A 115,343-nucleotide genomic window follows, 5' to 3' on the forward strand; every position below is an offset into this window, starting at 1 on the left:
ATGCGTTATACAGAAGCAAGACTTAGCCGTTTGGCCGAAGAAATGCTAAAAGATATAGATAAGGAAACTGTTGATTTTCAGTTAAACTTTGACGATACGCTGAAAGAACCGACCGTTCTTCCTACACGTATTCCGAATTTGCTTATCAATGGAGCATCTGGTATTGCCGTAGGTATGGCTACCAATATGGCTCCGCATAATATGACCGAAGCTATCAACGCCACCATCGCATATATAGAAAATAAGGACATTGATACCGCAGGATTGATGCAACACATTAAAGCCCCTGATTTTCCATCCGGAGGCTTTATCTATGGATATCAGGGTGTTATAGATGCTTTTGAGACAGGCCGTGGACGCGTTATCATGCGTGGCCGTGCCGAAATAGAAGTGGAAGGTAACCATGACAAAATTGTGATTACTGAAATTCCATACCTTGTAAACAAAGCCGAGTTAATCAAGCATATAGCAGATTTAGTCGGTGAGAAACGTCTTGAAGGTATCAGCAATGTCAATGACGAGTCGGACCGTCAGGGAATGCGTATAGTAGTAGATGTAAAACGCGATGCAAATGCGAATGTAGTCCTCAATAAACTATATAAACTGACCGCATTACAATCTTCATTCAGTGTAAATAATATCGCCTTGGTAAAAGGTCGTCCTAAAACGCTGAATTTGAAAGAAATGATAGGGTTCTTCGTTGAACACAGAATTGATGTGGTAACCCGCAGGACTATTTATGAACTGCGCAAAGCCGAAGAACGCGCTCATATATTAGAAGGATTGATTATAGCTTCAGATAATATCGATGAAGTCATAGCCATCATCAGAGCTTCAAAGTCGCCTCAAGAGGCCATAGAAAGCTTGATAGAGCGATTTAATCTATCTGAAATACAAGCCCGTGCTATCGTTGAAATGCGTCTGCGCCAGTTGACAGGACTGGAACAGGACAAGCTTCGCAACGAATATGATGAAATACAGAAGTTAATAGCCTATCTGAATGAGATTCTGGTTAATGAAGAACTTCGTATGAAAGTTATTACGGATGAATTGATCGAAGTAAGGGATAAATATGGTGATGCACGCCGCACAGAAATTGTATATGCATCAGAAGAACTGAATCCAGAAGATTTTTATTCCAATGATGAAATGATCATTACCATTTCTCACCTTGGCTATATCAAACGTACTCCTCTTTCCGAGTTCAGAGCTCAAAACAGAGGTGGAGTAGGAGCAAAAGGCTCGGAAACCCGTGATACTGACTTTATTGAGCACATTTATCCTGCATCTATGCACAATTATATGTTGTTGTTTACACAGAAAGGGAAATGTTACTGGTTGCGTGTATTCGATATACCTGAAGGAACAAAGAATTCGAAAGGACGTGCTATTCAGAATCTGCTGAACATTGATTCAGATGACAAAGTAACAGCATTTGTTCGTGTAAGAGGTTTCAGCGATACCGAATTTATAAACAGTCATTACCTGATTTTCTGTACAAAAGAAGGTGTAATAAAGAAAACAAGTCTTGAGGCCTATTCCCGTCCACGTCAGAATGGTGTGAATGCAATTACTATCCGCGAAGAAGATAGAGTAATTGAAGTACTGATGACTGACGGCGAAAGTGAAATCTTACTTGCTAATCGTAATGGACGCGCCATACGCTTCAATGAAAAAGATGTACGTGTAATGGGTCGTACAGCAACCGGAGTACGCGGTATGCGTTTGGACGAAGACGGACAGGATGAAGTTATCGGTATGTTGGCTATGTCGAAAGAAGCCCAGAAAAACGAAACGATCATGGTGGTTTCGGAACAAGGCTATGGTAAACGTACAAATCTGAATGAAAAAGACGAAGAAGGAAACGAAATACTCGATGAAAACGGCGAAATTGTACCGGTTTACCGTATCACCAGTCGTGGAGGCAAAGGGGTTAAAACTCTTAATATTACAGAGAAAACTGGTAAACTTGTATCTATAAATAGTGTTACCGACGAAAACGATTTAATGATTATTAACAAGTCTGGTATCACTATTCGTCTAAAAGTTTCAGATATTCGCACTATGGGACGTGCTACTCAGGGAGTAAGGCTCATAAATCTGGGAAAAAGAAATGATGAAATCGCATCAATCTGTAAAGTAGAATCTGAATCAGAACCAGATGATATAGAAGAAGTTGACATTCTGGATAATGAAACAGACAATACAAACAATACGGAAATAACTGAGGAATAATTAATTTAAAAATAAATGATTTTATGAAACGTATATTATTAGTAACATCATTATGCTTACTTGCCAGCTTTTCGTTCGCTCAGAAGAAAGCTGTAAAAGATGCTAAATCAGCGATGAAAAACAATGTTCCGGAGGCAAGAGAACTGATTAAACCTGCTCTGACAGATCCGGAAACAGCAAGTGATCCTGAAACATGGAAAATAGCGGGAGACATTGAATACAAAGCTTTCGACGATGAGCGTACATTGGAGATGCAAAAAGAAATAACAGGGAAAGGTGGAAACGAAGAAGCTATGTATGTTGGGCTATACAATATGTATGACCCATATATCAAAGCAGACGAACTGGGCCAGATACCTAATGAAAAAGGACAGGTAAAAAATAAATTCAGAAAAGATATCGTTAAGAATATGAGAGATGGCCACAGATTCTACATCAATGGTGGTGTTTTCTATAACGATAAAAAAGATTTCAAAAAAGCAGCAGACTTCTTTGAAAGATACTGGGAACTACCAACACTTGCAATGTTTGAAGATACTCAAGCAGACTTCAACCTGCAAGATACTACATATCAGACAATTAAATATTATGCAGTAATCAGTTCAATCCAGTCTCAAGACCATCCACGTTCAATAAAACTGTTGAGAAAGCTAATAGCAGAACCATACATTCAAAACAGTACATACAAAGAAAGTGATGTATATGAATTGCTTACAAGTGAGTATCAACAAACAGGTGATAGTGTGGCTTATGTAAGTGCTTTATTGGAAGGTGCTCAGAAATTCCCTAAAAATAAATATTTCACTCCAAATCTGATTAATGAATATATCAGAGGAGGTAAGACTACAGAAGCTATCGCATACCTTGATCAGGCAATCGTGAATGACCCTACAAATACATGCGACCTAATGAGCGTGAAGGCATCTTTATATTCAGAACAAAAAGATTATGCTCAGGCAGAACCTGCATATCAGACTGCCCTGAATGCTGATGCTAACTGCGAAAGAGCATTAGAAGGATTAGGTGTATTATATGTATTACAGGCACAGGATATGAAGGAAAAAGCCGGACAATCTACTAACAGGAAAGAACAGGCTGATATGGACAAACAAACTACAGAATTGTACTCAAAAGCACTGCCATATCTGGAAAAATATCGTGAAATTCTGAAGAGTAAAAATGCTGACAGTTTAGATTTAAGACCAGCATTAATGAAATTACAGAATGTTTATTATAACCTAAGCCTTTTGAATGTAGATAAATCGAAAGAATTAGATGCAATAGATAAAGAACTTAGCGCATTGAACTAAGTTTATAAATAAATACACAAGAAAGCATCTATAGAGATTTCTATAGATGCTTTTTCTTTTATTATCTTCTTGTTTTTTGCTATATTTACAGCTAAATTTAAAGATTAAATTAATCAAGGAATAAGCTCAGATAAAAGTTATATAATTACTATTATGTTTAATTACATCTTTCAAGAATCTCTTATAACTTTACGATATTGACTTATTCATAGCAATAAGCACATACATGGAACATTTCGAAAATGACGAACAATTTCAGGGATTGCGCGTAAATAAAGGTACAGGAGAACAGCCCACAGTTAATCCCTACTTAGATAGCTTCAAAAAATTCAAACGTAAAACATATACCGTATCCGAATATGTTGAAGGTATACTCAAGGGAAACATAAGCATTCTGGGACAAGCTGTTACACTTATAGAAAGTGCAAAGACAGAGCATCAGTCTATAGCACAGGAAGTTATAGAAAAATGTCTACCATATACAGGTAACTCTGTACGTGTGGGGATTACAGGTGTTCCAGGTGCAGGAAAAAGTACCTCTATAGACGCTTTTGGGATGCATATCCTAAAAGAAAATGAAGCCTCCAAAGTGGCAGTATTGGCTATAGACCCATCCAGCGAACTTACTAAAGGAAGTATTTTGGGGGATAAAACCCGCATGGAACGATTATCTATAGAAAAGAGAGCCTTCATCCGCCCCTCCCCTTCTGCTGGCTCACTTGGCGGTGTTGCACGCAAAACGCGGGAAACAATAATTCTTTGCGAAGCTGCCGGATTTGATCGTATTATAGTTGAGACTGTTGGGGTTGGACAATCTGAAACGGCTGTACATTCAATGGTCGACTTCTTCCTATTAATCCAATTAGCCGGAACCGGAGACGAATTACAAGGGATCAAACGCGGAATAATGGAAATGGCAGATGGAATTGTTATTAATAAAGCGGATGGTAATAATATCGAAAAGGCCCGTTTAGCCCAATCTCATTTTCAGAATGCACTACATCTGTTTCCCCTACCCGATTCCGGTTGGCAACCTAAAGTGTTGACATATTCCGGTTATTATGAAATAGGAATCGATGAAGTGTGGAATATGATAGATGAATATATCGATTTTGTTAAAAAGAGTGGTTATTTTGAACATAGACGCAATTCACAGTCCAGATTCTGGATGTATGAAACTATTAACGAACGACTGAAAAGTAATTTTTACAACGATCCGGAGGTACAGAAAGAGTTGATTTTATGTGAAAACCAAGTGTTAAATTCACATATGAGTTCATTTGTTGCAGCTAATAAAGTGTTGGATATATACTTAAAACGCTCATAAATAACCTCTTTTTAACTAAAGGAATGCTTTATTATTCACTTTTAAAGTCCTTATTTTACCACAGAATTGATTATATTTGTACGCATTATCACAAAAATAATTTCATTGTTTAATTAACATAATATAAATCATGGAAAAACCATATGCTATTGGAATCGATATCGGTGGAACTAACTCTGTTTTCGGTATAGTCGACAAGCGCGGCCATATCATAAATCAGGGCTCTATAAAAACAGGTGCTTACAAAGAAATAAACGAATATGTAGACCATTTATCTGCTGGCGTTCAGGAGATAATAGACCAGGTCGGAGGTTCGGGAAATATCAAAGGTATTGGAGTTGGAGCACCGAATGGTAATTTTTTCACCGGTTGTATCGAATTTGCACCAAACCTCCCTTGGAAAGGTGTAATTCCATTGGCTCAAATGCTTACTGACAAATTAAATATACCTGTAGCTCTTACGAATGACGCAAATGCTGCTGCAATTGGGGAAATGACCTATGGTGCAGCACGCGGAATGAAAGATTTCATTGTTATTACACTGGGAACCGGTGTAGGTAGCGGTATCGTGGTAAATGGACAGTTAGTATATGGACATGATGGATTTGCCGGGGAATTAGGTCATACAACAGCTATTCGTGAAGGCCGTATGTGTGGTTGCGGAAAAAAAGGATGTCTCGAAACCTATAGTTCAGCAACTGGTGTTGCCCGTACAGCTAGAGAATACCTGCAAACAAGAAAGGATCCAAGCGTATTGCGTGAATTAGCCATTGATGAAATTACATCAAAAGATGTATACGACGCGGCAGTAAAAGGAGATAAACTGGCTAAAGAAATATTCGAATATACAGGTCAGGTTTTAGGTGAATCATTTGCCGATTTTGTAGCATTCTCCAGTCCTGAAGCAATCATCTTATTTGGAGGCTTAATAAAGGCAGGTAAGCTAATCTTTGATCCTGTGCGTAAGCATATGGAAGAGAATTTGCTCCCTATTTACCGTAATAAAATTAAGTTATTAATGTCGGAACTTAAAGAAAGCGATGCAGCCGTACTAGGAGCCAGTGCATTAGGCTGGGAAGTAAAAGACTATTAAAAATTAAGCCAAAATAGTAAATGTATATAAGCAGCCTGTAGAATAAAGATATTTGCAGGCTGTTTCCTTTTAGCAATTGGAGTTTCAAAATCAGGTTGATTTTATTAACTTTGCCGGGGAATAAATAGGTCTGAGATTAAAATAAACTTATTAATAACAAACATGAGCGATCAACGATATAATCAGCGAGGAGTTTCCGCATCGAAAGAAGATGTACACAATGCTATAAAGAACATTGATAAAGGAATATTTCCAAAAGCATTTTGCAAAATAATTCCTGATATACTGGGCGGAGATCCCGAATACTGCAATATAATGCATGCCGATGGGGCTGGTACAAAATCATCCCTTGCATATATCTACTGGAAAGAGACCGGAGATATATCTATATGGAAAGGTATTGCTCAAGATGCATTGATAATGAATATCGATGACCTGCTATGTGTTGGCGCAACCGATAATATACTGCTATCATCTACCATTGGCAGAAACAAAATGCTGATTCCCGGTGAAGTTATATCAGCCATTATAAACGGGACAAACGACTTATGTGAAGAATTATCAAACCTCGGTGTCAATATATATCCTACAGGTGGTGAAACAGCCGATGTAGGCGATTTGGTACGCACGATTATTGTGGACAGTACTGTTACCTGTCGCATGAAACGGTCTGATGTAATCTCTAATGACAAAATACAGGGAGGAGATGTTATCGTTGGGCTTTCATCATACGGCCGGGCTACATATGAGAAAGAATATAATGGCGGAATGGGTAGCAATGGTCTTACATCAGCACGCCACGATGTATTCGCCAAATATCTTGCAGCCAAGTATCCTGAAAGTTATGACTCTTCTATCCCTCTGGATTTGGTATATTCCGGAAATATGAAGTTAACCGATAATATAGAGGGTTTAGATATAGATGCGGGAAGACTGGTGCTCTCCCCTACCCGCACCTATGCACCTGTCATCAAACAGATACTGGAAAAATTAAGACCTCATATCCATGGCATGGTACATTGCTCTGGTGGTGCGCAAACTAAAGTTTTACATTTCGTTGATAATGTAAAAATCACAAAGAATAATCTATTTCCTGTGCCTCCATTATTCAAGCTTATCCAGAAGCAATCCGGTACAGACTGGAAAGAAATGTATAAGGTATTTAATATGGGACACCGCATGGAGATATACTTATCACCGGAATATGCCCAGGAAGTAATTGAAATCTCCAAATCATACGGAATCGCAGCACAAATAGTCGGTTTTGTTGAAAAATCAGATAAAACAGAACTGGTGATAGAAAGTGAATTTGGTCGTTTTATTTATTGATCAAAAAGATAATGTTAATAATATATCATCTTCGCTTACTCTTAGTTGCACTTTAACTGAATAATGTTACAGATAGGTCTATGACCTTAATTTAGAATGATTATCTATAAGCATTCTATATTTAACTTCTGTTAATAATATTATAACCGAATAGCACTTATATTTGCAACATTACCAAACTCAATGTGTAACCAAACAATTAAAAAAAGAAAGAGATGAAAAAACTTCTAATGTCAGTTATCATGTGTATCGCTTTTGTTGCATCGTCAAGTGTAATGGCTCAGGATACTACTCCTAAAAAAGAGTGCTGCAAAGCTAAAACAGAATGTACTAAAGACAAAAAAGACGCAGCCAAAGACAAGAAAGAATGCACTAAGGACAAGGCTACTGATAAAAAAGCCTGTTGTTCAAAAGATAAGAAAGCTGACAAAAAGTAATCTTAAAGAATTGATACAAAAGGGATTCCATCGGAATCCCTTTTCTGTTTATATACTATAGCTTTCTGAAAGGCGGTTTCACCACTTCTGCTTTTAGATTCTTCTCTCGTACTTTAATGAAAATCGGTGTACCTAATGCCGCATATTCAGGATTAATATACCCAAGTCCCACACCTACTTTTGCTGTAGGAGACATTGTTCCGGATGTTACTATCCCGATTTTTTCATTCTTATCATTTACAATATCGTAGCCATGTCGCGGTATCCCCTTTTCTAACATATGAAATCCGCATAACTTACGGCTTACACCATCTGCTTTTTGCCTTTCTAATATGGGACGTGCCGTAAAGTTACGACCTTCGGTAAATTTAGTAATCCAACCCAGTCCGGCTTCGATAGAAGTAGTTGTATCATCTAAATCGTTACCATAGAGGCAAAATCCCATTTCGAGACGTAATGTGTCACGAGCGCCAAGTCCGATCGGTTTAATTCCGAATTCTTCTCCAGCCTCGAACAAAGCATTCCATATATCTACACCATATTGTGGATAAAAATAAATCTCGAAACCACCTGCACCTGTGTATCCAGTGTTGGATATGATCACATTATCAAGTGCGGAACCGGTCAAATTACCTATAGCAAATGAGTAATAAGGAATTTTGGTCAAATCTATTTTAGTCAATTTCTGTAGTGTAACCAGAGCTTTAGGCCCTTGTATTGCCAATTGAGCGATCTTATCCGAAGCATTTTCTAAATCTGCAAATTCGTCATTATGCTCTGTCAACCATTTCCAGTCTTTCTCTATATTGGATGCATTCACAACAAGCATATACTTTTCGGGTTCGTAATGGTACACGATAATATCATCTACAATCCCTCCCTGATCATTTATTATGGCAGAATACTGCGCTTTACCTATTTCGAGGGAAGCCACATCATTACTCATCATCCGTCGCAGGAAAGCTTCGGCTCGTGGACCTTTAACCCAAATTTCGCCCATATGCGAAACATCAAATACTCCTACTCCTGTGCATACAGTCATATGCTCATCTATTATACCGGAATATTCAATAGGCATATTATAACCCGCAAATTCATGCATTTTTGCCCCGAGTGCAATGTGGATATCCGTAAAAGGTGTTTTCTTCATATTTGCTTATATATTTTAAGTATTAACATTATTCTATTTACTTGCAACTATCTCTGCCAGTTTTACAATTACCTCTACAGCTTTTTCCATCGATTGTACAGGAACAAATTCGTAGCGCCCATGGAAATTATGCCCTCCGGCAAAAATATTCGGGCAAGGTAATCCTTTAAATGATAATTGTGCGCCGTCTGTACCTCCACGTATAGGTTTCACAATAGGAGTCACCCCTACTGCTTCCATAGCTTCAAAAGCCATATCCACAATATGTTTCACAGGCTCTACCTTTTCGCGCATATTATAATACTGGTCTTTTATCTCCACTGTAGTACTGTTAGGATATAGTTTATTGATGAAATCCACAGTTTCGAGCATCAAACGCTTACGTCCTTCAAACAGATTCCGGTCATGGTCGCGAATAATATAGCCTACTGTAGCCGAATCTACTGTCCCCGACACATTAGTAAGGTGGAAGAAGCCTTCATATTTGGTCGTATGTTCCGGCCTTTCGCTGGCAGGAAGCAAGGATATTAGTTTATTGGCAACCACAAGTGCATTTGTCATCTTATCTTTTGCATATCCGGGATGTACACTTCTACCCTGTATATTAATCTTTACACCGGCAGCATTAAAGTTTTCATACTCCAGTTCTCCAATTGGGCCGCCATCCATCGTGTATGCCCATTCACAACCGAATTTTTCCACATCAAACTTATGTGCTCCCAGTCCGATCTCTTCATCAGGATTGAATCCGATACGGATTTTCCCATGCTTTATTTCAGGATGATCCTGAAGATACTTGATTGCTGTAATAATTTCAGCTATACCCGCTTTATCATCTGCACCAAGCAATGTATTGCCATCTGTTACTATCAAATCCTGCCCTTTATAATCGAGCATCTCGGGAAAATCGGCAGGGGAAAGCACCACGTTAGTATCCTTATTCAGTACTATATCATTTCCATCATAGTTTTTTACAATACGGGGATTCACATCTTTACCTGACAAATCAGGGCTGGTATCCAGATGGGCTATAAAACCGATAGTAGGAACCTTCTTGTCCGTATTAGCAGGAAGAGTAGCCATCAGATAGGCATTATCGTCCAGTGTTATATCCTCCAAACCTATTTCGCGAAGTTCTTTTTCTATTTCGCGAGCCAAAACCATTTGCCCCGGAGTACTTGGGGTTATACCTGTTTCTGTATCCGATTCTGTATCAAATTTTGCATATTTGATGAAACGATCTGTTACTGTCATGTTATTTTATTTTTTCTTAATATTTTTTCGTATAAAGCATCAATTTATAAGTCACTGATATCTAACTTCTTTTTCTGGAAAAGACTTCCAATACAAATGTAGTAAAAGGAAATCAAAGGAAAAAATCGAATTCACATTTTGTGAATATGAAAAATTTATCTACTTTTGTCGCGGGTAAGTCCTATACGGTCAGCTCCCGATTAATCCCCCAGGGTTTGATCGCAGCAAGGGCAGTCGGTTGTAGCGACGCGATATAGTCAGCTTACCCGCTTGCCTCTTTAGCTCAGTTGGCCAGAGCACGTGATTTGTAATCTCGGGGTCGTTGGTTCGAATCCGACAAGAGGCTCAGAAAAAGACCGTTTGAAATATTCAGACGGTCTTTTTCTTTATCTGTTTTTATTCCGTAACCTTATAGCTTATCACATAATAATGAGTAGATGAATCAAGCAATTCCTGCGTATCTTTCTCATTATATGATAAGTCTACAACACCGCAAAACCGCTCAAAATCATACTTTTCATCATACCATGAAGAAGCATATACCAATAATGGTACCTGCTTATTTAATATCCAATCGGTTTTACTGTAACCACGCCAATTATAAAACTGATCCTTCCGTTCTATTTTTTGCTCTAAATTGCTTCTGAAATTTGCATTATAAGAAGAAATAGTCACTGAGACTTTACCACCATCATTTTTAGAATAGAAACTCAATTGATCTATATAGTCCATATAAAGAGTTTCATCCCCTGCAGGAGCTACATCAGGTATATAATAATAGGCATTGGTATTAGCAAATAATACCTTTGAATCAACCAACTTGTTTTCTTTATATTCTTCCTGAATAAGCGAAATAGTGTATTGCTTGTCGAACTGCCCTAAATAAAATTTATGAATAGATACACCAGCCAATTCTAATGCATGTATCAAATCAGTTTTAGATATGCGTTCCGTCTGATACTGATTCAAAGGATCTTCTTTTTTAATCTGTGGACGTAAATCCTTCTTATACTCGAAGTCTTGAGAAAAAACGTCTGCTAGTCCAAATAAAACGATAATTAATAAAAATACTTTTTTCATAGATATATAGATTACAGGTTGTTTACTAAAAAGCAAAGACAATTTAATGTTTGCTGCAAAATCTCTCAGATTCGTCTAGTGATCGATGAACACAGTCTTCTAAAGAGAGTCCGTAAAAATAGTTACCAAGCAAGTAAATAGCATCTGATTGCTTCGCTTTAGCTACTTGTTCCGCCATATTCAGATGTGGCATACGCAACGAAGGCAGTATATGTCTTATTATTTTCCATTCCAGTATATCTTTGCGGGAAATATTCAGCACCCTGCATATAATGTCAAACTTTTCATCTTCGTCTTTCTCCCCCTTTTCGAAGTGAAATGTAAAACTTCTTAGCTTTTCATCTTCGACCAAGTCGCGCGATACTGCAGAATGAAAGTCGTCCGAAACAGGTATTATTCCTGCCACATCATGTATTGCCAGCCTATCCTTCGGTACAATGACATTCAACGATTCGGTCTGAAACAAAGGTATCGATGCCAGCAATGACGATAAGGGTGCCTCTATATCCTTAATCAGACGTGAAGCATTCTGGGGATCTGTTGCTATTGCTACATGAGGGGTATCAAATATTTTACCTTCCATTGTAATTACCTTATATCCGTCTCCATTACGCAAAATATCCAACACCTCGCATGATCTTTCAATTTGCAACTCATCTTTTTCTATTATGGAATGCAGGAATGAGGACAAGCCTCTATTAAAAGTATACTTCCGTGGGAATTCTTTATATCTGTCTTTCCTGTGCTTTAGAAACAATTCGATGGGATAATCATCTGCACTTTGAGAAATAACGGCTCTAAAAAGCCTTGAGAACAATCTATCATAATTAGTTGAACCAACAATCTGACTAAAGTACTCTTTCACGGTTTTACCCTTCTTCGATATAAAGAACATTTTTGGCCCGTTCAGGATAAGAGACGGAAGATACATTTCAGCAAATATCTTTCTTATCTGTCCCCGCGAATATGTTACATAATTCCCTTTACCCAATGGCCTGATCAAATCTGTACATTCGATATCTTTTACAATCGACAATAAACGAGTGTAAGAATTGTAACAAGTATGTGCTCCAAACTCTCTCCAATAATTAGGGTATTTCTCCGAAAACAGGCTTTGTACTTGCCCTCCCGTATTATCATCTTTTTCTATAATCAATACCTTTTTTCCTGCCATATGCATGTAATGAGCAAAAGATATTCCACTTATTCCCCCTCCTATCACAATACAATCATACATTGCTTCACTCATATATTTCCTTTTAATATTAGCACAAATAACAAAGATAGTCAGTTAACAGCCATCAGTTAGCAGTTAACAGTAATTCTTTCTAACCTCCTTTTAAATTAACATTAGTTTGCAATATATAGTTAAAAAGTAACAGAAGTAACAGAAAAATCAATTAATAATTAAGAATGAAAATTAATAATTTGATTGTTATGCTGAGTGGAGCGAAGTATCTCGTCAGTTAACGATTAACAACTTGTCTACTCGTATCTCATATAACTTTCAACTTATTACTCAATACTTACTACTTAAAAAAGTAACAAAAGTTACACTTTTTTACTTATTACTTCTACCCTCTTTGTAAGTCCCCCTTGGGGGATTTAGGGGGCTGTTCATTTTTTCAAAGAGCTATCAGCTACCAGCTAAAGGCTACCGGTTCCAATTATATAGATAAACTTTTTCTACTTTCTTCCCTATAGTAATAAATATTACACTTAAAAGCAGACTCACATACTATCTTTAATCTATAAATTAATTTAAAATATCACTACATCTAGTGATTGACTATAATTGGAGCTTTTCCTAATTTTGCGTATCAACTAAAATACAATACAACACCTTGAAAAAGAGATCGGATATCAAAGGCATTCTTTCGTTAATTTTGTTATTTGCACTTATTTCCACAAGCATAAAAGCTGATGATATACAGGGAGAGAACGATTCTGTGAAAATGAAATTCACTGCAAAAGAAATTATCATAGAATCATTCAAGCAGAATAACAATCTCTATATACAGCCTGTATCCGCTTCATTATTGACAAGCAAGGAGATAAAGGATTTCAACATTGTAAATATAAAGGAGATTACATCCCTTGCACCCAACCTGTTTATTCCGGACTATGGCTCCAAAATGACGTCTCCGGTCTACATCAGGGGAATAGGCTCACACCGCAATGCGCCGTCTGTAGGGCTTTATGTGGATGGCGTACCGTATTTTGACCGTTCCACATTTGATATCAACATCAACGACATCGACCGTATCGAAGTTCTCCGTGGGCCACAAGGTACTATCTACGGGCGCAATACGATGGGAGGTATAATCAATGTATTTACCAAATCGCCATTCAAATACAAAGGTACAAATCTGAATCTGACAGCAGGAAATTATAATAATTACCAAACAGGACTCTCTCATTATGGCAATGTAGATAACAAGGTAGGTTATGCCATATCGGGAAATTACTTGCATTCGGGTGGATATTTCAAGAATACGACAACCGAAAAGAAAGCCGACCCTATAGATGCCCTTTCTACCCGTGCACGTATTAGTTGGCGTGTACAACCGCAATTGCTGATGCATCTGATAATGGCATATGAATATTCCGATCAGGATGGTTACCCCTACAGGGTCTTACACAAGGACACAGGCGAAATAGACGAAGTTAATTATAACACAACAAGTTATTACTGCCGGAATATGGCTACAAACGGGTTTAATATAGAATATATAACCGAACGGTTTAAAGTCAGTTCTCAGTCATCTTTCCAATTTTATGATGGGAAACAGGGGTTGGATCAAGATTTTACACCTCAGAATTTATATTATGTGGATTTCTATCAACGACAACAGATGTATTCTCAAGAATTCAATATAAAATCTTTGATAGAGGGAAGTAAATATGAGTGGCAGTTCGGACTGTTTGGTTTCCACCAAAACTATTTTCAGACAAACGACACCAACAATCTTACGAATGGTGTACATACCATACAATCGGCTAATAATCCCACCGATGGCTTTGCAGTATATCATCAATCAACAATAAACGATCTTTTTATACCAAAACTTTCGTTTGTTTTTGGGCTTCGTTACGATTGGGAGCAAACCAACACCACAATGTATGGCACCAAATTGACAGAAGCTGGAAAACCATTGAATGACAAGACTTCTTTTTCTCAATTAACTCCAAAAGCCGCTATCCAGTATCCATTTGGCAAAGATGGTTTAGCATACTTTTCGGTATCGAGAGGTTATAAGACAGGCGGGTTTAACAATACTGCCGAACAGAAAGAAGATCTTATATTTAACCCGGAGCACAGCTGGAGTTACGAAATAGGTTCAAGATCCGGATTTTTCAATAATTTTCTGTATTTAGATTTAAGCCTGTTCTATATCGACTGGGAAAACCAACAAATCTCACAAACTAAGACCAGTGGAAAAGGTTTTATTGTCAAGAATGCAGGAAAATCTGCCAGTAAAGGTGTTGAGCTCTCAGCGCAGGTAAATCCTTCCAGAAACCTTAGTTTCCAATTGGGATATGGTTATACGAATGCAAAGTATAAAGATTACAAAGATTATAATGCAGCTACAGGCGTAACAACTACATACGACGATAATTACCTGCCGATGGTGCCGCAAAATACAGTTTCTCTATCGGCTAATTATACATTCGATATAAATCAAAAATGGTTGGATAATATTGTATTGAATGCTCAATATATAGGGGCAGGCAAATTATACTGGACCGACAAGAATGATATATCACAAGACTATTATGGTTTATTCAATGCTAAAGTTTCTTTCGTGAAGAAAGATTTTTCCATAGATTTGTGGTCGAAAAATATCGGAGGGGAAAAATATAATTCTTATTACTTCTCCACATCGAGTCAACATTATGTGCAAAGAGGTAGGCCATTTACCTGCGGTGTAAATATGAACCTAAAATTTTAAACTATCAGGATGAAGCTAAACTATCAAAAAGGGGGGCACTTATTTACATTTTTTTGCCTGTATATTGCGCAGTCGATACCAATGAGCTTTTTTTCCACGGTGCTTCCCGTTATTATGCGGCAACAGAATTTCTCCCTGGAAACAATAGGTATGCTTCAGTTGCTCAAACTGCCCTGGATACTCAAATTCCTGTGGTCGCCGATGGTAGACCGCTCAACTTATAAGCTGAACGACTTTAAGCGCTGGATATTCTCTTCCGAACTTATCTATGCAAGTATTATCCTTGCTGTTTCATTCCTCGATTTCAAAACCACTCCTTACCTGATAATAGGACTTGTCATACTCTCATTTATTGCATCCGCTACACAAGACATAGCAACCGATTCATTAGCTGTACTATCATTCAGTAAAAAAGACAAGAGCCTTGCTAACAGCATGCAATCGATGGGGAGCTTTGCCGGGGCAATGGTCGGTGGAGGTTTTTTACTGTTGCTTTACCACAAATTCGGATGGGGTAATCTCCTGCCCTTTCTCGCCTTATTCGTCATCATAGCGCTTATCCCACTTTTCTTCTTCAAAGGTAACAGGGGTAATGAGATTATAAAAGAAAAGCAAGCCGAAAAAGCTACAGCAAATGATATACTGGGATTTTTCAAGCAACGGGGTATATGGAAACAAATCGTTTTCCTGTTTTTCTATTATGCCGGGTTGATCGGTATTTTAGCCATGCTGAAACCTATGCTTGTAGACTATGGGTACGGTATGAAAGAAATAGGCGTTATGTCGGGTATTGTAGGTACTTCCATCGGATGCCTTGCATCGTTCGGAGGCGGTTTTATTGTTCGTAAGATAGGACGACATGCGGCTCGCCTTATATTTGCCGTATTCACGTTAATTACTACCATATACTTCTGCCTGCTGGTAACTGTATTACCCGTTAATATAGCGACATTACATTTAGGTATCTCTCTCCTATGGGGAAGCTACGGCCTGTCTGTTATTGTGGTATATACCACTGCTATGGACTGTGTACGAAAAGGATATGAAGGGACGGATTTTACGATACAAACGGTTATCACGCACCTTAGCGGCATCATAATGGGCGTCAGTTCGGGTAAGATAGCCGCCATGATTACATACAAAGGTCTGTTTGCTGTGGAAATGTGTATTGCAGCCATTTCACTCACATTCATACTCTTTGCATTCAAATTAAAAGCACCGAAGGAAAAAGATGAAACAAGAATTACTGAATAAATACAGCATACCTGTACCAAGATATACGAGCTATCCACCTGCAAACTTTTTCAACGAATCGTTTACTGCTGAAAAGTTCCGTCAGATCGTAGTAGAATCGAATAAGGAAAATCCGCAGCATATCTCTGTGTATATTCACATTCCGTTTTGTTATCATATGTGCTTCTATTGCGGATGCAATTCACAGTTGCTAAGAGATAACGACATTGTACTGAAGTACATAGATGCGTTGAAGAAGGAGATCAGAATGGTGCTACCCCTACTCGACCGTAATCGCAAAATATCACAGATACACTACGGTGGAGGTACGCCGACATCGCAGCCCGTATCGGTACTTAAAGAACTGAATGAATTGATATTATCGGAGTTCGATTGTATAGAAAACCCCGAAATAGCCATTGAATGCCATCCCGGCTATGCCGATGAAGTGTATTGGAATGAGCTTGTAGATGCCGGATTCAACCGTATCAGTCTCGGAGTACAGGACTTTGACGAGGAGGTATTGAAAGCATCGAACCGCAAAGCCCCGAGAATGGCTATGGAAGATGTAGTCCGCATATTACGCAACAGGAATGTGTCGCTGAATATGGATTTTATATATGGGCTGCCGCTGCAAACGCCAGAATCATTTACCAAAACAATTAACAGAGCCATCGCACTGCGTCCCGACAGGATAGTTACTTTCTCTTACGCGCATGTACCCTGGGTAAACGAATTGCAAAAGAATCTGGAGAAAGTTGGTTTACCATCGGTGGAAATAAAGAGTCAGCTATATACAACAGCGAAAAAACTATTAACCGATGTAGGCTATAAAGTTATCGGACTCGACCACTTCGTACTTCCTGACGATGAATTATTCGCAGCTCAACAATCGAAAGCGCTGCACCGTAATTTTCAGGGATATTGCACTCGCCGGACTACAGGGCAGGTTTACGCATTCGGCATAACAGGTATCAGCCAGCTGGCAACTGCCTACAGCCAGAATACTAAAGACCTGAATACTTATATCAGGCAAATAAACGAAGGTGTTTTCCCTATTGCAAAAGGCTATATATTGAATGAAGAGGAACAGATTACACGCGAGGTTATTTCTCAACTAATGTGTAATTATACGGTCAATTGGCCGGAGCTGTCCAATACATTGAATATTCCTGTGACGAAGATAAAATCTGCGGTTAATTATAACGAAACAGCATTACAGGCATTTGCTGCCGATGGGATTATAGAGTATAATGAGGATTATATAAGCATCCTTCCCGATGCTGCTCCTTTTGTCCGCAATGTAGCTGCGTCTTTCGACAAACTGATAGATACAAAGGAGAACAGATATTCTAAATCTATCTGATTCAGCTATAAATCAATATTTCATTTATAAGGAATACGGCGACACATAACATTATCGCGGTAACAAGGCATATAGACAATGACCTGACGTTTCGTTTCGCTGTCGATGCTATTGCCCAGATCAGGGTGATAAAAAACAAAGTACCATAAATAAAATCCCTGACCGGATATTTTACCGTTTCCATATAATAGGATTCCGCAAGCGGTACTTCTCCAGTAGGGAGCTTCGATACCGTTTCGAAAAAAGTAGCATTTCCAAACGAATAGAAGTATGCACACATCATATATCCACTCAGTAATATAGTGAAGATGGATATTATACGGAAACCGACGTTGGTATGCTGTTTATAGTTATTATAATTTTCGTTCATGGGATATTAATATGCCAATTATTAATGTGCCAATATGCCAATTATCTTTATCGAAAACATTGGCATATCGGCATATTATCTCATTACTTCATTAAGACTTATACTTTATCTTTTTGTCCAAACTTTGTCAAATCCATCCCTCTCAAAGCTGCTTCAACTAATTCAGGCAACTTATCCGGTGAACAGGCAAAACAAGCGATTCCCAACTTGCTGATCTCTTTACCCAGATTTGCGTCATAATCAGGACGTCCAGTATCGGATAATGCCAACAAAGTTATAACTTTTACTCCATCTTCGTGCATTTGTGACAATCTTCGTAGCAATCCCGCACGCACACCGCCTTCATAGAGGTCGGAAATGAGGATAAACATCGTCTTTCGAGGATTGGTTATCAACTCCTGACAGTAAGCTACGGATTTGTTTATATCTGTACCACCTCCCAATTGTACACCGAAAAGCATGTCGACAGGGTCGTTTCGGCAAAGTTCCGTCAGGTCTGTAACCTGTGTATCAAACGCCACCACATGCGTATCCAATGTAGGCATACTGGCAAAGATAGAACCCATCACTGATGAATAGATAATAGAATCGGCCATCGAACCGCTCTGGTCTATATCAAGTATCACCGTCCAGTTCTTTTGTTTCTGACTGCGCTCAAAGAAGTAGAACTTTTCAGGGATAAGGCGTTTTGTTTTCGTATCGTAATTCTTGAGGTTACGGTTTATGGTTCGTTTCCAGTCTGTGGAAGCAAAATTGCTGATAGGTGAATGTGCTTTTTTATTCAATGCCCCTGTAACTGCCCGGCGCAGATTTTGCTCCATACGCTTCATTATCTCGTCGACCACTTCTTTTACCAGTTGGCGTGCGGTCTCTTTCGATTTTTCGGGTATTTGCCCTTTCAGAGCCATCAATGTACCCACCATCGAGATATCCGGCTTCACATTTTTAAGCGTTTCAGGTTCAAATAATAATTTAGTAAGTCCTTTTCGCTCGATAGCATCCGACTGTATTACACTCACCACATCCTGTGGAAAAAATGTACGGACATCAGTCAGCCATTTTGCCAGATTAGGAGCCGAGGGACCAAGCCCGCCTTTCTTACCTCCTGCCCCACTTTGCGAGGTATTCCCATCATAAATGGCAGCAAGGGCGGCGTCCATTACCGACTGTTGTTCGTTCAGTCCCACATTGGCCAAAGCACGGGTATCGGAACCGAGTATGAGGCGCCAACGGGTTGTATTTTTGTTATCACTCATATTTCTCTAAAATATCGTTCTCTTAAATCTTTAATCCACTTATCATTCGTAATATCCATTATAGCAGCAATATAATCTTCCAATAGTCTCGGACAGAAACCGGTTTCATCTTCTTTATCCGAAACTAGTTGCGCCCTATATTTATTAACTGCATTCTGGCATTGTTCATTTTCGGATGGATACAAAAAGACGAAGATACCTTCAGTGTATTTCTGATTGGATTCTTTTACATGAGCTATAGACAATAAATGATCTCTCCATATTTGTTGAATATGTTTTCGTTTCAGTGCATCTATATTTTCATAGAAAATACCACTATTCCTTGACAACTCCTCATATCTGATTTTGTGAGTTGCCGGAGTATCTGCCATATTCTCAGCATACTTTACTTCAATGGCTATAAAACCAATACCTCCTCTACGATGCTTGAATTTCACAAATACATCAAAAGCAGAATGATCTCCTGTATATTCTATTTTACCTCTTCCTTCCGAATGTTCAAAGAGTATATCTATCACCGTCTCTACCTTTTCTGGAAATTGATTGGCAAAAAATGCTGTAGCCAGATCTCGATTAATTTTTAATTCAGCGAAAAGGTTAAAGGCTAATGGCTGGCTAGATAATAAATTAGTATACAATCTGTTTTTTTCTATTTTAGCACCGGATTCTTTATGCTCTATTGCTTGTTTTACAACATCGCGAATAGTTTGAGTAAGAAAATTGCAGCCATCTTTGAATGCAATTTCCTTTTTTATATAATTACCTAATTCTATATCTTTAGTTTTCACTATATAAGAGCCTATCTTATACCCTTTTTCTTCCCTCCAAATACTTTGAATCAATCTGGCATAGGCAGCAAAGTCCGTATCGCTCTTATGATAGGCTTTATATCTTATCCTGTCGTCCAGTTTTATATTTTTTATACTCATAAATACTAAAAGTCAAAGTCAAAATCATTCAATTCGTCCAGTTTTTCTGTTTCTATGTCTGTCAATTCAGATTGCAATATCTCTGCCGTGACTTCTGCACCTGTTCCCCAGATATCGCCAAGCAATTCGGCAATACTATTCTTTTGATTTGGCTCAAACTCCCCGAATGCACGCCGCAGAAAAACAACCGAACGGAAAAATTCTTCATCGTCCAGTTGCTCGACATACTTGTCCAACTCCTTCCAAAGCGAGACACGCGATAACAATGCATAGCGGTTCCTTCCCGACAGGCCTTCAAACCATCCCGCACCCAAATCAGCAGGGACACCGGGGGATAAACGTCGCGAAACTTCCTTTGCACAGTCGTCTTCACTGGTCAGATTGTGTTCCAGCAGAATAGAAAATGCCGTACCCGACAGTTTTGTATTCAAGTCGTCGCGCCATGCCAGTTTCAGCAATTCTTTCTGCCATGTTTCCACATCTACGGTTTCGTATTGCTGCTGCGATATCAGTTCCATCACATTGATGGCTTGTGTAATACTACGGGCGGCCTTATCGTCGCAAGACGAAGCATCTACAAGCAATAGCGACGAGCGCAGGAATAATTGTTGCAGAATAGGGATTAACGGTTCCAGATTGAACTGCCGCAAGTCACCGTATTGTATCAATATTGATAGTTCGTGCGCAGCATATGCCGTTTCCTTGAAATCATTGGAATCAACAAGTAAGCGCTGTAAGGTACTTAGTGCATTATCAAATATATTTGTCAGATGGCATTCGCAAGCCTGCCGGATAATTTTGGCAGCAAGCGAAACATCGGCGCATTCATTCAATTGTTCTTTCAACTGGTAGGCGGCCGCTATTTCAAGCGTTTCACCTTTCAGATTAGCCTCTACTATTTCAATCTCTACTTCGGGTGTCCAGCGCAAAATCCATTTTTCGGCCCATGTGGCACTATCCTGAGATACACGTACCTGTTCGGCAAAGTGTATACCTAATACTCTTAACCTATGTAAAAAGGTAGAGCGGTTCAAGTCGATAAAGGCAGCATCTTTTGTCTTTACTTTCAGATTTTCGCGCAAATCAAGAGTAAGTTCCTGCGCTACTGCTGATTTATAATTGGTTAGTTTCAGGCGTTTCAGTTCCTGATTCATATCTTCCTGAACCGGAGTCTGGCTCACGCCTTCGGGCAAACTACCGATAGCCGTTCCTATATCCACCTTATTAATAGCCTCGGCAACGGAAGGCAAATCACCTCCACCAAAGCAGGTAACAACAGCATCGTGCAAGTCTTTCAACACAGGGAGCGAACCTCCACGCAGCGAAGTCAAAGCATTTGCCAACCGTACAGCTTCGATCACACTTGCAGACGAGGCATTATCTCCTTTTTCACGCAATGCCTTAGCTATTTTTGAGAGATAGACAGCCGATAAATCTCCCATTCTGTCCTGCTGTATGGCTTTCCACATCAATTCGAAGTAGTACGGTGCACGGTTTCCGGCACCATATCCTGTACGGCTACTCAGGCGAAGATATGAATACGGCATCAGCGTAATCTGAGAAGCAACCCGGGGAATATTATTGAGTTCGGCATCCGACATCGGAGGTAAATCACATTGAATACCCGATACATGGTATGCACCAACAATAATGACTATTTCTTCCGGCTTAAAACCTTCTGCGATAACCTGTTGTATTTCCCTGCGCATATAAGCCTCACGGATAAGATTATACGAATAATCGTAAGGGACACTTTCATATTCCTTATCCACTACCATATCCCGTATCTGTCCCGATTGGTAACTCAATCCTTCCTTGAATGTACCAGTATTGAGGTTATGTTCAAAATTCCGCTCCCAGTAACTTTCGTAATCGTCTTCTTCATAGTGCCTGGCTACTTTGTCGTAAAGCCCGTTATGGAACATATAGAATTCGTCTGCTGTTTCGTTTGCCTCCCTGTACCTTTCCTGTCGTAGTTTCAGCATTATATCGGAGGGAAGGTCGATAAACCGTACATCCAGTTTCTTCTTCACACCCCAGCATATCGCCTGATATTCGGGAGAATAGGATGCAAAAGGATACAGCACGGTCTCGATAGGCAGTTCGGTAGTATAGGCTAATACTGCAATAGGTGGTTTCACAGCCTTGTTTGCAATATTATGCAGCATATCCGTAGCATCGGAAGGTCCTTCTATCAGGATACATTTGGGTTTCTTTTCCTCCAGGTATTGTATCAGGTGATAGGATGCTCCCGGCGACAGATGTCGTACACCGAAAATATTATAGTGATTGGTCATTTTTTATTCTAATTGTAATAATCGTCTGTTTGCCAATATTTAGGATTTTCGCAAATGTATTCTGTTATTTTCTGATGTGAATCATCGTTACGGATAATGTGTTCGTAGTAGTTGCGTTGCCATAGTTTTCCATTGAACGCTGTCCAATTATTTTGTTTTACTCCATGGATATATAAATTAGTGGTTATCGATTTGAACGAGCCTATAATATCCCCTAGCGTTTTGCTGTTTAGCGTTGTAGGGGCAATCCCTTGTGGTTGCCCGTTTATATTACGGGTACCCACAAGGGGCACCCCTACAACATCGTCAACAATTTGTATTATACTATGTATATGGTTTGGCATAACAATATATTCATGTAAATCGATATTTATATAATATTGTTTTAAGTTATGCCACTGTTCATTGATCATTTTCCCCACATCATTCAACACCATTTCGCCATCAACAATATCTCCAAACAAACATACCTTATCTTTCGTACAAATGGTCACAAAATATAATCCTTCTTGCGAATAATCATATTCATAAAGGCGAATGCTATATCGTTGAGGTGGATTCTGCCGGCCCATTTTCTGTGTCTTTCAATATGAAAAGGCCATTACCCGTTCATATCACTACATGTATTATACAATCCGCGCCACGATGCCCCACGTTTTTTCATTACATTTTCGAGATATTCTTTCCATACCAGTTTGTCCTTGTCCTCGTCTTTTACAACAGCCCCTTGTAATCCGGCGGCAAGGTCTTCATCGGTTATAGTACCATTACCGAAGCTGGCAGCTAACGCCATACTGTTTGTTATCAGCGAAATTGCTTCCGCAGTAGAGATTACTCCACTCGGTGATTTCAGTTTTTGTTTCTCGTCCAGAGTAAGCCCCTGACGTAGTTCACGGAAGATAGTAACTATCTTTTCTATGGCTTCATTGGTAGGCAGATTAGCTTTCAAACGATAATTACCGGAAATTTCGGCTACACGCTTAGTTACAATCGATACTTCCGTTTCCAGATTAGCCGGAGCAGGTAATACGATAATATTGAAACGGCGCTTCAATGCCGAAGACATATCATTCACGCCCCTATCCCGTGTATTCGCCGTAGCAATAATAGAGAACCCACGTTGAGCAGGAAGTTCTTTTCCCAGTTCGGGAATAGCGATTGTTTTTTCCGACATGATTGATATCAGCGCATCTTGAACTTCGGATGCACAACGCGATATTTCTTCAAATCGGGCAACACTACCCGTTTCCATTGCACGGTATATCGGACTTTTTATCAATGCCTCATTAGATGGGCCATTGGCCAGTAACATAGCATAATTCCATGAATAGCGGATAGCTTCTTCGCTTGTTCCAGCTGTACCTTGTATCACTTTAGCCGAATCGCCACAGATAGCAGCCGTGAGATTCTCCGACAACCATGATTTTGCTGTCCCCGGCTCCCCGATAAGCAGTAAAGAGCGGTCGGTAAGTAGCGTTGCAATTGCTATTTCTATAAGGCGGTTGTGGCCTATATATTTAGGAGTAATGTCAATGCCATTAGCCTTACCCCCTACTACAAATTTCAACACTGCCTTTGGCGAGAGTTGCCAACCAATTGGCTTTTCCTCTTTTTTATCTTCTTCTTTCAGCGCATCCAGTTCGTGCGCATATAATAACTCGGCAGGTAGCCGTAGTACATCTTGTTTTTTGTCTGACATAGGTATATGAAAGTTATAAGTTATAAGTTGTTATGGGAGGATTCTATTTCGTCTGCTATATCCTCATATATCTGCAATGGATTCTTCTTATATAATTCTCTGTATTTGGCCGCATATTCTTTCGGAAACTGATTCCATATTCCTATATTTTTAAGGGAATTAAGTACATAATAATAAGTTTTGGGTGCATATTTAGCCATTGCAGAGTAAATAATATCGAAACGATCTTTTACTTTTCGTTCCATTATGATTCTGAAAATAGAAACCTGATCACCCGGCATAGTGAACCCAACTAATTTCACGAGTAATTTATCCAGCTTTTCACTTTCAGGTTCACAAGCACTGATAAGACGTAAAGCCCTGTCATGCTCATGTCTCCATTTGTATTTATCGACGGTAAACAGACTGTAAAGAATTTCTAACCAACGTTTGTCTATTTTATCTGTATCTACTTTGATATTATGTTCGTTTATGTTACTGTAATAATAATTCTCGTCATCGGTGTATACTGTATATAAATGATTAATGCCAATAGTATTTCGCCGAAATTGAGGGCTGAAAATATCAAACATTTTTTCTTTAGAATATCCGGCCTCTATTGCATCATAAAAATAATATCCCCATAAAGAACGTTTCCAGTTGGTTTCGGGAATATCGTTCATGTTTGTTTCGTAAAATTTTATCACTTGAACATTAGGGAAAGCTTTCAGCCCTTTCGTTATGTTGCTGGTTATATTTGATGCTATATATTCCAACTGGTTCTTTTTAGTCGAAATTAATTCATTATACTCTCTACTCCTTAGTACTCTACTGTAAAAATCTATAACTTCAGGGCTGTTTTTATTTTCTAAAATTTCAATGTTATGGCTAAATCTTTCCAGTTTATCAATATAATATTTATCTAGTGCATCCTTGTCTAATGCTACGAACTCCTCGAAGGCTTTGACAACCTGATTAAAAATTTCTTGAAAAAAAAATGGAAGCTTCGAAGAAGCTAGTGCTGTAACTATTGCCGGAAGATTTGTCTTGTTCTTATTATTTATATATACATCTTTCAGCTTTTCAAGGCTGGCACGTGTTCCCAACTCCACTAATCCCATATAGGCTGCTTCCCGCACCAGTTTATTCTTGTCATCGGCCAGTTTTATAATCAATTCTTCATTTTTAGAGTCACCACTCAATATATGGATTGCTTCCGCCTGAAGAACAGGGAGGGATTCAGATAATATCTTATCCACCATTTCCGGCAATTGTGCATAATTGAACTTATTTAATAAACGTAATCGTCTTGCATTTTCCGTCTTATCTTCATATTTAAAATTCTGAATCAGAAACGGAACAATAGGTTTTCCTACCTTTGGTATAATCGTTTTTTCTACATAGTCGCACAATTCGGCATACTTATCTCCCAAAGCAATATCCAGGTATTGATAGGTGCGTGAATCGTTAAATATATTCCGCTCCAATGCATCTTTCAGTATCTCCAGCCGTCCTGAATTGCTGGTGGTCAAAGCCTGCATCACCGGTTTCAGTTGCAAGTATGAATATTCGGTATTTACTTCATCCAATGGGATATTTGGGGTCTGTGGTGTTTCTTCTACATCAGTTTCCACCAATTCACCCTGAGTGTAAAGGATAGAATAAAGCAACGTAGATATAGTCATCAACTTTTCGGATGATTGCTGTGCATCGGTATTTAGCAGTTCTTCTATATCTTTAGCCAATTTGCCGAATACAGATGCTTTTTCGCCTAGTTTTTGGAGTATGGGAATATGCTTTTGCAGGCGAGGATCTCCCTTGGCAAACTTACTTCCTGCTATAAACAGGCGGTTTATTTCTTGTTGAAGGTCGTATAATGGTTGTAGTTTCATTGAAGTTTCAATTTAAAGATTTAATGTTTAAGAATTTAAAGGTTTAATACAATAACCTTATTATCTTTTCGGGTGTGATAAGCGACATCGGCTGTGCGGATAACAATCCTGTCTGCACATCATTGTTCACCATCACCGTCAGGGCAAAGCCTTCGGGTGTGGATGGCAGGATTGCTTTCAAGTTGGTTGCCGAAGATACATTCTGCTCTTCTATATCTTTCAATGTCAGCTTGTTTCCCTGCTTATCTTCTACTACAAGATTATCTCCGTTCAGATATGCTTTGTGAAGCGAAAGCAGTACTACCGGATGCTTGTCCTTCAACGGATTCTTTATTGTATTCTTTACGGCTTTTATAGTATCAGCATAATTGGCTGATGCGAAAGCAAGTATGGTTGCCAAATCTTTAGCTGTCAGTTTGCGTTCTTTCACCGCTTCGGCTTCCCAGCGTACACGTGGATTCTGGTCACCGGGATAGATATACATTTCTTTGAGTTGCAGTACATCGAATGAGCTGTTATCTTCCTTTATATACTTGGCAGCACGGTAAGGACGGTAATTTTCCGTTTTATATATCCTGCCTGTTTTGAGACTAAGCCAAAGGCCTTCATCTACATACTCTTTGCGTGCCTGATTATCATAGCTGTTAAATGATAGTTGGATTAGCTCTCCGTTTTCTTCATACAGTCCATACTGCATAAGTTCTATCAGTTTCCAGACATATCCGATCTGCTCTTCGATAGCCGAATCCAGTTCAGGGTTCCCTTCCGGGTCTTCTTTCCGTTTATTCAGGTAATCAGTACTTTTTTTCAAGAGGGCGGATATAAAATTAATCTGGTCTATAACCTGTGTATATTCTTCGTTCTCCACTTCTCCCAATTCCAGTAACAGATTGTTGAAAGCGGTTTGTATGCTGCCGATATAGTAGTTACCAAGTTCTTTTACCTGTGCCTGTATAGTTCTCGAAATTTTGGCATCAATTGATGAAAGCCCCGTCTGTACAATGTCTTTCAGTATTTTTTCTGCAATATCTATACCTGCGAGCTGGGCATCTATTTTCTTTACAAAAGCGGCCTTATTTATTTTCTTCGGTTTTTCTGCTTTTTCTTTTATAGACTCTTTCTCCAGCTCTTTCTTTTCTTGTTTTTTCTCTATTTTCTCACGTTTCGAAAGAATATCTTCCGGCACATCCGTAACTGTGAACGCTCCGCTGTTGGCTTCATAAGCGTATAGTAATCCTATGGCGTGCTTACAGGGAAATTGCCGGCTCGGACAATTACATCTGAATACAGGATTATTTTCCTCTATATAATCAGCTGAACAATAGTAAGGATTCTTACCGCTTCCGGCACATTCGCCCCAGATAAGGTTCTTTTCGGATGAGATTTTGAGATTTGCAAATTTGTTTTTCTTTACCAGGTCCCGGCCATTCTTGGCCGCATCGGCATTGGGAGCCAATTCTTCGATTTTCTTTTGTGTTATTTCCATTATATAATTAGTGTCCGGTTTATACTTCTGTGTAGCCGAATACAAATTTATAAGATTATTTTAGGAATGGGCTATTTGCTATAAACTATTTATAAAAGGACAAAAACTTGTTAATATACTTATCTTCAATAAAAAAGCCACAATAATGTGGCTTTCCGTTTCACTTTTTTTAAGAAACACTTATTCTTTAATAAAACTACTTATATTTTTTATCACTTCCGGCATAACAGGCTTATCCAGATTTGTATACGAATCTTTTATTTGTGTTGGCTGATCAGTAGTTTCACTGTTTTTCATTACATGATCCATTTTATCGATAATGATTTTTTGAGCTTTACTATTTGCATCGGCCAGTAGTTCAGCTTGTTTTACCGTTACCTGAATATCAGTTGTGCCTTGTAATATAAGAACGGGAATCGTCAATTTAGAAATTTCTTCCTGCGGATTATACTTAAACCAGGAAATCATATAAGGTTGTACGCTTGGACGGAAAAGCATATTGAGCGAAGCAGGAACATCTGTGATGGTCTCGCCTTTCTCTAATTTGTCTATATATGAAAATATCATATCTTTTGCCACCTGTGGCTGTGTAGCCATTTGTTTACTCAACTGTTCCTTCAATATATTTGCTGCCGGCTCACCCACTCCTGCAATATATATATATCTAGAGACTTTCTTATTATCCTGTGCAGCAATCATTCCTATCAGCGAGCCTTCGCTATGTCCGACGATGGCAATCTCCGAAAACCGTTTATCCTTAGCCAGAAGGTCAATCCAACTGCGCACATCATTTATATAATCATCGAAGCGTAAATCAGCTTCATCTTTTCCGGCGGCCTTACTTTCTGCAATACCCCGTTTATCGAAACAAAGCGTTGCTATATTATTATAAAATAATCCGTCAGATAGCATTTTCAGAGAATTATTCTTCATCTGGCGCTGATTCCCGTTTCGGTCTGTCGGACCGGAACCGGCAATAATCAGCGCTACCGGGATTGGTTTATTATTCACCGGGACTTTTAGTGTACCATAAATATCTCCTGTACTGGTTTTTAAGACTATGGGTTCTTCTGTAACCAGTAATTGTGCCGATGCCCTTGTTGTGAAAAAGAATAAGAGAAGTATGATAAGTATCAAATAGAGTAGAAGTCCAAGTAATTTTCTTTTCATAGCATTCATTTTTAGATATTTACAAAATGATATACAGAACTATTTTAGAGAGGATTTCGGCAACAATCAATGCGATTGCAAATGATATCCCGCCTACTCCCCCTTTTATATTAGCCGATACCGAATAAGCATTATACTTGAGAACAATAGACCAGATGGCAAACAGCATCGTAACTAATCCTGCCACAGTCATCATCACTGCATTTTCTTTCAGTACAGCCATCATTTCACCCATATTTATTGTATTGATATCGCCTATGCAAATATGAAAAGAAGGTATAAATCCTAACAATGCCGCAAATATCAACGGCGCTTGCGACAATGCCATTGTTCCGGTAATATCTATCAGCCGTATAGATGATTTGGTCACGATACGGGCTGTCAGATAAAACACAAGAGTAAGTAATCCCCACCCCACCAATTGGTATATGATATGGGGTAGATACAAAGTATCGGTAGTCAGACATCCATAATGAATGTCGAGTGCCCCATCAAAATGAGTATTGCTCAAATATCCTAATATGGATAAAAGAAGCATAACAACCAGGCCAATAATAAGTGCTTTTGTGCCTGCTATAAATCTGAACGGGGTGAACAACCATGCTGCAATCGAATTGTTATTTTTCATAGCTTTTTATTTTTTCTATTATATCATCTAATAAATTTCTCACCGTAGGATAACTTAAACCTAGGTCTTTAGCCATCTCTTTGAGGCTACCGCTATTCTTCACAAACTTGAGGATAAACTCCTGCTCTTCTACAGGCAAGCGTGCCAATACTGGGAGTGCATATAATCCGTGTACTTCTGTGCCGCAATTTTCGCACAGTAAACTTTTTACTTTCAATTGAGCCTGACAGCTCGGGCAATTACATGGTAACATAATTTTCTCTATTTTCACAAAACTAATAATTATTTCAATAATATCAAAAATACAATAAATAATATTTAATATTTATAAAAATAAATTTATATATATACTATTTTTATTAATTCAATATTAGCTTTTATTTAATTTTATTTTTGAAAAACTATAAGCATCTTACTATTGTTTCTTTTGTAAGTGGAAAAATCCTATGGATATATAAGCTGCAATTTATTTATCTTTAATCCCGATTATACATAGCATCTATATATGGAATATTATCATGTTATACTTTTCCTGCTGGCTATAGCCATAGCAATATCAGTTCTTGCTCCCAGAGTAAAAATACCTTATCCTGTCTTGTTAATGGTTGCGGGCATTGCGGTGGGATTCATCCCCGGCTTTCATTATGTACCTATCGATCCCGATGTAGTATTCCTATTATTTCTACCGCCCCTGCTTTACGATGCTGCCGTAAATATGCCGTTTAAGGATTTCAAAGCTAATTTTGGAACTATTTCCATGATGGCTGTCACATTGGTTTTCATATCTATGATTGCAATTGCCATAGTAGCCCGTTTCCTGATTCCCGACATATCGTGGCCGGTAGCATTCGTTATAGGGGCGATATTATCCCCACCGGATGCAATTGCCACTTCGGGGATAACCAAAAGCCTGAGCCTATCCCATCGTACAAATACAATTCTTGAAGGTGAAAGCCTGATAAACGATGCATCGGCTCTTACTGCTTACCGTATTGCCCTCGGTGTAGCTACAGGTGGAATATTTTCGGTATGGGAAGCCGGACTGGAATTTGTTGTTACCATACTAGGAGGCTGTCTCATTGGCGCTATTATGGCTTTCTTGTTTGGATATACAGTATCGAGAGTGAAGCTGGAAAGTACAGCCATTGTCAGTCTGAATCTGATGCTGCCTTTCGTAGCATATCAGTTTGCCGAAGAGCTGAATGTCTCGGGAGTCCTTGCTGTTGTATTTATGGGTGTGCTCATTGCCGGACGTGTACATAAGAACAAACTATTGTCGGAGGTCACACGCGGGCAATCACGTTCGGTGTGGAGCATAATCATTTATTTGCTAAGTGGACTGGTTTTTATACTTATCGGACTGGAATTGCCGCAGGTGCTTAGGGAGATACCTCCATCATCAGTCATTCCTCTCGTAATTAGCGCCTTTGCCATCTTTGTAATAGCCTTACTCATTCGTATAATCGTTGTATTCAGACATAAGTTTAAGCTGGACAAATTAGTTTCTATTGTAAATAGTAATGCATATGAAACTAAAATATCGTCCCGCCGGGCTGAAAGGATAAAACATGTGAAGGCTCTTACTTGGAAGGATGCATTACTTATCGGCTGGTCGGGCATGCGGGGGATCGTATCTGTTGCTACAGCGATTGCTTTGCCTGTTACATTGGATAATGGGACTATTTTTCCCGAGCGCAACAGCATTATATTTCTTACCGTATTAGTTGTTGTATTGATGCTGCTTATACAAGGTATGGGCTTACCTTTACTGATTAAATGGCTGAAAATAGAAACCGGCGATGAAGATATGGAACAACAAAAGGCAGAATCTGTCCCCCTCAAATAAAAAAGGCTCCGGATAGTACCGAAGCCTCTCTATATAGTTAATATCTATCATTCATTTATTAGAGTGAATAACTCTTCAGCAGCTTCGCGCGGACCATCTTTTGTCTTGCCATCGATAGCGAGCGATGTATGCATCTCTCCTATCTTTACTCCGGCTGCCTTCATATCTTTGAAATATTGGCGAACCAAAGCCTCTGTTTCTTTGCGTTCCTGTACAGGTCCGAACGGATTTGCAAAATATGATTTCACCAGTCCCTTTTCGGTTGTAGTTCCTTTTGCTTTACGGGCACCATCTTCAAATACCTGAATGGCATGATCCAGATTGTCATAAATAAGGATTTTCTTATCTGCCTCATTATAGTTATTCGCATAAAGGAAATAATCGATCGGATAGCCTTTGGATATAATCTCATAAGTAGAGATAGGTATTGTAACACGGGCATTAACTTTATCCATATTGGTATATACTCCTTTATCCAACTGCTCGAAAGCATAAGCCGGATCAAGGTCGTCTACACGGACAAATGCTCCGATTTCGGTTCCGTATGCCTTAATTGTACCATCTTTTTCTTTTTTCAGATATCCCATATCATCGAAGATTACACGCATGTGACGAATGTAATTCTCATTCAGGGTACGGAATGCTTCCAGACTTTCCGATTTTCCGGCACCACTGTCTCCCATAATGATAATATTGGATTCTTTACCGTTGCGAAGTACAATGTTTACCATAGCTCCGTGAATAGGTAAACGGCCTGTATCTATCTGCTTCACATTATGCAATGTAAGAAGCATTTTTTTCATATAGCCGAAATAATCGATATCATCGCAATAATTAGCATAACCGATAAGAATATCATTCTTTTTATCTTTATAATAGAATGTTCGCTTTTCTTCGTATCCGTCAGGATAGCCGAATACATATATCATATCGGGTTTTTTACCGATATATTCGGTTTCCGTTGCCAATTCAAACAGATTCGCCAGTCCAATACCATGAACCATAAAATCTTTATGAAAATAAACAAAGGTAAGCATATTACCTACCTTGGCGGGAAATACAAACCAGTCATCTTCATTTAGCACAACGTTCACCAATGGATTTTGTTGGTGCTCCTGAAATATTCCGTCACGGGTATTTCTCTTTGTATAAGAAATATATGGTGGTTGAAAAACAACAGTGCTGATAAAAGGTATAGATGTTAATCCTTTATATTCCACCGGACAATTCCAGTTTACATCGTTCAATGTAAGTCCGGCATTGGCTCCGGCTACAGACTGGCGATAAACGCGCGTTTCGTGACCATTGACGGTAGTTTGTATCCTGCGACCTGTAGATAATACAAGATCATTGAACATATCGTTGGCCTGAATGAAACGGACATTTTGTAATCCATCCCCTACCCTTGTATTTCTTACAATAGTATAACGTTCAAGCCTTTTCCAGTAAGCAAAAAGCAATTCGGTAACTTCTATAAACAGATGTTTATCTTCAAAGAATTTCGAATATTTATTATCAACTGCAATTACTTCATCTATTTCAAATACTGTCAGCAATTTAAAGACTTCTATAAGGGAATCCACTGTTTCGTCTTCGCTACCGAAATGAGTGATGTAATAGTCATATATGACTCCTTCATCTTTTTTCAAAACCTGTTTAATGAAAGATTCGACAACTCGTCTGAATCCATAACTATTAAGCAGTTTTTGTTTCGTATCGCAATATTTGAGCGTAAAGTTAATCATTGCTCTTCCTCTGGAAAGCGTAAATTCGTGTAACATAATGTTTTATATATGGTTAAATAAATACAAAAAGATTAATTTCCTTAGAACTATCTAAGCAAAGGTAACAGTTTTTTTTAACTTTTCGGTTATTTTGACACGTTATAAATAAGGCTTATATGTTAAATATTCTTTTAGAAGTATATAAATTATCTACTCATTTTAGAACTTATATGTACCAACTTTGTTTTATAATAAAGGATAAGCAAATACAATGGATATGAATTATTACATATACATTAAAACAATAATATTATGGCAAATTCTAAAATTACAAACATTCTGGGCGATAAAAGTGAATACCTGCTCGGACATGTAAGCAAAACTATCGACAAGTCGTTAATTCATGCACCCGAACCCAATTTTATAGATAATATCTGGATAGATTCGGACCGCAACATACCTACATTGAATAGTCTTCAACGCTTATTCAGCCATGGTAGACTTGCCGATACGGGGTATTTATCAATTCTGCCTGTAGATCAGGATATCGAACATAGTGCAGGAGCTTCCTTTGCTCCAAACCCAATCTACTTTGATTCTGAGAATATTGTAAAATTAGCTATAGAAGCAGGATGTAGTGCCGTAGCATCTACTTACGGAGTACTAGGATCGGTAGCCCGCAAATATGCGCATAAAATACCATTCGTTGTGAAGATCAATCATAATGAACTACTGACCTATCCTACCGCTTATGATCAGGTACTGTTCGGCACCATAAAAGAGGCCTGGAATATGGGAGCAGCAGCCGTTGGAGCAACAATTTACTTCGGATCCGAACAAAGTCGCCGGCAGATTGTTGATATAGCTAAAGCATTCGAGTATGCGCACGAATTGGGAATGGCTACAATCCTTTGGTGTTACCTTAGAAATAGCGATTTCAAGAAAGACGGAGTAGATTATCATAGTGCCGCCGACCTGACAAGCCAGGCAAACCATATAGGCGTAACCATAAAAGCCGATATAGTGAAGCAAAAGCTGCCTACTAATAACGGAGGCTTCAAAGCTGTCAATTTCTCTAAATGGGATGAACGTATGTATACTGAACTGGCATCGGACCATCCGATCGATCTTTGTCGTTACCAGGTAGCCAACGGATATATGGGACGTGTAGGCTTGATCAACTCAGGAGGAGAATCGCACGGGGCTTCCGACCTAAAAGATGCTGTATACACTGCCGTGGTAAATAAGCGTGCAGGTGGGATGGGACTCATATGCGGACGAAAAGCATTCCAGCGCCCGATGAAAGAAGGAGTGGAACTCATCAATGCTATACAAGATGTATATTTAGATAAAGATATAAAATTAGCGTGAGCTAAGTCTAGTGTTTTTTATTATAGTTGCTGAAGATGTCCCTGCACCCCACGTGTAGGGCTTCTTTTTTTAATATCAATTTCTATAGCTGCAATCTGATAAATTCATCAAAAGAAGAGTATGGATCCGATCAAAATATCATACTGAAAACAGTCCACCCCTCTTTAGTATGATGCTTGAGGTTACCTCCATGTAGCCGCATTATGTAACGGGATATACTCAGCCCTATTCCTGTCCCCGTATTTTTAGTCGTAAAAAACGGAATGAATATATTTGGTATCACTTCTTGTGGAATAGGTTTGCCATTATTACATACATCTATATTCGTTTTGTTGTCGGTATGACCGATCTTTATTTTGATACTTTCATTTATATCTAAAGCTTCAACTGCATTTTTTACCAAATTGACTAATACCTGCGTAATTTGTGATTCATCAGCATTTACAACCAATGACGATTGAGCGCATTGCAATTCTAAAGATATTCCTTTTTCCTGCATCAATGCCGACTCCAGGCTAACGACCTTTTCTATCAGAGGAATCAGATCAAACTCTTCCAGTTGAGGCTTGGGTACTCCCGTAAATTTACGGTACGACTCCACAAACACCATAAGCCCTTTAGCCGTGGAACTGATGGTTTCGAGAGCATCCACTGTGTTTTGACGAAGATTATCCGATGGGACATCCTGAGATAGCTTATAAGAGAAGAGCAATGTATCTGTCAGTGATGTGATAGGCGCTATCGAGTTCATTATTTCATGTGTCATCACCCGGATAAGACGTACCCACGACTCCATCTCTTTCGCCTCCAGTTCGTTTCCGATACTATTAAGTGTAAAGATTTTCATTGTACCTCTTTTCAGTGTTATTTTGGATACGCGCAGGCTGATTTGAGTCTCTTCCCGTTCATTGGCTATTTTCAGATACTTATTGTCATTTATCTCCAAATTGATGAATGTAGCAGGCAGAGAATCATCTATTACCCTCAATTGGTTTAAATGAGTGAAAACCGGCATACCCAGCAACTCATTAGTTGCTCTGTTTATTATCAGTACATTGTTATGTTCATCCAATATGATAATTCCCGTAGATACACTTTCTACTATCAGACTCAGAAACTTTTCATTTTCTATAACTTCTTTACGGGCTTTGGAAAGGATTTCTTTGATCCGGTTCATCATCTGATTCAATTCCTGTTCTCGTTTCGACAGTTTGGTTTCTGCAAAATTGAATGAATAATCACCATTGTCGAGAGCATTGAGCAGGAATAAAATATTCTGGTTGAATTTTTTATAGTGTTTTTGCAGCCTGTTAATGGAAAATACAGCAATCAGGATACACAATGGCCCGTATACATATTCTTTTTCAAGGAAACAGTATGTAGCGGCAGCTACCGAAAGTATCAGCAGCCCTATATATATGAAGAGTTTATATTCTATCGATTTAAACATATTTCTCAATCATTTTTTTTTCCTGTTTTCAAAGAAACCTTTTACATTAATTAACTATAAAATATTAAAACCTGACACATCTGACAGTTTTTTCATCGTTTCTCTCTTGCTGTTTTTGCATCCGTTAACTATATATAGTTAAAAGGTAACAAAGGTAACACTATTTACAGTTAACAACTTGTATCTCGTATCCTGTATACTTTTCCGTTTTTCACCTATTACTTATCTTTTCCATATAGATGAATAAATCTGATTATAATCCATACTTTTTCATCTTATTATAAAGTGTAGGACGTGTAATACCCAGTTCGGCTGCTATAGCTGATATATTTTTATCATATTTGCTCAATGCTTTTTCTATGAGTATTTTTTCCATTTCGTCCAGTGTAATGGATTCTATAATCGCAGCCCTGTCTTCTGTTGCCCGCATATAGAAATCGGAAGGTTGCAATTCTGCCCCATCACATAAAATAACAGCTTTTTCTACGGCATGTTCCAATTCACGCACATTACCCGGCCATGAATAATTTTCAAGTTTTGATACAGTCTTTTCATTAAATGCCAAACCTTTTTTATTATACTTTTTTGCAAAGCGCAATAAAAAGAAGTTGGCTAGTAAAGAAATATCTTCTTTCCGGTCACGCAATGCAGGCACTTCGATCTGAATAGTATCGAGACGGTATAATAAATCCTCCCTGAATTCGCCGTTTCTCACCGATTCGAACAAATTACGATTTGTAGCACTTATTAACCGTATATCTACCGGTATGGGTTTATTGCTTCCCACCCTTACTATTTGTCGCGATTGTAATGCAGTAAGCAGTTTTGCTTGTAATATATAGCTAAGATTTCCTATCTCATCCAGAAAAAGGGTACCTTTATCCGCTGCCTCAAACTTTCCGGCTCGGTCGGTTCTTGCATCAGTAAATGCACCTTTTGTATGACCGAAAAGCTCACTTTCGAACAATGTTTCAGTAATAGCACCCATATCTACACTGACAAGGGTTTCCCCTGCCCGCAATGATAATTGATGTATTTTTCGGGCAATCAACTCCTTTCCTGTACCATTTTCACCTGTAATAAGTACATTAGCATCCGTTTTAGCTACTTTCTCTATCATTGAGAGCAAATTCTGCATAGCTCCGGATTTCCCCCAACATACATCAGAGTCTTTAGTCAATTCCGAATTCAGGATATCTTGTTTTTCTTTAAGCTTCTTTACTTCCCTCCTCGATTGACGAAGAGCTAAGGCAGATTGCAGCGTTGCTAGTAATTTTGCATTATCCCAAGGTTTCACCACAAAATCGCTGGCGCCTTCTTTCAGGGCCTTCACGGCCAGTTCGATATCGGCATATGCAGTGAATAAGACAACCGGAAGTTCCGGATCGGTCTTCTTTACTTCCGACAGCCAGAACAAGCCTTCATTACCTGTATTTATTCCGGCCGAATAGTTCATATCCAACAATACAATGTCCGGATTTTTTTCTCTGAGCATAGAGAGGAGCATATTGGGAGATGATAATAGCGTGACTTCTTCAAAGTAATTATCAAGTAAGATACGCAATGCACTCAATACATTTTTATTATCATCTACAATCAGAATACTGCCTTTTTTCATTCCGGAGGTTTATTAGTCAATGGTACAAATATAGAAATTTATTAGTTATGCCAATTAGTAGCTGAAATAATTGTTGTTGCGTGAAAACGTTGGATTCTTTTCATCATATAAGCATTCTTTGTAGAAACTTTTATCATTCGGTTCAAGCCTGCCGCGCCCTCCCGGGCTTGCCCTCACTTTTGGCATTGCCCAAAAGTAAGCAAAAGGCTAGCGCTTCGTTCCTCGGCGACCCACAACCGGTTTATCGGCTGAAAGGGACAAACGGGCTATCGCCCCGTCCCTTTCTTAGCCGACTGCACCGTGTGGGTACCCCGCCTGCGTCACTAATGCGCAGGGGCTGACGCATATTAGATTAGGGGCTTTGCTCCGTTAGTGCGTCAGCCTGCGCCGTTAGCTTCATGGACGGGGTACCCGTAGGATTAAAAGACGAAAAAACGAAAACGTGTTTGAGCTTATCTGCCAATTCATATTTTACAAAATTATCTTTGGTAGTTAACCTCTTGAACAAAAGGCTGTAAGTGGAATTTTTCAACTAGCGAGGTAACGATTTGGCAACCGTGCGTTTTGCGCTGTATTTCCTCAAATAACTCACTACAAATCTACACATTATTTCTCAATCCCAATACATATTTTTTTCTTTTTTTATTGATATACATCTCATTCATGCAGGGAATAGATAAGGCAACACTTTTTAGAAATTTACTCTTTCCGTATGCGGAAAGGAAGAAATTTCTAAAAACCGCTTGCGGCTTGGTGTTGACGTTCTATTGCCGGAATGTACTTTTGTAAATCAAATAAAAAAAAGAACTATACTACTTCCCTTTCTTTTGCCTTTTTCCTTTATGGCACTCTTTAAACTTATACCAATAAGTTTGAACTTTATCAACAACATGATATGTATACCAATTTTCAGCTTCTAATAAGATTGGAGAAGTGGAATATTTTTCACGTATACTGTTAACATATGATTGAAAATCCACAATTGTATCAATTGTCTCAAAATCAATCTTATTATTGGCTTTTGCCTTAAGGAGAAACTTTTTTAAAGAATCTTTGTTTTCAAGAGATTCTTTCGTAAAATCTATATCGCTAAAGTACTGCACCTTAGCATTTTTCCAAATGGGGTATGTTACTAATCCAAAATGCTTTCTTTTGATAACAACTAAGTATAATGTCTGATTGCCATAAGTGCTATAATCAATTGCAGGATTTGTCTGCTCCTTTTCTTTACCTTTTCTCCCATAGATTGAGTTATCAGAATAATATCTAATAGGATTAATTACCACAGTACCATAATTATTAAAATAATCGGAAATAGGACTCCATCCTTTTTTGAAAGGACTAACAACAACTTTACCTTGATTGGTCGATAGAATAATCTTTTTACTTATCTTTTCATTAGCAAAAAGTTGAGATAAATTTACTAAATGAGTACCAGAAGTATATTCTATTGCTGGTCCAAATCGAAATTCTTTTGTACTTAGTGCAGGAATTATATGAAAATAGCTTTCATTTAAATTGTCTTTGTCAAGCATATCCAAATAAATATTATGTCCAAAGCGAACAAAAATATCAAAGATTATCAAATCCTTATCTTTCAAGTTCTCTAAAACAAGAGTATGAAAATAATTATTAGATGATGTGATTGAATATGAAATTCCTGTCCAACCACGAACCTTATGCCCATATTTTAAAATGTAAGTTTTATAAGTGATTAGAAGTACAATTGCGGACACAAATAAACTGATACAAGAAATCACTATAACTAATAAGTCAGATTTATTTATATCTTTCAAAAAATCTTCCATTGCTATTTTGCATTAAAAATAACTAGTTGACGTATAATTATCATGAATAATATATGTGATGATTAACATTGAACCTCTCTATATATTCTAAATACGTTTATTCTCTCAAACAATCAAGTGCAAATTTACATAATAATCATCAAATTTTAAGTATGTTATCCTTTAGATAATTACTATCTTTTAAATCCTCGCTTCGGTTTTTTATTTTTTCTTTTCACGGGAATTTGTTGCTCCCCTTGCTTGTTAGTATCGGGAGTAAGCATGCCTAACGCAGAAGATAAACCCAAATCGGGAAGACTGAAAGATTGCTTATCTTCTTTCTTATTTTCTTGATTTGCGGACTGCTTATTTGTGTATATGTTGGTTTGCATATCAGCATTTTTTCTTGCATTGAAAATCTGTTGTTCCTGCATATTGAGTTGCTCGGTTATACTGCCGTTCTTCATCGTGTTATAGTACTCAAAAGATTCTGTTAGGGGGCGGTTATAGCTGAATAGCTTATCAAATCCCTGCTCTGTCTGCCGGAACAGGTTCTTCCTGTCAAAACCTCCTTTGATTGCCCCTTTCTTAGTGTTCTTGTGGTTGGTAAGCGGTGATAGTTTCTTTTTGTTCGCTTGGTCTTTCCGGCTGACAATCAAATGGCAATGCATATTCAGTTCGTTGTCCGACCTGTTTCGGTCGAAATGTATTTTGCCGTAAAACTTTATATCCTCTGCTGATAGTCCTTTGTTGAAGTTCTTTGCGTATTCGGGAATAACAATTTCCCGGATATACCGTTTCATGGCTTCGGCTTGTTCCTGTTCTGTGTTACCCATTGCCCGAAGTTCTTTTTCCGATGGGCTGACATGAATAGCGTAAAACTTAGCATCCATTTTCATAAGTTGCCCGATATTGCCGTCTATATCCTTAATGACTTGGGATTTATAGATATTATCCTCTGTCTGGTTGAAAAACCCTTCGGTATAGATTTCTTGCTCCATGCGTTCCATATCTTCATGCTCCATGTATTGGGTCAATCTCCGGCTACTGCCTGCATTGTTGTATGTGCCTTTGGACGGTGGCGGGAAATCTATGTTCATAGATTATTCGTTTATCAGGTCGTTGATTTCAGTTCTTAGGTTCTCTTTCCGCTTGCCGTCCATTACTCCACAGGTTGCCAATTCCGAATATAGGGAAATCAGTTGTAGAAGTTTATTATTATTTCTCTCCTGTTTCTTTAATGATGAGTTTACGGCTTGGGCGAGGTCGTTAATTTGTTTTGCTTGGTTGTTAATCACTCCGGCATGTTGGTTGAACGTTTCGCTTATCTTTTTCAGAACATTATCCTGTAATTCCCGTGTAGAATTTATTTCCGAGGTTATTAACCCCTTTTGTTCTTTCACAGAAGCATCAAATTTGACAGCAATAGAATGGCTTGTCCGTATCATCGGATTGAGCTGGTTTTCTTCGTACTTCCGAATGAAGCGTATAATATCATCCTGCCGTTTGTTAATCTTGGATAGTTCCGATTTTACTGATTCGGGAGCATCAGCGGGGTTGATATGGGCTTTGTCCAGATACAGAAAAGCCAGTTTCACAACTTCACTTTTTTTCAGCGAATAGCGTTTGCATATCTTTTCAACTAAACGACCTGTTTCCTTGTCTATGGAAACGGTAGTATATATAATCTTTTGGACTTCATTTTTCATTATAATTACTTTTTAATAGAATTTTATATTATTAAATGGCTGATAATTAGCGACAAATGCGAAAGGTTAATTATTAGACTAATTACAGCGTGTTTATCTAACACGCTAAAGCCGAAGGCTTTGCCCCGCAGGGCAAGAGGAAGAACAGGACAAAGTCCAGTTCCCTCTTGCTTAATTTAGCGAAACGAACAGAGCCGGAAGGCGAGGTTGTTTCTGCTAAATGCGGAGCTATTACTTGAAGGCATAAACTAAAAATAGCCTTCACTCATTTGCACCATTCTGCATAGACTAAAAAGCAGAATCATTCATCTTTTTTATCCTTATCATTTTTCAGGTGCTTCTTTTCAAACTCCTGATAGGTTTTAAAGTCCATATGTTCACGGACAAAGTTCCGAACGTCAACAGTCCGGTAATAGGTCTTATGAGCAATCATAAAATAAGGGAGCTTACCGCTTGCCCGGTAACGTTGGAGGGTACGTTTGGAAACCTTTAAAAGAAAGGCTAAGTCCTGATTGTCGAGCAATTTCTCGTCCTCGTCAAATACTTCGTTGGTATTAATCAGTGATTTTAAATCCTGACCAATCTCATTTAGCTTCTTGGATAGCTTGTCCATCCATTTTTCAAAATCTTCGTTATTAATATACATTTTGCTTCATTTTTGAGATTAATAATTCGTTATCTCAATGCATTGATGAAGCAAAGGACGGCAAAGCGGAGAAGCAAAAACAGAGGAGTAGATAACTACTCCCCCTAAAGTCTTTTGTAATATGCTTGGATATAGCATGTTACAAAACGGTTATTTCCCATCTTGTTATTCTTTACTCTCTTTATCCTTACGAATTATGAGATTTCGCAGGAAATCAAGGGCTTTTGTTCGGTTGAATGGCTTTCGTCTGAAAACCATTACTTCTTGGTCGTAAATACTCCCGAAACTGCAATTAAACATCTTTTCAAAGACTTGTGCAATTTGGTTTAGGTGCGCAGGCTTCCCGTTCCGTTGAAATACTTTCTTTGAGAAAAAAAGGGCAATCGCAATCTCCGCTAAAGCAACAATCCCCAAATCTTTCGACTTAGGGATAATATAAAGGTCGGATTGAAATGTTATGAGATTGGATTGGTAGAATTGTTCGGGGTGTTGGATTTTGAGCCTTAATAGTTCAAGTTCATAATCAATTACGGATAATGCCTTTTGAAGACAGTTAAATTTAAAAGCATTTTTCCCCCTGCCCGTGCTGATAAAGTGATTCTATGGATACTAACTCAACACGAGTAATATTCAGTATCCGAAAGATTTTGGAGTACTTGTTTTCGGATTGACTGACTTTATTTACCTGTTCCAAAAAGCATCCATAGGCACTCTGCATTTCTTCGTTTGTGTTTTCTTGTGAAGATTCAGACAATAAGCTGAATAACTCCGTCTTTACTAATTCATTCATAAGCATAATTTTTTGATGATTAATATTGATTGTCAGACCGAAGTCCTGTTTTATGCTGAATGATTTTTTATTTATGTGTTTTATCGTTCTTACTACTTTTTATAATTCTGATGGGGGTTTGTTTGCTAAATTCTTAGCTTCTTTTACAAAATGAGAAAAATCAGTATAGCCCAATTCGTCATATAAATCATAACTACCTTTGGCTCTATAGCTTTTCAATGCTGTTTTGAAGCGTAGGGCTTTAAAGCATTGTTTAGGCGATACTCCTAATACTTCTTTGAAATATCTGTTGAGAGTAGGATTTGATACTCCGACCTCTTTGCTTACAACATTTAGCTTGTAATCATGGCTATTATTAATGTAGTAAATTGCTTTTGTTACGGCTTTAAGCTTAAAGTCAGAACTAAAGATTTTCATATTACTTAAAAGCCAATTCTCTACAAACAGAACCCGCTCATCAAAAGAGGTTTTCAATTTTAGTTCGTCTATTATTTTTTGATTTAGATATTTTTGCAATGGCAAGCTATTATCTACCAAAGTCGGAATATCTTCGGATAAACAGGAGTATAAAACTCCCGGCTTGAATTTAATTGAAAATTCATGGGTTCCGGGAGCGTGCATCACGGCGATTGCGTCTGTCAAACTGCCGGAGATTTTATCTCCTGATGTATCAGCCATACCCTGTCCACGATGAACTTTGAATGTTTGGCTCTTGTCTGACAAGTAAACTGAAACTATAACATTAGCATTGGGCAAAGCTATAAGTGAGAACGGATTTATAGAATTGTCCGGAGTTTTTATTTCGAAATAATACTCGACAATATCCTTTAGTTCAAAACAGGGATATTTAATCTCTATTTTTTCTTCATCTTCAAATATGACTTTGCCCTTTACCATGTTATTTTGTTATTATATGTAGTACCGAAAAGCCAATACCCATTGTCATCATGCGTTCTTTCCTGTTGGTTAGAAGTTGTTGTGTCCAGTCGAGCAACCCACCGTCGCCAATCTCAATCACATTCTCGCCTACTACCATTTTTGCTTTTATCCGAAAGCCATAGTAATAGTTATTTTCATAGTCGGGTTCGACAACCGATACTTTTATATGGTCGCTGTTTTTCTGAACATATGATATTGACTCTGTAATTAATGGGCTTTGACCGTCATACCCTTTGCATGGGATAATCTCGAAGTATATATGTTCAAAGCTGTAACTTCGTAAAACGTCATACGATGCTGTCAGGTGTTTAAATAGTTCCTCTTTTTCAAAATTAAAACTCCCTGTATCTTTACCACAGGAAATCAGGCAAATAACTGAAAAATGAGGTGTAAAATTAGGATTAGAAAATGCCTGCGTTCGTATAACCCTCGAAATGTTACCGTAATTGTAAGTTTTACTATCTAATTTTCCTTTTTTCTTTAATGAAGCGTAATGCAGAGCTATCGCATTGGTTGGATCTGCCTGAACTTCTGTGTTTCTTAATGCCGTTAGAACTTTCTTTTGGTCTACCGTAGCTATAACGCTACTTGTCCCCAGTTGTGCAACCGGAGAGAGTTCTATGGGGTCAAAGCCTTTACCCGCCAATATTTTATAGCAATTCAACTCATCTTCTTTGTACTTCAAAACATCTATTTGGGCGGGTTTAACCAGTTTGTTCCCTTCGTATTTATTTAGCAAGGACGAAGAGGTTTCCTGTTGAACCCGCCTGTTAAAAACGTCCAGTAAAATGGTATTTAATTCTGACCCGCTTAATTCCTCGGATAGTATCTTAACTATATCCTGCAAATCTAATTTGCTTATAATATGGTCGCCTATATCTTTTTTCATGTCTTTCTAATACTATATAAATACTACCGGAATAAATCCTATTTACTCGTATTGCTTATTTTCTTCTATTAGCTCTTCACTCCATTGATCGGGAGCCAATGGTGAAAAAAATTCTATTAAATTATCTTCAGGGTCACGCAAATTTACCGTGCGACTCCCCCAATCAGCTATATCGGTAGGTTCATTAATGAATTTCACACCCTTTTCTTTCAAAGCTCTATAAGTATCATCAACATTATCCACACTGAATGCTACAAGTGATTTCTCCCGATATCCTATAGGTAATTCTTTATCCGCATTGCCTACAGACGATGCCATCCAGTCGGATACAAAAAGAGCAAATCCCTCTATTCCGTCTGCTACCTTAAAAAAGGCATACCCACTGTTCTCATCACCCCAAGCCGGTTCCAATCCAAGTTGTTCGGTGTAGAACTTAAAACATTTAGCAAAATCCTTAACTAATAATCTTACGTTATTAAATTTCATTGTTGTCGAATTTTTATGGTTATTCTTAATACAGATGTTTCCTAAATTATTCATTATCTATAGAAAGCTATATTTTGTATATATTCTTTTATAGTTCATATTTATCATTCCATACTTTTATTATTTAATTCAAGTTGCCAGCTATAAAATTATAGAATAAAAAAGGCCAATCCATACACCATTTTCAGTTAAGCCGAGAAATGTAACAGCATCTTCAATCGTGTAAGGATATGGAAAAGTATCCCGAAGATTTACGGCGATTGCATGGTTATTCGCCAATCGTTGTATCTCTTCAGGTGGAGTTAGGTTTATATCTCGTAATCGTATCATTTTAATTCACTTATTGTTTTGGCAAAGGTAACTCCATATCTCAAATCAACGAGTGTAAAAATGAATCAATTTTATCAATAGGATTCTTATTTGCTTTACACTCTTTCAATTATTTGTTTTTCCAAACTCTCTAATTTATGGGATAAGACTTCCATATCCTGACTGATTTTCTCTTTCGTTATCTTGGCATAGATTTGGGTCGTTTTGATATTGGTATGCCCCATCATTCGGCTAACAGTTTCTATCGGAACTCCCTGTGAGATAGTCAATAAAGTGGCGAACGTATGCCTACTCACATGATAGGTCAGCCGTGTTTTAATCCCGCATTGCTTGGCTATCTTTTTCAGGATATTGTTACAGCTACCATTGCTCGGTACTGGAAAAATTCTGTTATCCCTTGTGTAGCCTTTGTACTTCTCTATTATCCGTTTGGGAACTTCCAATAAGCGGATACTTGAGTCAGTATTTGTTTTCTGCCTGCGGGTTATTATCCATAAATGACCGTCAAACGAGGTTTTGAGGTTGTCTCTTGTGAGATTTTTTACATCCGAGTAGCTTAATCCGCAAAAACATGAAAACACAAATAAGTCCCTTACCAATTCATATTGAGCGTTCTTCATTTCGGCATTGACAAGCGAGTTGAGTTCTTCTTTACTTAGGAATCCCCTATCTTTCTGTTCAGGGCTAATCAGGTATCCGGCAAAGGGATTAATGGCTAATTGTCCCGAATTTCGGGCTATGGCTACAATATGTTTTACGCCTATCATATAGCACCATATCGTATTGGTGGAACAATTTCGTTCTGTTCGTAAATAATGCTCAAAGCCATTTACAAAAGCGAGATTCAGTTCTTTAAGAAATATATCATTCCGCTTATACTCCTGTATGATATAGCTTTCTATGTGTTTATATAAGGTGCAATATTTGGAATAACTCGCTTGCGCCCTGTTGTATCCGACTTTTCGGGAAAATTCTTGGTTATGTTTGGCAAAGAGGGTTAAAAATGTATCTTGCTTTACTCCTAACCCTAAATAGGCGTTCTTTACCTTATCAGCCGTAACAAAGCCGTCCGTTTGCATTACTTCCTGATAGTGGCGGTTTATATCGACACGGATTTTATCCAAAGCGAGGTTGGTTTTTACCGCTAATGTACTTTTACCTGTCAGCCTTCCGGCTTTGGTATCCCAAAGGTTGGGCGGTACATTCATCTTACAACTGAACTGGCTGATTGTTCCGTCAATCGTGATTCTTCCCATTACGGGAACTGTTCCGTTGGGTTTGGGGTTGTTCTTTTTGAGATAGAACAAAATTTTAAAGGTACTTCTCATCTTACTCAAAGTTTACAGATTACAAAATTAGTTTACTTTGAGTTACAAGAGGTTACGCGACTTAACGCAAGAAGCAGACAATTAGCGACTTATAGCTGATTTGCATTTTTACCGTTGGTAATGATGTGGTAACCCAACTTTGTCTTACCTTTGTCTATCGGTGGCTTTTGCCGTCCAGAAGAAAAGCCAAACAAAGAGCGTTTCCCGCACATTATCAGGCGGTTGTCCTCGTTTGGCTGAAACTTGCTTTTTTATCAGACTTTTATTTTACAACTTTTAGAGCGAGTTTTTTCGTTTCGTCTTTTTTTCCGTTACGGGTCGGCCTTTGAAGTGGGGCGCTAAAGCGTTTTTGGTTCCTTTTGCGGCTTTGGGTAAAAGGAACACAAGCAATCTTTGATTGCGCGTAGTAAAAATTGCAGAAAATAATAGAACGTTAAAATTAAACTACAGATATAAAAGTGCGAATAAAACAAAGAGGCACGGAATTTCGTCCATGCCTCTTCTGTTTTATATTCCGGGGTAAATTATTTACCTTGTTCCAGTTTCAATGTAATTGTAGGCTGGTCACATACTTCAGTTGGTCCGAAGTATTGGATCGGTCCCGGATAAACAAATTCTGTACCCACAGCCCAAGCTTCACGATTTGCTACCAGATATTTAAACGGAGCACCATCGAGTTCAACAAGAGCTTTACGGATAACAGGCTTCATTTCACCATGACGGCGTTCCATATTCATCATCATTGTCACAGGTACACCACCCGCTACCCATTCACTGGCCGGAGCTGTAGTGTTACGTACCGATGACATATATCCTGTTTTGCCTGCACCAATAAGGGCTGCAGCTGTATAACCCAAAGAATAACAATAGTCTGCATCATAATTTGACGGAGCAGCACAACGCCCTTCATACCCGAAGAAATGTACTTGCGACGCAAATTTACCGCTATATTTTCCTTCAGTTTTCATTTCAGCAAGTTTGTTACCTACCATCTCAGCCAGTAATTTCTCTGTTTCGATAAGAGAAACCTGCACATTACCATGAGGGTCACGGTCTAGTGTCAACTGACGGGCTACGCCATCCGGCAGGCTTGCAAATACTTTCGAATTATCGGCAGACAAATTCTTTCTGATATAAGCCAGTTGCTCATCTTTAGGTACTGCATTGAATTCGTCCTGATGATGTGCAAGAAAATCATTCAATTCTGAAATAAGCACTTTCATTGCAGGGATAAACTCGATAAGACCTTCTGGGATAAGTACAGTACCAAAATTATTACCATCAGCTGCACGACGCGCCACAGCTTTAGCTATATCTGTTACGATATCGTCGAGTGACAATTTCTTAGCTTCTACTTCTTCCGAAATGATACATATATTAGGCTGTACCTGTAATGCACATTCAAGAGCAATGTGAGACGCAGAACGTCCCATCAACTTAATAAAGTGCCAGTATTTACGGGCCGAGTTACAGTCGCGTTGAATATTACCGATTACTTCGGCATATACTTTACATGCTGTATCGAAACCGAACGATGTTTCTATCATTTCGTTTTTAAGGTCGCCATCGATTGTCTTAGGACAGCCGATTACCTGTACACCTGCATTGATAGCTTTGTAATATTCAGCCAATACACATGCATTTGTATTTGAATCGTCACCACCAATAATAACCAGTGCTTTGATATCCAGTTTTTTGAGGATTTCAAGACCTTTATCAAACTGTTCTTTCGATTCCAGTTTGGTACGTCCCGAACCTATGATATCAAAACCTCCTGTATTGCGGTATTCATCAATAATTTCACCTGTAAGTTCTTTATAATCGTGGTCTACCAATCCGCCTGGTCCCATAAGGAAACCATAAAGACGACTGCCAGAATTTAAGTTTTTGATTCCGTCGAACAGACCTGCTATTACATTATGTCCGCCGGGAGCCTGTCCTCCAGAGAGGATAACCCCTACATTGATAGCCGGATAGTTTGCTTTCTCTGAAGCTTCTACAAACTTAAGAGTAGGCATTCCATATGTATTAGGAAATAACTTCTTCACTTCTTCCTGGTCAGCTACCGATTGTGTTGCTGCACCTTCTTCAATTTTCACAGAACCATACAATGCTTTTGGCATTTTTGGTTTATAAGCAGCCCTGGCTACTTGTAAAGCACTTTTTACCATCGTTTTTTTATTGGTTTATATAGTTAAATTTATTCAGCTCTTTTTAAGGCTCGCAAATTTCGTCATTTTTTTTCGAATATGAAAGACTTTTCAGCCCATATCTGCCCCATTTTTATACAATAAGCATTGTTTTTTTGATATAATCTTCTCTTTTGATGGTTTTGCTTATCCTTTTATCATTTTTAGTTATATCTTCACATTGAAATATATCTTTTTGATAGTATAATAAGGTATAACAATACCATAATAGACGCAAAATACACCATTTTAACTATATTTAACTACATAAATCTAACTATTTGATAGTTTTCTTTTCTTCTATATCAGAAAACAATATATCTTTGCAGTACTAAATTAATTTTGAATCATGAAAACAAAAACTTTATTTTCGTTATTAGCTATTCTGTTCTTTTCTGCAAATATTTTTGCAGGCACTCCTGAAACTATCACATTCACGAATGTGGAACAGACTGAAGCCGGGTGTGTGAAAGAATTTATATTTTGTGACAAAAACACAAATGCTCCACTGACAAAAACTACTTATGTCTATGATGCAACTAATCGTATGATGGAAAAAGCCACTTATGAGTGGATGGGCGAAAAAGGATGGACAGGTGTTCAGAAGTATAAATATACTTACAATGCCGAGAATCAACCTCAGACTCCAGCTATGATCAAGTGGGACAAGAAGTCTAACGATTGGGCTAAGAAATAAAAAAACTTCACTCACTACATATATAAAAGCCTTAAGACAAAGACTCTTTTAATAATTTAAGTTTAAAATTATTCCCGAATAGCTAAAGTGGATTATATGACGCCGCTCTTCTTTAATAAGAAGGGCGGCTTTTTTATCTACAATCTGAAGATATCGTTGTTTACTGCGATAAACAACACATTTCATTTACATGATATATTAACTCATAAACAATATTTTTTCATCTTATTGTCTTTTATAATAGAATTTTTGTAACCTTTTTCTATCAATCTCGTCATATACATAGAAAGCGCTTATAAAAATATTCAATCAGTGTAAATCAGTTTAATAAAAAATACAATTATGAAAGCAAAAGTTTTAATATCAACAATAATATTCTTATTTCTATCGGTAAGTCTTTTTTCTCAAGATAAGAAAGATAGAGACGTAAAGATAAGTAAAGACGAGAGTGGATATACAACTAAAGAGTCTACTCAGTATCAACGAACAAAGGCTGTATCAAAAGTTATATACCTATACGACCCCAGTGAAAGACTGGTAGAAAGGACAACCTACCTCTCAGAATATGGGACAAAATGGATTCCCGCACAAAAGTACAGATATGAATATACCAGTGATGGTAAAATAGCCAATATAATCCAGACAAAATGGAATCAAGAACAGAAGATATGGGCCCGAAAGTCTCATTGTATAGCACATTCGTATGGCAATAAAGGAACTGTAATAAGGCAGGTAACCATAGACACTAACGATGATAAATTACTGACTATGAAAGAATAATATTTAGACAAGATATTATCATAAACAAACAAGAGCTTTTCTCATAAATGGAGAGAAAAGCTCTTGTTTGTTGCATAAAAGAAAGACAATTATAGCTTAATATTCAGATTTTAGGCAAAATGTTAACAGAAATATTTACCTTTGTATACTATTTTTTAATCGAAATGTATGAGATCTAAATCATTTTTAACCTTGAATATCATCATAGCACTGACTTTGAATTCATGTATTCAGGATGAACCTTTAAACAGAGAAGCTGACATCACAGATGTAAAAGTAGAAGGAAGTACTTTTATTTCGAGTATTATATCCGACGCAAACGATCAAGTCCAAATATTTGTAACCAGTGATGCTGATATAACAAATCTGGCTCCTGTTATCGAAGTTTCTCCGGGAGCAACCATTTCTCCGGCATCGGGAGTGGCCATGGACTTTAGTGAAGGTAAAGAATATACAGTTACTTCCGAAGATGGTAATTATTCGAAACGATATACTATCAATGTCAGCTCCAGTATAGATTTGAAATACGACTTCGAAGATTGGGGTGAAGCCGGTGTAAGCAGTCGTAAATATCCCATATTATTATCCAATCATAATGCATGGAGCACAGGAAATTCCGGTGTTGCTATTGTTCTGAATGCAAATCCTTATCCGACTGAAAAGACAACAGACTCTTATTCCGGAACATATGGAGCTAAATTACAAACCATTAAAGGACTGTATGTATCTATAACAGATATGAATATTCCCATATTTGCCGGTTCATTGTTCTTAGGCGAATTTAGTCCAAAATTAGAAGACCCTTTACTTTCTCTGAAACTGGGGCGGATGTATTCACAGGCAAATGGTAAACCTGTAACTTTCACAGGATATTACAAATATACCCCGGGGGCTGAATTCACCGATAAAAATGGAAATCCTGTTGCAGGAAAAATAGATGAATGCAGCATATATGCCGTAATATTTAAAGTAAGCAAAAATGCATCCGGACAGAATGAATATCTGGATGGCAGAACGGTATCAACTTCTGACAAAATCATAGCTAGGGCCGATTGGAAAAGAGAGACAAGTCATATTACCGATGTCGAAGTAGATAAAGGGTTCTACAAATTCACTATTCCATTTATATACAAGGAAAAAGAAAAAGGAAAAGAATTCGATTTCGACAACAACAACTATAAACTGACAATCGTTTTATCTTCCAGTCAGGACGGTAATCTTTATGAGGGAGCAATAGGCAGTACATTGATTGTTGATGAACTGGAAATATTAACCGAAAGTTTTTAAATAGAATGAATATGAAATTGAAATCTTACAATATACTATTTACTTTACTTCTTATATCAGCATTTTCGGCAAGTATATCCGCCCAGATACAGGATAAGAAACCGCTAGATTTGTCATTCCTCCTGGGGTTTAATATTGGAGGTACAGCGCCGCTTCCTCTGCCTGCCGAGGTAAGAAAAATTGAAAGCTACAATCCGAAGTTTAACCCGCAATTAGGATTTAATGTAATATACAGTCTCGATGACAGATGGGGCATTGGAGCAGGCGCCACCCTCGACTGGAAAGGAATGAGAGTAAGAGACGAAGTGAAATATATGAAGACTAGCGTTGTACTTACCGAAGATGGCAGCCGTCTTAGCGGTTATTTTGTAGGAAAGAATATGACCAATGTAGACATGACCTACCTCACCATACCCATCTATGGAACATACAACTTTAACAACAGGTGGCAGGTACGTTTGGGTATATATGCCGCAAGGACACTATCGTCTAAGTTTAACGGAAGAGTTTATGATGGCTATATGCGTATAGATACTCCTGTGGGACAAAGGCAGGAAATAGACGGAGAGGGAGCCACATTCGACTTTAGCGATGATACCCGTGACTACGATTTCGGATTATTGGGCGGAGGCGAATTCCGCCTTACAAACCGTGTGGGAATCTACGGGAGCCTTACATGGGGATTAGTTCCTTATTTTTATTCGGGAACAAACCCAATCGAATTCAAAATGCACAATATCTATGGCACGATAGGTATAACATACAGATTGAAATAAAAATATATAATACTAATTTACCGAGAGATGAATTCAAATTGAATCCATCTCTTTTTTATGGTTCATACTGCTTATCCACCCTCAGGTTGTTTATCAAAATATAAAGCCTTACCTTTGCAGCGTAAAAAAATAACTATATAGACATGACTAAAATTTCAACGGTTCTTTTCGATTTCGACGGAGTTATTGCTGACACCGAACCTCAATATGATATCCATATCGAAGATTTAGGTGAAAGATACAATCTGGGTATAGAAAACTTTGCATTACAGGTCAAAGGCACTACTTCACCCGATATACTGAAAAAGTATTTCAGCCACTTACCTCAGGGAGAACTAGACAAGATAGCTAAAGAACTGGAAGATTTTGAACTCAATATGGATTTTCCACTGGTAGACGGTGTGATGGATTTTATCAAATACCTGAAAGAAAACAACTACAAAACAGGTATAGTTACCAGTTCTCAGGATTTCAAAATGAAAAGGGCACTCGATATTCTTCAATTATCCGATACGTTCGATGTAGTAGTCACTGCCGCGCGTATCACCGAAGGAAAACCTAATCCGATGTGTTACAAACTGGCTGCTCAGGACCTGAATTCTTCTCCGGCTGAATGTATTGTCTTTGAGGACTCACTGCATGGCATACGGGCAGGACAAGATGCGGGAATGAAAGTAATCGGCCTGTCGACTACTATACCGCACGAAGTACTGATAGAAAGAACAGAGAATGTTGTTCCAAACTTTTCTGATATACAGCAGATTATCAAATATCTGAACTGATTCCGTTCAGTCCCTTGTTCAGAAACTTAATAAAATCCAGTTCAAAGTTTGTCGTAAAAATATCTTTACCCAAATTGGACTGGATTTCTTCTATCTTCCAGAAGCGTCCGTCCGCCAGCTCATCTCTGTTTAACACGAATACACCATTATATATCGCATAGAAACAATAACTTAGTTCCCGTTCCCGATCCGTTTCTATAATATATTTTATGATGAATATCGGCTCTATACCGGAAAGCCCTAATTCTTCCCCGGCTTCACGACAAGCTGCCTTCTTCGGCGTTTCATCCAAATCGATATGTCCGGCGACCGACGAGTCCCATTTGTTGGGCTGTACATCTTTAGTCGCAGAACGTTTTTGCAAATACAATTCTCCATCCGAATTGAATATATGCAAATGAATAACAGGATGTAAAAGCTTCGAACCATCGTGGCAGACACTGCGCGGTGCCTGTCCGATTATATTGCCTGTTTCGTCAACAAGCGGAAAAATTTCTTCCGGCATAATTATATTAGTCTTTGAACAAAAGGCTTTTCGAGCGTCCTTTCTTAAAGATCATAGTACCATTTCTGATGCCCTTTCGTATCACCTTTTGCTGTTCATCGGGCAAAGATACAATATCCTTACAAGCATCTGAGCAGCAACCTTTCATTTTTTCCGCACATTCTTCGCATTGTATAAACAGCAGGTGGCATCCGTCATTCTTACAGTTAGTATGTATATCACATGGTTTTCCACATTGGTGACAATGAGCAATTATATCCTCAGTAATACGTTCTCCCAAACGGTTGTCGAACACAAAATTCTTTCCAGTAAACTTAGATTCCAGCCCTTCTGCTTTGATCTGACGGGTATATTCGATAATACCGCCTTCGAGCTGATAAACATTCTTGAATCCCTGATGCTTGAAGTACGCACTGGCTTTCTCGCAACGAATACCGCCTGTACAATACATTAACAGCTTTTTATTGTCTTTATAGTCTTTCAGTTGCTCGTGTATGATAGGCAGTGAGTCGCGAAATGTATCCACATCAGGAGTCATAGCTCCTGCAAAATGCCCTATTTCGCTTTCATAATGGTTCCGCATATCTATTACAATAGCATCCGGATCATCCATCATGTTGTTAAATTCTTTTGCCTTCAGGTGTGTGCCTATATCAGTGGGATCGAAAGTATCATCATTCAGCCCGTCGGCCACAATTTTATCTCTTACTTTTATCTTGAGTTTCAGAAACGATTTGTTGTCATGTTCCACAGCTACATTCAGTCGTATTCCTTTCATAAACGGATATGTATCCAGAAAATCCTTAAAGGCTTCCATATTAGCAGCAGGTAATGACAACTGGGCATTGATGCCTTCCTTAGCCACATAAATACGCCCTAGGACATCCAATTCATTCCAACGAATAAACAATTCATCTCTGAATGCTTGCGGATCCTGTATATGCGCATATGTATAGAAAGACAAAGTCAATCGCAGAAGTCCTGCATTATCAATAAGTATGGCTCTCTCGTCTGCACTTAATGTATTATATAATTGCATTTTATATAAATATTAATTTAGAATAATTACAAATAAAAGACAAAGATATACAGGATGCAACTAACAGTACCTATTTTCTATATTGATAGTATTTATACAACATAGATGAAGAAATATTAATCTATTGTAATAAAATTTGACAAACACTGTAAAATTATTTTACACTTTTAAATATTCAAAAACAAACAAACATCTACAAATCAGACCATTATTCACTTTGGCACGACTTTCGTTCTTAAATATTAAAAATGAAATAAAATTATGAAATATATAATCTTCACCATTGCACTCTTTATAAGTCTTACAGCCAATGCGCAGGAAAAGAAATGGACTCTGGACGAGTGTATGCGGTATGCCATAGAAAACAGCCCGAAAAAGAACAAACAAGATGCTCAAAACAGCATCTACCACCAAAATTTTCTGGAAGCTGTGGGAAAACTTATACCATCTTTGAGTGCAAATACCAATGCATCATTCAATTTTGGACGCGGACTGGATTCAGAAACAAACACATACACCGATATCAACTCTTTCAGTAACAATTACAGCCTTTACTCGTCACTTGTTTTATTCGATGGCTTTTCGAATATTAACAAGATGAAAATGCAGAAGGTGAATAAATTGATGGGTAAACAGCAATTGCAACAGACTAAAGATGCAATAGCTTACGAAACCATGGAGGCATTTATCAATGTCGCATATTATATGGATATGGTAAAACTGGCTGAACAACAACTTGAAGAAAGCGCAGCTAACGTAAAGCAAGTCAAACGAATGGAAGAGCTGGGAATGAAAGGTGTAGCTGATGTAGCCGAACTTGTGGCCAAAGAGGCCGCCGATAATTATAACCTGACACGCCAGAAAAATCTTTTGGTAATAGGCATTATTATATTGAAGGAAAAAATGAATTTTCCTATCGAAGACGATATAGAGATTAGTAATACTGTTTCAGACGAACTGATAACTAAGACTGAAGAAACTGCGCTCTCTATTTTTGAAAATACAAAGTCTGTAAATCCGAAAGCAATTGCAGCCGAATCTGCATTTCAAGCCCAACAGTTAGCCTATAGGGCTGCAAAAGGAAGCTTCTCGCCCACTCTATCGATGGAAGCCGGTATTTCTACGAATTTTTCCCGTTATATGGACGGCAGTGAATACTCTTCATTCAAAGACCAAATGAGGGACAAACGCGGGCATTACATCGGATTCTCTCTTTCTATTCCCATATTCTCAGGCTTTTCCCGCTCTGCCCAGGTAAAAAGAAGCAAAGCTCAAACAGTTATAGCACGTAACGAACGCGACGAAACCCTGCGCACACTATACAGCGAGGTAGAACAGGCTGTTGCTGACATGAACGGGCTGGCCGACGAATTTTATCAGGCAAAAAAACAGACTGATGCGATGATTGTCGCTCACAATGTAAATCAACGCAAATTTACAGAAGGATTGATAAGTGCGATAGAATTACATACAAGCTCTAACCGTTTGTTACAGGCAAAAGTAGATGAGTTGAATGCTCGACTGAAATATGAACTGAAGCATCGTCTGGTCCATTATTACAAAGGTACTCCATTTATTATCGACTAATGTAAAACATGATTAAGTTAATATTGAAATTTGAATTAAAATCGGCATAGACCAAATCTTGAAATCTTGAAATAATAAATTATATGGATATTAAAATAGAAAAGAAAAAAGGAATACAGAAAAAGCATATCCCTTTCATTGCCGGAGGTGTCTTTTTACTTGCGGTTATCGGTTGGTTCATATTTGGTAATCATGCATCAAAGTTGAATATCGAAAAAGACAAGGTTACTATACAGGAATCTACTAAAGGTATGTTCAATGATTATGTCCGTATACCGGGACAGGTGCAGCCTATCAATACTATCTTCCTGAGTGCCATAGAAGGCGGTATGGTAGCCGAGAAGCTGATAGAAGAAGGATCGGAAGTGCATCAGGGAGATGTTATAATCCGGCTGACAAACCCAATGCTAAGCCTGAACATACTCGATAGTGAAGCTCAACTGGCCGAGAAACAAAACTTTCTTCGTAATACACAGGTGTCGATGGAGCAGGAAAGGCTCAGTCTGAAAAAGGAAAAACTACAACTGGACGTGGATGTGGAACGCAAGAAGAGAAAGTATGAACAATACAAACAACTATATTCCGAAAAACTGACATCGAAAGAAGAATACCTTCAGGCTAAAGAAGATTATGAATTTGCTGTAGACGGGCGTGTATTAGTCGTTGAACGTCAGAAGCAGGATTCCTTATATCGCGGTATTCAGGTAGACCAAATGGAAGAAAGCTTACACAATATCCGTAAAAATCTGATACTGGTACGCCAACGTGTAGATAATCTGAATGTGAAAGCCCCTGTAGATGGGCAATTAGGAGTGCTGGACGTAGAAATAGGACAAACAGTCGCTTCCGGTGAACGCATAGGCCAAATCAGCGTCTTATCCGATTATAAGGTAGAAGCTATGATTGACGAACATTATATAGATAGAGTAAAACCGGGATTGGACGCCACATTTGAGCGTCAGAATAAAGACTTTGCACTGCGTGTAAGGAAAGTATATCCGGAAGTACGGGATAAACAGTTCAAAACCGATTTTGTATTCGAAGGAGAGCGTCCCGACAATATCCGTGCCGGACAAACATACTACATAAACCTTCAATTGGGCCAACCAGCCGAAGCTATATTGATACCACGGGGCCCATTCTATCAGACTACCGGTGGACAATGGATATTCGTTGTTGTGCCGGACGGTAGCAAGGCCGTAAGGCGTAAAATAACGATAGGCCGTCAAAACCCAAATTATTATGAGGTAACAAGTGGCTTGGAACCCGGTGAAAAAGTGATTACATCTGCTTATGACAGCTATGGAGATATACAAGAACTAATACTAAAATAATTTAAAAAGGAGTAAGTGAACCATGAAAAGAATTTCTTTTATTCTGATTAGCATATTATGGATATTGAATGGACAAGCCCAACAGCAAACCGAGCAAACAATTTGTGTACTTGGAGGTGATGTAAATGAAAAATTTGTACAGTATGTAGTTGATTTAACGCATAAATCCAATCCGAAAATTTGTTTTATTCCAACAGCAAGTGCAGATAATCAAGATAATATTAAATATTGGAATTTCATTTGCGAGCGGCTTTCTATCGAACCTTATACGTTAAAGGTATGGGTTAGCTCTGACAGAAATGCCAAAAGTTTCGAGGAAATTCTCCTCAATATGGATGCCATAGTAGTTGGTGGAGGAAATACATTGAATATGATGGGTATATGGAAAGCACAGGGTATAGATACTATCCTGAGAAAAGCGCTGGATAAAGGGATCATTCTTGCAGGCGGGAGCGCTGGTTCTATTTGCTGGTTTGAGAATGGTGTTAGCGATTCGCGTCCTACTGAATTGAGTATAGTTGAAGGTCTTTCTTTTTTGCCTTACAGTAATTGCCCGCACTATACCGACAGTCTGAAAAAAGAGATGTATCATCAGCAAATAAGAAATAAGCAAATGACGACCGGATATGCTATGGACAATTTATCTGCTGTATTGTTTAAAAATGGGAAATTTGTTGAAGCTGTCAGCCAAAACGATGTAAATAATTCCTATTATATTAGTCTGAAAAATGGAAAAATTCACCCTGAAAAATTAAATTCACGAATATTGGTGAATAAAAATGCTTTGCCCGAATCAACATACAAAGTAATCGATATAGAAAAGCAGGTAAACAATTTTCCTGATATTGATAACCGGGATACCCCGTTGAATGCCTATATTTCCATTAAATACATTCTAGCTAATGGTCAAATGTCGAAACTCAAAGAAGCGAGTAGTCAATCGCTTCAAGAACGTATGGGAGACATGAAAGATGCGGTGATGAGTGAAGACAAAAGAAATGCAATATTGAAAAATAATATCAACAAAGTATTCATGTATAATGATATTTTAGCGGGTATTGTCAGCAAACATGAAGATTTCTACGGCTTATGGTACTTTTACAAAGAAAATGGTAAATGGCAGAGTGCCGGGGAAGATATAGGAGGAAATACAATTCTTGAGACAGAGATCACCTTCAGAGAAAAAGCAAAAATGCATTTAGCAAAAATACAATAGTAATGCCTGAATTACGAAGGCGAAAATTACTTACTAAAGTAAAAACACTATGAATATATTAAGATCTTACAAACGTACCCGGTATTTTTTATGGGTGAATATAACTGGGTTGGCCATTGGCCTGGCAGCATCTATCATGCTACTTTTGTTCATCATTAATGAACTGAGTTACGATAAACATCTGACAAATAAAGAGCGTGTTCTCAATATGGTAACTATTTTGGAAGAAAATGGCAATACCCACACATACGGTATAACTCTTCGCAAAGCGTACAGGGAATTGCCATCAAAAGTACCGGGAATTGAAGCGGCTACACAAATATATGATGCCGGCAATGCAGAGGTTATCAACAAAGATGAACATTTCCAAAACCTTAGGCTAGTATATGCTGACCCTGAATTTTTCACTGTTTTTCCGATGAAATTCATAGAAGGAACGCCTCAGGCTGCATTAGAGAATATGAAATCGCTGGTTCTCACGCGGTCAAAAGCAGAAGCCATGTTCGGCAGTACAGGTGCAGCCTTTGGTAAAACGCTTAAAATAGGAGAAGATGAAGTTATTGTATCGGCCGTAGTTGAAGAATTGCCCAAAAATACACATTTTACCTTCGACGTAATAGGGAGGATACCACAATATATGGAAGAGTTTGGCGGTCTGGAATTTGTCGTGTATTATCTGATAAAGCCGGATGTTTCCATAACTGATGTTTCAGCTGCCATTGAAAAAGAATATAGTTCGGAACTGGAACCTTGGGCGGCTTACTTCAATGGCAAAGCTCACGGTACGATACAGAAAGTAACTGATATATACATGCATTCACTATCTACAGACCGGTTCTGGAAACAAGGAAGTATGACTTTTATCTGGCTATTGTCGGGGTTGGCCCTCTTCATTCTCATTCTGGCTATAACAAACTTTATAAACCTCTTTATGGCACAGGGAGAAACGCGCATGAATGAGATCGGGATACGCAAAACGAATGGCGCCCGTATCGAAGATATTATAAGGCTATTTTTCAAGGAAGTTTCTGTCATTGTATTTGGTGCATTTGTTATCGGGTTTATTCTGGCAGTGATATGTACGCCATACTTTGCCGATTTGATAAGAAAGGATATAGACCTGATACAATTAGCAAACCCTTTATTTATTCTGTGTATTACAGCTCTTTTCATTATTACGGTTATATTGTCGGCTTTTTATCCTGCATTTTATCTTAGCCGCTTCAGTCCGCTGGACATTCTGGCTAAGCGCATCAAATTATCGAAACGCAGGCTAAACACCATTGTGGTAGTCGTACAGTCTATCATTACTATCATACTTATTTCCTTTATATTAGTTATCGATAAACAAAGCAATTATCTGCAAAACATTCCATTGGGATATAATCCAAATGAGGTAGTAAGTTTTCCTACAACAAGAGCTATAGCAGAAAGCTATGAAGCCGTAAAACAAGAACTACTCACTCTGCCTGAAGTAAAAATGGTAAGTGGTGCCCATCACACAGTCGGTGTTGGGGGTAGCGGGCAGGGAATTGCATTACCTGACAACAAAGAGAAAAGTTTTTCGATAAACGAGTACCGAATAAGAGCAGGTCTGTGCGAACTAATGGGATTTCAGTTGCATGAAGGAGAATTCTACAGAGAAGAGACTCCCGATAGTATCCGTCAGATAATACTGAACGAAGCTGCTATAAAGATGCTGGGACTGGATTATCCGGTTATCGGCAGACAGGTTGATTACAAAGGCCCTGCCGAAATAGTCGGAGTTGTAAAGGATTTCTATTACGACAATCCGGCGAGTACCGTGCAGCCGATAGTGCTCAGCCGCATCAGATGGGGAGGCCAGATTTATATAAAGTTCAACGAAAATGTGAACAGAAATAAAGCAGAAGAGATAACCCAAAACACTTTACGGAAATTCGATCCCAACTTCTATCTTAATCCAAAGTGGAGTAAAGATATTTATGACCAGAAATTCAGCACTATCAAGACTCAGACAAAAGTGATAGCTATAAGCTCATTCCTTTCTATCCTGATTGCTACATTAGGATTGGTAGCTATGCACCTGTACACGACCATGCGGCGGATAAAAGAAATCGGGATACGAAGAGTTAACGGAGCCGATAAAGCAAGCATTTTCACATTGCTCAGCCGCGATATCGTTATCTGGATTTGCGTGGCGGGAGCGATTGCCGTACCTGTAGTTTATTATTATGCAACCGACTGGCTCAATAATTATACAAATCATACAACTCTCGGCTGGAGTATATTTGTGTTTCCTATACTGATTCAATGTGTTATAGCTATTTTAGTGACCTCGTTGGTTAGTATCAGAGTGTTGTCACGAAATCCTATAGAAGCATTAAAAACAGAATAACCAATGAAATCAGTAATAAGAAACTTCATCTTCGTACTACGACGTTTCAAGACGGCAACATTCTTGAATATATTAGGATTATCTGTTGCTTTTGCATCGTTTATGATTATAATGATGCAGGTTAATTTCGATTCCAATTTTGATAAAAATATTGCAAATTCGGATTGTATATACCGTGTTGAACAGACTCATAAGGATGGAAGTAAACAAGCCATTATTTGTCGTCCTTTATCTGACATTCTGTTTCAGTCGTCACCTCATATTTTAGCAGGAACGATAACTAACTTCAGTACGGAGAAATTTTTCATAAAACCTATAACAGGGAATAACTCCAATTTGGGGTTTCAGGAGGAAATGTTCAGTGTGACATCAACCTACACCGATGTATTTCATTTCGATATGGCAGAAGGATCAGACAAGGCCCTATCCGAACCCGGTAAAATATTAATTCCCGAAAGTATAGCCCACAAAATATGGGGAGAAGAATATGCCATGAACAAACAGATCAAACTGGAGGACAATACGATTTACACCATAGGCGGAGTATATAAAGATTTTCCTAAAAACTCTTCTCTTCTGAATGTCATCTATTACAAAATACCGGACGATGAGAACAGCAAGCATTGGGGAAACAGCAATTATAATCTGTTCATACGAGTAGATTCTCCGGACGCTGTGAACGGATTGTTCGAAACATTCACAAAGTATGCTACCAATGAGCTGAATGAGGATTGGAAAGGAGTAATGCTCCAATTCACTCAATTGCCCGAGGTCCATTATACTACAGATGTGTTCTACGACAGGCATCCAAAATCGAGCCGTCAGACAATAGCAATATTGTTTGCCATTGCATTTGTCATCGTTATTATAGCCGGTGTAAATTTTACTAATTTCAGTATGGCTTTGACTCCTGCACGTATCAGAAGTATTAATACGCAAAAGGTATTGGGTGCAACAGAGACTGAATTACGCATCACATTACTTATCGAGGCCGTTTGTACTGCAATGGTTGCATTTGTCCTTTCGGTTTTATGGCTAAAATTGATGCAATATTCACTAATACAGGAGTTAGTAAACGGTGATATAGCAATAATTGCTAATTTATCACTAATTGCATTATCGGCACTAATGGCTTTAGTTATAGGTATTGTATCGGGTATATATCCTGCTTATTATATGACGTCCTTCCCGCCTGCGTTGGTCTTGAAAGGCAATTTTGGATTATCCGGAAAGGGGCGGAGAATGAGAAATATACTAATCGGATTCCAGTTTATTGCATCTCTGGCTCTGATTATGAGCGCCGGACTGATGTATATGCAGAATTACTTTATGCAAAATTCAGATTTAGGATATGATAAAGAAGAACTAATTGTAGTAGGAGCAAACAGTAAAGTAAAAGAAAAATGGGGTTTGCTCAAGACAGAACTAAAATCACACCCTGAAATAAAAGATGTTACCAAAAGCATGGTACTATTGTCGAGCAGTGAACAATATATGGGTTGGGGAATGAAATATAAAGAAAATTCGATAACGTTCCAATGTCTACCTGTCGACTATTCATTCCTTGATGTAATGGAGATTGATGTTACTGAAGGCCGGAATTTTAAGGAAAGTGATGCAAGTCGGTCTCACCCTTGTTTTATATTCAATGAGAAAGCAAAAAAAGAGTATAATATGGAATTGAACACAATGATAGACAGTATGGAAATCATAGGATTCGTACAAGATATAAAGTTCGCTACGCTCCGTACTGAAGTTGTACCAATGGCTTTCTATCTGATAACAGATAAAAACAATGGTATGGTCAATCAGATTTATATAAAAACGTCCAAAGAAGCCAATCCATATGTAGCTATTGAAACAGTGAAAAAGTCATTGAATAGTATCGATCCTGATTTTCCGTATAACATCCGCTTTTTTGATGATGTATTGAATAAAACGTATCAAAAAGAAAAAAAATTATCTATGCTGATAACCACATTCAGCCTGATAGCTATCCTTATCTCTATCGTCGGGGTTTTCGGACTGGTTATCTTCGAGAGTGAATACCGCCGTAAGGAAATAAGCATCCGTAAAGTAATGGGATCATCTATAAATGAAATACTCCTGCTGTTCAACAAGACATATATAAAGATACTCGCCGTCTGCTTTATCCTTGCCACGCCCATATCATATTATATAATCAATCGCTGGCTCGAAAATTTTGCTTACCGGACCCCAATGCATTGGTGGATATTCCTGGCAAGTGGAATTATAATATCCTTGATAGTGATCGTTACTGTTAGCTGGCAAAGTTGGAAAACGGCAAATATGAACCCTGTTGACTCATTAAAAAACGAATGATATAAATAAAAAAACAATTTAAATTTAAAAATTATGATACAGATTAATGATTTAAAGAAAGTATTCCGTACCGAAGAAGTAGAGACAATCGCACTGAACGGCATTTCTATGCATGTAAATAAGGGCGAATTTATTGCTATTATGGGACCTTCAGGCTGCGGTAAGTCCACCCTTCTAAACATTCTGGGATTATTGGACAACCCTACATCCGGACATTATCTCTTAGACAAAAATGAAGTAGGCAACTTAAAGGAGAAAGAACGCACGCAAACCCGTAAAGGGAATATCGGATTTGTATTCCAAAGCTTCAATTTGATTGAAGAAATGACGGTCTTCGAAAATGTCGAACTTCCCCTTACCTATCTGAAAGTAAAAGCATCGGAACGCAAAAAACGTGTAGAAGACACTCTCCGCAGAATGAGCATAAGCCATAGGGCAAGCCATTTCCCCAACCAGCTATCGGGAGGTCAACAACAACGTGTTGCCATAGCACGCGCTGTTATTGCCAATCCCAAACTGATACTGGCCGATGAGCCGACCGGTAATCTGGATTCTAAAAACGGAAAAGATGTGATGGACCTACTCACCGAGCTCAACAGGGAAGGCGCTACCATTGTCATGGTAACCCACTCTCAGCACGACGCGTCATTTGCACATCGTATAGTGAATCTCTTTGACGGGCAGATCGTTACCGAGGTGGAAAGCATGATGTAATGCTTCATACATATCTATTCCCTATGAATTAATGAAGTAATATACTTATGAAACAATTTTTCAGGAATTTCAGGAAACAAAAAACCGTGGGTATACTTAATATTTGCGGTTTAAGCCTCGGTATCATGGTTTCCATCACAGTCGGATTGTGGGCTATCAATGAATTATCCTTCGACAACTTTCATAAAAACGGAGAAAGGATGTATCGGGTAGTACAAAGCTTTGAGTATGGAAGTATTCCTATCAAAGCGGCCACAGCTTTTAAACCTTTGGGAGAATTGGCTGCGGCAGAAATTCCTGAAATAGAACAGATGTGCAGAGTCGTTATTGAAGACAATGGTATTGAGATTGACCGGATCACATATTTTAATGTGAGAAATATTATTACCGACCATAATTTCTTTTCATTTTTCTCTTTTCCCCTGAAAGAAGGAAATATTGAAACTGCTTTCTCTGCTCCCGACAACGTTATTTTGACAGAATCGGCTGCAAAAAGGTACTTCCCAAATAGAAATCCCATAGGTCAGACTGTGATCTTTCATGGATGGAAATTTACCGTATCTGCTATTATGTACGATATGCCGCGAAACTCTCATATACAAGCTGATATTGTTTTCCCTCTATTTTCTTTTTTCAAAGACTGGGGATGGGATAGCAGTTTTAAGTATGATACCTATTTTGTTCTTTCGCCAAATGCAGACATTCATTCTATAGAAAAGAAGGTTAGTCTGATAAATAAGAGAGGTATATCAGCTTTTATAGGCGATATTCCTGTAGAACTGGAGCATCTGCAAGATATTCATTTCAGCAAAACGAGTGCAAGTTTCGATAGTGCGATAAAAGGCAATGAAGGACTTTTAAAAACGTTTATTAGTATTGCCATAGCCATTCTTATCATAGCTTGCATCAATTTTACAAACCTTTTCATTTCTACTTCTTTCATCAGGGCAAAAACTATCGGAATCAAGAAATCGCTAGGAGCCGATAAAAAACTTCTTATACTGGACTTCTATAAAGAAACTGCGGCATACGTTCTGATTGCTGTATTTTTAGGCATATTACTTGCAATGCTGGCTCTTCCGGTTTTCAATAATTACACACAGTCTAATGTGATTATAGATTACCTTTCTCCTGAATTATACATCTTTATTTTTACTCTGGCAGTAATTACAATCATTATAGCCGGTTCGTTCCCAGCTTTTCAAATGACCAAATTCGGAGTTATAGAAACCCTTAAAGGAAAATTCCGGGGAAAAAAGATGTCTATATTCCAGAAGGTACTTATAATCATCCAATTCTCCACATCTATTTGCCTGCTCATCGTAGTACTTTTCTTTGCTAAGCAAATAGATCAGATACTGAGTCAGGATCTGGGTTTCGACAATAAAAATATAGTTTATATAAATGGCTGGGGAGATTTTGGCCGCGATTATAACGCTCTGCGTGAAGAAATGATACAAGAGCCCTCTATTATAGATGTAGCGATGAAACAATATGACCTGCCTCTTAGAGGAGGAAATGGAATAGGTGGAAAAAACGTAGAAACAGGAGAAGAGATATTGCTTGACCTGTCGGAAGTTTCACCTAATTACTTCGACTTCTACGGTATGGTATTCATTTCCGGGGAAAATCCTCTGTATGAAGAAAGTGCTGCTAGTTCCCGCTTCTGTGTCATAAATGAACGGGCAGCACAACTATTGGGACTCAAGGATCCTGTAGGTAAAGCTTTTCACATAATATCTGTAGGAGGAAAACTCAGCGAAAACGATGGAAAAGAGTATATTGTGAAAGGTGTGATACGCGATTCGTATGTAAAATCGTTATATCAGGAACCTGATGCTCAGATGTATCTCAATTTATCCAGAGACGATCACAATCCAATATTCTTCAAGGTTGCCGGAAACCCTCAAAGAGCAATAAAGACCATAGAAAAGAAATGGAAGCAAATGTTGCCGAATGTACCTTTCGAATATCATTATCTGGATACAACATATGAAGCTCAATATACATCCGAAATGAATGCCCGCAACGTATTAAGCTATGCATTAATTATCACTCTGATAATTACCGTCATGGGCTTATATGCGATGGTATTTTATTCCACCCAGCGAAGGATAAAAGAGATAGGTATCCGCAAAATAAATGGGGCTACTATTCTCGACCTTATCGCATTATTGAACAAAGACACTATAATATGGATAGTAATCTCATTCTTCATAGCCTGCCCCGTATCATATTATTTTGTGTCCCGCTGGCTCGATGGTTTCATCATAAAAACATCATTGAGCATCTGGATATTCCTGGGAGCCGGGGCGCTGTCTTTCATCATCGCAATGCTTACAGTCTGTTATCAGACATGGAAGGCGGCCAATATGAATCCTGTAAATGCAATACAAAATGAATAGTATTAGTTTCCATAGATAATTGTAATTGTAAAGGAGTATAAAAGGTTTAGAAGCAAACACACTCTTTCTCTTTCTTTCCTTGTTTTTAGCCTTTTGCTCCTTTTACAATTCATGTTAATTCAATAAGTCAAAGAACTCTTTATGTACCATATACCGTTTATACTCCGTCGCTTTCTGAAAAGCAAAAGTCTCCGTATTATAAATCTGCTGGGATTAACACTCATGTTTGCCTGTATGCTGGTTTCCTACACATACATCAAACGCGAACTCAGCTACGATAAATTCTACAACAATGCTCACCGGATAGTCCGCATGACTCTTTCATATGATGATAATATAGCCGACGGACGTATTTATGGTACCTCTACAAAACAAATATGGCAAAACATACCCGAGATAGAAGACGAGCTCAAATTAGAGATGGTAAACACGGCAATACTAAACCATAACGGAAGTAAGCAAGTACTTAATAATCTCTTCTTTGCCAGTGAAAACTTACTGAATATTCTCGACATCCCTTTAATAGAAGGTAATAGCAGAGAAGCATTCAAGTCCCCCGAAAGTGTCATTATCAGCGAACGCCTCGCACTCCAACTCTTTGGCAGGACAGATGTAATCGGCGAAAAAATAGAATTGAGCAGCAGACGCATTGAATCCACAGTGTATTTTATAAGGGGTGTATTTAAGAACATGCCGGAAAACACCCACTTTCATAGCGATATTATTATCCACAAAGCCGATTTCGACAATTTTTATCACTATGTGTATCTGTTGATGAAGGATGGTTATGACCTTGCTGACATCCAAAGCAGGCTGACTGCCAATTTCAAATCACAGAACCCGGATAGCAGGAATGCCATAATCAATCTGATACCGATGACCGATATCCATTTGCACAGCCATTTACTACGCGAAATGGAAACCAACGGTAATATATATTACATCTACCTGATAGCTGGTATCAACCTCCTTCTTCTTATAATCGTCCTGTTCAATCTATGGCTCAATTCCAGTGTAATCTTTTCTTACAATAAGCGGTACTACCAGTTGTTGAGAATGAATGGAGCTTCCTCTTCGGTAGTAATAAAAGACGAGACATGGGTTTCGCTACTCTTAGCCGTTATCTCCATATTATCAGGGAAGTTACTGTCGGTATTTATCGGCAGCTATTTCTCCATCTCATTCTCCGCTTTATCCATAACCGAAACAGTCGGCATCGCCATTCTTTTCATTCTTTCCACCATCTTTGTATCGCTGTTGCCTATCCTTATAAATATGTCGGCAACCGCCTTTCTGAATGATCAGGCAGACTTACGGCAATCCCGTTTTTCTATATCCAATGTAAAATACATGCTCATAGTACAGTATAGTATTGTCCTGTTCATTATCATTGTAGGTATCGGTATTAATAACCAAATGGCCCTTATCCGTAATACTCAGGTTGCAGGCAACAATGACAGTATACTTGTATTTGAAGAACAACCGCACGAGGTCATAGAAAACTATACTGCCTTCCGAAACGAACTCCTCAAACACAGCGAAATAGAATCGGTTACAGCCGCTATGCAACTACCGGGAAATGCTGTTCGCGACATGATTGTCATAACCACCGAAGGAAAAGACCCTGCATACATACCTGTACTTGTCGTCGGTGAAGACTTTATGCAAACCTTCGATATAAAGCCTGTAGCCGGAACTCTGTTTCCACCCCTTCGGTTATCATATGCGGAAGAAGCAAACCTTCAGCAGAGGAAGATGAATGAAGAAGGCTTTAAATCATCCCACAGAGACAATATCATAGTCAACAGAAAAGCACTTGGTCAATTAGGCTTCTCCTCGCCAGAAGAAGCTATCGGAAAAGAGGTGGGCATAGGCCACAATTCTCTCGACTATTTCCCTACAGGAATAATCTGCGGAGTAGTCGAAGATTTTACATACACCAATGTTTATGAAGATGCCATCCCTATGGTTATACTCCAACGCAATATGTTTATGAATTGCTTCATTATCCGCATTGCTCCAGGCAGTAACGAACAGGCTTTAGCTACTCTGAACTCTGTATGGGCTACATTAAACCCCGATTATCCGATCAACTACAAATTCTTGTCTGACTCTTACAAATCTCTATATGTGAACGAACTGAATGCTGAAAAGGTCGTATTATTCTTCTCCATACTGTCTTTCGTTATCACTATCCTCGGACTGATTATATTCATGGCCTTTATGATAAAGAACCGTATGAAGGAAATCAGTATCCGCAAAGTAAATGGCGCTACCAACAGCGAGATAGTCTTTATGCTCAATTTCGGATTGCTGCGATGGATATTCCTATCCTTTGTTATAGCAATGCCCGCCGCATGGTATGTAATGGACAAGTGGCTCGAAAACTTCGCATATAAAACAACTATCTATTGGTGGATATTTGTCCTTGCCGGAATATCAGTCCTTTTGATTTCTTTCCTTGCTATCAGTTGGCAAAGTCTCAAGGCAGCTCGTATCAATCCGGCAAAATCATTAAAAGGGGATTAGAATTCTTACTTCTTGCCCTTAAAGTTCTCTATTGCTTTCAGCAGGCGGTCCAGAGGGCCGATATCATAACGAAGATCGAAACGTATATTATTAAAGTCCAGCTTGTTGACAACACGGGTAGTTGCATTGTATTTCTTGGTATACGACTTACCTACAAGGCGATAAATATTATCGAGGTCTTTGGCCGGATGCTCCCTTGCTTGCGGATCGGAAGCATAAGGATCGAATCCCAGTTTATCTTTTATAAAGCGTCCTGTCAGCCGTTTGTCAATTTTTTTCAGGTGATTAGTCTCTGCCAGAAACCATGCCTCTATTTCGTGCACAGCTATAATGACATCGAAGTAGTGAGCATCATTCTTTAGCTTGTTAGGCAGAAACCGCAACCCTTTTTCGAGCTTTTCCAGATCGTCTATCGGCAATGGATACAGGTCGCGCAGGCCAATTATCATTTCATAGCCATTCTTTCGCAAAGTCTCCATATTGTCCAGTATCTCAGATTTCACACGGTTATCCGAACCACAATCGAAAATGAGCACTTCGTATTTCGGGTTACGCGAAAATGAAGAGTTCCGCACAATTTCTACTTTCGGGATATTCACTCCTCCGCGAAATTGTTTCTGTATAATATTTATCTGTTGAGTTCCCAGGATTTCCTTTATCAAGCGATTAACGAAAATCTGCTCGGTCTGTCCTTCAACAAAAAAAGCAATCCGTTTCATCAATCGTTATCTTCATCTATAACACCAAAACCTTTCTTGAAAAAGTCTGTGGCAAGAAAATCAAAGTTATTAAGTCCTGTATATTTAAAATCGTCGAAGGTATCTTTCGAATTAGTGTAATCGTAAAATATTGATTTACTACTCTCCCGCCCTATCACAGACCAGTAACGGAGTGGTATCTGGTTCATAACCTGCCTGTCGTTAGATGTCATAAAGAACTGCATATTCGATTTGTTGACTTTCTTAATTACCAGATCCATCATTTTCTTCGAACTTTCGAAATCGAGGCCTTCGCCCATATCGTCGATAAGCAGGCAAAGGGAAATATCGCTCAGCCGGGCATAACTCAACATAATGAACAAAGATAAGGCACGGAACATCCCCTGCGACATCTCTCGTTGCGAAATGGTATATTCTCCATCTTCTTCAATAAAGATACCAAAGCCGCCACGGGTTTCCTTTATATCGATATTTGTGATCGAATAGCCCAATTCCTGCATACCGGCTTTAACTTCCGATATAAACGTTTCTCCAAAAAGCTCCCACCCCTTGTAGAATGTGTATATGAGCACATCCGGGTCGTCTATGTCATGGTCATCCCCGTCTATTTGGGTATAATCTTTTACCAGTCGATTCTTCTCCAATTGATTGGCAAACAGATAATTCTTTAATGATTCACCCCATGATACAAAATTCGCAAAATAAGGTTTGCCTTCGGCATCGCATTGCGCTATGGCGATTTCGAAATCGGCAACTGCGAACGGAATATTCTCTCCCCGAGGGTTTAATAATATCTTTTTCGACCTGTTCAGTAATACTTTATTATTGAGAGTCAATACTTCATTTGTAACTATTCTGTCCTTAAAGGTCAAAGAATACTTGTAGTTGTCATTATTGCCATTGGTAAATATCAGCTCGAACAATTCGGACGGACTTATCGCATATTTCAAATCTATCCTGCCTGACAATAAATCTGCAATTTCACGGATAACATTCAATGTGCGGCTCTTACCCGAGGCATTCTTTCCCACCAATAGATTTATATTATTGAAATAAGCATAATCCCCTTCATTTCCCACAATGCACCATTCGCGGGGTTCACCTACATAACGTGTATATTTTAAAGCACTTAGTATCATTCTAGTAATAAATTTAGATATTATGAATAGCGTATAAGTAAAGCAACGTATTTAATACAACATTATTTAATGACAACTAACTATTGCTGTTACAGACGAAATAATAATAAAAAGATCTGGAACCTTATCTGCTGTTTCAGATTCAAATATACGTTTTTTTCGGTAATCGGTAAATAAAAAGCAGCAAGCCTTATTTCAAGTTTTTGATTACAATCTCATTTTTACATTCATTAACTATATATAGTTAAAATGTAACGAAAGTAACCAAAAGTAATGAAGAATGAAGAATTAAGAATTACTTTAATTGAAATGTCATTACAAATCGATAGCTCCTCCCCCATTCTTCATTCTTAGTTCTTCATTCTTAATTGTTATCTCCCTATCCACTGCTGCTACAATTTCAGGATCATATGCCCCACCCGCTCTGAAATCATTTTTCTTGAGAATCATTAACTGCCGTTTAGTTTCTTCATCAGGTACTTCAATGATTAATGGACGAGCCTGAAAAGAACGTTCTTTTGCCTTCTCCTGTGCTTTATCATGGCGTTCAAGCACATAGCGGATAGCTCGGATGCTTGGCGGACAGTGTTTCTTCTTTACAACACGGCATTTTTCGTAATCTTCTACAGAATTCTTCTTGTCGGGAATATAGACTATTTTTTCTTCTTTCTGCACATATCCTTCCAAAAGCTGTTTCAAACCCATACGGGCCGAAGCAACTAGTGTTTCTTCTCGGCAGGTAATAGCATCATCTACCGCTTCTTTAAACTCTGGGCGGGTTTTCTTCCAGTGGTAGAAAGTCTTAGGATTGATATTGACGATCTTACAAATTTCGGACACGCCGAAAAGGTCCTGTTCTATCATTTCAATGATACGGGTGGCGGTTTTGTTGGAATATTTCATAACAATAGAGGTTTTAAACTCCTCTTGTCTGCCCCTACGGGGAAAATACAAAGAGGGTATTGGTTAGTAAATTAAATGAATAGCTAAAAGCTCTTTAGCTATAGATAAATGAATTGAAAATTGATAATAATCATATATTATTAATGCAAATCAGTAGTTGAGTATTAATGTTGGATTTATCTATACATAGCTACTTTCTTTTCTCATTATTTGCAAGCTTTCTCTTAGGTCTGCCGCGCCCTCCCGGGCTTGTCCTCACTTTTGGCATTGCCAAAATGAACATTCAAACACAACAAAGTGTAGTCTATAAAAAACGACTAATAAAATCCAACATTTCCATACTACAATAATCACTTCAACTACTGATTGGCATGAATAAAAAACTGGGCGAATTACATCATGATTAATTTAATAAAAAAAACAGGAGCAGAATTATTCTGCCCCCGTTCCCATTATTTATTTCTATTATTTACAATTTCACATTCTTACCCGTCTTGCTGCTCTCTATGGCCGCATTGAGTATCTCTACAACTATAAGGTTGTTTTCTAAAGAAGACAGGTCGGTAGGCTTCACCTCAATTTCGCCACGTACAGCAGCTTTAAGGTAATAGAAAGAATCGTTGTACGGTGCGGTCAGCTTTTCGGCTACCATCTTATTCTCTTTCTTATCCGAATATACACGCATATCATTTGCATTATCCTGATATATATAGCCTTTTTCACCATAGATATGCATATCCTTGCGGCTCATCGGCCAGTTCCACGAAGCCATGATAACAACTGTGGCATCAGGATACTCAAGCATTATAGTTGCATCATCGTCCACTTTGGGATAAACCTGTGGTTTCAGATGCTGCAATGTAGCGGATACGCTTATAGGCTTCCGGCCTCCCATCAACCATGTACTCAGGTTTGCTCCATAACAACCAAAGTCTACAACAGCACCACCTCCATTGAGCACCGGATCGGTAAGCCAACGGAGAAATTCCGGTCCACAACCGATTTCTACAGGACCCTGATGTCCATCATATACATTTATACGCGATATCCGGCCAATTGCATTTTCATTCTTAATCAGGTCGTAAGCTTTATGATTGGCGGCATACCATGTTGTTTCATAATTGGTAAGCACCATTATATTATGCTTGCGAGCCAGTTCTGCTATGCGTTTTGCTTGCTCTGTTGTGGTAGCGAGCGGTTTCTCTACCATTACGTGTATGCCACGCGGTGCGCAGGCTTCGATTACACGCAGATGGTCATATATGCTTTCATAAACAATAACAGCTTCGGGCTTGGTTTTATCCAGCATTTCATCCAGATTCTCAAAGAATTTACTCTTGTCTACTTTTGCCCGTAATGTCTTATTGTTCCAAAGTGAAGTATCTTTTTCAGCAATACCTACCACTTCGAAATCACCCCTGTCGAGGCGGGAAAGGACTTCCCATAAGTGCCCGTGCGAAAGGCCTGCCACAGCAAGGCGGAGCGGTTTATCATTTTGTGCCGATACAATTGCGGATATAGCTGATAAAGCCATTATCAGAAGGATTTTAATTTTTATCATGTGTACTTACAGGTTAAATTAACGTTGTTCAAAGGTAAAAAAATAATAAGAGCCTGTTTAAATTTCAGGTAAAATTTAAACAGGCTCTTAGTCCCAATCCTTCTTTCTATAGCTTTTATTCTAAAGGAAATGTATCAATATTTCCATCTGCAATATTATAAATGCAAATTCAAGATATTACAATTTTCACTGCTCACTTCTTCATAAGAGCAACCGTACACCACAAATAAGGAGCCTGACCGTGAAAATCTCCCGCCAGACGGGGACGGTCGTAATAATACTGCTTATCGTTCTTCTTACCTGTACCGATACAGACTTCAGTCACATTGTTACGCTCGTCGATATACGGAATCATTGCCAGCCATGCTTTCCGGGCTGCAGGTGCATATTCTTTAGCATCCAGCCAGCCATTTTTTACACCTACAATAAATCCATAGGTAAACATAGCTGATCCTGATGTCTCAACCCAGCAGTCAGGCTCATCGATCAACTGGTTCCACATACCACTTGGAGTCTGATATTTTTTCAAACTTTCCATCATGGTAAGGTAACCTTTCATAATACGTGGACGGTCTTTATGATCGGCAGGAAGATATGTCAGCAGATCAGCCATACCTACAGCCATCCAGCCATCGCCGCGACCCCAATAGTAAGGAACATCCGGTGCATGGTAGAAAAGTCCGTTAGGACGCTGTATCTCTTCCAGATAGAGTACCATCTCCTTTGCCGCGCGGTCAATATACTTGGAGTCTCCGGTCACTTTATATGCCTCGGCCTGTACCGAAGTAATCATATACATATCGTCGATCCATAAGCGGGTCTGCCACGAATAGCCTTTTTCTGCCCAGGCTTTTTCCGCAGGTTTTGCATTAGCCGGAACTTCCCATTGAGTATCGGCATAAGCCATACCCATATCCAGATAACGTTTATCTTTTGTTATCTGATAAAGTTTAAGGGCCAATCCGCCAAACATATTATAATCGACATGATTCATCGGAGGTAATAATGCTTTCTCCCGAGTAAAGAAAGGTTCAAATCTGTCTTGTAGAAGTTTTATTAGTTTCTGATCTTTTGTCTGAAGGGCATAATCGAGAGCCCCTGTCCAAGTACAGACTTCGGCATAATGAATATATCTCCCTGCATAAAGGTCGTGCCTGTCGTCTACTATATGATATGCCAGACGTTTACCTACTTCTTCGGGAGTAAATCCTTTGGAGAAGTTAGTTAGCTGGCTTTGCTGGGAAAACAAAAACTGGAATGGTAAAAGAAGTAATAACGTAAATAATTTTCGAAACATAATATTGATTTTTAATTATAAAATATATCTGAAATAAACCTCCGGCTTGTTGTCCGGTAAGATGATCCAGTATCTGATTACAATTTAGAATACTAACAATTACAATAATTGCCCGACCTCTTTCAGTCGGCTCCTAAGTTTATTTATATCGACATTATGAACATCGGGCTTTGTTGTTTTAAAAATCTGTCCGGCAGCTACACCGGCAGCTTCTCCCGTAACCAGACATGGAGGCATTACCCTCAGACTGCCATGTGCATAATGGTCAGTGGAGATACAACGTCCGGCTACAAATACATTTTTAAGTCCTACCGGAAGAAGACATCTGAAAGGTATGCCATGAGACTCTCCTTTTCCATAGCGTTTATATTCTTTTGCATCACTTTTATGTATATCTATGTAATAAGAGTTACGTCCGATGCCATCCTCAAACTCCCTACGGGCCAGCCAGTCTTCGACTGTAAAGGTATAATCGCATTTGATACGTCGGCTTTCTCGGACACCCATCAAGGCGCCTGTGGTAGCCAGATAGGAAGCTGCAAATACTTTTGGTTCGTACTCTGCCAATCCTTCCTGAAACTGCCGGGCTATTTTACGGCCAACCATCATTGCTGACGAAAGTGAAACAGGATTGGTACTATCCACCGTAACATGACCTGCATTAAAGGCCAGATAGCCTGGTCCTGCATACTTGTCATTGATATGGCTATCCTTTATCAAAGGATATTTCCCCGACTTAAGCATTTCATGTATAGGGCCATCCTTTCTACTGGTATGTACACTGCCGATCAGCGAAAATTGGTACGGATCAATATTCGCCAGTGCGAAACAAAGTGTACCTTCCTGTACTGTCCCTTTGCCGTCGCCCGTATCAAATTTTGCTCCGGCCCACGCTGCAAGATCACCATCACCCGTACAGTCGATAAACAGTTTGGCCTTGTAGGCAGTAAGACCGGCCTTATTCCCGACAATGACAGCATCTACCACTCCGTCCTGCTTCATTTCCACGGCAGCCATAGTAGAAAAGAACAAAACAGATACCCCTTCCGACGTTACCAGATCATCATACACCACTTTCAGATATTCTGAGTTGATCGGAACCCAGTCGTCTCCTTTTACGTGAGGAACTCCTTTCTTTGCTTCCAAGAATACCTTTTCCGCTATCCCTTTATAAATAATCTTTTCCTTATCCGTAAAAGGACACCATGCGTTCAACAGGCCGGAAGTCCCCATTCCACCAAGAGCACCGGTTCCTTCTATCAGTAAAACTTTCGCTCCTTCGCGTGCGGCAGCGGTGGCAGCAGCACATCCTGAAGGACCGCCTCCGACAACAACTACATCCCACTGATCGTCTACTTTTATACCCTCTTTCCGGGATATAGTCTGTGAGGATATTGTTTCCCCTGCCGAGATACTGCTGTTCGCAATTGAAGCCAGCCCCAGCATGCCTGCATTGCGCAGAAATTTTCTTCGTTCCATATGTATTAATTTAAATTGCTATATGAGTGTTTTTCATTTTACTAAAATAGTATTTTTCACTTGAGAAACATTACAACCCTTCAGAATCAATGAATAATTATCTGCCGGAAGATTCTTTTTATCCGTCTCTATTGTTATACTGCGGCTTTCTCCCGGCATCATACTAAAAAAGTTATCGGTATAGTATGAAGGGCGTACAGGTTTACCTGCCGAGTCGAGCCATTGCAATTGCGTGAAGAATGCAATTGAACGGTTCGTATTTTTCAGCTCGATGTCTATATAATGTTTTCCTTCGCTTACACGTGTTTTGTATTTCATCGACAGTTTAGCCGGAGCAAGTTCTTTTATACTCTGGAAACCTGCTGTAGTAGGCCCTGTCATAGATTTCATCCCTTCATATACGCTCGTGGAACGCCAGTAGAAGTTACTGCCCACTTCCTTTCCTGTACTATCAAAAAGGCGAAGCTTGATAAAATGAACGGGCGAGATATTCGCAGGGAAATCAATTTTAAATACATCATTTACAACTCCATCTTCGGGAAGATCGACCGAAGCCTGATTTTTCCATACTTGTTTTGAGTTGATATCGAATACTTCAGCTGTAACCTTATAACCGGAAAAAGCCTTATAATAGTCGTTTACCACCGATACCGTATTTTTCAGATAGTCGAACTGGGGGTGTAGCGGTTCACATGCATTTGCTGCCGCATAGAGTGCTGCCGTAGGTTCGAGCGACCAGTCCCACATTCGCCCGCAAACCTGACGGACAGGAGAATTGTGATACCAGAAAAGAACTCCGGAAGTATAGCGGTCTCCATAATTTAGTTTGTTATAGTTCCAGACCTCCCAGATACTTTTGTAACTCATTGCTCCTACAAATTGCCCTTTCATCGCGAATTCGTCTATGCTCTCCGACTTTCCATACTCATTCACCAAGTCTACATATAGAGAAGACATCTGGTGAAATCCATTGCCATCACTATAATCCCATACTTCCGTATTGATTGGCCAGAGGTCTTTTTCGGGCATCATTTCACGCAGGCATTCAACAGTAGGGAGACAAGGCGCGCCATATTCAGGATTAAATCCGTCTACCCGGCTGCCACGTTCGGATGCCGTGTTTTCATAATGCCTCATCGGATTGACTGTTTTATACGGACTGCCATCATGGATTCCGCAACATTCCGATTCCATCTGATAACCACGTGTACCGTCTATCCGCTGAAGTAATTCTTCGAGACCAGACATTTCGGTCGACTCATTCGAACATACATAATAAGCCAGTGACGGATGATTCCGTACACGTTTAACGGTCGATTCCGCATTCTGCAAATGTAGTCCCCTGTCGATCGGATGCTTTGTATCACCTGTCATCCAGAATTCCTTCCAGACCATTATCCCCAGTTCGTCGCACAAATCGAAAAAGTAGTCGGACTCTGTGATACCGCCACCCCAGAAACGAATCAGGTTTACGCCCGATTGCGCTGTATAGCGTAACTCCGCATAAGTTCGTTCGTCAGACATGCGCAGCATGTTTTCCGGCAACCAGTTAGTCCCTTTGATAAAGATATCTTTTCCGTTGACCCTGAATGTGCGCGACTTATCGGGAGTATCCGTATGTGATGTAATTTCCCTGATACCGAAACGGGTAGTCATGGAATCTGAGACTACACCCTGTATCTCAGCTTTTACAGAAAGGGTATAAAGTTCCTGCGGACCTTTGTTTACAGGCCACCAGAGACGGGGTTTATCGATAGCTAACTGAGGAAAATCCGTAGTATTGAATTCTATCGTTTTGGTAAGTCCCCGTAAAATTTCAACTTCTCTTTCGAAAGTAATGCCTTCACCTAGTATTTCACCTTTTATCTTTACTTTTTGAGCTCTGAATCCGGGATTATGTAATTCTACACTTACAGTCTGGCGTGAATGGTCATAACCGGGTTTGCGCAAATCGCTCTTCACAAACGGATGGTTAAGCGTAACCTCTCCTGTTTTAAAGAAACTGATATCTTTCCATATCCCCGTATTACGGTCGCGGATACCATCGAGGTAAGTAAAATCCCAACCTACCGTCATGAGCATTGTTACATTCTTGCCAATTTCCCCATTACCACCATTGCGAAACTCTCCTGCTGCCCCCCACGATTTGGAAACTCCTTCGCGCGGGCCGCCCGGTTCGTCTATGGGATAGACTTTTACTGCAAGCACATTCTTGTTTCCCGAATTGATATAGTCTGTTATATCTATAAATTCCTGACGGAACATTCCGGCTATATTAGCAACCATTTTACCATTGAGCCAAAGTTCGGCCCGGTAGTTTATTCCATCCACTTGCATCCACATACGTTCGCCCTTCACGCATTCAAGCCCGTCAAACTCGGTACGAAACCAATAGGTGTAAAAATCACGTCCAGCAGTACTCAGATCGGGTATTAATTCACTTGTTATTTTGTTATTCAGGCCAAAATAGGGTTCAGGATAGATTCCCTGCGCCACCAGCGAATTGAGTACAGTACCGGGAACAATCGCTTCTGCCCATCCCTTTGTACCATATCCGATAACGGAAACATCTTCGGCCCTGTCGGTCACATCTCCGGCCTTTTTCATCAGCCATTGAGTTTTGCCTCCATGCCCCTTATCAGATTTCAGCGAAAAGAGATACTCGCGTCCTTGAGAAAAAGTTGATTCACTAAACGCAAAAATTAAAAACGTAAAAATTAAATACTTAAAACAAACTCTCATTATTATTTATTTATTAATGTCAATCTTTCGGGCATTAATATTGCCTCTATTTTTCAGTTTTGTATTGTAAGAATGCCCTTATATAAACCTTAAAGTCTGATACAGGCGTACGGGTTTAGTGTACGCCTGTATGATTTACTGAAAGGATTTACATTTTATCCCACCCGTTAGCTTGTTGCGGATAAGGATCGCCTACAATAACAGACTCTATTTGTTTCTGAGGAATAGGACGTAATATATGGAAATCCTGTATATTATCTTTAGGTAAGGTATGATTTGTCCATTTTGTGGTGAAGAAACCATACTTCCGCACCCGTTCAACCAGTTTCTTTGTGCGCACGAGGTCGAGCCAGCGCAACTGTTCGCCACAAAGTTCACGTGTCCTTTCGTCCAGAATATAATCTATAGTTACATCCGCTGGAGTTATCATCAGGTCATTGATATATTCGGTCTTCGAGGCAGCCCTCTTACGAAGTTCGTTGATATAATAGGCTGCTCCGTCGGTAGTCGAATTATTTCCGAGCTTAAAAGCGGCTTCTGCGGCAATAAGATATGTTTCCGCCAGACGGTACACAATGATTGTGCGGCGTGAGTCGAATGAAAGGCTTGTCCGGTTAGGATCCAAATATTTCTTCATTGTAGGAAAATTAGGATCGGTATAGTTCTCCGGAGTAAGTATATAGTAGTTTGCCGACTCTATCTCCTCTTTGGTCATATTCTTACCCGGAAGATAGCCTGCAAGCTCTCCTTTTGCGCCACTCCTGATTGCAGAATACTTGTTTTCACCGACATAGAATTCCTGCTTTTTATTGCTGAAATCAACCGGAGCAGTCCATTTACTTTGGAAGGTGCCATGATAACGTGAATCTTTATCTATATTGCCAAAAACCGTGTTATATAGCCAAGTGGTTCCATGATAGCGGGCATATACACGCCCGTCTTCTATCTGCTGAACATTGCCGCTACCATTAAAGTTGAAGTAGCCTGCAACAAAGATATGAGCAAGATTATTCATACCCGAATCCTTTTCCGGAACACCGTAAATAGGGTCGTCAGTCATCTGTACATTAAAGAGTATTTCCTGATTATTTTCATTTCCGGGCTTATGAATATCTTCATATTTTCCCATCAGTTTTACCCCCGTCTGGTCTCCATCCTCTATCAGCTTTGTTGCTATATCATATGCATTCTGGAAATCAGTGGCTTTGGCGGCGCTGCTCCATCCACGTGTAAGATATACTTTTGCCAGGAGATGACGGGCTAACGCCTGAGTAACACGTCCGGGCTGGGTATCTTTAGGGCCGACAGGCAGATTGCCGGGAGTTGTACAATACAACAGATCTTCGACTACAAAGTCGTAAACATCTGCCATAGGGTCACGCTTGGCTGTTTTCACTATCACGTCATTATATGTGCGGTTCAATGTCACATCACCGAAAAACTGCACTAAACGGAAATAAAGTAACGCTCTGAAAAATCTGGCCTCAGCCAGCATGGTTATTTTCTTAGCTTCGGGGATATCTGTCATGTTTTCACCGAAATGGACAAGGCCATTGCAGGTATTTATCAGTGTATACGAACTTCTCCAATAGGAATAGATATAGTCGGAATTAGGTTTGTAATTCGTTGTATAATTACCAAAATTATAAATGTCACCCGAAGAACGGCTATAAAATTCGTCAGTTCCGGGCACTGTTATCATATGGATGGAACTGAGAGGGCCATAAAAGGTCCTCATCCCGCCATACACGCCGTTCAGTCCCAGTTCGAAACCCTGTGGTGTACTGAATGACTCGGGTGTCATCTTCGAATGATTTTCTTCATCCAGAAAATCGCCGCATGCCATCATAACAAATAGCGGAAGGCAGGCTAATAAATATATTATTTTTTTCATTATTTTTCTTTGTTAATATTGACCGTAAACTAGTTGACTGCTAACTGTTGACTGATTTAAAAGGTTATATTAATACCGAATAACATTTGCCATGATGGAGGTATTACCGTACCCATCACCCGGTTTGTTTCCGGATCAAGCCCCTTATATTTGTTTACATATTCCGAAAAGAATGTAAATGGATTTGTCGCTGTGGAATAAACACGGGCCTTACTTACCCCTACTGTCTTAAGCAGTTTATCCGGTAAGGAATATCCCAAAGTAAGCGTCCGTATCTTGAGATAAGAGGCATCAAACAGTGTAAGTGTGCCTTTGTACGGTATACTCTGCACCTTATTATTCGGGGCCGGCCAACGGGCGCCTGTATTCTCAGGAGTCCAGTAGTCTACATTCAGGTTGTTGTAATAACCTCCCATCAGAGAGTTTTGTCCTCCACCATAAAGTTCAGACCTGAGCTTACCTCCCTGACGGAAATTCATAACCACAGTGAAGTCGAAGTTCTTGTATGCGAGACTATTTGTCCATCCTCCTTCGAAGTTTGCCTGATGGCTACCTACTATTTTGCGGTCAAGATCGTTGATTACATTATCAGGAACACCGTCTGGGCCACTTATGTCTGCTACTTTAATAGTTCCTATCACCGAGTCGTCACCGGAAGTCTTAAGTCCGTAACTTTCTGCAAGCGCCCTGTCCTCAGGTGTATCCTGCCAGATACCCAGTCCTACATATTCGTAGAAAGATCCTAACGGATGGCCAACAAACAGGTTGTCCGAAATCAGTTTGTCTACACCTTCGGTAAGTTGAACAACCTTGTTCCTGTTGAAATAAATATTGAAATCGGAAGTCCATTGGAATTTATTTTTACCATCACCGTCGAAAACGTGTACACGGGCTGCGAATTCAAACCCGACATTTTCCGTTTCACCCACATTGTATGGGATTTGCGTGCTTACGCCGCTTGTAGCCGGAGGGGTAAATTTCATCATCAGGTTGTTGGAGAATTGTTTGTAAACCTCAATTGACCCCGAAAAGCGGTTGTTAAGAAAACCTAAATCTATACCGGCATTGTAACTGGCGGTACGTTCCCACTTCAGTTCGCTGTTAGAAGCAGCAGTAGGATAGTATCCGAGTACACCCTGTGACCCGAAGATATACTTGTTGCTGGTCATATCGCCCATAGTATCGTAAGGACTCACATTGGTGTTACCTACTTCTCCATAACTTAGCCTCAGTTTCAGCTGTGACAATATATGAGAAGTCCCGCTCATAAATTTTTCATTTCCGATATTCCAAGCCAAAGCGGCAGACGGAAAATAATGCCATTTATTCCCTTTAGCCAAACGTGATGAACCATCGGTACGCAGCGTTGCCGTAAGGTAATAACGGGAGTCGTAGTCGTAATTGATACGCCCCATATAAGAGAGCATACTCCATTTATTATAATCTCCGTTTCCTTTATGGTTTTCAGCTGTACCCGGATTGTAGTATCCCACTTGATTGGTTGGTACATTTTCGTAGTTCAGGTCGAATTCCTGAGCTTCTCTTTCTTCGGCGCTAAACATGGCCGTAAGATTGAGATTGTGCTTATCGAACTTTCTGTCATAAGTTAACAGGTTCTCAATAGTATAATCGGTCAGAGAATTAGATTCGTTATACCCGTAGTTAGATGACTGGCGACGCTTGCTTGTTCCTTTCTGATAGTAACGTTGCAGCGTGGTAGAAGAAAGTTGTACGCCGGCATTGAGCCTGTATTTGAATCCGTGAGTGAAATCCACTTCCAGATAACCTGTCGTAAATGTTGACAACCTTTTGCGATCATCCTGAATCGCATCCTTGCGAAGGTCCATTAAAGGATTGCTCATAAGGTCGTTCGGATGCACCTTTTCCCGGATTGTACCATCATCCATGTATGGCGACAACAACGGGCTGAGGCTAAGGGCGTCACCCATCGGATTCAGGCTTTCCCCTCTGCTGATATAATAGGTATTCAATGTATTCAGTCCAAATTTCAGGTATTTGTTTATAGTATGATCTATAGACAATTTGAGGGTTGTACGCTCCATTGATTGCAGGTCATATACACCTGTCGATTTATAATATCCCAGCGATGCTGCATACTGTGTATTCTTTGTTCCGCCCGATAAGCTTATCTGATGATTTGTCATCACAGGATTTTTGTCATACAATTCTCGCTGCCAGTCAGTGTCTACACCTCTTTCATAACCTTCTATTTCACCATCGAGACCTCCTTCAAATACTTTTTGCATCACTCTCGGATCGTCCACTCCTGTATAATTTTCTGCGTTTTTATAACGATTATACATAGACCATTTGCGCAATTGCATATAGTCTTCAGATTTCATAACATCGTAGAAACCCAACGGTTTACTGAAACCGATATATCCATTATAGTTTACAACGGCCTTGGTACCTTCCGACCCGCGTTTGGTAGAAACAAGTATAACGCCATTGGCACCACGCGAGCCATAAATAGCTGTCGATGATGCATCTTTAAGCACAGTTACCGATGTTATATCTTCCGGTGCTATATTATTCATCATACTTAATTCGTAAGGAATCCCATCCACAACCAAAAGAGGATCGTTACCAGCTGCTATCGACCGGGTTCCCCGAATACGGATTTCGGGAGTATGCCCCGGATGTGTGGAGCCGCCGCTACGCTGTATATTCACACCCGCTCCCGCTCCTTGCAGAGCCATTGCGATATTTGCGGCAGGAGTAGCACGGATAGTTTGCTCACCCATAACATTCACCGCACCTGTGAGGTCGGAGCGCTTACGTGTACCATAGCCTACAACTACCACACTTTCCAGATTGATAACATTGTCTTCGAGAACAACATCGATTCTTGTTTGACGACCTACGGGAATTTCCTGCGAAATATAGCCGATGGAAGAGAATACCAGTATATCATTGCCAGTCGCATTGATCGTATATTCTCCCTTGTCGCTGGTTATTGTTCCCGTAGTTGTTCCTTTTACAGCCACTACCGCACCTATTACGGGTTCACCGCTTGCAGTAACAGTACCGGAAATAGTCACTTTTGCCTGCTGACCGTTTTGTGCAGTCACCACATTTACTGTCAGAAATAAAGCAATAGCCATACTTAATGACAGAAACCGTCTAAGTCTGTTTCTTAGTTTGTTCTTTTTCATAAATAATAATGGTTTTTCATAATAATAAATTCTTTTTTTCAATGGTTTTTGAGTGCGAATTAGATTAAATGTTAATTTGAACAAAATTAAGTAAGCTACAGCCTCCCCTTGTCCGCATTTCTGTAATAATTGTCAGGAAAGAGGCATGGCAGAAAAACGGACTAAAATGGCAGATATACGCATATGCATTGATATAATAATGCAGGAAGAATTAGGTAAAGCCTGTCTTAATAAGCTATATTTGTAGAAAACCTTGTTTAGTATATCTATTACTTGATATGAAGAATTTTTCAGCCCTGATAATAATCGCAATACTTGCCATTTGTGCCAACATTACCGGATATGCATATAATATTCAACATATATCTTCCCGCTTCGGGCTTTCTTCCAGTGCCGTGAGATTTGTAACAATGGATAGTTACGGATTTATGTGGTTTGCTACTTATGACGGACTCAATCGTTACGACGGCTCTTCGGTTAAAAATTACCTGCCAACCAGCCACAACAATTCCTTACCGGGAAATGTAATAAGACACATCACAGAAACCGATCCCGGAATGCTCTGGCTAAAAACAAATCAGGGATTATGCCTGTTCAACTCCCAATCAGGTACATTCGAGAACCATCCTGATATGAGAACTATATATTGGCAGGCAAAAAGCCCCGATGGAACTTTTTTTGTCCTTTCCGAGAATGATTCGATTGCAGTATATAATAAATCCGATAGTCGGTTTCATAAAATACATACTCCGGGAGTAATATCCTACAGAACACAATGCTTTTCTATTTGTAAGGATGATATCATCTGGGTATTTGGCTCTATGGGGCAGATAATGCGTTATAAAATAATAAAGGAAAACGGGATCATAACCGGAACTTACCGTTTGATGGATTATGAGCATGATGCTCCAATCAGATGGGCTTTCGAAAAAGGTACGAGCATCGTTTTTGTAGATACCCGATTTGATCTCTACACCCTTGATATCAATACAGGGGTCAAAGAATTTGTAATGAATATCAGATCGGAGATTCCGCCCAAAGAAAGCATGAGAGATGCTCTGATAGCTGGAAATGATATATTTATAGCTTTCATTAATGATGGACTTAAAGTAATAAGGCGCGATCCTGATTCCGGTAACAAACCATACATAGAACGTACCACTCTCAACTATGGTATTTTCAATATGGCTTATGATCCGGTACAACAAATTGTACTGATAGGTACCGATGGCTACGGAGTATATATATATTCGGAAGAAGATTACACAATACGATCTTCGATGTTATACGAATTCTATCCTCAGGCAAAAGTTCCCGTACGGTCTGTAACACTGGATACTGATAATAATTTATGGATAGGTACAAAAGGTGACGGGCTTTTTTGTTTTCCCGATTATAATCCGGATGAACCACTTTCCGATAAAAAAGTGAATCATTTTCATATACAGAACTCTGCTCTTGCCAATAATTCAATATTCAATCTTGTCGAAAGCAGGCATAACTTACTATGGATCATAAGCGGCGGGCCGGGGATCAATTATTATTCTTATTCCGACAAACGTATACACAGCCTACCACAGCCCCACGGAAGCAAACCATTATATTTTCTCTGTTCGGCAACCGAGCAGGATGCAAATACACTGTGGGTAACGACTTCCGGAGACGGACTACACCGTATAAAACTGATATTTACAAATGATGTTCCCAGGATAGATAGAATAGATCATTTCAGATTTTTCCAAACAGAAAATGTGATTTATGATACCGAGATAGAAAATGATTCTATTCTCTGGATCGGGAGCAGAGGCGAAGGTCTGGTCAGATTTAACCTGAAAACAGAAGAAAAAACGTTCTATAAACTAACCAATAGTGAAAATCAGTTGGTTAATGATATACTCGTAATATACCGCGATAGTCATAAAACGTTGTGGCTGGGTACCAGTTTTGGTCTTTGCCGTATAACAAAAGTGGGAAAGGACAAACTGGAATACATTAATTATAATACCGAATCGGGGCTACCGAATAACACCATACATGGAATCGTGGAAGATCCGCAGGGTTATCTTTGGCTGAGTACGAATAAGGGACTCGCAAGATTCGATCCCCGGACAAAAGTATTTACGAATTATAGCAACCCAAATAATCTTTCTGTGCAGGAGTTCAGCGATAATGCCTACTATATATGCCCTCGCAAACAGATAATGTTTTTTGGGGGTATCGACGGATTTGTTTCCATCCGCAGCAACCAGACACAAACACCTGTCTTCACACCTAACTTCTACTTTAACAGCCTGAGCATATACGGAAAAGAGGTAGAGATCGCAGACTATATTAAAATAAGAGACCAAAAGGACATACTGGAACTGCCACATTACCAGAATTTCTTTACCGTGTCGTTTGTTGCACCGGATTATGTCAACGGACACAAATATACTTACCAGTATTTGCTGAGTGGCCATAGCGACAAATGGATCGATAACGGGACTTCGAACAGTGTAACCTTTACCAATATGGCTCCCGGAGAATATCAATTGAAAGTACGTTTCTCAGCCAATAACATCTTTGAGAACCAACCTGTTTACACTCAATATATACGAATTCTTCCGCCATGGTATATGACTACTATAGCTTACATTATATACGCAATAATAACAGGTTCCGTAGCCTTGTTCCTCATATTATCATACAGACGCAAAGTAAAACGCAAAGAACACCGGGTCTTCGAAAAAATGGAACAAAAGAAAACGGAAGAAATCTATGAATCGAAATTACGCTTCTTTACCAATATAACCCACGAATTCAGTACCCCTCTGACTCTTATTTACGGCCCCTGCGACCACATACTTTCTTCTGTTGACAAATCATCTCCTGTATACGATTATGCAACCTTAATACACCGCAATGCGGAAAGGTTGAACGGCCTGATTCAGGAACTTATCGAGTTTCGCAGGATAGATACCGGGCACACTCAGGTGGTTATAGAAAAAGTTGAAATAGAAGAGTTTGCTGGAAATATATTATCATCGTTCAAACTATTATCTGATAGTAAGCAAACAGATTACAATGTAAATATAGAAAAGAAGCTCGTATGGCAAACCGATCCGGGATGCTATTCAAAAATATTGACAAACCTCGTTTCAAATGCTTTCAAATATACTCCGGATGGTGGTACTATCAATGTAGATATTTTCGTCAAAGATCAAAAGCTCGTCACTTCCGTATCCAATACGGGGAAAGGTTTCAGCCCGGAAGATTTGCCCTTTATTTTCGACCGTTACCGGGTGTTGGATAACCTTGAAAGTAGGCATAACAGCCGACTGTTTTCCCGCAACGGATTAGGACTTTCTATCTGCCACAGTACAGTAAAACTACTTGGTGGAGATATGCAGGTAAAAAGTACTCCCGGACAGATCACATGTTTTACGGTCGAACTCCCTATACATGAACTTACTAACAATGCTCTTGAATCTTCCAGAATTGCATCTGGTATCCCAATGCAAATACCGGAGAAAAAACAAATTATACTACCGGAATTCGATATTGTAAAATCACGTCCGACAGTTCTTATTGTGGACGATGAAATCGAGATACTATGGTTTGTATGCGAAATACTGAAAGACCAGTATAATGTGATCCCGGTAAACGATCCGGATACAATAGAGGAAATATTATCCAAAACAAAGATAAACCTCCTTATATCTGATGTAATGATGCCCAGACGGAGTGGTTTCGACCTTGTACGCATGCTAAAAGAATCCCGTGTGAGTTCCCATATTCCGGTTATTATTTTATCGGGCAAAAATTATACAGAAGACCAGCTTGAAGGGCTTGATGCAGGGGTAGATATGTATATTTCGAAGCCGTTCGATGTCCAATATCTGAAAAAAGCTGTCAGCCGCCTGTTGAAAAGGGAAGAAGAAACAAAAGAATATTATAATTCGGCATTAAGTGCTTTCGAAATTGAAGAAGGGCAGATTCTACACCGCGAAGATAAAGAGTTCTATGAACGGACGCTGCAAGTGATAGATGAGAACATCAAAAATCCTGCATTTTCGACCGAGGAACTGGCATCTCTGCTCAATGTAAGTGTTCGCCAACTATACAGAAAAATAGACGTCGTATATAAGAATGGCCCGGGAAGTCTGATAAGGGATTATAAATTGAAGATAGCAGAAGGCTTACTGATTAAGACAAATATTTCTGTCGATGAGGTCATTTATCAGTCGGGATTCAATAACAGAGGAAGTTTTTATAAACTATTCTCTCAACGTTACGGGATGCCCCCAAAGGCATATAGAGAAAAGCATAATAGAGAAAATAATGATTCTTGAGACAATCTTATAAAGATACTTAATTATTGTAAACTTCGAGCCAACTCAAAAAACAAAAAACAAATTTCATTGTTTTATTTGCAGATCAAGGAAAACGGAAAGGATCAAAAAGAAGACAAGCATATGATAATGCGAAAGGGAGCCAAACACTCCCTTTTTTTGCTTTTATCCCTTTATTTTTTCTTACACGATATCATCAGAAATATGGGTCTGCGTAATTCGTCACTCATACCGGGTATTCCTAGCATGGTTTCATCAGGTTCAGGCTCTACGATTTCTTTTATTTCAAAACCTGAGTTCAACAATCCGTTCAGATATGTTGTCAATGTTTTATGATATTTAACTACATCTTCGCCCAGAAAATTCGCAATACGTTTCCCCTCTGTAAAATACCTGTCGACAGGCCAGTGTAACCGTTTATTATCCTCATCGTAATACCACTCCTGAGTACCATATGCTGTAAAAACAGGGTGTTCGACAGAAAAGATAAATGAACCTCCGGATATCAGGCATTTATTTACCTTTTCGCAAATATCAGTAAACGACTCTAAATAGTGAAAAGCCAAAGAGCTGATAACTATATCGAATGTCTCCGGCTGAAATTCAAAATCTTCAATAGCCATACATTTATATTCGATATGGGGCGAAGCATTTTTCATCTTAGCTTCTTTAATCATTTTTTCAGATATGTCAATACCTGTTACTATGTCGGCGCCTTGTTCCACTGCATATACGCAATGCCATCCAAACCCACATCCTAAGTCCAGCACACGCTTGCCTGTAAAATCAGGCATCATCCTGCGAAGTACATGCCACTCCCCCGCCCCTTTAAGCCCATTCACAGAACGGGACATCCGGCTATATTGCTCGAAGAATTTTTCGTTATCGTATTTGTTTTCTTTCATTTGTTTTACGGAGAACAAAAGATATAAGTACCATATAAAGTGTTGATATCACCTTATCTTATTTTCCCCAATTATATCCTATTAAAAATTATCCCCTCGGCGTATACGTATCTGAATCGCATTCTCTATCGGTATTTCACTAACGAATGTTAGATACCCTCCGCCTCCTGCACCACTAAGTTTCCAGCCTAAAGCCTGATCTTTATACTTATCCAACACCTTGAATATATCAATGTTTACCATATGCGGATACATGAGTATCTGGGCATCGAAGCTGTCTTTTACAGCCTTTCCTAGTTTCTGAATATCCTTTGCTCTTATTGCATCCCATGCCGAGAGAGCAGCAAGACTCAGTTTCTTTGCATTTTCAATTGTTATATTAGTCTCAGACAACACATCATAATCACCGTGACGCGGATATAAGGGTACCAGCCACAAATGTTTTTCGAGCCAGCTGAGAGTTCCGTTATCCAATATACTTTCTATTTCCGAAGGCCAGAAATCCCCCGTATAATGCAATCTGTTAAGCCCCGGCATAACAATTCCCAATGAATCCTGTGACCCGCTTACATACTTTGTTCCGGGAGGATTCTCAAAACAGAAAAGGGTTAATGCCAATTTTTCCCTGTTGCCCGACGGAATGTCCACTTGCCAAAGTTCGATCGCTTTATTTCGCGAACTGGTAGACATACCACTGCGATCATTAAATTCATAATCAGGTTCTATGGATATAGTCAATACAGGCCCCGGATACAGCCTGCTGACATTAGGTTGATCAAGCCATCCGCCCGCCAGATCGATACGGTACGGAATACGGCACTCTTCGCGCAGAGCCGTAGTAGAACGAACCGGCAAATTCTCATGGGGAACACGTTTACTTACAACATATTCTATACCCAAATCTTTGCACAATTGCTCCTTCAGGGAACTATGCCCGTCACTGTTGACAAAAAATATATCCGGTTTTAGTTGTTCGATTTCTTCCAAAAAATCAATAAGTCCTGAACCACGATTTACCCACGCCTTTTTTACTGATCTGAGGGAACTCACCATATACAGGCGTTCCTGTTCATTATTGACAGTTTTTCGAGCCTTTAGTTCATTCACAGTTTTATCCGAGCCTATACCTACGTATAGTTCTCCATACGTGGCAGCCTCTTCGAAAAACGCTACATGCCCACTGTGAAGCATATCATAACACCCGCTGACAAAAACTTTCTTCATAAAGTCAATCCGATAGTAAAGTGTGTATTTCTATTATGTAAATATAAATCTTTTTTTCTATTCTGTGTAATTTTCAGAATAACTCGTATTGCATATTGAACGTTTACATATGTAATTGAGGTCGTCTAGACTTTTTGAACCTGGTAACATTATGAAACAAATACTCTCTTTGTCATTTTGAACAGAGTAAAAATCTCTTGAGAAATGAGATGCGTCCTATCGTCAGCATGACAAAGAGATATGAAAATAAAAAGTCTAGGCGACTTCATTAAAAAACATTCTTGAAAAAAATGTATGTATAATCAAAATAATATCAGTCAATCGGAAGGATATTATAATTTATTGTTATCTTTGTGCTTCAGATATTCACATGAGTTTTATTCGGATATTTGAAAAAATGAAAAAGAAAAAGATACAACATTATTATACAAGCTAAAGGAACAGATATACCAAATATCACGTTCCTTTTTTTTTATCTTATAAATCAGTTTTTAGTCACAATTATATTCTAAACAAAAAGATGTATTCAGACAAACCAGTTCAACTAATTCTTGACGACGGAACAGTTTTCGAAGGACGGTCTTTCGGCTCGGAAAAAGCCAGTGCCGGAGAAGTTGTATTTAATACAGCTATGGTAGGTTATCCGGAAAGTCTTACCGACCCTTCTTACCTGGGACAGATACTTGTTGTCACCTTCCCGCTTGTAGGAAATTACGGCGTTCCCGACAACACTTTCACAAACGGTATTTCCGACTTCTACGAATCGGAAAAAATACAAGTGAACGGACTCATCATTTCAGATTATTCACACGAATACTCTCACTGGAATGCTAAGAAAAGCCTTGGTGAATGGCTCAAAGAGAACGATGTGCCGGGAATTTACGGCATAGACACACGCGAACTGACGAAGATATTACGAGAAAAAGGATCGATGAAAGGCAAAATCGTATTCAGCGGAGCTGACGAAATAGACTTCTACGACCCAAATATCGAGAATCAGGTAGCCATAGCCAGTTGCAAAGAAGTGATTACATACGGCAACGGCAAGAAGAAAGTAGTATTGGTTGATTGCGGAGTAAAACACAATATAATCCGCTGCCTTGTGAAGCGCGATGTAACACTTATACGCGTGCCGTGGGACTACGACTTCAACCAGTTGGAATGGGATGGCCTCTTCATCTCCAATGGACCGGGGAACCCGGATTTTTGCGAAGAGACTGTAAAGAATATCCGCAAAGCGATGGAAGGAAACAAACCTATCTGTGGTATATGCATGGGCAACCAGCTACTATCAAAAGCCGGAGGAGCCAGCATCTACAAACTGAAATACGGGCATCGCAGTCACAACCAGCCTGTAAAGATGGTAGACTCGACCAAATGCTTCATTACATCGCAAAATCACGGTTTTGCGGTAGCAAATGCCTCTCTGGGATCCGATTGGGAACCATTGTTCATCAATCTGAATGACGGAACAAACGAAGGAATCAAACACAAGACCAAGCCGTTCTTCTCTGCTCAGTTTCACCCCGAAGCAGCCAGCGGGCCGACAGATACGTCATTCTTGTTCGATATGTTTGTAGAAAAATTATAATCCACTCAATAAATAAAAAATTGCATAAATGGATATAGACGTAAAAAAAGTATTAGTCCTTGGTTCGGGAGCACTCAAGATCGGTGAAGCGGGAGAGTTTGACTACTCAGGTTCGCAAGCCCTGAAAGCCCTGAAAGAAGAAGGCATCGAAACTGTACTTATCAACCCCAATATTGCAACGGTACAAACCTCGGAAGGCAGTGCCGATAAGATATACTTCTTACCTATCACCCCATACTTCGTAGAAAAGGTTATCCAAAAAGAAAAGCCGGAAGGTATACTCCTTGCTTTCGGTGGACAAACCGCTCTCAACTGCGGTGTACAACTCTACGAAGGCGGTATTCTGGAAAAATATAATGTCCGTGTACTGGGAACACCCGTACAAGCCATTATGGATACCGAAGACCGTGACCTCTTCGTGAAGAAACTAGACCAGATAGATGTAAAGACTATCAAAAGCCATGCTGTAGGCTCAATAGAAGACGCAGTGACAGCAGCGGCGGAATTAGGTTACCCTATTATCGTACGCGCCGCATACGCACTGGGTGGACTGGGCTCGGGATTCTGCGACAATGAGCAGGAACTGCGGGTGCTGGCCGAAAAAGCGCTAGCATATTCATCACAACTTCTGGTAGAAAAGTCACTGAAAGGTTGGAAAGAAGTGGAATATGAGGTTGTCCGCGATAAGTATGACAACTGTATGACAGTGTGTAACATGGAAAACTTCGACCCGCTCGGCATCCATACCGGCGAAAGTATCGTAGTAGCACCATCGCAAACGCTGACCAACTCAGAATATCATAAGCTGCGCGAACTTTCAATCCGCATAGTGAAACACATCGGTATCGTGGGGGAATGTAACGTACAATATGCTTTCGACCCCGAATCGGAAGACTACCGTGTGATCGAGGTAAACGCCCGCCTGAGTCGTTCATCGGCACTGGCATCCAAGGCAACAGGTTATCCGTTGGCTTTTGTAGCGGCTAAACTGGGACTGGGTTATGGACTATTCGAACTGAAAAACTCGGTAACCAAATCTACCTGCGCTTTCTTCGAACCTGCACTTGACTATGTAGTGGTAAAAATCCCCCGCTGGGACTTGGGTAAATTCCACGGCGTATCGAAAGAGATAGGCTCAAGTATGAAGTCCGTTGGTGAAATTATGGCTATCGGACGTACATTCGAAGAAGCCATACAAAAAGGACTTCGTATGATTAACATCGGTATGCACGGATTCGCTGCCAACAAGCCTCTGGAAATCGACAATCTGGACGATGCCCTGAAAAATCCTACCGATAAGCGCATATTCTGTATCGAAGAAGCCCTGAAAAGAGGATACACCATAGAGCAGATACACGACCTAACCAAAATAGACCTTTGGTTCTTACAAAAACTGCAATATATCTTCAAATGCTCTAAGGAACTGGAAAAATTTGACGATATACAGTCTCTCCCTCTCGACTTGCTTCGCTCTGCCAAACAAATGGGATTCTCCGACTTCCAGATAGCGAAGATCGTTTGCAAAGAACCAAGCCTTGTAGAAAATATATCATACGAAGTACGCCGTATCCGCAAGGAAAACGGCATCATACCATGTGTGAAACAAATAGATACACTTGCTGCCGAATATCCGGCGCAGACCAATTATCTCTACATCACATACAACGGTAAGGCCAACGATGTGAAATATCTGGGCGACCACCGATCGGTGATCGTTCTCGGATCGGGAGCATATCGCATCGGATCGTCCGTAGAGTTCGACTGGTGTTCGGTAAATGCCCTGCAAACAATCCGCAAGGAAGGGTATCGCTCGGTAATGATAAACTACAATCCCGAAACAGTATCGACCGACTACGACATGTGTGACCGCCTCTACTTCGACGAGTTGACTTACGAGCGTGTGATGGACATCATAGAACTGGAAAACCCGCATGGGGTAATCCTTTCGGTAGGCGGACAGATACCAAATAATCTGGCTATGCGGCTAGATGCGGCGAAAGTAAACATACTCGGTACAACTGCCAAAAGCATTGACAATGCCGAAGACCGCCACAAGTTCTCCAGCATGCTCGACCGCATCGGAGTAGATCAGCCTCGATGGAAAGAACTGACTTCGCTCGATGATATCAAAGGCTTTGTAACCGAGGTTGGTTATCCGGTACTCATTCGCCCGTCTTATGTACTCTCGGGCGCTGCGATGAATGTCTGCTCCAACGATCAGGAGCTTGAAAACTTCCTAGGGCTGGCTGCCGAAGTCTCCAAAAAGCATCCTGTTGTGGTGAGCGAGTTCATCGAAAATGCCAAAGAGATAGAAATAGATGCTGTGGCAAACAAAGGAGAGATAGTGATGTATGCCATCTCGGAACACGTCGAATTTGCCGGAGTTCACTCAGGAGATGCGACCATACAGTTCCCTGCTCAACGCTTATATATCGAGACAGTAAGACGGATCAAGAAAGTAGCAAGGAAAGTCGCCGAAGAGTTACAGATTTCGGGACCTTTCAATATGCAGTTCCTTGCAAAAGACAACGATATCAAAGTGATCGAATGTAACCTGCGGGCATCCCGCTCATTCCCATTCGTATCTAAAGTACTGAAGATAAACTTTATCGATCTTGCGACTCAGGTGATGCTGGGCAAAAATGTAGAAAAGCCGAACAAGAACGACTTCGATCTCGACTATGTAGGTATCAAAGCATCACAGTTCTCATTCTCCCGCCTGCAAAAAGCCGACCCTGTACTAGGTGTGGATATGGCTTCTACCGGGGAGGTGGGATGCATCGGAGACAACTTCTACGATGCTATGCTCAAGTCGATGCTGTCGGTCGGTTACCGTGTTCCGAAGAAAACGGTACTGTTCTCTACCGGACCTGCCAAATCGAAAGTGGAACTGTTGCAAGCCGCACGTCTGCTACATCAGAAGGGATACGAACTGTATGCAACGGGAGGTTCTCAAAAGTTCCTTGTAGATAACGGAGTGCCTGCCACTCAGGTATTCTGGCCGAATGAAGACCAGAAACCAAGTGCACTGGAAATGATCCAGAACAAGAAGATAGACCTTGTGGTGAATATCCCTAAAAACTTTACCACAAACGAGTTGGATAACGGATATAAAATCCGCAGGGCATCTATCGACTACAATGTGCCTTTACTTACAAACTCCCGCCTCGCATCGGCTTTCATACAGGCATTCTGCAAAATGAATGTGGATGAGATAGAAATCAAGGCATGGAACGAGTATGAATAATCTGCTTTTATTATAATGAATAGCCTCAGTTTTTCTGAGGCTATTTTTTTTAGTTAGCGAAGTCCTGTAAGTACAGATTTCACGTCAACAGTTGGCTCACATTGCCATATAAGGACTACATATCATGTGTATGCACCGTAATGCATAATTTGTTAAACAAAAAGGAATGTAAAAGCGTTTTCTTTGTACTTTTAGTCTAAGAAAACCAAAAGCTGGATTTAAATTTTCGTTAGACATTCCCTAAATGGGAATCAAACATACAATCACAAACAAAAAATAAACATTGCCGATTATGAAAAATGGTGTAATGATGCAATACTTCGAGTGGAATCTCCCAAATGACGGAAATTTATGGAAACAACTAAAACAAGATGCAAGACATCTGCATGAAACAGGTATAACGGCAGTATGGATTCCTCCGGCATATAAGGCAGACGAACAACAGGATGAAGGGTATGCAACATACGACCTTTTCGACCTCGGAGAATTTGACCAAAATAGTACCGTAAGAACGAAATATGGTACAAAAGATGAATTAATAGAAATGATCGGCGAGTTGCATAAAAATAAAATATCAGTATATCTCGATACTGTAATGAATCATAAAGCCGAAGGTGACTATACCGAGAAATTTAAAGTAAAAGAGGTCGATCCTAAAGAGAGGAATAAGGATATAAGCGACGAGATAGAGATTCAGGCATGGACAGGCTACTTATTCAAAGGACGGGGGAATAAATATTCCGACTTTAAATGGCACTGGTACCACTTTTCCGGTGTCGGATTTGACGATGCTCAGAAAAAAAGCGGAATCTTCCGTATACTCGGAGAAAACAAATATTGGAGTGAAGGGGTAGATGACGAAAATGGCAATTATGATTTTTTGCTATGTAACGATTTAGATCTCGACCATCCGGAAGTGATAAAGGAACTGAACCGCTGGGGACTATGGGTTTCCAACGAATTGAATTTGGATGGTATGCGTCTCGATGCAGTGAAACACATGGAAGATAAGTTTGTTAAACAATTTCTGGAAACAGTAAGAGCCGAGAGGGGCGACGACTTCTATTCGGTTGCTGAATACTGGAACGGGGATCTGGAAACGTTAGAAAAATATCTTTCTGCTGTAAATAAAACGACCGATTTGTTCGATGTACCCCTGCATTATAATATGTATAAGGCCTCGATATTCGGCAAAGATTATGATTTGCAAGGGATACTGGACAATACTCTCGTTTTGCATCATCCGGACTATGCAGTCACTTTTGTGGATAACCACGACTCGCAACTGGGTAGCTCTCTGGAATCGGAAATAGAAGACTGGTTCAAACCTTCGGCTTACGCCCTCATCCTACTGATGGAGAAAGGATATCCCTGCATTTTTTATGGTGATTATTATGGTACAAACGGAGATAAATCGCGACATCAACCTATCATTGATCTATTACTGGATGCCCGGAGGAAATATGCTTACGGTGAGCAAAAAGACTATTTCGACCATCCCTCTACGGTAGGCTTTGTGCGCCTAGGAGATAAAGATCATCCCGAATCGGGGCTTGTATTTCTGATGTCGAATGGTATTGAGGGAAATAAAATAATGAATGTGGGGATAAACCGCAAAGGTGAAGTTTGGTACGATATTACCGGCAACGTGCAGAAGAAAATAACAATAGATGATGAAGGTAACGGTGATTTTCTTGTCGAAGGAGGAGCTTTATCTGTTTGGGTAAAATCTTAATAAGATTAAATGAATATAAAAGGGCGATTAGAAGTGATCTAATCGCCCTTTTATATTCATTTATTTTTAATTCTTATATAGCATCTCCCGAACTAATTCCCCGTTATAGAACTGCTTTACGGGATACCCATCCGTATCGTATTCATATGTAACTTCAATAGTATCTGTACCATACCTCGGGTCTTCGGTCGTAAACCCCTTCGGATTATTTTTACCGATAAAGTCTCCGCACCATCTCATGCTATTTACATGCCATGCCCAGAACCACGCAGGAATACTCTCTATATTGAGAAAAGCAGATTTATCATTGTTGAATTTAAAGATAGTGATCTTACTTCCTTCGTTAGTTGCTCCATGTTGTGTGTATGTAACCAGATTATTATTTTCGTCATATACAAATTCTTCCCACGGTTTACCATCTTCAAATACGGTTTTGGTAAGCCGTCCTTTATGGTCTATATGAATTTGCAGGTGGTCTGTTACTTTTTTCTCCTTTACCTGTTTTCCGGAACTTGTCACCTCTTCAGCAATATAACCATCATTGTATGTATACCTGGAATTGGTAATCAATTCCCCTCTGTCCTGATTCATTATACATTCAGAGAGCAAGTTCGTAATTTTGTCATATTTGAACGTAAATTCGCGAAAGGTAACAACACCTTTTTCAACAAAATAGGTCAGCTGTTTTTTGTTATTATACTTGAGATCCACTATCTCTTTCGTTTTCACCGAATTGATTTGGACAAGCTGCTTCGTTTGAGCATATAACGTAAATCCGGCTGATAATATGCCGATAAGGGATGTAAGTATAAATCTCTTCATAGAATAAGTGTCTGGTCTTTTTTTAATGATTACCTAATTAACGAATCGGGCGTTCTTTTATTGTAAATTGGCCTATTAGTAAATAAGCTGATTGGCAAATGATGATAACAATCTATAGCTTAAAGATTATTCTTCTTTTATCAGTTCCGAATCTTTGAGTTTTACAGGTGTCGACTTCTTCCTTAACTTCATATTCAGAAATTCGACAAGCAAAGAGAAAGCAATGGCAAAGTATATATATCCTTTCGGTATTTCTCCCACAGTGGTACCGAAGATTGAAATCTGAGACAAATGTGCCGATTCGACCAACAACATTACACCTATAAGGATCAGGAATGAAAGTCCAAGCATCTGAATTGTCGGATGTTCGTTTACAAATTTACTCACCGGACCGGAAAATAATAACATAATCATAACAGCCGCAACAACGGCCGTAACCATGATAGTCATAGCTCCTACATATCCAAATTCGCTGAAACTGACCAATCCAACCGCAGTAAGGACACTATCGAACGAAAAGACAATATCAAGAGCTACAATCTGGACAATAACACCGACGAAGCCGGATTTTGATTTTCCATGAGCAGCATCACTCTCTCCTTCTAGTTTATGATGAATTTCAGTTACACTTTTATATAGTAGAAAGAGCCCTCCTACTCCGATTATAATGCTCTGTCCCGAAATAGAACCGTCGAACCATGCCGTATCGAATGAAAATATGGGCTTGGTCAGCTTCATCAGCCAGGATATACAAAATAATAAAAGGATACGAAATAGCATAGCCAGCAATAAGCCTATAGTACGGGCTTTTGGCTGCTCCTTTTGTGGTAATTTAGACGATATGATAGACAAAAACACGATATTGTCTATTCCTAATACTATTTCAAGAAAAGCCAGAGTGAGCAAAGCTATCCACGCACTTGGCAAAAGAAAAGTTTCAAAAATTTCCATAAAAATATTTTTGCGACAAATTTAATAAAGAATTTGACGCTTTTGGAAATTATCTCTTTTTTTCTAAATATTCCTTTATAACAGTATCTCGATCTGTCTTCTTAAGACCCAGAATTCGTTGAATCCTGAGTAGTAGTTTCTTCATAATTGTTCGCATCTAATTGTCCTCGATCTTCATTACAAAGATAACATTTTCGATAGTTCACAAAAACTATTTAGTCAATATCTCTATTTTTTTATATTCTTTTGTAATTGTATCTATACAATAAAAAATAATCTAGAATACTACTACTGATTATACTCCATGCGGCCAAACGTTTGTCCATAGCCGAGAAAATATCCTTCGGCTTCTATCTAGAAAGCTTTAGGGTAAACCCGAAATCTAATCTTTTTGAAATAGTTTATCTATGTAGTAAGCTGCTAGCTTATGGTTCTTTGACGTGTTGATCGGCCCTTCCATTGACTACACTTCGTTCTGTCGAACGTTGTTTCTCCCCCTCGGGGCAGGGCTGTTAAGTTCTCTGCTTTATTCTGTTATTTTCTGCTGTCATTCTTCACTTCGTTCAGAATCCCGACCCAGAGAAACGAGATGTTTCACTGCGTTCAACATGACAAAGAGGATATAAGAATTCAGAACTTAACAGCCCTAACCCTTGGGGGAGGCTACAGAGAGTAAAAAGTAATAGTAGAAAAACTGTTACCTTTGTTACCTTTTGGAAAGTCGTAAGTCAAGTTTTTTAGTTGCTAGTTTTAAGGCTAATAGACTAACGGCTAATAGCTAAAAAACCGTTACTTCTGTTACCTTTTAACCATATATAGTTAATGAATGCAAAAATAACAGATGGGAAATAGTGAAAAATTTGTCAGAAGTGTCAGGTTTTAACATTATATAGTTAATGAACCTAAATTGACGATAGATTATGAGTTATACTTTGCGCCTTAGCGTCTCTGTGTGAGTACATTGTTGACTGTTAGCTGAAACGTTACCAATTTTCGTGTGTTTATCTTAGAGAAACTTGCTGTTAAACCTCGATTAATTAAATTCTCCGTATCTTTGAACTCTAAAATATTAAAATACACTGTTACTGATGAGTAATAAGAAGAAAATAATTAATGATCCCGTATTCGGTTTTATTACTATCCCGAATAATTTTCTTTACAGACTTATACAACACCCTTTTTTGCAGCGGCTCAATCGTATCAAGCAACTGGGGTTGGCCTCATTCGTGTATCCGGGAGCACAACACACCCGTTTACATCATTCCATCGGCGCTATGTACCTGATGGATGAAGCCATAAACAACCTGAGAATAAAAGGTCATGAAATAACCGCCGAAGAAGCAAATGGAGCATTAGCCTGTATCCTGCTACACGATGTAGGTCACGGGCCTTTCTCGCATGTACTGGAATATACGCTGACAAACGGTATCCATCACGAAGAGTTTTCCCTTGCTCTGATGGAAAACCTGAACGAAGAAATGGATGGTGAACTTGATATCTGTATTTCAATATTCAAGAACGAGTATCCGAAAAAGTTCCTGCATCAACTGGTGAGCGGGCAACTGGATGTAGACCGCCTCGATTACCTGCGCCGCGACAGTTTCTTTACAGGTGTAACGGAGGGTAATATAGGATCGGCCCGCATTATTAAGATGCTCGATCTCCGCAACGACCGCCTTGTTGTAGAGGCTAAGGGTATTTACTCGATAGAAAACTTCCTGATGTCGCGCCGGCTGATGTACTGGCAGGTATATCTGCATAAAACAGCCGTTGCAGCCGAGAAAATGCTGATAAAAACACTGACAAGGGCAAAGGAACTGAGCGATAAGGGTATAAAGCTGTTTGCGTCTCCGGCCTTCCTGTATTTCCTGGAGAATGATGTAAGCAGGGTATTCTTTGACAGGCAACGCGAAGAAGTATTGAAACATTTCGCGGGTCTGGACGATAATGACATCTGGTGCGCACTGAAGGTATGGGCAGCAAACGAAGACAAGGTATTGTCCACGCTTAGCGCGGCTTTGATAAACAGGAACCTGTTTAAAATAGAAATAACCAATGAACCGCTGTCTGAGCACCAGATACAGAAACATATTGCGGCTTATACCGAACAGCTCGGAGTGAATGAATACGAAGCATCTTTCTTCTATTCGTCCGATGTTATTTATACAAATATGTATAATGAAGCCGACGATAGTATAGATATCCTGTACAATGACGGTAGCATCAGGGATATATCGGAGGCATCGGACATGCTCAATATACAACTGCTGTCTAAGAAAGTGCAGAAATATTACTTTTCGTACCTGAAAATTTAAATTATGGATATTTCGAGAGTAGAACAGTATATCGTTGCCAACGGATTACTTGCCGGAGGAGAGAAAATAATCGTAGGTGTGAGCGGAGGAGCTGATTCTGTCGCTTTACTTGATATCCTTCATAGCTTCGGCCTCGAATGTGTCGTAGCCCATTGTAATTTTCACTTACGGGGCGAAGAATCTAACAGGGACGCATTCTTTGTAGAAGAACTTTGTAAAAAGTATAATCTGAAATACGAGCGTATCGATTTCGATACGGAAGCCTATGCCGCTATAAATTCCGTGTCGATAGAAATGGCTGCCCGTGAGCTGCGTTACAACTGGTTTGAACAACTCAGAGTTATTCATATGGCCGACAAAATAGCCGTAGCACATCATCGAGATGATTCTGTAGAAACCATTCTGCTCAATCTTGTCAGGGGAACAGGTATCCGCGGACTTACCGGTATTGCCCCTGTAAACGGATATATTATCCGTCCATTGTTATGCGTGAGCCGCGACGAGATAATAGAGTATCTGAAAGAAAGGCGAATGTCGTTCGTTGATGATAGCACCAACAATGAAGATATGTATGCCCGGAACAAGATAAGGCTGAATGTTATCCCTATGCTGGAAGCGATAAATCCTTCGGCAAAAGAGTCGATAAACAAAACAGCCGAGCATCTGACGCAGGTGGCTAACATATACTATATGTATATGGCTCAGGTGAAAGCCAATATATTGGGAGACAATAAGATAAATATATCCATGCTGGTGCAGTATCTGGAACCGGAAGCTATCCTTTTCGAGCTCCTTTCTCCGTATGGGTTCAATTCAGCTACGGTACGGCAGATATTCGAATCCGTGATAAGCCAGTCGGGTAAAATATTCTATTCGGAAACACATGAGTTACTAAAAGACAGAGGATTCCTTATCTTAAAGAAAAAGGACAGTCTCAAAATAGAACGGTATAATATCCACGAAGATGAAACTACCTTATCGCGCCCCATACATCTGAAAATAGAGCGTACTCCGGTAAACGGGGATTTTTCCATAGAAAAGAATCCCGATATAATATACATCGACGCTGATAAACTAGCTTATCCGTTAACCCTTCGCAAATGGAGGCAGGGTGATTGGTTTATGCCTTTCGGTATGAAGGGAAAGAAGAAAGTAAGCGATTATTTTTCCGACAATAAGTTCAGCCTGTTCGACAAGGAAGCCACATGGCTGCTTTGTTCGGGCGATGATATAGTATGGATAGTAGGGCACCGCGCTGATGAGCGGTTTAGAATAACTGATAAGACAACAGAAATAGTAAAAATAACATATAGTAAATGAATATGAAGAAAATGTTTATCGCAGCAATAGCTTCCCTGATGCTATTCTCCTGCAACAATTCAACGACAGAAAAAACGAGCGATATGGAACAAAAAAATACTGTAGTAGAAGCCATTATGAGCCGTAGAAGTATACGCTCATATAAGCCGGAACAGATAACACCGGAGCAACTGGATACAATAGTGAAATGTGCCATAAATGCACCTAGTGCACTAAACAGGCAATCGTGGGAAGTAAGGGTTATACAAAGTGCCGATTTATTAAGCAGGATCAACAACAGCTTTGTGGAAAAGGCCAAAGGAAAAAGCCTGCAAGGAAGTGCAGCCCGTGCGCAAGAACCGGGATTCAGTGTATTTCACGGAGCACCGACCCTCATCATTGTAGGTAAGGATAAGAGGAATCCTTATAGTGCAGTCGATTGCGGACTATTGGCGCAGAATATTCTCCTCAGTGCCGAATCTATGAATATCGGGACATGTACCATTGGTAATATGGCCAGTATATTGAACGACCCCGATTCGAAAGATTTCCTGAAAGAGATAAATATGCCTGATACACACGAAGTTGTTTTTGGTATTGCCGTTGGCTATAAGAACGAATCGCCAGATGCCAAACCAAGAGATGAGAGTAAGGTGCAGTATATAAGATAATCAAGACGAGGTTATTTAGAAGACCAGATAATTAAGGCTACCAAAGCCCCCAGAATAGAAAAAGAGAACATAAATCCGCCTATATAAACCATCCGTCGGGATAAGACTGGTTTATGTTCTTTTATATATCTGCCCGAAATATACCACAACACAATACTGGCCACAAACATAGCTATACTAACATACAAAAGAATCATATATACTTCCATACCCGCAACTACTTTAAACCATTCATTATATTATAACAGAAGGTAAAACGATTAGTTCAACCAGGACTAATCCGATGTGGGATATCCAACAAAAAAAGCCTATCTAATCAGACAGGCTTTTTATCAATATTAGGGAGCTTTATTTCAGCATATTCTCTATCTTCTCTACCAATACGGCTTTCTGAGCTGCACCTACTTGTTTGTCCACTACTTCACCGTTTTTGATGAATAGGATTGTAGGTATATTGCGGATACCATACTTAGACGTAATGTCGTCATTGTTATCCACATCTACTTTACCAATAGTTACTTTGTCTGCATATTCAGCAGCCAATTCTTCCACAATAGGACCGACCATGCGGCAAGGGCCACACCACTCTGCCCAAAAATCTATTACTAGTGGTTTGTCCGATTTCAATATACCTTCAAACCCTGCGTCTGTAATCTCTAAAGCCATAGTTTCAATCTATCTAATTATTTATAATATTTATATTATCTATTTGTTTTATTTGTTTTGCAAAGGTAATTAATCTATTTAGAATATGAAAGGCTTCAATTTACTTTAAATACAATATTTTCGTTTTCCACCAGATAATCAATAAGTTCCTGCTTAACATTTATTTTAAAACTTCTTGAAAACAAATCTACTTTCATATTTCGTTCACCATCAACTACCTGAAAATATAACAATGAATTACCCGGATTGTTTTTTGTTAAAGTAGACAGCTCTTCCACCATCTGCGTATTCATATCATGCAGTGGTAAAGTAATCGTTAACTTCTCTATCAGTCGGTCTTTTACATCTGGTAATAGCTGTATCGAAAATATTTTAAACTCAAACTGAGTCTGATCAAATTTCCGTGGTTGTACGCGCCCTTTGATATATACATATAGTCCAAGACGCCCATATTTTCCAAAGTTGATATAGTCATCACCAAACAAAGGCAGTTCACCGCTTCCCGTGAAATCCTCGATGCGAATAATCATAAACGGCTTTCCGTTCTTGGTAATCCCTTCCCTCACAGCCGATACCAGCCCGCCCAGAGTCACCTCTTTATTTTTCAAAGCATCCTTATCTTCAATTTCCGACATGCCCACATTACATACATAATTGAGTACTATCTTATATTCATCGAGCGGATGTGCCGAAAGGTATATCCCTATCAACTCACGTTCTTTATTCAGACGCTCCAGATCCGACCATTTCTCTACTTTAGGTATTTCAGGATGTGCTATATCAAATGATGTATCTCCCCCAAACAGTGAGTTGGCTGCTGTATTCTTATCCAGCTGGTATTTATTTCCATAACGGATAAGCATATCTATAAACTGTTCACCTTTACCATTAACTCCGAAAAACTGCTCACGGCTTACTTCCGGAAAATTATCAAAAGCACCGGCTAAGGCCAGGGATTCTACATTCTTACGGTTACAAGAGCTCAGGTTGACACGTTCTACAAAATCGAATATATCTTTAAATGGGCCATTCTTTTCACGTTCTTCTATAATATTCATTACAGCACCCTCTCCTACTCCTTTTACAGCAGCTAGTCCAAAGCGTATATCACCTTCCTTGTTTACCGAGAACTTCAGGTAAGACTCATTTACATCTGGGCCAAGCACATTCATGCTCATGGCTTTACATTCGTCCATGAACTTCGTGATTTCAGTGATATTAGATAAGTTTCGAGAAAGTACGGCAGCCATATATTCCGATGGATAATTGGCTTTCAGCCACGCTGTCTGATAAGCTACCCACGAGTAACAGGTTGCATGGGACTTATTGAACGCATATGATGCAAATTTTTCCCAGTCGGCCCATATTTTATCAAGTGTTTTCTTATCGTGTCCGTTTTTAGTGCCGCCGGCAATGAATTTTTCTTTCAGGGCATTCATCTTATCAATGAGCTTTTTACCCATTGCCTTACGCAACTCGTCGGATTGTCCACGCGTAAAGTCGGCCAACAAACGCGACAAGAGCATGACCTGCTCCTGATACACGGTAATGCCATAAGTATCGTTCAGATAACGCTCCATAATCGGGATATCGTAAGCTATTTCTTCCTGCCCGTGCTTGCGGGCAATAAACGAAGGAATATAATCCATAGGACCCGGACGATAGAGAGCATTCATCGCTATCAAGTCTTCAAACTTACTCGGTTGCAACTGTTTTAGGTATTTTTGCATACCGGCCGACTCGAACTGGAATGTACCTGTTGTTTTACCCTGACTATATAGCTCGTATGTTTTTGGATCCTCGAGCGATATAGTATCTATATTGATAGTCTCACCAGTAGTATGTTTTATGTTATCAATAGCCTCCTTGATGATAGAGAGTGTTTTTAGCCCGAGAAAGTCCATTTTGATAAGCCCAGTCTCTTCAATTACCGTACCTTCATACTGGGTAACAAGCATATTCTCGCCCGTTTCCTTATCTTCGGCCGTACTCACCGGTACAATGTCGGATATATCCTGCTGCCCGATGATGATACCACAGGCATGCACGCCCGTATTACGCACATTGCCTTCGAGCATCTGCGCATATTTGAGCGTATCGCGCATCACGGGATCATGGCTGTTCGCCGCTTCTTTCAGTTCGGGAACATATTCTATGGCATCGCGCAGTGTCACCTTTTTCTTATCAGGGATACGGTCGGGAACGAACTTCGCCAATCGGTTCGACTCCGACAATGGTAATTTTTGCACGCGTGCAACATCCTTTATAGCCGACTTAGTAGCCATAGTACCATAGGTAATGATATGTGCCACACGCTCCTGCCCGTATTTTTCCGTTACCCATTTCAAGACCTTCCCACGTCCGTCATCATCAAAATCGATGTCGATATCGGGCATGGATATACGGTCGGGATTAAGAAAACGCTCAAACAGCAAATCGTATTTTATCGGGTCTATATCTGTAATCCCCAGACAATAAGCTACCGCCGAACCGGCAGCAGAGCCACGCCCGGGTCCGACAGCCACACCCATCTCGCGCGCAGCTGCAATAAAGTCCTGTACAATAAGAAAGTAACCGGGAAATCCCATCGTTTTCATTACATCCAGCTCAAAATCGAGTCGTTCTACCGTTTCGGCATCCCTATCTTTCCCATAACGCTTGTCGGCTCCTATCATCGTCAGATGTTTCAGATAGTCCGATTCCAGCTTGATGCGGATTACTTTATCGTATCCGCCGAGACGCTTATATGCCTTCTCTCCGAATTCGATTATGAGATCTTCCTCGCTGTACATTATTTTATATCCTTCTTCCGTTCCAAAGGATGCATCGATGGTAAAGAATGGCATCAAAGCATCGGAATCAATGGAATAGAACTGTACCTTATCGGCAATCTCCAATGTATTTTCCAGTACTTCGGGATGGTCCGAGAATAACTGGTTCATTTCCGCCGTTGTCTTCAACCATTCCTGCTTGGTATAACGCATCCGCTTAGGATCGTCGAAGTCCTTACCTGTACTCAGACAAATAAGGCGGTCGTGAGCATCGGCATCCTCTTCTTCCACAAAGTGGACATCATTGGTAGCAATCACTTTTACACCAAATTTCTCACCTAGTTTCAGCAATTCGGCATTAACCTTTTGCTGCAAAGGATAGGCTTCGATATTTGCATCAGGACGATTAGCCTTATGGCGCTGAAGTTCTAGATAGAAATCTGCACCAAAAAGATTCTTAAACCATTGTAGTGCCTTTTCTGTTTCCTCCACATCTCCGGCTTGTATCTTTTTGGGTATCTCACCACCTAAACAAGCTGTAGAGACAATCAGTCCTTCATGATATTTTTCGAGTAGTTCCTTATCTATACGCGGACGCATGTAATAGCCTTCTGTCCAGCTATGAGATACCATTTTGATAAGATTTTTATATCCTTTCAAATTTTTGGCCAGTACCACAAGATGCCAGCCGCTCATATCTGGTTTACCTTCTTTCAGCGTCCTGTGACGGCGGGCTACATAACATTCGCAACCAATAATTGGTTTAAACTTTTTAGCTTCCTCCTGCTGTATCTTTATTTTCAATTCACCGATCTGATCACCGTTTCCCCCTTCCGGATCTTTTTCCAGGTCCTTTATCTGAGCTTTCAGTTCCTTAATGGCACTGTCGTATTTACCGTTCTTCTTTTTTACATAATTAAAAAACTCCTTTACCCCAAACATGGCTCCATGGTCGGTAAGGGCTATTGCCTTCATTCCGTCGGCAATGGCTTTATTCACAAGATTCGGTATGCTGGCCTGCCCATCCAACATCGAATATTGGGAATGGACATGTAAGTGTACAAAATTATTCATATCTCTTCTGCTTTTTCACAATCTGTAAAGTTACAATAAATAGGAACTCTTCTCAAGGAAAACGATTGGCAGTTTTCAACAAGTAAGGATTTTTAAAGATTGGAATAATTAATCTCTATTAATTGAGCGAATCAGTAGTTAAAACTGCAAGCATATTTTTAGTTGAAACATAAATTATCAATAAAATAAAAGTGCTAAATATTTACTCAATATACTGGAAATAATTAACTTAAAAGAACAATCCCGATTGCCTGATAGTTATGATTCCAAGAAGAAAGAGCTTAAACTGATAAAATATTACTGTTTCATTGTTTTTATTGTGCGTTTATCATTTTGATCTTCCTTTTGTTTTAAAATAAATAAAGAGAATGTTAATGTCGATATTCTGTAGAACAAAAGATATTCGTGAGTTGTATTAAACTAGTGTTTTTTAACTAATACTTACAATTAAATCTTAATTAAAATGAAAAAGTTTCTTTTTTCGGCTGTTGTACTTCTTGCAATGGCGTTTACAGCACAGAATGCTCACGCACAGGCTGGTCTTCAATTAACATCCAGTGTGCAATCCTTCAATTTGGGAACTGTCCATGTAGGAGATGTAATACCTATTCAATTAGACCTTAAGTTTTTGAATCTGGGAATTCTTACACCTAATATTGCAAGTATGCAAGTCAAGTCGACTGGGGCGAAAATTCGTATTAGGCAAGGAGATGTCGTTGCTCTCCCGACAGGAGTTACCGATTGGATATTTAATGATGGAGAGCTTGATATTATAATTATTGCGCCTGGTGCTTTAAATGAATCTCTAGAGGTTAGTGTAGAGGTACCTCTACCGCTGTTACCTCCTGCAGTTCTGACGCTGGATATTCCGGTTACAGGCACTGTTCTTCCATAAATCAGAGTATTTCTAAAGAAACGAAGATTTATTTAATGTAAGAAGAAACTATGTTCGTTTTACAATAATTGTAGAATAAGGACAAATGAGAAGGGGTGAATCAAATGATTTTTGATACACCCTTTTTTCAAATATCAAAGGAGTACTCAAATTTATCGTATCCATAACTATTAATATCTAATGCGAATCAGTATTTAAAAAATTAGATAAATAAAAGCGATGGCAATTTTGCCCATCGTATGTACTAAAAGTCCAGATGTTGATCTGACTTTGTGCGCTCTTTGAATTTTAGTATGTTCATTCAACCAATTGAATGGGAATCATGGTTAAAGAAATGTGAGGTAATATTCCTTTAATTTGATGATTTTCAGGAGATTAGAAAACATTTGACATACTTATTTTATTGATAACTAATATTTTAACTAAATAAATCAGCGAGCAGCTTCAACTATTGATTCGCATAAATTACAAATTTATAATATCTCGAAACGGGCTTTAATCTTATATGCTAACTTGATTTTTTGCATTTGGGAAGCATCGGCATCATTATTCGCGTCCTCATTTAACATCAGAGTATTGCTCATATAAAAACGTTCCTGATGTGGTTGTGGTCTCATTACATTTTCTTCATCCATTTCCAAAACATAGATCGGACGTCCGGCTTTATTGCCTACGCTTTCCAATAGGTATCCGGCTTTTTCCTGAGCTGCTTTTATCGCCATTATTTTCACTTGTTTGCGATATTCGGTGATATCTTTATTTTTAAGTTCTGCAATATTTACTTTTATAAAGCCCTCTTTGGGCCCCGGTATGAGGTTTAGTAATCTGTCCAACTGACCGGTAGTGGTAAGTACGATTTCATATTTCTTTTCTACCCGCGCTTCGTCCATATGCTTCTGCGTTTGCCAGTAATATACCCAATAATTATTAGTGGCTGCATCTTTCAATATTATCTGATTATCCTTAACGCCGACTTCCGAAAGGATAGATCTCAATTTACGATCTGCCTCATCGAGAGAGACATTATCACGTACCTTTTTAGCACCGACATAGTTACCGATTATTACCGACAATCTGATCTCGTCGGGCTCAACTTCCATTTCGGCACTTCCTACAACTTCTATAAAAGGGATTTTCGGATCTTCACTTGTTTGGGAATAAACCATAAAGGATGCGCATAACAATGCTGTCAACATCATAATCTTTTTCATATTTTTAATTTTTTAATTTTACTTGAATCAAAAATAAAAAGAAAAGCCTCACCTATTTTCCCTAAATGGGTGAACTACTGTTTTGAATTGGCAAACAACAGTAAACGAATGGGTGTGGATGTTCTGTAAATAGAGTTTGAGCTGATGATACCGTTTTTTACTTTTCAGTGGTAGTCCGGGGTTAAGGCGACACAAATTGAACCTGAAAATAAAAACTATCTCTAATTTTTCATTTTTTTCTATTTTTCTCTAGGGTTTTTCTTGTCTAACCAATCATATAAGTAGAAACCGGTTATTATTCATTATTTAATCAATACTGTTATGAAAACAATATACTTAAAAACCGCACAACTGATCCTTGCCGTTCTCATATCCGTTGCATGTATTCCATTACAGGCACAGAATATGTCGGCAAACTACGTTACTATAAGTGGTGTAGTGAAGGACAAGAACTCGAATAAGAAACTTGAATATGTCAGCATTTCCGTTCCGGGAACCAATATCGGTACTATAACCAATACTGATGGCGTATTCTCTATCAAACTCAGCAATGCGCTGGAAGCTAAAACACTGGAGATATCACACATTGGATACCGCAACATGAAGTTCCCTATCAATAGTGAAGACATAGGACATGAAGTAACTATATACCTCACCCCGAATGTAAATCTACTGAAAGATGTTGTAGTACAAGCTGTTGACGCCCAAAAACTGATAGAAGAAGCTATCCATAAAATCGGAGACAACAATAGTGCAGAAGTAAATATGCTTACAGGCTTCTATCGCGAAACGATAAGGAAGAGACGAAACTATATAAATATATCGGAGGCAATACTAGATATATATAAGACGCCTTATACGCAAGACATTGCGGGCGATAGAGTGCAGGTCTACAAAGGGCGAAAACTGATAAGCCCGAAGCCAAACGATACACTGATCGTAAAGTTTCAGGGAGGGCCAAATCTTTCTACATTTATGGACGTGGTAAAAAATCCGGAATTGTTTCTGGATATAAATGCACTGGGTATATATAGATACACTATGGAAGAATCGGTTATGATAGACGAACGTCCTCATTATGTGGTCAGTTTCAATCCGCAGGTTGTACTTCCATATGCACTGCACTACGGCAAACTCTATATAGATAAGCAAAGCCTGACATTCTCCCGCGCCGAATTCAGTCTCAGCATGGATGACAAGAATAAGGCCACACAGGCAATATTGAGAAAGAAACCGTTCAAGATGCATTTCAAACCCGAAGAAGTATCATTTCTGGTAACATATAAGCAGCAAAACGGAAGAAGCTACCTGAACTATGTATGGAGTGAAGTAAAGTTTAAATGTGACCTGAAACGCCGCCTGTTCTCTACCGGCTATACTATCGTTTCTGAAATGGTAGTGACCGACCGCAAAAGTGGAAATATAAACAAAATTCCTTTTAAACAATCATTCGGGCAAAATCAGGTATTATCTGAAAAGGTACAGAATTTTTACGACCCTAACTTCTGGGAAGATTATAATATCATAGAGCCTACCGAATCATTGGAAAACGCAGTCTCTAAGTTGAGAAAACAACAGAATTAAAATAATTAAGAATGAATAATTAAGAGTTAATAATGGCACAAGCGACTTGTAATCGATAGCTTATCTATTTATTACACTTCTCATTCTTAATTGTTAATTATTCATTCTTAATCATTCATTCTTAATTTTCCGCTTAACTTTGAAATACTGAACCGGATAAATTATGATTAACGACTTATTCGTACTGAAAAAAATAAAAGAGGGGGATATAAAGGCTTTCGAAGGAGTCTTCCGCCAATACTATGCCCCTCTTTGCCTGTACGGATTAAGCATAACCGGACGCAAAGATGTAGCAGAAGAAATCGTGCAGGAACTATTCTACGTATGGTGGAAAGACAGGGATAACATCCAAATTCTGCGCTCGGTAAAGAATTACCTCTATGGAGCAGTGCATAACCAATCGCTGCAATATCTGGAACACCTCAGTGTACAGGAGCGACACAGAAAAAAAGTACTGTCGAAAGAAAAAGAAGAACAGGATACGACACCCCATCAGCAACTCGAATACAAGGAGCTGGAAGAAGTGATAAACCGCACCCTGAAACAATTACCCGACCGCAGACTGAAAATATTCAGGATGCACCGCATGGAGGGCAAAAAATATAAGGAAATAGCCGAAACCCTTTCCGTATCGGTGAAGACAATAGAGGCCGAGATGACAAAAGTATACCGGCTGCTACGACAGGAAATAGAAAAATATACACATATAATATGACTTTGAAAGTAAAAAACGATAGAGTGACCGACGATGCATGGAACGCATTGTATAAGCGTTTCGATGAAGACGGATTACTACCCGCCACGGACAACAAACCTAAACGGGGCGTATTACATTCTACAGCAATGAAATGGATTGCAGTTGCTGCCGTGGCATGCATCTGTATCATTTCCGCACTGGTTATCCGCAATATGAATACAGGTGATCTGAAAATGTATACGTTGCACAACGAAGAAAATGCACCCACCCTGGTCACTACACTCGAAGACGGATCTGTCGTTTATCTCAACCAACAGACATCTATCGAATACCCGGTTCATTTCGAAAAAGATCGCAGAAAGGTGTCGATGCAGGGAGATGCGTTTTTCGAAATCAGTAAAAACCGCGAACGCCCGTTCTTCATCGAAACCGCAAACGCCCGGATAGAAGTATTGGGTACTGCATTCAATGTAGTAAGTAAAGACAAAGATTCATTCTCTCTATCGGTAAAACACGGGGAAGTAAAAGTGACTTTGAAGCAAAGTGGCCAAAGTACTCATGTAAAAGCGGGCGAAACAGTATTGCTGGATTCTGACAACCTGCAAAAAACAATATCACCCGACAAAGGGAAATTTGACGGTTATCTGAAACAGATCCATTTCAAAGACGAACGGCTGACTGATGTGATCCGTATCATAAATATGAATTCGGAATCTACTCAATTAAGTGTTTCTCCTCATCTCGGAGACAGATTACTCACCGTGACATTCTCAGACAATACACCGGCTACAATGGCCGAATTGATATGTCTGGCTTTGAATCTGAAATATACACAATCGGATAATATTATTACGATAGAGGACATTAAAAACTAGGAATCAGACAAGTAGAATATAGCATAAGAATAACAAAGAAGAGCCAGCGGCAAATAATTATAAATAGTATTTCGATTTTTCAGGAATATATAAAATATTGACGTTTCGAAATATAATTAATCTGATACCAAACATATGGAAAAAGCGGTTGAAAATGCATTTCATCGTTTTTCTGCCTTGTTATTATTCCTATTTATAATAACAGCATTACAGGCAGAGGACGGGAGCGTGCTTAGCCGCGAAGTAAAACTGTCGAAAAGCAAAGGAACTATATACCAGTTGCTGAAACAGGTATCGGATCAGTCGGGCTATTTATTCATATACGACAGCCAGATAATAGACAACGATAAGGTAGTAAAGTTAAAGAAAGGCAAATATACCGTCCGTGAAGCTATTTATGCCATCACCGAAGACAATACGCTAAGAATAAATATTGTAGGCAACCATATCCTGTTGAGAAAAGACAATGATGTAAAACGAATAAAAGCGGTACAGTCAACAGCTCCGGAACAAGTAAAAACCACACCCGAAGGCAAACACCTGAAAATTAGCGGCATATTATATGACCGCATCACCGATGAGCCTGTCATTTATGCGTCGGTAAGCATCAATTTCACTACTATAGGGACAATTACCAATCAGAATGGCGAATTTCAACTTACAATACCCGATTCACTACAGCAGTCCATAGTGAAATTTTCGCATGTGGGGTATCAGAATCAGGAGATAGAAGCATCTTTACTCGAAAACCAACATGTAAGAATATCGCTCGACCCTAAAATAATATCATTGCAGGAAATCGTAATACGGGTGGTAAATCCATTAGATGTACTCCAAAAGATGGAAGAGCAGGCAGAAAAGAACTATTCGTCCAAACCAGTGTATATGACTACATTTTACCGCGAAGGAACCGAATATAAGAACAAGAATATAGACCTTACCGAATCGGTAATCCAGATATATAAAACAGGCTACAAAAGCAATGTTAGAAACGACCAGACCAAATTGATAAAAATGCGCCGTATCGTAAACCGGCAAACAGAAGATACATTATTCACCAAAATGAAATCGGGAGTTTATTCAAGTCTTACACTGGATATAATAAAAGAATCGCCGGACTTCCTCAATTTCCAAAATGGTTCGCCATACCAATATACGCATACTGATATCAGCGTGATCGACAATAGGCGGGTCAATGTTATTTCATTTGAACAGCTACCCTATAATGATGAACCTCTATTCAAAGGGCAACTATATATAGATGCGGAGAATTATGCACTGGTAGAAGCCCGTTTCGAAGTAAACCCGAAATATGTGTATAAAGCTACCAACTGGTATATAGAACGGTTGGCGCCAAATATAAAGCTGACTTTGCAAGAGGTAAAATACATTGTTTCGTACCGCCCTGCCGACGATGGCAAATATTATGTAAGCCATGTAAGAGGTGATCTTAAATTCAAAGTCAGGAAAAAGAACCGATGGTTCAGTGCCCCGCTCCATCTGTGGTTCGAAATGGTAAACTGTAAAACAGAGACTGAAAATGTAAAAGGATTTAGCCGGAGAGACCGCTTATCACCTCACAAAATATTGTCGGATACAAAATATCGGTACGACAGAAATTTTTGGGGACATTTCAATATTATCCTGCCCGAAGAAAAACTGAAAGAAACGATACTCAACAGTCTGAACGAGATTACCGAAACTACTTCAAGCGAAGATTAAACTTATAATGTAAATAAATACTATCCGGTGCAGCTTTTTATTTCATATTCCCGTCAATCTATAAGAACAAAGTTTGAGATTACGGAGTAACAAATAATACAAGCCCAGACCAGATAGGGGTTGACCGTGTTTGAAAAGAAACGGCAGCCCCTGATCTTTTTTCTATACCAATCAAAAAAGATCAAGATACACCTTTCGTTATCTTCAATAATTATAATCCGAGATATTCATCCCGTTTCTTTTTGGGAAGTTTTTTTATCACTTCATCTACCGAATGTTGAATTAAATCCCTGATCAACTGGTCAGGGACATCGCTTTCGAGTGTCACCAGATTCCACAAAGGAGTTTTGAAATCGGTTTCGGTTACCCCTTCGTATTTTTCACGCAGCTCAATTGATTTTTCGGGATCACATTTAAGATCAGCTCTAAATATGCCATCTTTAGGTTGCAATGGAATATATGTAAACATTTTGCCCATCACTTTAAAAACCAAAACATTATGTCCCAGAAAAGGTAACGATTCGCTACATCCCTTTATTGATAGGCAATATTCCCTAAATTCTTCAATATTCATAAAATCATTACTAAAATGCTTCTATTCAAGAAACCGTAAAAAGACACATGCAAACAGACGTATTAGTAATCTATATTTTCCTTGCAACAATCAGCCACTCCGGTAAATCCGACAAATTAATACGTTCTATAATATTTAAGCCGGCGCCGGTTATTTCTTTCTCAATTTCATCAATACTAAAATAATAAGTTTCGGGTATAATACGAATAAACCTCAAAAGTTTCACTAATAAAATGGAAAGAGAGTTCATATTACCAAAACAGGGAACTGCGACAATCAACGTTCCTTGCGGCTCCAGTAACTTGTAAAACCGCTTAAATAATGCAT

General features: G+C 39.2%; 88 protein-coding genes, 1 tRNA gene and 1 pseudogene (2 of these 90 only partly in view). 38 read left to right on the forward strand and 52 right to left on the reverse strand.

Features of this window, described 5'->3' with window-relative positions:
* The 6 genes from gyrA to QZL88_RS00745 all read left to right on the forward strand — a co-directional run.
* A protein-coding gene (gyrA, locus tag QZL88_RS00720) for a DNA gyrase subunit A (RefSeq protein WP_296937923.1) crosses the window boundary here: on the forward strand, positions 1–2,235 show its 3' portion. The gene continues 357 nt to the left of window position 1, outside the view; the window shows 2,235 of its 2,592 coding nt (coding positions 358–2,592); the start codon falls outside the window, past its left edge; its stop codon occupies positions 2,233–2,235.
* 23 nt (positions 2,236–2,258) lie between these two features.
* Entirely contained in the window at positions 2,259–3,545 is a 1,287-nt protein-coding gene (locus QZL88_RS00725; RefSeq protein ID WP_296937924.1) for a tetratricopeptide repeat protein, read from the forward strand.
* Positions 3,546–3,771: 226 nt separating this feature from the next.
* Positions 3,772–4,872 (forward strand): methylmalonyl Co-A mutase-associated GTPase MeaB, encoded by a 1,101-nt coding sequence (meaB, locus tag QZL88_RS00730; RefSeq protein ID WP_296937925.1) that lies wholly within the window; start codon positions 3,772–3,774, stop codon positions 4,870–4,872.
* Positions 4,873–5,002: 130 nt separating this feature from the next.
* Positions 5,003–5,965, forward strand: coding sequence for an ROK family protein (locus tag QZL88_RS00735; protein WP_296937927.1), 963 nt, complete (start codon positions 5,003–5,005; stop codon positions 5,963–5,965).
* Positions 5,966–6,127: 162 nt separating this feature from the next.
* Positions 6,128–7,294, forward strand: coding sequence for an AIR synthase related protein (locus tag QZL88_RS00740; RefSeq protein ID WP_296937930.1), 1,167 nt, complete (start codon positions 6,128–6,130; stop codon positions 7,292–7,294).
* 215 nt (positions 7,295–7,509) lie between these two features.
* Positions 7,510–7,731: a hypothetical protein gene (locus QZL88_RS00745; RefSeq protein WP_296937932.1), complete on the forward strand. Its 222-nt coding sequence runs from the start codon at positions 7,510–7,512 to the stop codon at positions 7,729–7,731.
* Positions 7,732–7,786: 55 nt separating this feature from the next.
* Here the strand turns inward: QZL88_RS00745 and gcvT are convergent, their stop codons facing one another.
* Positions 7,787–8,881 carry a glycine cleavage system aminomethyltransferase GcvT gene (gene gcvT, locus QZL88_RS00750; RefSeq protein ID WP_296937933.1) on the reverse strand — a complete coding sequence of 365 codons (1,095 nt, stop codon included), beginning with the start codon at positions 8,879–8,881 and terminating at the stop codon, positions 7,787–7,789.
* Between the two features lie 33 nt (positions 8,882–8,914).
* Positions 8,915–10,135 carry a peptidase T gene (gene pepT / locus QZL88_RS00755; protein WP_296937935.1) on the reverse strand — a complete coding sequence of 407 codons (1,221 nt, stop codon included), beginning with the start codon at positions 10,133–10,135 and terminating at the stop codon, positions 8,915–8,917.
* A 272-nt stretch (positions 10,136–10,407) separates the two neighbouring features.
* Between pepT and QZL88_RS00760 the strand changes: the two genes are divergently transcribed.
* Positions 10,408–10,481: transfer RNA gene (locus QZL88_RS00760), tRNA-Thr, on the forward strand.
* 50 nt (positions 10,482–10,531) lie between these two features.
* Here the strand turns inward: QZL88_RS00760 and QZL88_RS00765 are convergent.
* Both QZL88_RS00765 and QZL88_RS00770 read right to left on the reverse strand, forming a co-directional pair.
* Positions 10,532–11,215, reverse strand: coding sequence for a DUF5041 domain-containing protein (locus QZL88_RS00765; protein ID WP_296937936.1), 684 nt, complete (start codon positions 11,213–11,215; stop codon positions 10,532–10,534).
* A gap of 43 nt (positions 11,216–11,258) precedes the next feature.
* Positions 11,259–12,464, reverse strand: coding sequence for an FAD-dependent oxidoreductase (locus QZL88_RS00770; protein ID WP_296937937.1), 1,206 nt, complete (start codon positions 12,462–12,464; stop codon positions 11,259–11,261).
* A gap of 595 nt (positions 12,465–13,059) precedes the next feature.
* Between QZL88_RS00770 and QZL88_RS00775 the strand changes: the two genes are divergently transcribed.
* From QZL88_RS00775 to hemN, 3 genes are read left to right on the forward strand one after another with little or no spacing between them, the layout of a single operon-like run.
* Positions 13,060–15,168: a TonB-dependent receptor gene (locus QZL88_RS00775; protein ID WP_296937939.1), complete on the forward strand. Its 2,109-nt coding sequence runs from the start codon at positions 13,060–13,062 to the stop codon at positions 15,166–15,168.
* A gap of 9 nt (positions 15,169–15,177) precedes the next feature.
* Positions 15,178–16,422, forward strand: coding sequence for an MFS transporter (locus QZL88_RS00780; RefSeq protein WP_296937940.1), 1,245 nt, complete (start codon positions 15,178–15,180; stop codon positions 16,420–16,422).
* Positions 16,400–17,767: an oxygen-independent coproporphyrinogen III oxidase gene (gene hemN, locus QZL88_RS00785; RefSeq protein WP_296937942.1), complete on the forward strand. Its 1,368-nt coding sequence runs from the start codon at positions 16,400–16,402 to the stop codon at positions 17,765–17,767. Before QZL88_RS00780 ends, hemN begins: the two co-directional genes overlap by 23 nt.
* Position 17,768: 1 nt before the next feature.
* On the opposite strand, the gene QZL88_RS00790 is transcribed toward hemN, so the two are convergent.
* The 11 genes from QZL88_RS00790 to QZL88_RS00840 all read right to left on the reverse strand — a co-directional run bounded on the left by QZL88_RS00790 (position 17,769) and on the right by QZL88_RS00840 (position 29,726).
* Positions 17,769–18,137, reverse strand: a complete 369-nt coding sequence (locus QZL88_RS00790; protein ID WP_296937944.1) for a hypothetical protein — start codon at positions 18,135–18,137, stop codon at positions 17,769–17,771.
* 98 nt (positions 18,138–18,235) lie between these two features.
* Entirely contained in the window at positions 18,236–19,393 is a 1,158-nt protein-coding gene (locus QZL88_RS00795) for a VWA domain-containing protein (protein ID WP_296937946.1), read from the reverse strand.
* A complete protein-coding gene (locus tag QZL88_RS00800; protein WP_296937947.1) occupies positions 19,390–20,322 on the reverse strand; it encodes a hypothetical protein in 933 nt (310 codons plus the stop codon). The genes QZL88_RS00795 and QZL88_RS00800 overlap by 4 nt, the downstream gene beginning before the upstream one ends.
* A 5-nt stretch (positions 20,323–20,327) precedes the next feature.
* Positions 20,328–22,619 (reverse strand): DUF5682 family protein, encoded by a 2,292-nt coding sequence (locus QZL88_RS00805; RefSeq protein ID WP_296937950.1) that lies wholly within the window; start codon positions 22,617–22,619, stop codon positions 20,328–20,330.
* A gap of 8 nt (positions 22,620–22,627) precedes the next feature.
* On the reverse strand, positions 22,628–23,191 hold the full coding sequence (locus QZL88_RS00810; protein WP_296937952.1) for a transposase: 564 nt from the start codon (positions 23,189–23,191) through the stop codon (positions 22,628–22,630).
* A 29-nt stretch (positions 23,192–23,220) separates the two neighbouring features.
* A complete protein-coding gene (locus QZL88_RS00815; protein ID WP_296937954.1) occupies positions 23,221–24,318 on the reverse strand; it encodes an AAA family ATPase in 1,098 nt (365 codons plus the stop codon).
* Between the two features lie 20 nt (positions 24,319–24,338).
* Positions 24,339–26,189: a HEAT repeat domain-containing protein gene (locus QZL88_RS00820; protein WP_296937956.1), complete on the reverse strand. Its 1,851-nt coding sequence runs from the start codon at positions 26,187–26,189 to the stop codon at positions 24,339–24,341.
* Between the two features lie 43 nt (positions 26,190–26,232).
* A complete protein-coding gene (locus QZL88_RS00825; protein ID WP_296937958.1) occupies positions 26,233–27,675 on the reverse strand; it encodes an SWIM zinc finger family protein in 1,443 nt (480 codons plus the stop codon).
* A gap of 180 nt (positions 27,676–27,855) precedes the next feature.
* Positions 27,856–28,845, reverse strand: a complete 990-nt coding sequence (locus tag QZL88_RS00830; protein WP_296937960.1) for an alpha/beta hydrolase — start codon at positions 28,843–28,845, stop codon at positions 27,856–27,858.
* Positions 28,846–28,864: 19 nt separating this feature from the next.
* Complete coding sequence (locus QZL88_RS00835; RefSeq protein ID WP_296937963.1) at positions 28,865–29,473, reverse strand: hypothetical protein; 609 nt, start codon at positions 29,471–29,473, stop codon at positions 28,865–28,867.
* Positions 29,463–29,726 carry a DUF2089 family protein gene (locus QZL88_RS00840; protein WP_296937964.1) on the reverse strand — a complete coding sequence of 88 codons (264 nt, stop codon included), beginning with the start codon at positions 29,724–29,726 and terminating at the stop codon, positions 29,463–29,465. Before QZL88_RS00840 ends, QZL88_RS00835 begins: the two co-directional genes overlap by 11 nt.
* 252 nt (positions 29,727–29,978) lie before the next feature.
* Here QZL88_RS00840 and QZL88_RS00845 point away from each other — a divergent pair, with 252 nt between their 5' ends.
* The gene (locus QZL88_RS00845; RefSeq protein ID WP_296937966.1) at positions 29,979–31,319 is read left to right on the forward strand and encodes a Na+/H+ antiporter; all 1,341 of its coding nucleotides are present in this window, start codon (positions 29,979–29,981) and stop codon (positions 31,317–31,319) included.
* Positions 31,320–31,366: 47 nt separating this feature from the next.
* Here the strand turns inward: QZL88_RS00845 and QZL88_RS00850 are convergent, their stop codons facing one another.
* Positions 31,367–33,100 (reverse strand): phosphoenolpyruvate carboxykinase, encoded by a 1,734-nt coding sequence (locus QZL88_RS00850; RefSeq protein WP_296937969.1) that lies wholly within the window; start codon positions 33,098–33,100, stop codon positions 31,367–31,369.
* Between the two features lie 255 nt (positions 33,101–33,355).
* On the opposite strand from QZL88_RS00850, the gene QZL88_RS00855 reads away from it, so the two are divergent.
* Positions 33,356–34,414, forward strand: coding sequence for a class I fructose-bisphosphate aldolase (locus tag QZL88_RS00855; protein ID WP_296937971.1), 1,059 nt, complete (start codon positions 33,356–33,358; stop codon positions 34,412–34,414).
* A 130-nt stretch (positions 34,415–34,544) separates the two neighbouring features.
* On the opposite strand, the gene QZL88_RS00860 is transcribed toward QZL88_RS00855, so the two are convergent.
* Both QZL88_RS00860 and QZL88_RS00865 read right to left on the reverse strand, forming a co-directional pair.
* Positions 34,545–35,864: an ATP-binding protein gene (locus QZL88_RS00860; protein WP_296937973.1), complete on the reverse strand. Its 1,320-nt coding sequence runs from the start codon at positions 35,862–35,864 to the stop codon at positions 34,545–34,547.
* 253 nt (positions 35,865–36,117) lie between these two features.
* Positions 36,118–37,482 carry a sigma-54 dependent transcriptional regulator gene (locus QZL88_RS00865; RefSeq protein ID WP_296937974.1) on the reverse strand — a complete coding sequence of 455 codons (1,365 nt, stop codon included), beginning with the start codon at positions 37,480–37,482 and terminating at the stop codon, positions 36,118–36,120.
* An 80-nt stretch (positions 37,483–37,562) separates the two neighbouring features.
* Between QZL88_RS00865 and QZL88_RS00870 the strand changes: the two genes are divergently transcribed.
* Positions 37,563–37,823, forward strand: a complete 261-nt coding sequence (locus QZL88_RS00870; protein WP_296937976.1) for a hypothetical protein — start codon at positions 37,563–37,565, stop codon at positions 37,821–37,823.
* Between the two features lie 471 nt (positions 37,824–38,294).
* Here the strand turns inward: QZL88_RS00870 and QZL88_RS00875 are convergent, their stop codons facing one another.
* The 12 genes from QZL88_RS00875 to QZL88_RS00930 form a co-directional block, all read right to left on the reverse strand.
* Complete coding sequence (locus QZL88_RS00875) at positions 38,295–39,290, reverse strand: hypothetical protein (protein ID WP_296937978.1); 996 nt, start codon at positions 39,288–39,290, stop codon at positions 38,295–38,297.
* A 173-nt stretch (positions 39,291–39,463) separates the two neighbouring features.
* The gene (locus QZL88_RS00880; protein ID WP_296937980.1) at positions 39,464–40,369 is read right to left on the reverse strand and encodes a DUF5712 family protein; all 906 of its coding nucleotides are present in this window, start codon (positions 40,367–40,369) and stop codon (positions 39,464–39,466) included.
* Between the two features lie 3 nt (positions 40,370–40,372).
* Positions 40,373–40,978 (reverse strand): BfmA/BtgA family mobilization protein, encoded by a 606-nt coding sequence (locus tag QZL88_RS00885; RefSeq protein ID WP_296937982.1) that lies wholly within the window; start codon positions 40,976–40,978, stop codon positions 40,373–40,375.
* A 301-nt stretch (positions 40,979–41,279) separates the two neighbouring features.
* Positions 41,280–41,624, reverse strand: coding sequence for a helix-turn-helix domain-containing protein (locus tag QZL88_RS00890; RefSeq protein ID WP_296937984.1), 345 nt, complete (start codon positions 41,622–41,624; stop codon positions 41,280–41,282).
* Between the two features lie 165 nt (positions 41,625–41,789).
* Entirely contained in the window at positions 41,790–42,038 is a 249-nt protein-coding gene (locus tag QZL88_RS00895; protein ID WP_296937986.1) for an RteC domain-containing protein, read from the reverse strand.
* Between the two features lie 145 nt (positions 42,039–42,183).
* Entirely contained in the window at positions 42,184–42,420 is a 237-nt protein-coding gene (locus QZL88_RS00900; protein ID WP_296937988.1) for a hypothetical protein, read from the reverse strand.
* Positions 42,421–42,513: 93 nt separating this feature from the next.
* Positions 42,514–43,311: a helix-turn-helix domain-containing protein gene (locus QZL88_RS00905; RefSeq protein WP_296937990.1), complete on the reverse strand. Its 798-nt coding sequence runs from the start codon at positions 43,309–43,311 to the stop codon at positions 42,514–42,516.
* Position 43,312: 1 nt separating this feature from the next.
* Entirely contained in the window at positions 43,313–44,242 is a 930-nt protein-coding gene (locus tag QZL88_RS00910) for a hypothetical protein (RefSeq protein WP_296937992.1), read from the reverse strand.
* Between the two features lie 42 nt (positions 44,243–44,284).
* Positions 44,285–44,728, reverse strand: coding sequence for a VOC family protein (locus QZL88_RS00915; protein ID WP_296937994.1), 444 nt, complete (start codon positions 44,726–44,728; stop codon positions 44,285–44,287).
* Between the two features lie 141 nt (positions 44,729–44,869).
* Positions 44,870–45,058, reverse strand: coding sequence for a hypothetical protein (locus QZL88_RS00920; protein WP_296937996.1), 189 nt, complete (start codon positions 45,056–45,058; stop codon positions 44,870–44,872).
* Positions 45,059–45,153: 95 nt separating this feature from the next.
* The gene (locus QZL88_RS00925; RefSeq protein WP_296937999.1) at positions 45,154–46,386 is read right to left on the reverse strand and encodes a site-specific integrase; all 1,233 of its coding nucleotides are present in this window, start codon (positions 46,384–46,386) and stop codon (positions 45,154–45,156) included.
* Between the two features lie 524 nt (positions 46,387–46,910).
* On the reverse strand, positions 46,911–48,557 hold the full coding sequence (locus QZL88_RS00930; protein WP_296938001.1) for a diphosphate--fructose-6-phosphate 1-phosphotransferase: 1,647 nt from the start codon (positions 48,555–48,557) through the stop codon (positions 46,911–46,913).
* 367 nt (positions 48,558–48,924) lie between these two features.
* Between QZL88_RS00930 and QZL88_RS00935 the strand changes: the two genes are divergently transcribed.
* From QZL88_RS00935 to QZL88_RS00955, 5 genes are all read left to right on the forward strand, one after another.
* Positions 48,925–49,272: a DUF3836 domain-containing protein gene (locus QZL88_RS00935; RefSeq protein WP_296938004.1), complete on the forward strand. Its 348-nt coding sequence runs from the start codon at positions 48,925–48,927 to the stop codon at positions 49,270–49,272.
* A gap of 342 nt (positions 49,273–49,614) precedes the next feature.
* A complete protein-coding gene (locus QZL88_RS00940; protein ID WP_296938006.1) occupies positions 49,615–50,052 on the forward strand; it encodes a hypothetical protein in 438 nt (145 codons plus the stop codon).
* Between the two features lie 168 nt (positions 50,053–50,220).
* On the forward strand, positions 50,221–51,339 hold the full coding sequence (locus tag QZL88_RS00945) for a PCMD domain-containing protein (RefSeq protein WP_296938008.1): 1,119 nt from the start codon (positions 50,221–50,223) through the stop codon (positions 51,337–51,339).
* Positions 51,340–51,350: 11 nt separating this feature from the next.
* The gene (locus QZL88_RS00950) at positions 51,351–52,115 is read left to right on the forward strand and encodes a porin family protein (protein ID WP_296938010.1); all 765 of its coding nucleotides are present in this window, start codon (positions 51,351–51,353) and stop codon (positions 52,113–52,115) included.
* 143 nt (positions 52,116–52,258) lie between these two features.
* Positions 52,259–52,897: an HAD family phosphatase gene (locus tag QZL88_RS00955; protein ID WP_296938012.1), complete on the forward strand. Its 639-nt coding sequence runs from the start codon at positions 52,259–52,261 to the stop codon at positions 52,895–52,897.
* On the opposite strand, the gene QZL88_RS00960 is transcribed toward QZL88_RS00955, so the two are convergent.
* Complete coding sequence (locus QZL88_RS00960; protein ID WP_296938014.1) at positions 52,881–53,402, reverse strand: NUDIX domain-containing protein; 522 nt, start codon at positions 53,400–53,402, stop codon at positions 52,881–52,883. The genes QZL88_RS00955 and QZL88_RS00960 overlap by 17 nt on opposite strands.
* A gap of 7 nt (positions 53,403–53,409) precedes the next feature.
* Positions 53,410–54,441: a rhodanese-related sulfurtransferase gene (locus QZL88_RS00965; RefSeq protein ID WP_296938017.1), complete on the reverse strand. Its 1,032-nt coding sequence runs from the start codon at positions 54,439–54,441 to the stop codon at positions 53,410–53,412.
* Positions 54,442–54,702: 261 nt separating this feature from the next.
* On the opposite strand from QZL88_RS00965, the gene QZL88_RS00970 reads away from it, so the two are divergent.
* The 8 genes from QZL88_RS00970 to QZL88_RS01005 all read left to right on the forward strand — a co-directional run bounded on the left by QZL88_RS00970 (position 54,703) and on the right by QZL88_RS01005 (position 68,946).
* Positions 54,703–56,028, forward strand: coding sequence for a TolC family protein (locus QZL88_RS00970; RefSeq protein ID WP_296938019.1), 1,326 nt, complete (start codon positions 54,703–54,705; stop codon positions 56,026–56,028).
* Positions 56,029–56,111: 83 nt separating this feature from the next.
* On the forward strand, positions 56,112–57,362 hold the full coding sequence (locus QZL88_RS00975; protein WP_296938021.1) for an HlyD family efflux transporter periplasmic adaptor subunit: 1,251 nt from the start codon (positions 56,112–56,114) through the stop codon (positions 57,360–57,362).
* 22 nt (positions 57,363–57,384) lie between these two features.
* Positions 57,385–58,578 (forward strand): peptidase E, encoded by a 1,194-nt coding sequence (locus QZL88_RS00980; protein ID WP_296938023.1) that lies wholly within the window; start codon positions 57,385–57,387, stop codon positions 58,576–58,578.
* A gap of 49 nt (positions 58,579–58,627) precedes the next feature.
* Positions 58,628–60,955 carry an ABC transporter permease gene (locus tag QZL88_RS00985; RefSeq protein WP_296938025.1) on the forward strand — a complete coding sequence of 776 codons (2,328 nt, stop codon included), beginning with the start codon at positions 58,628–58,630 and terminating at the stop codon, positions 60,953–60,955.
* Between the two features lie 3 nt (positions 60,956–60,958).
* Positions 60,959–63,298, forward strand: coding sequence for an ABC transporter permease (locus QZL88_RS00990; RefSeq protein WP_296938027.1), 2,340 nt, complete (start codon positions 60,959–60,961; stop codon positions 63,296–63,298).
* A 33-nt stretch (positions 63,299–63,331) separates the two neighbouring features.
* Positions 63,332–64,012, forward strand: a complete 681-nt coding sequence (locus tag QZL88_RS00995; RefSeq protein WP_291113210.1) for an ABC transporter ATP-binding protein — start codon at positions 63,332–63,334, stop codon at positions 64,010–64,012.
* A gap of 47 nt (positions 64,013–64,059) precedes the next feature.
* Positions 64,060–66,417 (forward strand): ABC transporter permease, encoded by a 2,358-nt coding sequence (locus QZL88_RS01000; RefSeq protein WP_296938032.1) that lies wholly within the window; start codon positions 64,060–64,062, stop codon positions 66,415–66,417.
* Between the two features lie 141 nt (positions 66,418–66,558).
* On the forward strand, positions 66,559–68,946 hold the full coding sequence (locus tag QZL88_RS01005) for an ABC transporter permease (protein ID WP_296938033.1): 2,388 nt from the start codon (positions 66,559–66,561) through the stop codon (positions 68,944–68,946).
* Positions 68,947–68,951: 5 nt separating this feature from the next.
* Here the strand turns inward: QZL88_RS01005 and QZL88_RS01010 are convergent, their stop codons facing one another.
* From QZL88_RS01010 to QZL88_RS01050, 9 genes are all read right to left on the reverse strand, one after another.
* Complete coding sequence (locus QZL88_RS01010; RefSeq protein ID WP_296938034.1) at positions 68,952–69,665, reverse strand: DUF4276 family protein; 714 nt, start codon at positions 69,663–69,665, stop codon at positions 68,952–68,954.
* A complete protein-coding gene (locus QZL88_RS01015) occupies positions 69,665–70,804 on the reverse strand; it encodes an AAA family ATPase (protein ID WP_296938036.1) in 1,140 nt (379 codons plus the stop codon). Before QZL88_RS01015 ends, QZL88_RS01010 begins: the two co-directional genes overlap by 1 nt.
* 315 nt (positions 70,805–71,119) lie before the next feature.
* A complete protein-coding gene (locus QZL88_RS01020) occupies positions 71,120–71,707 on the reverse strand; it encodes a hypothetical protein (RefSeq protein WP_296938037.1) in 588 nt (195 codons plus the stop codon).
* A gap of 469 nt (positions 71,708–72,176) precedes the next feature.
* Entirely contained in the window at positions 72,177–73,268 is a 1,092-nt protein-coding gene (locus QZL88_RS01025) for a Gfo/Idh/MocA family oxidoreductase (RefSeq protein WP_296938038.1), read from the reverse strand.
* Positions 73,269–73,461: 193 nt separating this feature from the next.
* On the reverse strand, positions 73,462–74,565 hold the full coding sequence (locus QZL88_RS01030; protein WP_296938039.1) for a glycoside hydrolase family 88 protein: 1,104 nt from the start codon (positions 74,563–74,565) through the stop codon (positions 73,462–73,464).
* A gap of 99 nt (positions 74,566–74,664) precedes the next feature.
* Positions 74,665–76,044, reverse strand: coding sequence for an FAD-dependent oxidoreductase (locus QZL88_RS01035; protein ID WP_296938041.1), 1,380 nt, complete (start codon positions 76,042–76,044; stop codon positions 74,665–74,667).
* Between the two features lie 33 nt (positions 76,045–76,077).
* A complete protein-coding gene (locus QZL88_RS01040) occupies positions 76,078–78,651 on the reverse strand; it encodes a glycoside hydrolase family 2 TIM barrel-domain containing protein (protein ID WP_296938043.1) in 2,574 nt (857 codons plus the stop codon).
* 283 nt (positions 78,652–78,934) lie between these two features.
* Positions 78,935–80,680: a RagB/SusD family nutrient uptake outer membrane protein gene (locus QZL88_RS01045; RefSeq protein WP_296938045.1), complete on the reverse strand. Its 1,746-nt coding sequence runs from the start codon at positions 80,678–80,680 to the stop codon at positions 78,935–78,937.
* A gap of 56 nt (positions 80,681–80,736) precedes the next feature.
* Positions 80,737–83,856 carry a TonB-dependent receptor gene (locus QZL88_RS01050; protein ID WP_296938047.1) on the reverse strand — a complete coding sequence of 1,040 codons (3,120 nt, stop codon included), beginning with the start codon at positions 83,854–83,856 and terminating at the stop codon, positions 80,737–80,739.
* A 278-nt stretch (positions 83,857–84,134) separates the two neighbouring features.
* Between QZL88_RS01050 and QZL88_RS01055 the strand changes: the two genes are divergently transcribed.
* On the forward strand, positions 84,135–88,187 hold the full coding sequence (locus tag QZL88_RS01055) for a hybrid sensor histidine kinase/response regulator transcription factor (RefSeq protein WP_296938050.1): 4,053 nt from the start codon (positions 84,135–84,137) through the stop codon (positions 88,185–88,187).
* Between the two features lie 173 nt (positions 88,188–88,360).
* Here QZL88_RS01055 and QZL88_RS01060 read toward each other — a convergent pair whose 3' ends face one another.
* Together QZL88_RS01060 and QZL88_RS01065 are read right to left on the reverse strand one after the other, a co-directional pair.
* Positions 88,361–89,092 (reverse strand): class I SAM-dependent methyltransferase, encoded by a 732-nt coding sequence (locus QZL88_RS01060; RefSeq protein ID WP_296938052.1) that lies wholly within the window; start codon positions 89,090–89,092, stop codon positions 88,361–88,363.
* 81 nt (positions 89,093–89,173) lie between these two features.
* Positions 89,174–90,316 (reverse strand): adenylyltransferase/cytidyltransferase family protein, encoded by a 1,143-nt coding sequence (locus QZL88_RS01065; protein WP_296938054.1) that lies wholly within the window; start codon positions 90,314–90,316, stop codon positions 89,174–89,176.
* Between the two features lie 520 nt (positions 90,317–90,836).
* Here QZL88_RS01065 and carA point away from each other — a divergent pair.
* The 3 genes from carA to QZL88_RS01080 all read left to right on the forward strand — a co-directional run bounded on the left by carA (position 90,837) and on the right by QZL88_RS01080 (position 96,889).
* On the forward strand, positions 90,837–91,907 hold the full coding sequence (gene carA, locus QZL88_RS01070) for a glutamine-hydrolyzing carbamoyl-phosphate synthase small subunit (RefSeq protein WP_296938056.1): 1,071 nt from the start codon (positions 90,837–90,839) through the stop codon (positions 91,905–91,907).
* Positions 91,908–91,935: 28 nt separating this feature from the next.
* Entirely contained in the window at positions 91,936–95,154 is a 3,219-nt protein-coding gene (gene carB, locus QZL88_RS01075; RefSeq protein ID WP_296938059.1) for a carbamoyl-phosphate synthase (glutamine-hydrolyzing) large subunit, read from the forward strand.
* Positions 95,155–95,446: 292 nt separating this feature from the next.
* The gene (locus QZL88_RS01080; RefSeq protein ID WP_296938061.1) at positions 95,447–96,889 is read left to right on the forward strand and encodes an alpha-amylase; all 1,443 of its coding nucleotides are present in this window, start codon (positions 95,447–95,449) and stop codon (positions 96,887–96,889) included.
* Between the two features lie 66 nt (positions 96,890–96,955).
* On the opposite strand, the gene QZL88_RS01085 is transcribed toward QZL88_RS01080, so the two are convergent.
* Together QZL88_RS01085 and QZL88_RS01090 are read right to left on the reverse strand one after the other, a co-directional pair.
* Positions 96,956–97,711, reverse strand: a complete 756-nt coding sequence (locus QZL88_RS01085) for a hypothetical protein (protein ID WP_296938062.1) — start codon at positions 97,709–97,711, stop codon at positions 96,956–96,958.
* Between the two features lie 126 nt (positions 97,712–97,837).
* Positions 97,838–98,662 (reverse strand): TerC family protein, encoded by an 825-nt coding sequence (locus QZL88_RS01090; protein WP_296938064.1) that lies wholly within the window; start codon positions 98,660–98,662, stop codon positions 97,838–97,840.
* Positions 98,663–99,750: 1,088 nt separating this feature from the next.
* Between QZL88_RS01090 and QZL88_RS01095 the strand changes: the two genes are divergently transcribed.
* From QZL88_RS01095 to QZL88_RS01105, 3 genes are read left to right on the forward strand one after another with little or no spacing between them, the layout of a single operon-like run.
* On the forward strand, positions 99,751–100,977 hold the full coding sequence (locus tag QZL88_RS01095) for an HD domain-containing protein (RefSeq protein WP_296938066.1): 1,227 nt from the start codon (positions 99,751–99,753) through the stop codon (positions 100,975–100,977).
* A 3-nt stretch (positions 100,978–100,980) separates the two neighbouring features.
* Positions 100,981–102,297 carry a tRNA lysidine(34) synthetase TilS gene (gene tilS / locus QZL88_RS01100; RefSeq protein ID WP_296938068.1) on the forward strand — a complete coding sequence of 439 codons (1,317 nt, stop codon included), beginning with the start codon at positions 100,981–100,983 and terminating at the stop codon, positions 102,295–102,297.
* 2 nt (positions 102,298–102,299) lie between these two features.
* A complete protein-coding gene (locus QZL88_RS01105; RefSeq protein ID WP_296938070.1) occupies positions 102,300–102,947 on the forward strand; it encodes a nitroreductase in 648 nt (215 codons plus the stop codon).
* Positions 102,948–102,958: 11 nt separating this feature from the next.
* On the opposite strand, the gene QZL88_RS01110 is transcribed toward QZL88_RS01105, so the two are convergent.
* The 3 genes from QZL88_RS01110 to dnaE form a co-directional block, all read right to left on the reverse strand.
* A complete protein-coding gene (locus QZL88_RS01110; protein WP_296938072.1) occupies positions 102,959–103,156 on the reverse strand; it encodes a hypothetical protein in 198 nt (65 codons plus the stop codon).
* Positions 103,157–103,295: 139 nt separating this feature from the next.
* The gene (gene trxA / locus QZL88_RS01115; RefSeq protein WP_296938073.1) at positions 103,296–103,613 is read right to left on the reverse strand and encodes a thioredoxin; all 318 of its coding nucleotides are present in this window, start codon (positions 103,611–103,613) and stop codon (positions 103,296–103,298) included.
* 95 nt (positions 103,614–103,708) lie between these two features.
* A complete protein-coding gene (gene dnaE, locus QZL88_RS01120; protein WP_296938075.1) occupies positions 103,709–107,458 on the reverse strand; it encodes a DNA polymerase III subunit alpha in 3,750 nt (1,249 codons plus the stop codon).
* Positions 107,459–107,921: 463 nt separating this feature from the next.
* Here dnaE and QZL88_RS01125 point away from each other — a divergent pair, with 463 nt between their 5' ends.
* Entirely contained in the window at positions 107,922–108,353 is a 432-nt protein-coding gene (locus tag QZL88_RS01125; RefSeq protein ID WP_296938077.1) for a hypothetical protein, read from the forward strand.
* Positions 108,354–108,547: 194 nt separating this feature from the next.
* Here QZL88_RS01125 and QZL88_RS21180 read toward each other — a convergent pair.
* Both QZL88_RS21180 and QZL88_RS01130 read right to left on the reverse strand, forming a co-directional pair.
* A pseudogene (locus QZL88_RS21180) lies at positions 108,548–108,667 on the reverse strand (transposase); the annotation flags it as partial.
* A gap of 159 nt (positions 108,668–108,826) precedes the next feature.
* Complete coding sequence (locus QZL88_RS01130; RefSeq protein WP_296938079.1) at positions 108,827–109,564, reverse strand: SIMPL domain-containing protein; 738 nt, start codon at positions 109,562–109,564, stop codon at positions 108,827–108,829.
* Between the two features lie 321 nt (positions 109,565–109,885).
* On the opposite strand from QZL88_RS01130, the gene QZL88_RS01135 reads away from it, so the two are divergent.
* The 4 genes from QZL88_RS01135 to QZL88_RS01150 all read left to right on the forward strand — a co-directional run bounded on the left by QZL88_RS01135 (position 109,886) and on the right by QZL88_RS01150 (position 114,442).
* Entirely contained in the window at positions 109,886–111,148 is a 1,263-nt protein-coding gene (locus tag QZL88_RS01135; RefSeq protein ID WP_296938081.1) for a carboxypeptidase-like regulatory domain-containing protein, read from the forward strand.
* Positions 111,149–111,311: 163 nt separating this feature from the next.
* Positions 111,312–111,863: an RNA polymerase sigma-70 factor gene (locus tag QZL88_RS01140; RefSeq protein ID WP_296938083.1), complete on the forward strand. Its 552-nt coding sequence runs from the start codon at positions 111,312–111,314 to the stop codon at positions 111,861–111,863.
* Positions 111,860–112,720, forward strand: coding sequence for a FecR domain-containing protein (locus QZL88_RS01145; RefSeq protein WP_296938085.1), 861 nt, complete (start codon positions 111,860–111,862; stop codon positions 112,718–112,720). The genes QZL88_RS01140 and QZL88_RS01145 overlap by 4 nt, the downstream gene beginning before the upstream one ends.
* Before the next feature lie 135 nt (positions 112,721–112,855).
* Positions 112,856–114,442, forward strand: a complete 1,587-nt coding sequence (locus QZL88_RS01150; protein WP_296938087.1) for a carboxypeptidase-like regulatory domain-containing protein — start codon at positions 112,856–112,858, stop codon at positions 114,440–114,442.
* A 211-nt stretch (positions 114,443–114,653) separates the two neighbouring features.
* Here the strand turns inward: QZL88_RS01150 and QZL88_RS01155 are convergent, their stop codons facing one another.
* Positions 114,654–115,016, reverse strand: a complete 363-nt coding sequence (locus QZL88_RS01155) for an MmcQ/YjbR family DNA-binding protein (protein WP_296938089.1) — start codon at positions 115,014–115,016, stop codon at positions 114,654–114,656.
* Between the two features lie 70 nt (positions 115,017–115,086).
* On the reverse strand, positions 115,087–115,343 hold the 3' end of the coding sequence (locus QZL88_RS01160; RefSeq protein WP_296938091.1) for a methyltransferase domain-containing protein. It continues 370 nt past the right edge of the window; 257 of the gene's 627 nt are visible here — the last part of the coding sequence; its start codon lies off the right edge, out of view; the stop codon is at positions 115,087–115,089.

The sequence above is a fragment of the uncultured Dysgonomonas sp. genome (assembly GCF_900079725.1).
In the GTDB taxonomy this organism is placed as follows: domain Bacteria; phylum Bacteroidota; class Bacteroidia; order Bacteroidales; family Dysgonomonadaceae; genus Dysgonomonas.

Bases quoted from the DNA above. Each gene is read 5' to 3' on its own strand.
- QZL88_RS00725 (WP_296937924.1), top strand. From the start codon at position 2,259: ATGAAACGTATATTATTAGTAACATCATTATGCTTACTTGCCAGCTTT.
- meaB (WP_296937925.1), top strand. From the start codon at position 3,772: ATGGAACATTTCGAAAATGACGAACAATTTCAGGGATTGCGCGTAAAT.
- QZL88_RS00735 (WP_296937927.1), top strand. From the start codon at position 5,003: ATGGAAAAACCATATGCTATTGGAATCGATATCGGTGGAACTAACTCT.
- QZL88_RS00740 (WP_296937930.1), top strand. From the start codon at position 6,128: ATGAGCGATCAACGATATAATCAGCGAGGAGTTTCCGCATCGAAAGAA.
- QZL88_RS00745 (WP_296937932.1), top strand. From the start codon at position 7,510: ATGAAAAAACTTCTAATGTCAGTTATCATGTGTATCGCTTTTGTTGCA.
- gcvT (WP_296937933.1), bottom strand. From the start codon at position 8,881: ATGAAGAAAACACCTTTTACGGATATCCACATTGCACTCGGGGCAAAA.
- pepT (WP_296937935.1), bottom strand. From the start codon at position 10,135: ATGACAGTAACAGATCGTTTCATCAAATATGCAAAATTTGATACAGAA.
- QZL88_RS00765 (WP_296937936.1), bottom strand. From the start codon at position 11,215: ATGAAAAAAGTATTTTTATTAATTATCGTTTTATTTGGACTAGCAGAC.
- QZL88_RS00770 (WP_296937937.1), bottom strand. From the start codon at position 12,464: ATGAGTGAAGCAATGTATGATTGTATTGTGATAGGAGGGGGAATAAGT.
- QZL88_RS00780 (WP_296937940.1), top strand. From the start codon at position 15,178: ATGAAGCTAAACTATCAAAAAGGGGGGCACTTATTTACATTTTTTTGC.
- hemN (WP_296937942.1), top strand. From the start codon at position 16,400: ATGAAACAAGAATTACTGAATAAATACAGCATACCTGTACCAAGATAT.
- QZL88_RS00790 (WP_296937944.1), bottom strand. From the start codon at position 18,137: ATGAACGAAAATTATAATAACTATAAACAGCATACCAACGTCGGTTTC.
- QZL88_RS00795 (WP_296937946.1), bottom strand. From the start codon at position 19,393: ATGAGTGATAACAAAAATACAACCCGTTGGCGCCTCATACTCGGTTCC.
- QZL88_RS00800 (WP_296937947.1), bottom strand. From the start codon at position 20,322: ATGAGTATAAAAAATATAAAACTGGACGACAGGATAAGATATAAAGCC.
- QZL88_RS00805 (WP_296937950.1), bottom strand. From the start codon at position 22,619: ATGACCAATCACTATAATATTTTCGGTGTACGACATCTGTCGCCGGGA.
- QZL88_RS00810 (WP_296937952.1), bottom strand. From the start codon at position 23,191: ATGGGCCGGCAGAATCCACCTCAACGATATAGCATTCGCCTTTATGAA.
- QZL88_RS00815 (WP_296937954.1), bottom strand. From the start codon at position 24,318: ATGTCAGACAAAAAACAAGATGTACTACGGCTACCTGCCGAGTTATTA.
- QZL88_RS00820 (WP_296937956.1), bottom strand. From the start codon at position 26,189: ATGAAACTACAACCATTATACGACCTTCAACAAGAAATAAACCGCCTG.
- QZL88_RS00825 (WP_296937958.1), bottom strand. From the start codon at position 27,675: ATGGAAATAACACAAAAGAAAATCGAAGAATTGGCTCCCAATGCCGAT.
- QZL88_RS00830 (WP_296937960.1), bottom strand. From the start codon at position 28,845: ATGAAAAGAAAATTACTTGGACTTCTACTCTATTTGATACTTATCATA.
- QZL88_RS00835 (WP_296937963.1), bottom strand. From the start codon at position 29,473: ATGAAAAATAACAATTCGATTGCAGCATGGTTGTTCACCCCGTTCAGA.
- QZL88_RS00840 (WP_296937964.1), bottom strand. From the start codon at position 29,726: ATGTTACCATGTAATTGCCCGAGCTGTCAGGCTCAATTGAAAGTAAAA.
- QZL88_RS00845 (WP_296937966.1), top strand. From the start codon at position 29,979: ATGGAATATTATCATGTTATACTTTTCCTGCTGGCTATAGCCATAGCA.
- QZL88_RS00850 (WP_296937969.1), bottom strand. From the start codon at position 33,100: ATGTTACACGAATTTACGCTTTCCAGAGGAAGAGCAATGATTAACTTT.
- QZL88_RS00855 (WP_296937971.1), top strand. From the start codon at position 33,356: ATGGCAAATTCTAAAATTACAAACATTCTGGGCGATAAAAGTGAATAC.
- QZL88_RS00860 (WP_296937973.1), bottom strand. From the start codon at position 35,864: ATGTTTAAATCGATAGAATATAAACTCTTCATATATATAGGGCTGCTG.
- QZL88_RS00865 (WP_296937974.1), bottom strand. From the start codon at position 37,482: ATGAAAAAAGGCAGTATTCTGATTGTAGATGATAATAAAAATGTATTG.
- QZL88_RS00875 (WP_296937978.1), bottom strand. From the start codon at position 39,290: ATGGAAGATTTTTTGAAAGATATAAATAAATCTGACTTATTAGTTATA.
- QZL88_RS00880 (WP_296937980.1), bottom strand. From the start codon at position 40,369: ATGAACATAGATTTCCCGCCACCGTCCAAAGGCACATACAACAATGCA.
- QZL88_RS00885 (WP_296937982.1), bottom strand. From the start codon at position 40,978: ATGAAAAATGAAGTCCAAAAGATTATATATACTACCGTTTCCATAGAC.
- QZL88_RS00890 (WP_296937984.1), bottom strand. From the start codon at position 41,624: ATGTATATTAATAACGAAGATTTTGAAAAATGGATGGACAAGCTATCC.
- QZL88_RS00900 (WP_296937988.1), bottom strand. From the start codon at position 42,420: ATGCTTATGAATGAATTAGTAAAGACGGAGTTATTCAGCTTATTGTCT.
- QZL88_RS00905 (WP_296937990.1), bottom strand. From the start codon at position 43,311: ATGGTAAAGGGCAAAGTCATATTTGAAGATGAAGAAAAAATAGAGATT.
- QZL88_RS00910 (WP_296937992.1), bottom strand. From the start codon at position 44,242: ATGAAAAAAGATATAGGCGACCATATTATAAGCAAATTAGATTTGCAG.
- QZL88_RS00915 (WP_296937994.1), bottom strand. From the start codon at position 44,728: ATGAAATTTAATAACGTAAGATTATTAGTTAAGGATTTTGCTAAATGT.
- QZL88_RS00920 (WP_296937996.1), bottom strand. From the start codon at position 45,058: ATGATACGATTACGAGATATAAACCTAACTCCACCTGAAGAGATACAA.
- QZL88_RS00925 (WP_296937999.1), bottom strand. From the start codon at position 46,386: ATGAGAAGTACCTTTAAAATTTTGTTCTATCTCAAAAAGAACAACCCC.
- QZL88_RS00930 (WP_296938001.1), bottom strand. From the start codon at position 48,557: ATGGTAAAAAGTGCTTTACAAGTAGCCAGGGCTGCTTATAAACCAAAA.
- QZL88_RS00935 (WP_296938004.1), top strand. From the start codon at position 48,925: ATGAAAACAAAAACTTTATTTTCGTTATTAGCTATTCTGTTCTTTTCT.
- QZL88_RS00940 (WP_296938006.1), top strand. From the start codon at position 49,615: ATGAAAGCAAAAGTTTTAATATCAACAATAATATTCTTATTTCTATCG.
- QZL88_RS00945 (WP_296938008.1), top strand. From the start codon at position 50,221: ATGAGATCTAAATCATTTTTAACCTTGAATATCATCATAGCACTGACT.
- QZL88_RS00950 (WP_296938010.1), top strand. From the start codon at position 51,351: ATGAAATTGAAATCTTACAATATACTATTTACTTTACTTCTTATATCA.
- QZL88_RS00955 (WP_296938012.1), top strand. From the start codon at position 52,259: ATGACTAAAATTTCAACGGTTCTTTTCGATTTCGACGGAGTTATTGCT.
- QZL88_RS00960 (WP_296938014.1), bottom strand. From the start codon at position 53,402: ATGCCGGAAGAAATTTTTCCGCTTGTTGACGAAACAGGCAATATAATC.
- QZL88_RS00965 (WP_296938017.1), bottom strand. From the start codon at position 54,441: ATGCAATTATATAATACATTAAGTGCAGACGAGAGAGCCATACTTATT.
- QZL88_RS00970 (WP_296938019.1), top strand. From the start codon at position 54,703: ATGAAATATATAATCTTCACCATTGCACTCTTTATAAGTCTTACAGCC.
- QZL88_RS00975 (WP_296938021.1), top strand. From the start codon at position 56,112: ATGGATATTAAAATAGAAAAGAAAAAAGGAATACAGAAAAAGCATATC.
- QZL88_RS00980 (WP_296938023.1), top strand. From the start codon at position 57,385: ATGAAAAGAATTTCTTTTATTCTGATTAGCATATTATGGATATTGAAT.
- QZL88_RS00985 (WP_296938025.1), top strand. From the start codon at position 58,628: ATGAATATATTAAGATCTTACAAACGTACCCGGTATTTTTTATGGGTG.
- QZL88_RS00990 (WP_296938027.1), top strand. From the start codon at position 60,959: ATGAAATCAGTAATAAGAAACTTCATCTTCGTACTACGACGTTTCAAG.
- QZL88_RS00995 (WP_291113210.1), top strand. From the start codon at position 63,332: ATGATACAGATTAATGATTTAAAGAAAGTATTCCGTACCGAAGAAGTA.
- QZL88_RS01000 (WP_296938032.1), top strand. From the start codon at position 64,060: ATGAAACAATTTTTCAGGAATTTCAGGAAACAAAAAACCGTGGGTATA.
- QZL88_RS01005 (WP_296938033.1), top strand. From the start codon at position 66,559: ATGTACCATATACCGTTTATACTCCGTCGCTTTCTGAAAAGCAAAAGT.
- QZL88_RS01010 (WP_296938034.1), bottom strand. From the start codon at position 69,665: ATGAAACGGATTGCTTTTTTTGTTGAAGGACAGACCGAGCAGATTTTC.
- QZL88_RS01015 (WP_296938036.1), bottom strand. From the start codon at position 70,804: ATGATACTAAGTGCTTTAAAATATACACGTTATGTAGGTGAACCCCGC.
- QZL88_RS01020 (WP_296938037.1), bottom strand. From the start codon at position 71,707: ATGAAATATTCCAACAAAACCGCCACCCGTATCATTGAAATGATAGAA.
- QZL88_RS01025 (WP_296938038.1), bottom strand. From the start codon at position 73,268: ATGATAAAAATTAAAATCCTTCTGATAATGGCTTTATCAGCTATATCC.
- QZL88_RS01030 (WP_296938039.1), bottom strand. From the start codon at position 74,565: ATGTTTCGAAAATTATTTACGTTATTACTTCTTTTACCATTCCAGTTT.
- QZL88_RS01035 (WP_296938041.1), bottom strand. From the start codon at position 76,044: ATGGAACGAAGAAAATTTCTGCGCAATGCAGGCATGCTGGGGCTGGCT.
- QZL88_RS01040 (WP_296938043.1), bottom strand. From the start codon at position 78,651: ATGAAAAAGGCCGGAGATGTGACCGACAGGGCCGAAGATGTTTCCGTT.
- QZL88_RS01045 (WP_296938045.1), bottom strand. From the start codon at position 80,680: ATGAAAAAAATAATATATTTATTAGCCTGCCTTCCGCTATTTGTTATG.
- QZL88_RS01050 (WP_296938047.1), bottom strand. From the start codon at position 83,856: ATGAAAAAGAACAAACTAAGAAACAGACTTAGACGGTTTCTGTCATTA.
- QZL88_RS01055 (WP_296938050.1), top strand. From the start codon at position 84,135: ATGAAGAATTTTTCAGCCCTGATAATAATCGCAATACTTGCCATTTGT.
- QZL88_RS01060 (WP_296938052.1), bottom strand. From the start codon at position 89,092: ATGAAAGAAAACAAATACGATAACGAAAAATTCTTCGAGCAATATAGC.
- QZL88_RS01065 (WP_296938054.1), bottom strand. From the start codon at position 90,316: ATGAAGAAAGTTTTTGTCAGCGGGTGTTATGATATGCTTCACAGTGGG.
- carA (WP_296938056.1), top strand. From the start codon at position 90,837: ATGTATTCAGACAAACCAGTTCAACTAATTCTTGACGACGGAACAGTT.
- carB (WP_296938059.1), top strand. From the start codon at position 91,936: ATGGATATAGACGTAAAAAAAGTATTAGTCCTTGGTTCGGGAGCACTC.
- QZL88_RS01080 (WP_296938061.1), top strand. From the start codon at position 95,447: ATGAAAAATGGTGTAATGATGCAATACTTCGAGTGGAATCTCCCAAAT.
- QZL88_RS01085 (WP_296938062.1), bottom strand. From the start codon at position 97,711: ATGAAGAGATTTATACTTACATCCCTTATCGGCATATTATCAGCCGGA.
- QZL88_RS01090 (WP_296938064.1), bottom strand. From the start codon at position 98,662: ATGGAAATTTTTGAAACTTTTCTTTTGCCAAGTGCGTGGATAGCTTTG.
- QZL88_RS01095 (WP_296938066.1), top strand. From the start codon at position 99,751: ATGAGTAATAAGAAGAAAATAATTAATGATCCCGTATTCGGTTTTATT.
- tilS (WP_296938068.1), top strand. From the start codon at position 100,981: ATGGATATTTCGAGAGTAGAACAGTATATCGTTGCCAACGGATTACTT.
- QZL88_RS01105 (WP_296938070.1), top strand. From the start codon at position 102,300: ATGAAGAAAATGTTTATCGCAGCAATAGCTTCCCTGATGCTATTCTCC.
- QZL88_RS01110 (WP_296938072.1), bottom strand. From the start codon at position 103,156: ATGGAAGTATATATGATTCTTTTGTATGTTAGTATAGCTATGTTTGTG.
- trxA (WP_296938073.1), bottom strand. From the start codon at position 103,613: ATGGCTTTAGAGATTACAGACGCAGGGTTTGAAGGTATATTGAAATCG.
- dnaE (WP_296938075.1), bottom strand. From the start codon at position 107,458: ATGAATAATTTTGTACACTTACATGTCCATTCCCAATATTCGATGTTG.
- QZL88_RS01125 (WP_296938077.1), top strand. From the start codon at position 107,922: ATGAAAAAGTTTCTTTTTTCGGCTGTTGTACTTCTTGCAATGGCGTTT.
- QZL88_RS01130 (WP_296938079.1), bottom strand. From the start codon at position 109,564: ATGAAAAAGATTATGATGTTGACAGCATTGTTATGCGCATCCTTTATG.
- QZL88_RS01135 (WP_296938081.1), top strand. From the start codon at position 109,886: ATGAAAACAATATACTTAAAAACCGCACAACTGATCCTTGCCGTTCTC.
- QZL88_RS01140 (WP_296938083.1), top strand. From the start codon at position 111,312: ATGATTAACGACTTATTCGTACTGAAAAAAATAAAAGAGGGGGATATA.
- QZL88_RS01145 (WP_296938085.1), top strand. From the start codon at position 111,860: ATGACTTTGAAAGTAAAAAACGATAGAGTGACCGACGATGCATGGAAC.
- QZL88_RS01150 (WP_296938087.1), top strand. From the start codon at position 112,856: ATGGAAAAAGCGGTTGAAAATGCATTTCATCGTTTTTCTGCCTTGTTA.
- QZL88_RS01155 (WP_296938089.1), bottom strand. From the start codon at position 115,016: ATGAATATTGAAGAATTTAGGGAATATTGCCTATCAATAAAGGGATGT.